The sequence below is a fragment of the Sedimentitalea xiamensis genome (assembly GCF_030164465.1).
Classification (GTDB): domain Bacteria; phylum Pseudomonadota; class Alphaproteobacteria; order Rhodobacterales; family Rhodobacteraceae; genus Sedimentitalea; species Sedimentitalea xiamensis.
Genome location: NZ_JASNJE010000014.1, coordinates 1 through 106,647 on the forward strand (window position 1 = coordinate 1; position 106,647 = coordinate 106,647).

102 protein-coding genes, 1 other RNA gene, 2 pseudogenes and 1 riboswitch are annotated in these 106,647 nt (G+C 63.6%); of the genes and pseudogenes, 67 read left to right on the forward strand and 38 right to left on the reverse strand.

Annotation, left to right across the window (positions count from 1 at the left end; all coding sequences use genetic code 11):
- The first annotated feature begins 152 nt into the window (after positions 1-152).
- On the forward strand, positions 153-1,088 hold the full coding sequence (locus tag QO034_RS12290; protein WP_284485834.1) for a universal stress protein: 936 nt from the start codon (positions 153-155) through the stop codon (positions 1,086-1,088).
- A gap of 39 nt (positions 1,089-1,127) precedes the next feature.
- On the opposite strand, the gene dmdD is transcribed toward QO034_RS12290, so the two are convergent.
- Positions 1,128-1,937, reverse strand: coding sequence for a methylthioacryloyl-CoA hydratase (dmdD, locus tag QO034_RS12295; RefSeq protein ID WP_284485835.1), 810 nt, complete (start codon positions 1,935-1,937; stop codon positions 1,128-1,130).
- Positions 1,938-1,958: 21 nt separating this feature from the next.
- Entirely contained in the window at positions 1,959-3,722 is a 1,764-nt protein-coding gene (locus QO034_RS12300) for an acyl-CoA dehydrogenase (protein ID WP_284485836.1), read from the reverse strand.
- A gap of 112 nt (positions 3,723-3,834) precedes the next feature.
- On the opposite strand from QO034_RS12300, the gene QO034_RS12305 reads away from it, so the two are divergent.
- The gene (locus QO034_RS12305; protein WP_284485837.1) at positions 3,835-4,848 is read left to right on the forward strand and encodes an AraC family transcriptional regulator; all 1,014 of its coding nucleotides are present in this window, start codon (positions 3,835-3,837) and stop codon (positions 4,846-4,848) included.
- A 125-nt stretch (positions 4,849-4,973) separates the two neighbouring features.
- Positions 4,974-5,094: pseudogene (locus QO034_RS12310) on the forward strand (transposase); the annotation flags it as partial.
- 157 nt (positions 5,095-5,251) lie between these two features.
- On the opposite strand, the gene QO034_RS12315 reads toward QO034_RS12310, so the two are convergent.
- Together QO034_RS12315 and QO034_RS12320 are read right to left on the reverse strand one after the other, a co-directional pair.
- Complete coding sequence (locus tag QO034_RS12315; protein ID WP_284485838.1) at positions 5,252-6,325, reverse strand: AbrB family transcriptional regulator; 1,074 nt, start codon at positions 6,323-6,325, stop codon at positions 5,252-5,254.
- 274 nt (positions 6,326-6,599) lie between these two features.
- Positions 6,600-7,526 (reverse strand): LysR family transcriptional regulator, encoded by a 927-nt coding sequence (locus tag QO034_RS12320; protein WP_284485839.1) that lies wholly within the window; start codon positions 7,524-7,526, stop codon positions 6,600-6,602.
- Positions 7,527-7,680: 154 nt separating this feature from the next.
- On the opposite strand from QO034_RS12320, the gene QO034_RS12325 reads away from it, so the two are divergent.
- The 14 genes from QO034_RS12325 (at position 7,681) to QO034_RS12390 (ending at position 19,947) form a co-directional block, all read left to right on the forward strand.
- A complete protein-coding gene (locus tag QO034_RS12325) occupies positions 7,681-8,016 on the forward strand; it encodes a hydroxyisourate hydrolase (RefSeq protein WP_284485840.1) in 336 nt (111 codons plus the stop codon).
- A 20-nt stretch (positions 8,017-8,036) separates the two neighbouring features.
- A complete protein-coding gene (locus tag QO034_RS12330) occupies positions 8,037-8,993 on the forward strand; it encodes a tripartite tricarboxylate transporter substrate-binding protein (protein WP_284485841.1) in 957 nt (318 codons plus the stop codon).
- A gap of 181 nt (positions 8,994-9,174) precedes the next feature.
- Positions 9,175-9,477 (forward strand): UxaA family hydrolase, encoded by a 303-nt coding sequence (locus QO034_RS12335; protein ID WP_284485842.1) that lies wholly within the window; start codon positions 9,175-9,177, stop codon positions 9,475-9,477.
- A complete protein-coding gene (locus QO034_RS12340) occupies positions 9,474-10,670 on the forward strand; it encodes a UxaA family hydrolase (RefSeq protein ID WP_284485843.1) in 1,197 nt (398 codons plus the stop codon). The genes QO034_RS12335 and QO034_RS12340 overlap by 4 nt, the downstream gene beginning before the upstream one ends.
- 24 nt (positions 10,671-10,694) lie before the next feature.
- Positions 10,695-11,783 (forward strand): Ldh family oxidoreductase, encoded by a 1,089-nt coding sequence (locus QO034_RS12345; RefSeq protein WP_284485844.1) that lies wholly within the window; start codon positions 10,695-10,697, stop codon positions 11,781-11,783.
- 42 nt (positions 11,784-11,825) lie between these two features.
- Positions 11,826-12,401, forward strand: a complete 576-nt coding sequence (locus tag QO034_RS12350; RefSeq protein ID WP_284485845.1) for a hypothetical protein — start codon at positions 11,826-11,828, stop codon at positions 12,399-12,401.
- Positions 12,401-13,999: a tripartite tricarboxylate transporter permease gene (locus QO034_RS12355; protein ID WP_284485846.1), complete on the forward strand. Its 1,599-nt coding sequence runs from the start codon at positions 12,401-12,403 to the stop codon at positions 13,997-13,999. The genes QO034_RS12350 and QO034_RS12355 overlap by 1 nt, the downstream gene beginning before the upstream one ends.
- A gap of 20 nt (positions 14,000-14,019) precedes the next feature.
- Complete coding sequence (locus QO034_RS12360; RefSeq protein WP_284485847.1) at positions 14,020-14,820, forward strand: universal stress protein; 801 nt, start codon at positions 14,020-14,022, stop codon at positions 14,818-14,820.
- 108 nt (positions 14,821-14,928) lie between these two features.
- Positions 14,929-15,963, forward strand: a complete 1,035-nt coding sequence (locus QO034_RS12365; protein ID WP_284485848.1) for a YeiH family protein — start codon at positions 14,929-14,931, stop codon at positions 15,961-15,963.
- A gap of 272 nt (positions 15,964-16,235) precedes the next feature.
- The gene (locus tag QO034_RS12370) at positions 16,236-16,694 is read left to right on the forward strand and encodes a P-loop NTPase family protein (protein ID WP_284485849.1); all 459 of its coding nucleotides are present in this window, start codon (positions 16,236-16,238) and stop codon (positions 16,692-16,694) included.
- A 257-nt stretch (positions 16,695-16,951) separates the two neighbouring features.
- Complete coding sequence (locus QO034_RS12375; protein ID WP_284485850.1) at positions 16,952-17,137, forward strand: hypothetical protein; 186 nt, start codon at positions 16,952-16,954, stop codon at positions 17,135-17,137.
- Positions 17,138-17,331: 194 nt separating this feature from the next.
- The gene (locus tag QO034_RS12380) at positions 17,332-18,441 is read left to right on the forward strand and encodes a Fic family protein (protein WP_284485851.1); all 1,110 of its coding nucleotides are present in this window, start codon (positions 17,332-17,334) and stop codon (positions 18,439-18,441) included.
- Between the two features lie 146 nt (positions 18,442-18,587).
- The gene (locus tag QO034_RS12385; protein ID WP_284485852.1) at positions 18,588-19,436 is read left to right on the forward strand and encodes a hypothetical protein; all 849 of its coding nucleotides are present in this window, start codon (positions 18,588-18,590) and stop codon (positions 19,434-19,436) included.
- Positions 19,429-19,947 carry a hypothetical protein gene (locus QO034_RS12390; RefSeq protein ID WP_284485853.1) on the forward strand — a complete coding sequence of 173 codons (519 nt, stop codon included), beginning with the start codon at positions 19,429-19,431 and terminating at the stop codon, positions 19,945-19,947. The genes QO034_RS12385 and QO034_RS12390 overlap by 8 nt, the downstream gene beginning before the upstream one ends.
- Positions 19,948-20,009: 62 nt before the next feature.
- On the opposite strand, the gene QO034_RS12395 is transcribed toward QO034_RS12390, so the two are convergent.
- A complete protein-coding gene (locus QO034_RS12395) occupies positions 20,010-20,888 on the reverse strand; it encodes an IS1595 family transposase (protein WP_284485854.1) in 879 nt (292 codons plus the stop codon).
- Positions 20,889-20,931: 43 nt separating this feature from the next.
- Between QO034_RS12395 and QO034_RS12400 the strand changes: the two genes are divergently transcribed.
- The 17 genes from QO034_RS12400 to trpB all read left to right on the forward strand — a co-directional run bounded on the left by QO034_RS12400 (position 20,932) and on the right by trpB (position 35,755).
- On the forward strand, positions 20,932-21,198 hold the full coding sequence (locus tag QO034_RS12400; protein WP_284485855.1) for a hypothetical protein: 267 nt from the start codon (positions 20,932-20,934) through the stop codon (positions 21,196-21,198).
- Between the two features lie 48 nt (positions 21,199-21,246).
- Positions 21,247-21,759, forward strand: a complete 513-nt coding sequence (gene ybeY, locus QO034_RS12405) for an rRNA maturation RNase YbeY (RefSeq protein ID WP_284485856.1) — start codon at positions 21,247-21,249, stop codon at positions 21,757-21,759.
- 22 nt (positions 21,760-21,781) lie between these two features.
- Positions 21,782-22,684 (forward strand): hemolysin family protein, encoded by a 903-nt coding sequence (locus tag QO034_RS12410; RefSeq protein WP_284485857.1) that lies wholly within the window; start codon positions 21,782-21,784, stop codon positions 22,682-22,684.
- Positions 22,681-24,192: an apolipoprotein N-acyltransferase gene (lnt, locus tag QO034_RS12415; protein ID WP_284485858.1), complete on the forward strand. Its 1,512-nt coding sequence runs from the start codon at positions 22,681-22,683 to the stop codon at positions 24,190-24,192. Before QO034_RS12410 ends, lnt begins: the two co-directional genes overlap by 4 nt.
- Positions 24,193-24,231: 39 nt before the next feature.
- Positions 24,232-24,281: riboswitch (SAM-SAH riboswitch) on the forward strand.
- Between the two features lie 5 nt (positions 24,282-24,286).
- Positions 24,287-25,468, forward strand: coding sequence for a methionine adenosyltransferase (gene metK / locus QO034_RS12420; protein WP_284485859.1), 1,182 nt, complete (start codon positions 24,287-24,289; stop codon positions 25,466-25,468).
- 14 nt (positions 25,469-25,482) lie between these two features.
- Positions 25,483-26,184, forward strand: coding sequence for a tRNA (guanine(46)-N(7))-methyltransferase TrmB (trmB, locus tag QO034_RS12425; RefSeq protein ID WP_284485860.1), 702 nt, complete (start codon positions 25,483-25,485; stop codon positions 26,182-26,184).
- 121 nt (positions 26,185-26,305) lie between these two features.
- Entirely contained in the window at positions 26,306-27,658 is a 1,353-nt protein-coding gene (aroA, locus tag QO034_RS12430; RefSeq protein ID WP_284485861.1) for a 3-phosphoshikimate 1-carboxyvinyltransferase, read from the forward strand.
- A gap of 2 nt (positions 27,659-27,660) precedes the next feature.
- Positions 27,661-28,197: a hypothetical protein gene (locus QO034_RS12435; protein WP_284485862.1), complete on the forward strand. Its 537-nt coding sequence runs from the start codon at positions 27,661-27,663 to the stop codon at positions 28,195-28,197.
- Positions 28,194-28,811, forward strand: coding sequence for a (d)CMP kinase (locus QO034_RS12440; RefSeq protein WP_284485863.1), 618 nt, complete (start codon positions 28,194-28,196; stop codon positions 28,809-28,811). The genes QO034_RS12435 and QO034_RS12440 overlap by 4 nt, the downstream gene beginning before the upstream one ends.
- Before the next feature lie 134 nt (positions 28,812-28,945).
- Positions 28,946-29,239: a hypothetical protein gene (locus QO034_RS12445; protein ID WP_284485864.1), complete on the forward strand. Its 294-nt coding sequence runs from the start codon at positions 28,946-28,948 to the stop codon at positions 29,237-29,239.
- Between the two features lie 220 nt (positions 29,240-29,459).
- On the forward strand, positions 29,460-31,139 hold the full coding sequence (rpsA, locus tag QO034_RS12450) for a 30S ribosomal protein S1 (RefSeq protein ID WP_284485865.1): 1,680 nt from the start codon (positions 29,460-29,462) through the stop codon (positions 31,137-31,139).
- A 180-nt stretch (positions 31,140-31,319) separates the two neighbouring features.
- Positions 31,320-32,582 (forward strand): SulP family inorganic anion transporter, encoded by a 1,263-nt coding sequence (locus tag QO034_RS12455; RefSeq protein ID WP_284485866.1) that lies wholly within the window; start codon positions 31,320-31,322, stop codon positions 32,580-32,582.
- Positions 32,583-32,819: 237 nt separating this feature from the next.
- A complete protein-coding gene (gene ihfB / locus QO034_RS12460; RefSeq protein WP_284485867.1) occupies positions 32,820-33,101 on the forward strand; it encodes an integration host factor subunit beta in 282 nt (93 codons plus the stop codon).
- Positions 33,102-33,105: 4 nt separating this feature from the next.
- Positions 33,106-33,456 (forward strand): LapA family protein, encoded by a 351-nt coding sequence (locus QO034_RS12465; RefSeq protein WP_284485868.1) that lies wholly within the window; start codon positions 33,106-33,108, stop codon positions 33,454-33,456.
- A 7-nt stretch (positions 33,457-33,463) separates the two neighbouring features.
- Complete coding sequence (locus tag QO034_RS12470; RefSeq protein ID WP_284485869.1) at positions 33,464-34,108, forward strand: phosphoribosylanthranilate isomerase; 645 nt, start codon at positions 33,464-33,466, stop codon at positions 34,106-34,108.
- Positions 34,109-34,143: 35 nt separating this feature from the next.
- Positions 34,144-34,374: an N-(5'-phosphoribosyl)anthranilate isomerase gene (locus QO034_RS12475; RefSeq protein WP_284485870.1), complete on the forward strand. Its 231-nt coding sequence runs from the start codon at positions 34,144-34,146 to the stop codon at positions 34,372-34,374.
- A 148-nt stretch (positions 34,375-34,522) separates the two neighbouring features.
- Positions 34,523-35,755, forward strand: a complete 1,233-nt coding sequence (trpB, locus tag QO034_RS12480) for a tryptophan synthase subunit beta (protein WP_284485871.1) — start codon at positions 34,523-34,525, stop codon at positions 35,753-35,755.
- A gap of 277 nt (positions 35,756-36,032) precedes the next feature.
- Here trpB and QO034_RS12485 read toward each other — a convergent pair whose 3' ends face one another.
- The 5 genes from QO034_RS12485 to QO034_RS12505 form a co-directional block, all read right to left on the reverse strand.
- Positions 36,033-36,410, reverse strand: coding sequence for a DUF2237 family protein (locus tag QO034_RS12485; RefSeq protein ID WP_284485872.1), 378 nt, complete (start codon positions 36,408-36,410; stop codon positions 36,033-36,035).
- A gap of 11 nt (positions 36,411-36,421) precedes the next feature.
- The gene (locus QO034_RS12490; protein ID WP_284485932.1) at positions 36,422-37,585 is read right to left on the reverse strand and encodes a serine hydrolase domain-containing protein; all 1,164 of its coding nucleotides are present in this window, start codon (positions 37,583-37,585) and stop codon (positions 36,422-36,424) included.
- Between the two features lie 150 nt (positions 37,586-37,735).
- Positions 37,736-38,416, reverse strand: a complete 681-nt coding sequence (gene pth, locus QO034_RS12495) for an aminoacyl-tRNA hydrolase (RefSeq protein WP_284485873.1) — start codon at positions 38,414-38,416, stop codon at positions 37,736-37,738.
- 141 nt (positions 38,417-38,557) lie between these two features.
- A complete protein-coding gene (locus QO034_RS12500) occupies positions 38,558-39,205 on the reverse strand; it encodes a 50S ribosomal protein L25/general stress protein Ctc (RefSeq protein ID WP_284485874.1) in 648 nt (215 codons plus the stop codon).
- Between the two features lie 153 nt (positions 39,206-39,358).
- Complete coding sequence (locus QO034_RS12505) at positions 39,359-39,709, reverse strand: hypothetical protein (protein ID WP_284485875.1); 351 nt, start codon at positions 39,707-39,709, stop codon at positions 39,359-39,361.
- Between the two features lie 98 nt (positions 39,710-39,807).
- On the opposite strand from QO034_RS12505, the gene QO034_RS12510 reads away from it, so the two are divergent.
- Positions 39,808-40,722 (forward strand): LysR family transcriptional regulator, encoded by a 915-nt coding sequence (locus QO034_RS12510; protein WP_284485876.1) that lies wholly within the window; start codon positions 39,808-39,810, stop codon positions 40,720-40,722.
- 20 nt (positions 40,723-40,742) lie between these two features.
- On the opposite strand, the gene QO034_RS12515 is transcribed toward QO034_RS12510, so the two are convergent.
- The 4 genes from QO034_RS12515 to rpsU form a co-directional block, all read right to left on the reverse strand.
- Positions 40,743-41,906: an alpha-hydroxy acid oxidase gene (locus QO034_RS12515; RefSeq protein WP_284485877.1), complete on the reverse strand. Its 1,164-nt coding sequence runs from the start codon at positions 41,904-41,906 to the stop codon at positions 40,743-40,745.
- A 77-nt stretch (positions 41,907-41,983) separates the two neighbouring features.
- Positions 41,984-42,799: a 2-keto-4-pentenoate hydratase gene (locus QO034_RS12520; RefSeq protein WP_284485878.1), complete on the reverse strand. Its 816-nt coding sequence runs from the start codon at positions 42,797-42,799 to the stop codon at positions 41,984-41,986.
- Entirely contained in the window at positions 42,796-43,587 is a 792-nt protein-coding gene (trpA, locus tag QO034_RS12525) for a tryptophan synthase subunit alpha (protein ID WP_284485879.1), read from the reverse strand. The genes QO034_RS12520 and trpA overlap by 4 nt, the downstream gene beginning before the upstream one ends.
- A 193-nt stretch (positions 43,588-43,780) precedes the next feature.
- A complete protein-coding gene (rpsU, locus tag QO034_RS12530; RefSeq protein ID WP_007118112.1) occupies positions 43,781-43,987 on the reverse strand; it encodes a 30S ribosomal protein S21 in 207 nt (68 codons plus the stop codon).
- 109 nt (positions 43,988-44,096) lie between these two features.
- Here rpsU and QO034_RS12535 point away from each other — a divergent pair, with 109 nt between their 5' ends.
- The 4 genes from QO034_RS12535 to QO034_RS12550 all read left to right on the forward strand — a co-directional run bounded on the left by QO034_RS12535 (position 44,097) and on the right by QO034_RS12550 (position 47,415).
- The gene (locus QO034_RS12535) at positions 44,097-44,789 is read left to right on the forward strand and encodes a COQ9 family protein (protein ID WP_284485880.1); all 693 of its coding nucleotides are present in this window, start codon (positions 44,097-44,099) and stop codon (positions 44,787-44,789) included.
- A gap of 100 nt (positions 44,790-44,889) precedes the next feature.
- Entirely contained in the window at positions 44,890-45,873 is a 984-nt protein-coding gene (locus QO034_RS12540) for an NAD(P)H-quinone oxidoreductase (protein ID WP_284485881.1), read from the forward strand.
- A gap of 29 nt (positions 45,874-45,902) precedes the next feature.
- The gene (locus QO034_RS12545; RefSeq protein ID WP_284485882.1) at positions 45,903-46,877 is read left to right on the forward strand and encodes a quinone oxidoreductase family protein; all 975 of its coding nucleotides are present in this window, start codon (positions 45,903-45,905) and stop codon (positions 46,875-46,877) included.
- A gap of 40 nt (positions 46,878-46,917) precedes the next feature.
- Complete coding sequence (locus QO034_RS12550) at positions 46,918-47,415, forward strand: hypothetical protein (RefSeq protein ID WP_284485883.1); 498 nt, start codon at positions 46,918-46,920, stop codon at positions 47,413-47,415.
- A 1-nt stretch (position 47,416) separates the two neighbouring features.
- Here QO034_RS12550 and QO034_RS12555 read toward each other — a convergent pair whose 3' ends face one another.
- On the reverse strand, positions 47,417-48,028 hold the full coding sequence (locus QO034_RS12555) for a ribonuclease T2 (RefSeq protein WP_284485933.1): 612 nt from the start codon (positions 48,026-48,028) through the stop codon (positions 47,417-47,419).
- A 173-nt stretch (positions 48,029-48,201) separates the two neighbouring features.
- On the opposite strand from QO034_RS12555, the gene QO034_RS12560 reads away from it, so the two are divergent.
- A complete protein-coding gene (locus QO034_RS12560; protein WP_284485884.1) occupies positions 48,202-48,972 on the forward strand; it encodes a DUF1013 domain-containing protein in 771 nt (256 codons plus the stop codon).
- A 144-nt stretch (positions 48,973-49,116) separates the two neighbouring features.
- On the opposite strand, the gene recR is transcribed toward QO034_RS12560, so the two are convergent.
- From recR to QO034_RS12575, 3 genes and pseudogenes are all read right to left on the reverse strand, one after another.
- Positions 49,117-49,710 (reverse strand): recombination mediator RecR, encoded by a 594-nt coding sequence (recR, locus tag QO034_RS12565; RefSeq protein ID WP_284485885.1) that lies wholly within the window; start codon positions 49,708-49,710, stop codon positions 49,117-49,119.
- A gap of 87 nt (positions 49,711-49,797) precedes the next feature.
- Positions 49,798-50,142 (reverse strand): YbaB/EbfC family nucleoid-associated protein, encoded by a 345-nt coding sequence (locus QO034_RS12570; protein WP_284485886.1) that lies wholly within the window; start codon positions 50,140-50,142, stop codon positions 49,798-49,800.
- Positions 50,143-50,258: 116 nt separating this feature from the next.
- A pseudogene (locus tag QO034_RS12575) lies at positions 50,259-52,034 on the reverse strand (DNA polymerase III subunit gamma/tau); the annotation flags it as partial.
- A 169-nt stretch (positions 52,035-52,203) separates the two neighbouring features.
- Here QO034_RS12575 and ypfJ point away from each other — a divergent pair.
- The gene (gene ypfJ / locus QO034_RS12580; RefSeq protein ID WP_284485887.1) at positions 52,204-53,040 is read left to right on the forward strand and encodes a KPN_02809 family neutral zinc metallopeptidase; all 837 of its coding nucleotides are present in this window, start codon (positions 52,204-52,206) and stop codon (positions 53,038-53,040) included.
- 84 nt (positions 53,041-53,124) lie between these two features.
- On the opposite strand, the gene ffs is transcribed toward ypfJ, so the two are convergent.
- Positions 53,125-53,223, reverse strand: an RNA gene (gene ffs, locus QO034_RS12585) — signal recognition particle sRNA small type.
- A 52-nt stretch (positions 53,224-53,275) separates the two neighbouring features.
- The gene (locus QO034_RS12590) at positions 53,276-55,171 is read right to left on the reverse strand and encodes a bifunctional 2',3'-cyclic-nucleotide 2'-phosphodiesterase/3'-nucleotidase (protein ID WP_284485888.1); all 1,896 of its coding nucleotides are present in this window, start codon (positions 55,169-55,171) and stop codon (positions 53,276-53,278) included.
- Positions 55,172-55,414: 243 nt separating this feature from the next.
- Between QO034_RS12590 and nudC the strand changes: the two genes are divergently transcribed.
- Together nudC and QO034_RS12600 are read left to right on the forward strand one after the other, a co-directional pair.
- On the forward strand, positions 55,415-56,398 hold the full coding sequence (gene nudC, locus QO034_RS12595; RefSeq protein WP_284485889.1) for an NAD(+) diphosphatase: 984 nt from the start codon (positions 55,415-55,417) through the stop codon (positions 56,396-56,398).
- Between the two features lie 36 nt (positions 56,399-56,434).
- Positions 56,435-56,902 (forward strand): SRPBCC family protein, encoded by a 468-nt coding sequence (locus QO034_RS12600; RefSeq protein WP_284485890.1) that lies wholly within the window; start codon positions 56,435-56,437, stop codon positions 56,900-56,902.
- A 21-nt stretch (positions 56,903-56,923) separates the two neighbouring features.
- On the opposite strand, the gene QO034_RS12605 is transcribed toward QO034_RS12600, so the two are convergent.
- Entirely contained in the window at positions 56,924-57,757 is an 834-nt protein-coding gene (locus QO034_RS12605) for a prephenate dehydratase (protein ID WP_284485891.1), read from the reverse strand.
- A gap of 120 nt (positions 57,758-57,877) precedes the next feature.
- Between QO034_RS12605 and QO034_RS12610 the strand changes: the two genes are divergently transcribed.
- The 5 genes from QO034_RS12610 (at position 57,878) to QO034_RS12630 (ending at position 64,263) form a co-directional block, all read left to right on the forward strand.
- A complete protein-coding gene (locus tag QO034_RS12610; RefSeq protein ID WP_284485892.1) occupies positions 57,878-58,378 on the forward strand; it encodes a c-type cytochrome in 501 nt (166 codons plus the stop codon).
- A gap of 214 nt (positions 58,379-58,592) precedes the next feature.
- Positions 58,593-60,488, forward strand: coding sequence for an extracellular solute-binding protein (locus QO034_RS12615; RefSeq protein ID WP_284485893.1), 1,896 nt, complete (start codon positions 58,593-58,595; stop codon positions 60,486-60,488).
- A 9-nt stretch (positions 60,489-60,497) separates the two neighbouring features.
- The gene (locus tag QO034_RS12620; protein WP_284485894.1) at positions 60,498-61,583 is read left to right on the forward strand and encodes a microcin C ABC transporter permease YejB; all 1,086 of its coding nucleotides are present in this window, start codon (positions 60,498-60,500) and stop codon (positions 61,581-61,583) included.
- Entirely contained in the window at positions 61,583-62,689 is a 1,107-nt protein-coding gene (locus tag QO034_RS12625; protein ID WP_284485895.1) for an ABC transporter permease, read from the forward strand. The genes QO034_RS12620 and QO034_RS12625 overlap by 1 nt, the downstream gene beginning before the upstream one ends.
- A complete protein-coding gene (locus QO034_RS12630; RefSeq protein WP_284485896.1) occupies positions 62,686-64,263 on the forward strand; it encodes an ABC transporter ATP-binding protein in 1,578 nt (525 codons plus the stop codon). The genes QO034_RS12625 and QO034_RS12630 overlap by 4 nt, the downstream gene beginning before the upstream one ends.
- Positions 64,264-64,286: 23 nt before the next feature.
- On the opposite strand, the gene hemN is transcribed toward QO034_RS12630, so the two are convergent.
- On the reverse strand, positions 64,287-65,642 hold the full coding sequence (gene hemN, locus QO034_RS12635; protein ID WP_284485897.1) for an oxygen-independent coproporphyrinogen III oxidase: 1,356 nt from the start codon (positions 65,640-65,642) through the stop codon (positions 64,287-64,289).
- 59 nt (positions 65,643-65,701) lie between these two features.
- On the opposite strand from hemN, the gene fnrL reads away from it, so the two are divergent.
- The 3 genes from fnrL (at position 65,702) to QO034_RS12650 (ending at position 68,272) form a co-directional block, all read left to right on the forward strand.
- Positions 65,702-66,445 carry a transcriptional regulator FnrL gene (fnrL, locus tag QO034_RS12640; RefSeq protein ID WP_284485898.1) on the forward strand — a complete coding sequence of 248 codons (744 nt, stop codon included), beginning with the start codon at positions 65,702-65,704 and terminating at the stop codon, positions 66,443-66,445.
- Positions 66,446-66,629: 184 nt separating this feature from the next.
- Positions 66,630-67,952 carry a serine hydroxymethyltransferase gene (locus tag QO034_RS12645; protein ID WP_284485899.1) on the forward strand — a complete coding sequence of 441 codons (1,323 nt, stop codon included), beginning with the start codon at positions 66,630-66,632 and terminating at the stop codon, positions 67,950-67,952.
- Between the two features lie 65 nt (positions 67,953-68,017).
- Positions 68,018-68,272 carry a GlsB/YeaQ/YmgE family stress response membrane protein gene (locus QO034_RS12650; protein WP_284485900.1) on the forward strand — a complete coding sequence of 85 codons (255 nt, stop codon included), beginning with the start codon at positions 68,018-68,020 and terminating at the stop codon, positions 68,270-68,272.
- Between the two features lie 52 nt (positions 68,273-68,324).
- Here QO034_RS12650 and QO034_RS12655 read toward each other — a convergent pair whose 3' ends face one another.
- Positions 68,325-69,164, reverse strand: coding sequence for a universal stress protein (locus QO034_RS12655; protein ID WP_284485901.1), 840 nt, complete (start codon positions 69,162-69,164; stop codon positions 68,325-68,327).
- Positions 69,165-69,360: 196 nt separating this feature from the next.
- Here QO034_RS12655 and ccoN point away from each other — a divergent pair, with 196 nt between their 5' ends.
- The 10 genes from ccoN to QO034_RS12705 all read left to right on the forward strand — a co-directional run bounded on the left by ccoN (position 69,361) and on the right by QO034_RS12705 (position 81,370).
- A complete protein-coding gene (gene ccoN, locus QO034_RS12660; protein WP_284485902.1) occupies positions 69,361-70,968 on the forward strand; it encodes a cytochrome-c oxidase, cbb3-type subunit I in 1,608 nt (535 codons plus the stop codon).
- A 37-nt stretch (positions 70,969-71,005) separates the two neighbouring features.
- The gene (gene ccoO / locus QO034_RS12665) at positions 71,006-71,773 is read left to right on the forward strand and encodes a cytochrome-c oxidase, cbb3-type subunit II (RefSeq protein ID WP_284485934.1); all 768 of its coding nucleotides are present in this window, start codon (positions 71,006-71,008) and stop codon (positions 71,771-71,773) included.
- A gap of 9 nt (positions 71,774-71,782) precedes the next feature.
- Entirely contained in the window at positions 71,783-71,968 is a 186-nt protein-coding gene (locus QO034_RS12670) for a cbb3-type cytochrome c oxidase subunit 3 (protein WP_284485903.1), read from the forward strand.
- Positions 71,965-72,834: a cytochrome-c oxidase, cbb3-type subunit III gene (gene ccoP / locus QO034_RS12675; RefSeq protein ID WP_284485904.1), complete on the forward strand. Its 870-nt coding sequence runs from the start codon at positions 71,965-71,967 to the stop codon at positions 72,832-72,834. The genes QO034_RS12670 and ccoP overlap by 4 nt, the downstream gene beginning before the upstream one ends.
- A 277-nt stretch (positions 72,835-73,111) precedes the next feature.
- On the forward strand, positions 73,112-74,152 hold the full coding sequence (locus QO034_RS12680; protein WP_284485905.1) for a fatty acid desaturase: 1,041 nt from the start codon (positions 73,112-73,114) through the stop codon (positions 74,150-74,152).
- 304 nt (positions 74,153-74,456) lie between these two features.
- Positions 74,457-75,887, forward strand: coding sequence for a cytochrome c oxidase accessory protein CcoG (gene ccoG, locus QO034_RS12685; protein WP_284485906.1), 1,431 nt, complete (start codon positions 74,457-74,459; stop codon positions 75,885-75,887).
- Positions 75,888-75,890: 3 nt separating this feature from the next.
- On the forward strand, positions 75,891-76,349 hold the full coding sequence (locus QO034_RS12690; protein ID WP_284485907.1) for a FixH family protein: 459 nt from the start codon (positions 75,891-75,893) through the stop codon (positions 76,347-76,349).
- A gap of 5 nt (positions 76,350-76,354) precedes the next feature.
- Entirely contained in the window at positions 76,355-78,535 is a 2,181-nt protein-coding gene (locus QO034_RS12695; RefSeq protein ID WP_284485908.1) for a heavy metal translocating P-type ATPase, read from the forward strand.
- 4 nt (positions 78,536-78,539) lie between these two features.
- Positions 78,540-78,698, forward strand: a complete 159-nt coding sequence (ccoS, locus tag QO034_RS12700) for a cbb3-type cytochrome oxidase assembly protein CcoS (protein ID WP_284485909.1) — start codon at positions 78,540-78,542, stop codon at positions 78,696-78,698.
- A 182-nt stretch (positions 78,699-78,880) separates the two neighbouring features.
- Positions 78,881-81,370, forward strand: coding sequence for a GcvT family protein (locus tag QO034_RS12705; protein WP_284485910.1), 2,490 nt, complete (start codon positions 78,881-78,883; stop codon positions 81,368-81,370).
- Between the two features lie 105 nt (positions 81,371-81,475).
- Here the strand turns inward: QO034_RS12705 and QO034_RS12710 are convergent, their stop codons facing one another.
- From QO034_RS12710 to xdhA, 12 genes are all read right to left on the reverse strand, one after another.
- Entirely contained in the window at positions 81,476-81,916 is a 441-nt protein-coding gene (locus tag QO034_RS12710) for an EF-hand domain-containing protein (protein WP_284485911.1), read from the reverse strand.
- The gene (locus tag QO034_RS12715; RefSeq protein ID WP_284485912.1) at positions 81,913-82,251 is read right to left on the reverse strand and encodes a carboxymuconolactone decarboxylase family protein; all 339 of its coding nucleotides are present in this window, start codon (positions 82,249-82,251) and stop codon (positions 81,913-81,915) included. The genes QO034_RS12710 and QO034_RS12715 overlap by 4 nt, the downstream gene beginning before the upstream one ends.
- Positions 82,252-82,331: 80 nt before the next feature.
- Positions 82,332-82,991: a DUF938 domain-containing protein gene (locus QO034_RS12720; RefSeq protein ID WP_284485913.1), complete on the reverse strand. Its 660-nt coding sequence runs from the start codon at positions 82,989-82,991 to the stop codon at positions 82,332-82,334.
- Positions 82,988-84,067 (reverse strand): NAD(P)/FAD-dependent oxidoreductase, encoded by a 1,080-nt coding sequence (locus QO034_RS12725; RefSeq protein ID WP_284485914.1) that lies wholly within the window; start codon positions 84,065-84,067, stop codon positions 82,988-82,990. The genes QO034_RS12720 and QO034_RS12725 overlap by 4 nt, the downstream gene beginning before the upstream one ends.
- Complete coding sequence (locus QO034_RS12730) at positions 84,064-84,999, reverse strand: aldo/keto reductase (RefSeq protein WP_284485915.1); 936 nt, start codon at positions 84,997-84,999, stop codon at positions 84,064-84,066. Before QO034_RS12730 ends, QO034_RS12725 begins: the two co-directional genes overlap by 4 nt.
- A gap of 123 nt (positions 85,000-85,122) precedes the next feature.
- Positions 85,123-86,196: a BMP family ABC transporter substrate-binding protein gene (locus QO034_RS12735; protein ID WP_284485916.1), complete on the reverse strand. Its 1,074-nt coding sequence runs from the start codon at positions 86,194-86,196 to the stop codon at positions 85,123-85,125.
- Positions 86,197-86,229: 33 nt separating this feature from the next.
- Positions 86,230-87,150: an ABC transporter permease gene (locus QO034_RS12740; RefSeq protein WP_284485917.1), complete on the reverse strand. Its 921-nt coding sequence runs from the start codon at positions 87,148-87,150 to the stop codon at positions 86,230-86,232.
- A 1-nt stretch (position 87,151) separates the two neighbouring features.
- Positions 87,152-88,231: an ABC transporter permease gene (locus tag QO034_RS12745; protein WP_284485918.1), complete on the reverse strand. Its 1,080-nt coding sequence runs from the start codon at positions 88,229-88,231 to the stop codon at positions 87,152-87,154.
- 72 nt (positions 88,232-88,303) lie between these two features.
- Positions 88,304-89,821, reverse strand: a complete 1,518-nt coding sequence (locus QO034_RS12750) for an ABC transporter ATP-binding protein (protein WP_284485919.1) — start codon at positions 89,819-89,821, stop codon at positions 88,304-88,306.
- Positions 89,818-90,753 (reverse strand): xanthine dehydrogenase accessory protein XdhC, encoded by a 936-nt coding sequence (xdhC, locus tag QO034_RS12755; RefSeq protein ID WP_284485920.1) that lies wholly within the window; start codon positions 90,751-90,753, stop codon positions 89,818-89,820. The genes QO034_RS12750 and xdhC overlap by 4 nt, the downstream gene beginning before the upstream one ends.
- Positions 90,743-93,073, reverse strand: coding sequence for a xanthine dehydrogenase molybdopterin binding subunit (xdhB, locus tag QO034_RS12760; protein WP_284485921.1), 2,331 nt, complete (start codon positions 93,071-93,073; stop codon positions 90,743-90,745). The genes xdhC and xdhB overlap by 11 nt, the downstream gene beginning before the upstream one ends.
- On the reverse strand, positions 93,070-94,434 hold the full coding sequence (gene xdhA, locus QO034_RS12765) for a xanthine dehydrogenase small subunit (RefSeq protein WP_284485922.1): 1,365 nt from the start codon (positions 94,432-94,434) through the stop codon (positions 93,070-93,072). The genes xdhB and xdhA overlap by 4 nt, the downstream gene beginning before the upstream one ends.
- 351 nt (positions 94,435-94,785) lie before the next feature.
- On the opposite strand from xdhA, the gene dnaE reads away from it, so the two are divergent.
- Complete coding sequence (gene dnaE, locus QO034_RS12770; protein ID WP_284485923.1) at positions 94,786-98,298, forward strand: DNA polymerase III subunit alpha; 3,513 nt, start codon at positions 94,786-94,788, stop codon at positions 98,296-98,298.
- A gap of 31 nt (positions 98,299-98,329) precedes the next feature.
- Positions 98,330-98,701 carry a nuclear transport factor 2 family protein gene (locus QO034_RS12775; RefSeq protein ID WP_284485924.1) on the forward strand — a complete coding sequence of 124 codons (372 nt, stop codon included), beginning with the start codon at positions 98,330-98,332 and terminating at the stop codon, positions 98,699-98,701.
- A gap of 5 nt (positions 98,702-98,706) precedes the next feature.
- Here QO034_RS12775 and QO034_RS12780 read toward each other — a convergent pair whose 3' ends face one another.
- The gene (locus QO034_RS12780; protein ID WP_284485925.1) at positions 98,707-98,901 is read right to left on the reverse strand and encodes a SlyX family protein; all 195 of its coding nucleotides are present in this window, start codon (positions 98,899-98,901) and stop codon (positions 98,707-98,709) included.
- A gap of 191 nt (positions 98,902-99,092) precedes the next feature.
- Here QO034_RS12780 and hisS point away from each other — a divergent pair, with 191 nt between their 5' ends.
- The 3 genes from hisS to hisG are packed head-to-tail and all read left to right on the forward strand — an operon-like array spanning position 99,093 to position 102,438.
- Positions 99,093-100,664: a histidine--tRNA ligase gene (hisS, locus tag QO034_RS12785; RefSeq protein WP_284485926.1), complete on the forward strand. Its 1,572-nt coding sequence runs from the start codon at positions 99,093-99,095 to the stop codon at positions 100,662-100,664.
- Positions 100,664-101,752 carry an ATP phosphoribosyltransferase regulatory subunit gene (locus tag QO034_RS12790; RefSeq protein WP_284485927.1) on the forward strand — a complete coding sequence of 363 codons (1,089 nt, stop codon included), beginning with the start codon at positions 100,664-100,666 and terminating at the stop codon, positions 101,750-101,752. The genes hisS and QO034_RS12790 overlap by 1 nt, the downstream gene beginning before the upstream one ends.
- Positions 101,749-102,438, forward strand: a complete 690-nt coding sequence (gene hisG / locus QO034_RS12795) for an ATP phosphoribosyltransferase (protein WP_284485928.1) — start codon at positions 101,749-101,751, stop codon at positions 102,436-102,438. The genes QO034_RS12790 and hisG overlap by 4 nt, the downstream gene beginning before the upstream one ends.
- A gap of 46 nt (positions 102,439-102,484) precedes the next feature.
- Here hisG and QO034_RS12800 read toward each other — a convergent pair whose 3' ends face one another.
- Together QO034_RS12800 and QO034_RS12805 are read right to left on the reverse strand one after the other, a co-directional pair.
- A complete protein-coding gene (locus QO034_RS12800; RefSeq protein WP_284485929.1) occupies positions 102,485-103,285 on the reverse strand; it encodes a glycoside hydrolase family 25 protein in 801 nt (266 codons plus the stop codon).
- 198 nt (positions 103,286-103,483) lie between these two features.
- The gene (locus tag QO034_RS12805; RefSeq protein WP_284485930.1) at positions 103,484-103,915 is read right to left on the reverse strand and encodes a DUF1489 family protein; all 432 of its coding nucleotides are present in this window, start codon (positions 103,913-103,915) and stop codon (positions 103,484-103,486) included.
- Positions 103,916-104,006: 91 nt separating this feature from the next.
- Between QO034_RS12805 and QO034_RS12810 the strand changes: the two genes are divergently transcribed.
- Complete coding sequence (locus QO034_RS12810) at positions 104,007-106,499, forward strand: adenosylcobalamin-dependent ribonucleoside-diphosphate reductase (protein WP_284485931.1); 2,493 nt, start codon at positions 104,007-104,009, stop codon at positions 106,497-106,499.
- Positions 106,500-106,647: the final 148 nt, after the last annotated feature.

Below are 106,647 nucleotides of genomic sequence, written 5' to 3' on the forward strand. Positions count from 1 at the left end.
TTTGGGGCTTATTTCCGACCAGCGATCAAACAGATCCCCGGTCAATCGATCTCGTATCGTAATCATGGCCAACTGTACCGGCCTGAATCCAAAACAGGAATCCACTTTTTACCGCCCCGTCAACTTTCGCGCGTTTCTCAATCCTCGCGGCAGTGGACCGGTTTCCAGAAGACGACGCGGTTCTGTTGCGCGGTATCTGGGTTGCGGCTCGTCACGGCGTGGCGCTGACCATCGTGCACATCGTCGATCTGCCGGATCACCTGACCTCTCCGTCCGTGTTCACCACCTTCCCCGGCGAGGCGGAACGTGCCGCCCGTGGCCGGATCGAAGCGGCCCTGCTCCGGCAGGGCATCGATCCGGGCGGGGTAGAGATCCTCATCGAGATCGGCGATCCGGCCATTCGGTTGGTGGAGATCTGCGAAAAGATCAGGCCAATGCTCGTCGTGATGCGGGCGCATCACAAGCCGTGGCTCGCCAAGAAGCGGCTTGGCTCCACCACCGAATGGGTGATCGCGGCGGGCCATGCCCCGGTTCTGATCGTCAGGACGAGCGTTGACAAGCCCTACGACCGCGTGCTTCTGGCGGTGGACGGACCCGATACCGTTCCATCGGCGCTGTCCCTTGTCATGGCCCTGCTGCCGGAAACCAAGGTGCACATGGTTCACGCGGTCGCGCTCCCGCCACAGCTCGAACAGGCGATGCTGCGCGCCGGTCTGGCTCACAGGGAACTGACGGCGCACCATGACGTTCTGGTGCGGGAGGCCGAAGCGCGGCTTGGATACCTGGCCGCCGAGCTTGTGCCGCAGGTGATGTGGCAGGTGCGGCGGGGTGACCCGCCGCAAGAGCTCTTGCACGCGACCCGCGAGTCTGATGCCGGACTGATCGTGCTTGGCCCCAACCTGCCACGGCGGGTTGTCACCGGCAGCGTCACGCGACGGCTGTTGCGCGACGCAGGGTGCGACGGGCTGATCGCTCGCCCGCTTGCCGCTGGTCTGCCCGATGTTCCCGCACGGCACGAGCCGGCCGCCGCACAAACCGCCAACGGTGCTGTCATGTGTGGACCTATATGCTTTGCCCATGTCTTGTGAAGAGCCTCGAAATGGGGATGCATCTCGGTTCCGCCCGACTTAGCTGTTGGGCCGCACGCGGGCAGCGGTCTTGTTGGCGAAGGCTTCGAGCCGCGCGCGAGCGGCGGGCTGGGTGTTTACGATGCCGCCCACGAAAGCCTCGGCATAGGCGGCGTCCATGCCGGACATGTTGTTCATGTGGCTCACCGCAGAACAGATCGCAAAGTTCGTCAGCGGCAGGTTCTGCGCGACCTTTTCCGCCAGTTCCATCGCCTTCGCAAAGCTGCCACCCTCTTCGACGATATATTGCGCCAGACCCAGATCGACGGCATCCTGTCCCTGATAGACGCGGCCGGTCAGGATCATGTCGATCATGCGGTATTTGCCGATCATGTCCGACACCCGGATCGTCGCGCCGCCGCCGGTGAAGATCCCGCGCTGACCTTCAGGCAGCGCGAAATAGGTGCCGGGGTCGATCACCCGCACATGAGCGGCGCTGGCCAGTTCCAGGCCACCGCCGACGACCGCGCCCTTGAGCGCGGCAATGATCGGCACGCCGCCATATTCCATCTTGTTGAAGGCCTCGTGCCAGCGCAGGCAGACATGCATGAAGTCATCGGGGCTGCGGTCGGCCTTCCAATGTTCGACCAGATCGAGGCCGGCGCAGAAGTGATCGCCTGCCCCTTCCAGCAGCACGGCCCTGACGCCCGCCATCCGGGCACCGCTGAAGAAGCGGATCAGTTCCTCGATCGTGACCACATCCAGCGCGTTGCGCTTTTCCGGACGGTTCAGCGTCACGACATAGAGGCCGTTATCGCGCGCGGAAATTGCAAGGCGTTCATAGGTGTCGGGGTTGACGACGTCATTCATGGGTCCGGTCCTTTCGAGTAATTATTCTGGGAAAGCCGCGTCCAGCAGGCTTCGCGAGCCGTGCAGGATGCGGGTTTGTTCGGTGGCACATTCGGGCAGAATGTGCTGGGCAAAAAACAGGGCGGTGGCGATTTTCCGGGTCATGAATTGCGTGTTCTGACCGGCGTCGAGCGCGGTTTGCGCCGCCAGGGCACCCTTGGCGAGTTTCCACCCGGCTGCCAATGTGCCCGACAGCATCAGGAAGGGGACAGAGCCCGCGAAGGACGCATCGATGTCCTTGTGGCCGGTCTCCAGCATCCAGTTCAGCGCGGCCTCATAGGCGCCGCGGGCCTGCGCGAGGCTTGTGCCGATTGCTTGCGCGGTGGCATCGCCCCGTGCCAGCGTCGCCTCGGTTTCCGCAATTCGGGCAGCGAACAGGCGGGCAGTCGCACCGCCGTCGCGCATCACCTTGCGCCCCAGAAGATCATTGGCCTGAATGGCCGTGGTGCCCTCGTAGATCGGCAGGATGCGGGCGTCGCGGTAATGCTGCGCGGCGCCGGTTTCCTCGATGAAGCCCATGCCGCCGTGGATCTGCACGCCCAAGGACGCGACCTCGACCGCGCGTTCCGAACAAAAGCCCTTGACCAGCGGGACCATGAATTCGGCCAGCGCGGCCATTTCCGGATGATCCTGGTGATGCGCGATGTCCAGGAGACCCGCGGTCGCCGCCGCCATGGCGCGTCCGCCTTCGGTCAGGCTGCGCATCCGCATCAGCATGCGGCGGACATCCGGGTGTTCGATGATCGCAACGGCGTCCTTGGCCGAGCCGTTCACCGGGCGGCTTTGGATGCGGTCACGCGCGTAGGCCAGAGCGCGCTGATAGGCCCGTTCGGAGATTGCAATTCCCTGCACACCCACCGAAAAGCGCGCGGCGTTCATCATGATGAACATGTATTCCAGCCCGCAGTTCTCCTCGCCGATCAGGAACCCGGTGGCATCGGCGAAGTCCAGCACCGCCGTCGGGCTGCCGCGTACGCCCAGCTTGTGTTCAATGCTCACGCAGTTGACCGCGTTCGCGGCCCCCGGTGTCCCGTCCGGCTCCACCAGCTTCTGCGGCACAATGAAAAGGCTCAGCCCCTTCGGCCCTTGTGACGCATCGGGTGCGCGCGCCAGCACGAGGTGGATGATGTTCTCGGTCAGATCATGAGCACCATAGGTGATGAAGATCTTGGTGCCCGTGATGCCATAGCTGCCATCCGCGCGCCGCACGGCCTTGGTCGCCACCCGGCCCAGATCGCTGCCCGCCTGCGGTTCGGTCAGGTTCATCGTGCCGGACCAGCGCCCGGCGATCAGCGGCTCCAGATAGGTCGCTTTCTGGTCGTCCGAGCCGGTCAGCAGCAGGGCCTCGATTGCCCCATCGGTCAGCAGCGGACAGAGGCCAAAGCTCATGTCGGCGGCATTCAGCATCTCCACCGCCGCCGCACCAACGGCACGCGGCAGCCCGATGCCGCCATAGTCCACCGGATGGGTCAGCGCCTGCCAGCCCATTTCGACAAACTGGGCATAGGCCCGGGCGGCGCCTTCGGGCATGGTCACGCGGCCCTTGTCGAACCGGGCCCCCAGCGTGTCTCCTATACGAGACAATGGCGCGATCTGTTCGCGGCAAAACTCAGCATGGCCCTCCAGCACGGCGCCAATATCCGACAGGTCGTGTTCGGAATACACTTCCAGCGCGGACACCTTTTCCCAGTGGGACAAGTGTTCGATACAGAACATCAAATCTTGCACGGGCGGCTGATAGGACATACCTGGCTCCCCAATAGTCACTATGGTTTTCCGTCATGTAGCCGCTCCATTCCTTGCCAGTAAGCTCATCTTTTGACAAATTTGTATCGGATTACGCCAAGTAAAGCCCCTCATGACCGGCCATGACCCCATTTCTCTGACGACCGTTTCGGCGGGGTTCATTCAGGACTGGCTGGATGCGCTTGCGTCTCGATGCACGGCGGAAACGCTGGCGTCCCTGCTGCAGCGCTCAGGTCTGCAAACAGGCCCGACGGCCCCGACCCAACGCGTCACACTGGAGGAAATCGCAAGGCTCTATCAGCTTGCCGCGCCGGAAACCGGGGATGAGATGATGGGGCTTTGGAGCCGCCCGATCCGCCCCCGAGCCCTGCAACATCTTGTAACCGTGCAGCGTGAGGCGAGCAGCCTGACTTCGGCGCTGTACCGTTTCTCGACGTTCTGGAACCTGCTCTTGGATGATTTTCGTCTGGACTTGCGTAACAGACCAGAGGAGGTGGAACTGGCGCTGGTCCCTTACTCAGGGGAAAACCACCCGCAGCGATTTGGCCACATGCTGATCCTGAAATTGGCGCATGGGCTCTTGTCCTGGCTCGGCGGATCGGAAACGGCCGTGAAAGCGGTTCGCTTCGCTTTCGCCCGTCCGGATTTTGCGGCGGACTACGCTGTCGTCTTTCCTTGCCCTGTCGAATTCGATGCAGCACAAACCAGCATCCTTTTCGATCCACGCCAATTCAACCGCCCGATCACCCGCAGCCCCGCCGAGGCCTCTGTGTTCCTTGAACGCGCGCCACTTGACTGGATCTTCACCAGCTCGCGCGCGCATACGAACAGCCTGCGCGTCCGTGCCTTCCTTTACGGAGTGGCCTGGCAGAGCTGCCAGCTTCCGGATGCGGCCTACGCCCTGAAAATGACGCCCCGGACGCTGAACCGTCGCCTGAAAGAGGAAGGGACATCCTTTCAGGACATAAAGGACGCACTGCGCCGCGACATCGCTATCCGCGCGCTTCAGCAAGGTACGGACAGCATCGAACAGATTGCCTTCGACACGGGCTTTTCTGCCCCGGCGAACTTCCACCGCGCCTTTCGCAATTGGACCAATCGGACGCCCGGTTCATACCGGGTGTAAGTATGGGTCGGCCCAGCCCTGCCGTTCGAACGGAGCTTCGCACCCCAAGACGCGCGACGCGACAGAAGCGTTCAAGAAGGAGCACGGCATCTTTGCCAGGATGATGGCGGGTCTGCCGGGCAGTGATCGAGATCATGTTCGGCAGGCTCAAAGGATTGGCGGCGCGTTGCCACACGATACGACAGGTGTCCGAAGGTTTTCCTCTCAGCCATCGCTCTCGCGGCAACCGTTATATACTGGCTTTGAAACTCAATGAGGCCGGAGCCTAGGGATTCGGTCTCGAGGAGGGGTTCGCATCTCCAACTGCGAAGCGGTCAAGAGCGGAGACTATGGCATCGTGAAGGAACGGCTGGATGATATCCCGGAGCTCGAAGTAAAATCGCCAGACCGATCCTGTCGGGGTTCACCTTGGATGCGCGTCGGTGACCGGCAGGCGTTTTGCCCAGAACCCGAGCAGCAGGATCGTCAGTGTGATACGGTAGATGTGGTGCAGCGTAACAAAGGCGGGATTGGCGTGGAGACTGAGCGCGATCAGCCCCATCTCGGTGACGCCGCCAGGCGAAAACGTGATGAGCAGAACGCTCAGAGGCTGATTTGTGAGCGGCAGAATGAGCAAAGCCAGTATGGTGCCGATGGTCAGCATGCAGATGACCGAAACTGCACCCAGTCGTATTCCTTGCAGCAAGAGTTGGCCGCTGAAGCCGCTGAACCGCGCGCCAAGCGAGACACCAATGACGATCTGACTTGCGTTGAGCAGCCAGGATGGGGTTGCGGGTGCCCCGACGCCGACAAGATTGAGGGTGGCTGCGACAAGCAACGGACCCGTGAGTTCTCCGGCGGGCAATCGCAGAAGCCGCGCCGCAAGGATCCCCCCGACAGTGGCCGCCAGCAAGAACACCATGCCCGAAGCGGTTGCCTCGTCGCTGGTAACAGCAGCGATGCCCCCGGCGCTGCCCACCGGATAGCCGACCCAAAGCGACATGGCGATGGGGACCAGCGCAACAACAAAGATGATCCGCAGGAACTGCTGCAATACAATATGTCTGGTGTCTGCGCCTGCGCCTTCACCCAAGGTGACGCTTTCAATCAGTCCGCCGGGGGCACCGGCGAAAATGGCGGTGGTACGGTCCATTTTGCCAAGACGGCGAAATATCTGGTAGTTGATCATATGCGCGAGCAACACGAAGAAGCTCACTGCGATCAGGCTGTAGACCATTTCATCCAGATCTCCGATCAGCTCAGAGGTGACATCGCTGCCGATCGCAAATCCGATGATCGCGATAAAGGCGGTCCGAACCGGTTGAGGGAATCCATAGCCGTGCGGCAGTGCGTTGGGCATACCTATGGCGATGATGCCCGCCACCAGCAGGCTGCCAAGCATGAAGGGCAGGGGCATCGGGGTGAGATGTGCAAGCCAGCCGACGACGGAGCCGATAATGAGCAAAAACAGGGTGGCGGCAAGGAACTTTGGGCTCATAATTGGTCCTGAGGCGAAGACGGCGCACATGACCGTCACGGCGCTTGGGGCAATGGTGCACGGCGGGGCGAAGCACAGCAAGACAGCGGATGCCTGCCCCTTTCGACGATTGCCGACCAACAATGCCGCGATATTCGACGGCGGCAGTCGGTCAGGGCCGGCGCGGTCAGTCTAGGGGTGGGGTGAAGATCGACGCAAATACCTGATCAGTATACGTCATGCTCATCGGGCATAGCACAATCGGATATGCATGGCGTCTGCGATATCGGCGTGATCAAGCCGACAGGATGCCTTTCGCGGACACTGCGGACGCGATCTCGTTCATGTATCTTGGGGCCACCTTGTCCCGCAGAATACCGTGCAGGCGCACCATCGGCTCGGATTCGGGCAGGAGCCGCCGCCGGGCCCATACCCTGCTGATCGTCAGACCTTCGACTTGCGCCGCACTGATTACGCCGGAACTCAACTCACTGGAGAAGGCCGAGAACGGCAGGATCGAATTCAGCCCGCCACCAGCGCAAGCATTGATGCAGGCGAAATGCGATTCGACCTCCATCTGGGTAATCGTTCGCACGCCGTGGCGTTCGAATTCGGCCTCAAGATAGCGGCGCACCCAGTCCTGTTCCGTGGTGAGCACGAATGTACGGCCATCCAGCATGGATATCGGAATCCGCGATGCGGCAAATTCGCCGGGAGCGCCGATCACAAACAGGGATTCCTCCCACAGCGGTGAAGTCGTCAGCATGCTTTCAGCCGATGGGTTCGTCAGCACCGCGCAATCGATGTCCCCGGCCCGGAGCCAGGCTTCCAACCGGTGGCTGGGCGCTTCGCTGAACTGCAAAAGAGCCGTGCGCCGAAGCGCCGCAAGCGAACTCTCGGTTCTTCCGAGCAGGAGCTTGCCGATTGCCGGCGGAAGCCCGACGCTCAGGCGATTGTCCTCATGTCCCCGGCCGGAGAACTCTTCTTCGATCAACGCAATACGTTGCATCACGCTTTCGGCCAGCACTTGCAGTCGTTTTCCGTCCTCCGTCAGTCTGGTGCCGCTGCCGGTCCGCTCAAAGGCCGTCAAGCGAAGTTCCTGCTCCAACTGCCTTATCTGTCGGCTGAGCGCAGGTTGCGCGATATGTAGGACGCGCGCCGCCTGGCTGATGCTGCCCTGAGACGCCACGGCCAGAAAGTATCTAAGCTGTCTCAGTTCCATCTCGCACTCCGCAAATATCCATGCCGCTATGGCATGGGATATACCGGAACCGCATTTGTGCCAACCTCTGGATATGCCCTAACGTGACGGTCGCGAGCGGCCCCTGTCACCAACTCTGTATGGGCGGGATGTGGCCGGAAGGGGAGAGATAGCAATGCGCTTCAGTATTCACATACTCGACGGGTCGAATGGCGGCCATGCCGGGGATGTTCCGGTCGACGTGCATAGCGTAGATGCGGACGGCAAGCGGGTGTTGCGCACGCAATGCGTTACTGATGCAGGTGGGCGCGCTGCCGCGCAAATACCTCGTACGGAAGGTATCGATGTCGTGATCGCAAGCGGCGCGCGGTTCCAGACCGCCGACGCGCCGGTGTCGGTGGAGGCCGTGACGCTGCGTATCGCGGTGCGTGATGGCGCCGAGGGCGTTCATCTGCCCACAGTGATCGCACCCAATTCCAGTTCGTTGTGCTGGCTGAAATCTGGCACGTAGGAAATCTCGAGGAGGATACCATGATTTTCAAGTTTCTAAAGGCGACCGGGATTGCCGCGGCCATCGCAGTGACGGCTCCGGCCCAGGCAGAGATGGGCTGGACGCCCCCCGGACCGGTCAACCTGCTCATCCCGTTCGGAGCCGGCGGAAGCGCCGATTCCATGGCCCGGTTCCTGGCAACTGGTCTGAACGAGCAATACGGCTGGGAAATCCTGCCCGAGAACATCCCGGGGCAAGGCGGTCGGCTGATGGCCAGCAGCCTTGCAAAGCTGCCCGCGGACGGGACCGCCATCGCCTTGGCGCCTCTGGGGGAGTTGATCTATACGGAACTGGTGACCAGGGATCCTGGCTATTCCGTAGCAGACATGACGATGATAACGACGCTCGCGGGTACCCAGATGGGTTTGATCGCGCGGGCAGACCGGGGCTGGAACGATCTTGGAGACGTCATAGAGACGGCCAGGTCGGGTGAGAAGCTCTCGGTGGCCGTCCCGACGCAGAAACTCGCGGATGCCACATACCTGATCTCGCGGGAACATGATGTGGATCTCACGGTGGTAGTGACCCGCGGCGGGCAGGCGGCGATGAGTGCCGTCATCGCCGGGGATGCCGACCTGGCCTGGGCAGGCGGGCTTCAAGGCGGGAATGTCCTGAATGGTCAACTGGTGAATCTCGTCTCCGGAGAAATGGACCGGTTGGAAGTATCGCCGGACGCGCCCCTGTTGTCCAAATATGCCATTCCGTACTTCTTCGGAACCGATTTTGTGATCCTGGCGCCGGAAGGTCTTCCCGACGATGCACGGGCAGCATTGGCCGAGGCTATCGGGGCGATCGCCTCGGACGAGGATGGAAACCTGCACAAGCTCTTGATCAAAAGCTTCGCCGGGGCACGCCTGATCACAGGCAAGGAGCTTGACGACCGGCGGGATGCGGCGATCGCCAACGACCTCGGCCTGCTGTCCGATGTTGATAGTTAGGGCACACCTTGGAGGCAGAGCTGACGCGCGGTCCGGCATCGAAGTCCGCCGTGACCGCATAGAAGCCGAACTGCGCCTTGTATGTAGGTCAAGCGTCAGGGCCTGTCTGCCAAAGGCCCGACCGGGCAATGATGGGCGAGAATAAGACAGAAGTTGCCAGAATTACTGAAGGGCTTGGAAAATGAGAAATCTGATCATCGTCGATGCCGGGGATAATGTCGCCACCACCGTGGTCGAGATTGCCGAAGGGACCGTTCTGGCACTCGACGAAACCACAACCTCCAGGCCTCTGACTGCCCGGCAGGCCATTCCGTTCGGACATAAGATCGCACTGGTCGATCTCGATTTGGGGGATGAGGTCATCAAGTACGGCGCCGTCGTCGGCGTCGCGACAGCCAGGATCCTGGCCGGCGATCACGTGCACGTCCACAATATCGCAAGCAAGCGGATACGAGGTGACATAAAGCAAGGGGACATGGCATGAGTTTCGAGCATTTCACGGGATATGGCCGGTCAGATGGTCGCGTGGGCATCCGGAATCTTCCGCTGGTCATTGCGGTCATGGACAATTGCAACCCGTTGACAAGGCGTATCGCAGGGGCCGTGCAAGGAGCCGTGCCGATTGTTGCGGCATATGGGCGGGGCCAGAAGGGCGACGATCAACGCGTGCACGATATGACGCTTGTCAACTATGGGAGCCATCCCAATTGCCAGGCGGCGCTGGTCGTCGGGCTTGAGCATGTGACAGCGGAACGTATCGCAGCGAAGATTGCCGAGACCGGCCGCCCGGTGGATTGGATCGACGTGCAAGGGCAGGGCGGGACGCTGAATGCCTTTGCCGAGGGAGTGCGGCGTCTGACCGCGCTGATCGATGCCAATCCGGTGCGGCTGGTGAAAAGCCCAATCTCCGACCTCGTAGTCGGTTTGGAATGCGGCGGATCGGACGCGCTGTCCGGAATCAGCGGCAATGCCGCAATGGGCGTGGTCGCTGACCGTCTGAGCGACGCGGGTGCCACTGTCATTCTTTCCGAAATCGAGGAGATCATCGGCGCCGAGCATGTTCTGGTAGATCGTGCGTCAAGCGACGAAGTCCGGGCCAAGCTCCTGGCCGCCGTCGAGCGTTGCGAACGGCATGCCGTGCACCTGGGGTTGAACATGGCGCCGCTTGGCGAAGACAACATCCTTGGCGGGCTGTCGACCACCGAGGAGAAATCGCTGGGCGCCGTACGCAAATCGGGCACCTCACCTTTGAATGAGGTAATCGGCTATGGTGAGAAACCCAGGGAGCGCGGAGTGGTATTCATGGACGCGCCCGCACCGGGGACGGAAAACGTCACTGCCCTGGGTGCGGCAGGCGCGCATATGATCCTGTTCAATACCGGGCGCGGAAACCCGATCGGCAACCCGGTTTCGCCGACCTTGAAGATCACGGGTAGCCCCAATACCGCCATGCGGTTCGCCGACAACATAGATATCGACGTGTCTGCGATCGTTTCGGGTGAAATGAATTTCGACCTTGCCGCCGATCTCATCATGGAAATGATGGACTGCACGGCCCGGGGTCGATTGACGGCAAGCGAACGGCTTGGGGATACCGAGCTTTCCATCAGCCGGATCGACAACGGGTTCCTGAGAATTCTTCGGGAAACTTGCCCCTCGATTGCGAATGCCGGATAAGCCGCCGCCTGGCTGGAGGAAGACATGAGCAAGACCGAGTCAACCGCTGAAGCCTTCCGGTATCGCGATACCGCGCCCGTGGAGCGGTTTGCCTGGGCGCCACTGGAGGCGTGGGTTGCCGCCATTCTGGGCCGGGCGGATGTGGCGTGCGGCGATGCGGAGCTTGCCGCAAAGTTCCTCGTGCGGTCGGACGCCCGGGGCTTTGGCACGCACGGTGTTTCGCGCCTTGTCAGCTACGTCGACAAGCTCAAATCCGGCGAGATCGCGCCGCGCGGCGCTCCTTCCTTCACCGAAGTTGCCGGCGCATTGCGGGTCGATGGGGCGGGGCTTCTGGGACAGGTGGTTGCGCCGCAAGCGGTGGATACGGGGCTCGAATTGCTGGAGGGTCGAGGCTCTGTTGTTTGTCAGATCCGCGACGTGGCGCATCTGGGCGCGGTCGGTATGTATGCGCTTCGCGCTGCCGAGGCGGGCGCGGTCTGCCTGATCATGCAGGCCACATCGCCCGTTATGGCCACGCAGGGCGCTACCCGGCCGATGATCGGCAACAATCCCTTGGCCCTGGCTGCGCCACGTCCGAACGGGCCGCCGATCGCGATAGACATGGCCTGCTGCATGGCTGCACGTGGAAACATCCTGCTCGCCGCGCGCGAAGGCGATCCGATTCCGCAAGGCTGGGCCATCGACCCGGAAGGACAACCGACGACCGACGCCGATGCCGCGCTGCGCGGATCCCTTTTGCCCTTCGGCGGGCACAAGGGCATGGCATTGGCCATGATCGTCGAGATACTGGCAGCCAGCCTCGCCGGTGCGACGCATTCCGAACGGCTGAATCCCGAAGGCGGCGTACAAAGCGCCTCGGGAAATCTCAACGCCTTCTGCCTTCTGCTGTCGCCGGACCACATGACACCCGGAGGGCGGGCCGCATACGACAACCACATCACCGACTGGACCCGAACCTACAAGGCCGCGGGCGAAACCGCCGGCGAGCGGCTCCCGGGCGAGCGTGCGGCGCAAGCCGAAGCGCTGGCGCGGCGGGAGGGAGTCCCGTTGGCGAGATCCGTCGTGACCGAACTCGTGGCGCTGGGGCGCGAAATGGAGATAGCCATGCCATGACGGTCGTTTTTCGCGTCGCTGATCACCGATAGGGGAGGGGCCATGCTCAGCCGCAGAAACGAGGTCTGGATTGCGCTCCTGTGCATTGTGGCGGCGCTCGTCACCGCAATGGTCTGGGTTCCGCTGGATAGTGAAACGCCACCCATATACACGTTTCGCCGGCAAATCAATATCGGCGACGCGATGCTGCCGTTGGTGTCTGCAACCGGCATCGCGATATGCGCCGTCATTCATCTGCTGCTGACCTTGCGCAGAGAACCGGCGACCGAACGGTCTGCGCCGCTGGATATCCACACCGGTTCTTTCTTTCTTCCATTTGCCGCGATCATGCTGGTCTCCTGCATGCTCATGTATTGGGCAGGACCGATTGCGCTCGCGCTGTTCGGGCCGACCGGAGAGGAGGCGGTGACCTATCGCCAGATGCGTGCGGCATTCCCCTGGAAGTATATCGGCTACGGCCTCGGCGGCTTCACGATGGTCTTCGGCGTCACGTCGCTGATTGAAGGCAGGATCTCGGCAAGCCGGGCGCTCACGTCGATGCTTGCCGTGCTTGCTCTCATCCTCGTTTTCGATGTGCCTTTCGACACCATTCTCCTTCCGCCGAATGGGGATTACTGATGGGTGTACTCGACTATGTCTGGGCCGGGATCATGGCCGTCATTGCCGGACCCGCCGCGTTCGAGCTGTTCGGAATCGGCATTCCGCTTGTCGGCCTGATGGTTCTGGGAGGGTTCATCCTGGGTATCGTCGGTGGTGCGACACCCGGTCTGGCCGGGCCGTTCCTCATGGCGGTATCGCTGCCAATCCTGCTGTCGACCTTTGGCTTTTCGCCGGATGCGTTGCTGCCGGTTCTGGGCTTTCTCATCGGGGTGATGAAAGGGGCGACGGTTGGTGGTTCGGTCCCCGCGATCCTGTTCAACACCCCCGGTACACCGGATGCGATGCTGACCACCTTTGACGGGTATCCGATGGCACAGAAGGGCCAGGCGGGAAAGGCCCTGCGGACAGCGCACTTCGCTTCCGTTTCCGGCGATACGTTCTCGGATCTGGTTCTGTTTACATGTGCTCCGTTCCTGGCGGTGATGGTCGAGGCATATCTGGGCTTTGGCGAGAAGGCGGCCCTGATCCTGCTGTCGCTGGCCTTTGTCGCGGCGGTGGTCGGGGCCTCGCCGATGAAGGGAATGATCGCTGCCTTTCTGGGGCTTTTCATTGCCACTATCGGCACGGGCCAGGACAGCTATGCCCGCCTCTCTCTTGGTACCGACGTGCTGTCTTCCGGCGTTCCGATGATCACGGCGGTGCTGGGTGTGCTGATCTTGGGTGAGATCCTGTTCGCCTTCGAGGAAATGTGGCGCAGCCGTCGGGTGGACAAGGTGAGTCCAACCCCGATCCAACGCGACCAGAGGCTGAGCTGGGCAGACCGTAAGCGCCTGATGCCGTTTATCGGCGTGTCCGCGGCCATCGGAACGGTGATCGGTGCATTGCCCGGTATCGGTTCGACCTTGGCCGCGACGCTCGGCTATTCCACCGGCGAGAGAATGCACAAGGGGCCGGTCGCCTTCGGTGACGGCACGCCCGAGGGCATCGCCGCGACGGAGGCGGCCAACAGTTCGGTTTCCGGCGCGAACCTTATTCCGGTCCTGTCGCTGGGCATTCCGGGCAATGTCGGCGCGGTGTTCCTTATCCTCGCCGCGGAATCCATCGGTGGGTTCAACCCGGGTCCGGGCGTCTTTCGCTTCACGACCGAGGAAGTGAACCCCGAACTCGTCATCGCCTTCGGGCTGTTCACCGCCATGATGCTGGCCAACATCCTGAACTGGATGATCGGCGGCAGGATCATGGCCGCGTGCGGCGTCATGGCCCGCGTGCCGAAGCAGGTGTTGCTGCCCATCGTACTGCTGCTGACCCTGACCGCAATCTATGTGCAGGAAACGGATTTCACTGTCTTCTACTTTGCCTTCGCTTTCGGGGTCCTCGGTTACGGGATGCGGAAGCTCAAGTTTCCTGCACTTCCCTTTGTCATTGCCTTCATTCTGGCGGGCAACCTCGAAACGGCATTCAGGCAGGCTTTCGCAGTCTCCGGCGGCGATCCGTTCTTTCTGTTCAAGAGCCCCCTGTCGCTTGTTTTCCTCGCGATCTCGGTGGGTGTGATCGTCTTCTTCTCGCTCCCACGGAAACCGGTGAACAAAGCCATTGAGGCGGAAGAAGGCGCATGATTGCAGTAAGAAACCTGCTTGTGGCATTCAACGGCTCGGAAAGCTCGGAAGGCGCTCTGAAGGCGGCCGTGCATATGCAGCAGAAATACGGAGCGCACATTACCGGTCTTCTTGCCCATGAAGGCAAGCGCGAACGTTTCTCGCAGCGTCCATGGATGCCGGAGAACGTGCGGGAGATCATCGAGAAATCGGTCCACGCCGATGAAGATCGGGTCGGTGCCGATTTCCACCGCTTGGTCGGCGACGTGCCGCCGGACAAGGTCCATTGGATCACGTTATCGGGCGAACCCGATACCACGGTCGCGCAATATGCCTGCCTGTACGATATCACGGTCGTCGGGCGTCACACGGCCGACGACGTGCCGGATGCGAGCCTGCACCCCGAGCGGATTGCGCTGAACAGCGGGCGCCCGGTTCTCGTTGTGCCACCCGGCTTCGATAAGGCGACGATAAACCGGCCGGCGGTTCTTGCCTGGGATGGTGCGCGTGCGGCGACACGTGCGCTGAACGACGCCATGTTGGTTATCGAGACCAAGCAGCGCGTCGATGTCCTGAGTGTCGGCAAGAAGATCCGGCGTCCGCTGAAGGCTATCGACGTGGTCACGACATTGGCGCGTCACGGCGTCGGAGCGAAACGGGTCCGTCGCGAGCAATCCACGCGCTCGGTCGGAGAGGAGATTCTCGCCTATTGTGACGAGGTCGATGCAGGCCTTCTGGTGATGGGCGCTTTCGAGCACAGCGCGTTCCGAGAGGAATTGTTCGGCGGCACGACCAAGACGGTCCTCGCCAACGCCCGCATTCCTGTCCTGATCTCGCATTGAGTCACCAATGCCACGACCACGTCCTCCCGCCGTTCGGGCCGGCATTGACGTGACCGCCTGTCGTCCCCTCCGACCCATCCCGTTAACGCGCCTTCAGGAGCAATTCGCATGGTCAAGTTCCCTTTTGCCGCCAGCCCATCGCGCCTGCGCCTGACAGAAGCAATCCGTTCACGGCTGCCGGGTATACTGGTGGCGCTGGTCATCGGCATCGCGGCGCAGTTCCTGTCGGACCACTACGGTGCGCCAGCCATGCTTATGGCGCTCCTGCTGGGAATCGCTTTCCATTTCCTCGCCGAAGAAGGCCAATGTGCGGCGGGCATCGACTTTACCGCGCGGACAGTGCTGCGCATCGGGGTTGCGCTGCTCGGTGCGCGCATCAGCATCGATATGCTGATCGGCCTTGGTGCGCCCCTCATCATCCTGACGATTTGCGGGGTCGTCCTGACGATAGGTGTTGGATTGCTCGGCGCGCGGCTACTCGGGCGGGGCTGGCGTTTCGGCCTTCTGACCGGCGGCGCCGTGGCGATCTGCGGCGCGTCGGCGGCCATGGCTATTGCGGCGGTCTTGCCCAGGAACGAGCATTCCGAGAAAAACCTCATCTTTACCGTGCTCACGGTCACAGTTCTCAGTACAGTCGCGATGGTGCTCTACCCGACGATTGCCCGGTTTTTCGGCCTCGATGATCTGGCGACCGGGGTTTTTCTTGGCGGGACGATCCACGACGTGGCCCAGGTGGTCGGTGCCGGCTTTTCGGTCTCGGAGCAAACGGGCGAGACCGCGGCGCTGGTCAAGCTGTTCCGTGTCACCATGCTGGTTCCCGTCGTGCTAAGCTTCTCACTGGTCGTCCGCAGTCTCGACGCCAAGACGGAAGCTGGCGAGGCGTGTCCGCCGCTGGTTCCGGTTTTCGTCTGGGCGTTTCTGGCGCTCGGCGCGATCCACTCGTTCGGTCTGATACCTGCCAGAGTCTCAGACCTTCTGAGCGACCTCTCCCGCTGGGCGCTGCTCGTCGCGATCGCGGCGGTGGGAATGAAGACTGCGCTCCGAACCATTTTCGACGTCGGCGGCCAGGCCATCGCGCTGATGGCTGCCGAGACACTCTTTCTTGCCGTCTTCATTCTCGTCGGCCTGCATTGGCTGGCATGATGTAACGCGTCGCGCGGGAAGCCAGTTCCGCGCATATCCATGCCGCGCGTGCCGTAATGCTGGAGCGTCTGGCCGCTGCCGATACCCGCTACCGGGTCGATATCGGCCGCAATCACACCGTAGATCGAAGCAGGAGCGCGCAATGCTGACGCTGTTGCTACGCGTGGTCGGAGGCGCGCTGTTCGCCTACATGGCCTACGCCACGTTTTTCGGTCCCTACAAGACCACGGTGGTACACTTGGCGTTTTTGCCGGAGCATTGCGGGATTCCAGATGGCCCTGGATGTCGTCGCGGCTGCGGTGGCCGTCGGCGCCGAATGGTCGGACGGCATCGTTGTGCTTGCGGACCACATCGTGACACCCGTCATGCTGTCGACGTCTGATTTCGATGTCGGAGCGCAGACTTCCGATTTGTTTGAGAAGCTGAAATCCCGTGTTGACGACCCCTCCAGCCTTCCGCGCCACCACCTCGTCCTCAACATGGTCGACCCGAAAACGACCCGTGCTGACGCCGCCCTGATGGAAGAAGCCCTCACCCGGTTTCCGATGGCCGAAACCGTCATGATGCGGCGGAACACCTACAAGGAGATGGACCAGAAGGGGCTGGATTGGTATCGATCTGAGAGATCGCCGCAGCAAGGAGGTCGGGTGTCCAGGGCCCTTGCGGAACACCGTCTTTGCCGATGGGGCGTCCCACGCCGGCCGCCGCTACCCGTGCGAAGAGTTCCTTGAAATCTTCACTGCCGCCATGTGGGGGGCTGAAAAATTTTCCTTTCTTTGTCAGTGTCATACGGCGTCGTATTTCGAGTTGGCCCGTCCGATTTCGTCTTGGGCCGTGATTTAACGACTCGGCACTTGGCATCAAGGCCAAAGATGCAACTGTGGCGAGTGCTCGCTCATATCCACCGATTGCTGCCCACGAGGGCTGCTGAGATATCGCCGGCGAATAGAGACTTGTCCTCCGTGTCGCATCGTCACCATTGGAGAGCATGAATGACCCGAACGAAAAACTGTGTGCAGAAGCAATTGGAAAGATCATCGACCGGCGCGGCCGCGATCACGTCGGCTACCTTTGTGAATGGAACAACGGGGAGCTCCAGCAGGCTTGGTTTGATCAACCTCGCACAGATGTAGTCGTCGAGATGTTCGAAGTGGACATCTCAAAGGCGAGTTGATCGGCGCGGGCTGCCGAGCAGCGACTTGAATTTGGCCTTGTACGACGAGCAAGTTGGATCTTCGCATAGCAAGACCGAAGGGTGGCCAGCCCATAGTCAGTACAGCTCGCCAAGCAGTTCCCTGAGCGATAGAGTTGACCTCTATACCTCATTGATGATCTAAGCATGAGTTATAGAAAGGCTTTCTATAACTCATGGCTTGGAACTGGACGCTGCCCGATTGGCCGGATTTCCGGTATGACGCCTCCGCTCTGGAGCCGTTCGAGCAGAAGTTTTTGCTGTCATCCGGGGAAATCCTCGGCGCGGTCCATCATGTCAGCCCGCCGGAACGCGAGCAACTCCGCATCGAGTTGCTCAGTGAGGAAGCGATGCAGACGAGCGCCATCGAGGGTGAAATCCTTGACCGGCTCAGTGTCCAGTCGTCATTGCGCCGCCATCTTGGGCTCGACCCCGGCAGCACCCCGGTAAAACCGCGCGAGCAGGGCGTGGCGGAAATGATGGTCGATGTCTATTCCGGCTTTGCGGACCCGCTGACCCAAGTGACACTGTTTCGCTGGCATCGGATGCTCCTGTCCCATGATCGCCGGTTGCAAACCGTCGGAGCCTACCGCCAGCACACAGACGCAATGCAAATCGTTTCCGGCCGCCTCGACCGGCCCACGATCCATTTCGAAGCGCCGCCTTCGGAGCGGGTCATGCCCGAGATGGAGCGATACGCTGTGTGGTTCAACAGGACCGGACCGGGGGGCGTGGAATCGCGTCCGGCCCTGACACGCGCGGGACTCGGCCACCTCTATTTCGAGAGCATCCACCCGTTCGAAGACGGCAACGGCCGCTTGGGTCGCGCCCTCGCCGAAAAGTCGCTGGCGCAGAACATTGGCCAGCCGACCCTCATCTCGCTCGCCTTCACCATCGAGAAGGAGCGCAAGGCATACTACGACCAGCTCGAGCAGCATCAAAAAACGCTCGACGTGACCGATTGGCTCGTCTGGTTCGCGGAAGTTGTCTTGAAGGCCCAACAGGCAACACTCGACCGCGTCGGCTTCTTCATCAGCAAGGCACACTTCTACGATCGTCACAGAGACCACTTGAACGAACGCCAGGCCAAGGCCATCGCTCGAATGTTTCGGGAAGGCCCTGGCGGTTTCAAAGGCGGCCTCAGCGCCGACAACTATCTCAAGATCACCGGGACCTCACGGGCAACCGCGACCCGCGATCTGCAGGACTTGGTCGAGAAGGGTGCGCTCAGCCGAACCGGTGAACGACGTCACACGCGGTATTGGTTGAATCCGGGTGAAGAATGATTATTTTTCATTATATTACAGATATTTAAGAAATTATGCGTAATCCGTTTTATGTAAAATCAAGGGGGGTGTATCCCCTCAGCATACGGGGTTGCGCGAGACGCACAGAGGTTGCATGGTATCGAAATTCTAAACTTGGAGTTTCTATGCCAGTATTTCAATTTCTGCGTTTGTCCCTAAGTGTTCCAACAATTGGAGACCTAGCCAAAGAAGATCATCGAAATGAGCCGGATGTATCGCGACGTGAATACCTGACCGAGGCGTTCTCGCATCGTTGGGACTTTTATTATTCTGGTAGGCAATACACATTTATGCCCTGCCCGGATGCGGTGCAGGGGCCGGACATTTTCTCTGGCTTTGTGGGGAAGCCAGTCGTCGAACTGGTAAATGCGGGACCGGAACAGCTTTTTGCTCTTACAAAATCAAAGCATTACAAAGCGGCCTTCCTTGCGATTGACGTTTCAGCAGACCAACAGGTGGTTGCCTTTGAAAAGCGACAGGATGTCGGATCTGCCCATCGCATCCTCCAGGCGATGTTGGAAGAAGTGGTGAGGAAGCGGAAAGGCTTCTCTTGGCACAGCGACGTTGAATACATCTCGTCCGAGCAGGACTTTTGGCGGGCCGCAGAAGAATTTCGTGGTCGGATTACCGAATTATCATTCGAGTTTTATCCGCCAAATGGCCTAAAAGGCTTTGAAAAATTTAAGGAATTTGATAGAATTGCGAAACAGCAGGCCAACGGGCAAAGCAGTGAGTATTCCATCAAAAACCCAGATGGAGCAGTCGCACCCGAAGGTGGATTCGTCGAGAGCGCGGTCGAATATGCCGCAGAAGGTCCCGGCAAAATTACGCTAAAAGAAGGCCGTAAGACACTGTTTAGCAGCAGGCAAGCGAAGAAGACAAAGGATGTTCCGGAGACCATCATGCCTCGACAAGGTGAGCAATCGAAAATTCTTGGGGTGGTAGCCTGGCTGTTCGGCAAGAAGGATGGCTAAGGTCGTCGCCCTCATAGCGTTGGCGGCGGTGATTTCTGCTGTTGTTGTGTGCAGGCCGCACTGGCTTTCGGAGAACGCCTTCCTTCGCGACTTCGTAAACCACGAAGTTCTCGCTCTGATGGCGGTTGTCCTCACTGTGACGCTTGCTTCTGTCGCAAATATCCACATAGCGTTAAATCGGATTGTCGCGCGCCGATTTGGCGGCAACGTAGATCTCAAGAGAGCGGCAGGCGAAGTAAAGCGCGAAATGAAAGACAACGCTTGGTATATATTCTGGGGGTTCGTCCTGACCATCGTTGTCCTTCTGGTAAAGGGGTTAAACACAAATGATCAACTAATCGTGGCGATTTCAAATGGCGCGGTTGTTTGGGTCCTGTTTCTGTTTATCCTTTGTATGCATGATATCTACAAAGTCATTTTCGGGATCGTTGATCTTGAAATGGAAGTAGGAGCAGATCAAAGTGACGGAGAAGACTACACTTCAGAAAGCCCGGAAGTCGGGCAAGATTGAAGACTTCATCAAGGAACACGAGGCCGATCCCGAAGGCGACCTCGACAAACTCGACGAGGTGATCAAACGTCCAGCGAAGGGAACCGGGAAAGCAACTCGTCCAGCATCGTCTCAGGACGAACCCGACGATTGAAGCGATACTCGAATTCCTTGACGTAACGCTGCAAATGCTTGTGCGACACGCTGGTATGGGTGCCAGCAATCGACTTTTTCAGATGGTTGAAGAAACTCTCGATCTGGTTGGTGCTGGTGCCGTCCAGAGTGGCGTATTCGCCCTTGCCGTGGTTCACGGTCTTGTGGGTGTAATCAGTAACCGGAAGCGCCTTCTTATAAGCCCTGTGCTCGTCTGTGTGGACCTCTGAGCCGGGCTTCACGTTCTCAACGATTTCGGGGATCAGCGACCACCGGGTTTGGTCAGGAACAACCCTGAGCATCACGTCGCCGCCGCGTTCCACCATGCCCATGATAACGGCCTTGCGCTCGCGCCAGTCCATGCCGGTGGTCACGCCGCCATAGAAGGTTTCATCTACTTCCACGATCTTGCCTTCACCGCCAATGGGAGTTTCGCCGTCAATCGCCGCCATGTGCTCGCGGATCAGCGATGCCATGCGCCATGCAGTCTTGTAGGTCACGCCAAGCTGGCGCTGCAATTCCTTGCCGCTAACACCGTGCTTGGACGTGGTGAACAGGTAAATTGCATAGAACCAGAGTTGCAGCGGTGTGCGGCTCTTTTCGAAGATCGAACCGACCATCGGGTGAATGTGATGGCCGCACCATTGGCAGGAATAGGCTTGCTCGGATTGCAGGCGATACCATTTGGCCGCGCGCTCGCACTTGGGGCAGACGTGGCCCTGACCAAACCGAACGTTGAACAAATGCTCCAAGCAGGCGTCGTCTGACGGGAACTGGTTGAAGAACTGGCGAACGTTGGTCATCTTCATCGGCTTGGCTCCTATACCTAAAAGATAGGAACCGGGATACCGTATGTCAAGGGGATACACTCCCCTTTTGTTGCAGATGTTCCGGGCGCAGATCGAGTCGGGCGCGCTGTTTGGGCAGCGGTGCAGGACCTGCCATGATACGGCGCGCAGCTTCGTCCGGCTGAATCTGGTCCTGCGGGACAATGTCCTGACGGGCCGGTATTCCGGCCGCGCGGTCGCGCCGTTCCTGCCCGGACATGCCCGCCTGACCGACGCGGAAGCGGCGGAGATGACGCAGGCGCTGACCGCGATCTGGCTGGGCCTGCGCTGATCGCGGCCCGGTTGCCGTTTTCCGCCGGATCGCTACACATCGGTCATCATGGCAATCGAATCGATCATCGAAAGCGACGTCTGGGCGGATCTCGATATCGGGGCACTGGCCGAACGGGCGGTGTCCGGGGCGCTGCGGGCCTGCGATCTCGACCCGGAGGACTGCGAGGTCACGGTCATGGCCTGCGACGACGCGCGCATCGCGGCGCTGAACCGGGAATTCCGCGGCAAGGCGCAGCCGACCAACGTGCTGAGCTGGCCCGCGGAGGACCTGTCCGCCGCCGATCCCGGCGGCATCCCGCGGACCCCGGAACCGGACGCGACCGGAGAGATCGCGCTGGGCGACATCGCGATCGCCTTCGAAACCTGCGCCCGCGAGGCCGCGGCCGCCGGCAAGCCGATGGCGGACCATGTGACGCATCTGGTCGTTCATGGACTGCTGCACCTTCTTGGTTATGATCACATTCGTGACCCGGATGCCACTTTGATGGAACGACTTGAGGTCGAGATACTTGGCAGACTGGGGCTTGATGACCCATATAGGGACACGGAAGGTCCTTGAGGCCCTCATTCGGACAGGACACATGGGCGAAACAGACGGCAGTTCTAGCGCGGCGCAAGGCGCGCAGTCTCGGGACGACACGGACCATATCCCGGCGGACGCGCCGGACACGGAAGACGCCCCCGAACGGTCGGGATTCTTCGGCAGGATCATAGACGCGCTGAGCCCGGCCGATACCGGCGCCGAAGGTGCGCCCGTGGCCAGGACCCCGCATGGCATGATCAACCTGCGCCGGATGCGGGTCGAGGATGTGGCGATCCCGACAGCGGAGATCGTCGCCGCCTCCAACAGCATCAGCAAGGACGAGCTTGTGCAATTGTTCCGCGACAGCGGCATGACGCGCATCCCGGTCTATGAGAATACGCTGGATACGCCGCTGGGCTTCGTGCACCTGAAGGATTTCGCGCTGACCCACGGGTTCAATGGCGGCAGCGTGGAATTCGACCTGGATTCGATGTTGCGCCCGCTGCTCTTCGTGCCGCCGTCGATGCCGATCGGGGTGCTGCTGGCGAAGATGCAGACCGAACGCCGCCACATGGCGCTGGTGATCGACGAATATGGCGGGGTCGACGGGCTCTTGACCATCGAGGACCTGATCGAACAGGTGGTCGGCGAGATCGAGGACGAACACGACACGGACGAGGACCAGACCTGGGTGCGGGAAAAGCCCGGCTGCTACATCGCGCTGGCCAAGACGCCGCTGGCCGAGTTCGAGGCCGAGATCGGGCAGTCGCTGACCGACCACGACCAGGTCGATGAAGAGGAAATCGACACGCTGGGCGGGCTCGTCTTCATGCTGTCGGGCCGGGTGCCGACGCGGGGCGAGGTCGTGCAGCATCCGGACGGGCCGGAGTTCGAAGTCATCGACGCCGATCCGCGCCGCATCAAGCGGCTGCGGGTGCGTCTGCCCGATCACGGCGCATGACGCCACCGGAGCGCCGGCTGCCGCTGGTCCGCACCGGGCAGGCTTTGGTTCTGGGCGCCGTCGCGGCGCTTGGCCTTGCGCCCTACGGGCTGTGGCCGGCGACGGTGCTGGCGCTGGCCTGCATCCCCTGGCTCTTGCGCGGGATCGCGCGGGCCGGGCAGGCGGGCTGGATCGGCTGGGGGCTGGCCACGGGCTATTTCGCCCACGGGCTCGCCTGGATCGTCGAACCCTTCCTGGTGGACGTGGCGCGGCATGGCTGGATGGCCCCCTTCGCGCTGGCGTTCCTGGCGGGGGGGCTGGCGCTGTTCTGGGCCGCCGCCTTCTGGGGCGCGTTCCGGGTGACGGCGCATCCCGCCGGGCGGCTCTGGGCGCTGATCCTGGCGGTCTCGCTGGCGGAACTGGCCCGCGCCTATGTCCTGACCGGGTTTCCCTGGGCGGCGCTGGCGCAGGTCTGGGTCGGCACCGGTGCGGTGCTGCTCCTGGCCTGGATCGGCCCGCACGGCCTGGCGCTTCTCACGCTGCTGACGGCGGTGCTGCCCGGACAGGCGCTGCTGGAGCGCGGCCCCGTCCCGCGGCGGCTGTCGAGCCTGCTGCCCGCCGCCGTGCTGGCCGCCGGAAGTTTCTGGGCCGCGCGCGGGGCGCCGGATGCCTATCCCGCCGTCGGGACGGTGCGGCTGGTGCAGCCCAACGCGCCGCAGCACCAGAAATGGGATCCGGACATGATCCCGGTGTTCTTCGAACGGCAGGTCGGGTTCACCGCCGAACGTCCGCATCCGGACCTGATCGTCTGGCCGGAAACCGCCGTGCCGACGCTGCTGGACTATGCCGGACCCGCGCTCGAGGTGATCGCCGAAGCCGCCGGGGGCACGCCGCTGGCGCTGGGCATCCAGCGCACGGATGGGCGGCGCAGCTACAATTCGCTGGTGAAGCTCGATGGCACCGGACAGGTCGCGGCGATCTATGACAAGCATCACCTGGTGCCCTTCGGCGAATATTTTCCCGGCGGCGACCTTGCCGCCAGCTTCGGGTTGCGCGGGTTCGCGGCGCGGGAGGGCGACGGATTCAGCGCCGGGTCCGGACCGCGGGTCATGGATTTCGGCACCCTGGGACTGGCGCTGCCGCTGATCTGCTACGAGGCGGTGTTTCCGCAGGACATGCGCGGCACGGGCGCGCGGCCGGATTTCCTGCTTCAGATCACCAATGACGCCTGGTTCGGGAAGAACGCCGGTCCCTATCAGCACCTGGCGCAGGCCCGAATGCGGGCAATCGAACAGGGCCTGCCCATGGTGCGCGTGGCCAATACCGGCATTTCCGCGATGATTGACCCCAGGGGCGGGATAATCGCCAGCCTGCCCCTGGGCGAAGCCGGGTTCGTCGATGCCGGCCTGCCCGCGCCGCTTGCGCCAACCCTGTATGCGCGCAGCGGCGACTGGCCGGTCCTGCCGCTGCTTCTGGCGGGGCTGCTGGCGGCGGGCCTGACGCGCGGGCGGAAAATTAAATCGGCCTAGGCGATTGACCCCGCCGCTGGCGGGGCTTAACTCGGCTGGCACCTGTCACAACGGCTTCCTGACGTGGCGGGCTTAACCCCAATGGAGCACTTTCATGTCCCGTAACAATTATACCTTCACCTCGGAATCGGTTTCCGAGGGCCACCCCGACAAGGTCTGCGACCGGATTTCGGATGCGGTTCTGGACGCCTTCCTGTCCGAGGAGCCCGAGGCGCGCGTGGCCGCCGAGACCTTTGCAACCACCAACCGCGTGGTGATCGGGGGCGAGGTGGGTCTGTCCGATCCGGACAAGCTGCACGAATACATGGGGCGCATCGACGAGATCGCCCGCGCCTGCATCAGGGACATCGGATACGAGCAGGAGAAGTTTCACCACCAGACGGTCGAAGTCACCAACCTGCTGCATGAACAGTCCGCCCATATCGCGCAGGGCGTGAACGCGGCGGAGAACAAGGACGAGGGCGCCGGCGACCAGGGCATCATGTTCGGCTTCGCCACCAACGAGACGCCGGCGCTGATGCCCGCGCCGATCCAGTATTCCCACGCGATCCTGCGGCGGCTGGCCGATGTGCGCAAGGACGGCACCGAACCGGCGCTCGGACCCGACGCAAAGAGCCAGCTTTCGGTGGTGTATCGCGACGGAAAGCCGGTCGGTGTCAGTTCGGTCGTGCTGTCGACCCAGCATCTGGACCCGGATCTGACCAGCGACGACATCCGCGCCATCGTCGAACCCTATATCACCGAGGTTCTGCCCGACGGCTGGCTGACCGCGGCGACCGAATGGCATGTGAACCCGACCGGCAAGTTCGTGATCGGCGGTCCGGACGGCGATGCGGGCCTGACCGGGCGCAAGATCATCGTGGACACCTATGGCGGCGCGGCCCCGCATGGCGGCGGCGCGTTCTCGGGCAAGGATCCGACCAAGGTGGACCGCTCCGCCGCCTATGCGGCGCGCTATCTCGCCAAGAACATCGTCGCTGCGGGACTGGCCGACAGGGCGACGCTCCAGCTCAGCTATGCCATCGGCGTGTCCAAACCGCTGTCGATCTATGTCGACACCCACGGCACCGGGCAGGTCGAGGACGACCGGATCGAAACCGCGGTCGGCAAGGTGATGAACCTGACCCCGCGCGGCATCCGCGAACATCTGCAACTGAACAAGCCGATCTATCAGCGCACCGCGGCCTATGGCCATTTCGGACGCGAACCCGAGCACGACGGCGGCTTCAGCTGGGAGCGCACCGACCTGGTCGAGGCGCTGAAACAGGCCGTCTGACCGCCAACCGCGCCATGACACCCACCCGCCGACCGCACCGCAACTTCTATGGCCGCTTCAGGGGCAAGACCCTGAAGCAAAGCCAGAAGACCTATCTTGACGAGGATCTCGCGGCCTTGTCGCCCGGCGCGGTGGATTGGGATGTGAACCCCGACCGGGCGCCGCTGGATCTGAAAACGCGGTTCGGCGGCAGGCCGGTGTGGCTGGAGATCGGATTCGGCGGCGGCGAACATCTCGTGCACCAGGCGGCGGCGAATCCGCAGGTGGGGATCATCGGCGCGGAACCCTATATCAACGGCGTCGCGATGTTGCTGGGCAAGATCCGTCGCGCCGGGGTGGACAACCTGGCGGTCCATCCGGGCGATGCGCGCGACCTGATGGACGTGCTGCCGGAACAGTCGATCGACCGCGCCTTCCTGCTCTATCCCGACCCCTGGCCGAAGAAACGCCACCACCGCCGCCGGTTCGTGACCCCGGAACATCTGGCGCCGTTGCACCGGGCGATGAAACCCGGCGCGATCCTGCGCATCGCGACCGACATTCCCGACTACGTGCGCCAGACGCTGCAGGAGGTGCCGAGGGCCGGGTTCGACTGGCTGGCGGAGCGTCCCGCCGATTGGCGCAGGCCCTGGGACGACTGGATTTCGACCCGCTACGAACAGAAGGCGCTGCGCGAGGGCCGGGTGCCGCATTACCTGACGTTCCGCCGCCTGTAGCGGCGGATCGCGGGTCCGGCCGCATTGGTCCGCGGCGGGTTCCGGCCCGGACACGCCGGCTGTGGACCCCGCCTGGACCTTGCGCTAAAGCGGGTGCGGGTGATTTTCAGAAAGGCGCAAAATGTCTGCTCACGGTTCTCCCGTTCCGATGATGTCGGCCCCCTGCGGGCCTCTTTCCGGCGTGGCGGAGGTGCCCGGCGACAAGTCGATTTCGCACCGCTCGCTGATCCTGGGCGCGCTGACGGTCGGGGAGACACGGATTTCCGGGCTTCTGGAGGGCGAGGACGTTCTGGACACCGCCAGGGCCATGCGCGCCTTCGGGGCCGAGGTGACGGACGAGGGCGGCGGCAACTGGAGCGTGCACGGCGTCGGAGTCGGCGGCTTTGCGGAACCGGACCGGGTGATCGACTGCGGCAATTCCGGCACCGGCGTGCGGCTGATCATGGGGGCAATGGCAACCAGCCCGATCAGCGCGACCTTCACCGGCGACGCCAGCCTGAACAAGCGCCCGATGGCGCGGGTCACGGACCCGCTGGCGCTGTTCGGGGCGCAGGCCGTGGGCCGGTCCGGCGGGCGGCTGCCGATGACCATCGTCGGCGCGGAAGACCCGGTGCCGGTGCGCTACACCGTGCCGGTGCCGTCGGCACAGGTGAAATCCGCGGTGCTGCTCGCCGGGCTGAACGCGCCGGGCCGGACCGTCGTCATCGAACAGGAACCGACCCGCGATCACACGGAACGGATGCTCGCCGGGTTCGGGGCCGAGATCACGACCGAGGACACGGAGGAGGGCCGGGTCATCACCCTGACCGGGCAGCCGGAACTGGTGCCGCAGGTCATCGCGGTACCGCGCGATCCGTCCAGCGCCGCCTTTCCGGTCTGCGCGGCGCTGATCGTGCCGGGTTCGGATGTGCTGGTGCCGGGGATCGGGCTCAACCCGACCCGCGCCGGCCTGTTCGCCACCCTGCGCGAGATGGGCGCGGACCTGGCCTTCGAGAACGAGCGCGAAGAGGGCGGCGAGCCCGTGGCCGACCTGCGAGTCCGGTATTCGCCTGACATGCGCGGCATCGACGTGCCGCCGGAACGCGCCGCCAGCATGATCGACGAGTACCCGGTGCTGTCGGTGGTCGCGGCCTTTGCCCACGGCGTGACCATGATGCGCGGCGTGCGCGAGTTGCGGGTCAAGGAAAGCGACCGGATCGCGGCGATGGCGGACGGGCTGCGCGCCAACGGCATTGCCGTCGAAGAGGGCGAGGACTGGTGGTCGGTGACAGGCAACGGCCCCGGCAGCGTGACCGGCGGCGCCACATGCGCCAGCCACCTGGACCACCGGATCGCCATGTCCTTCATGGTTCTGGGCATGGCGGCGCAGCAGCCGGTGACGGTGGATGACGGCACGCCGATCGCCACGTCCTTTCCGGTGTTCGAACCCCTGATGGGCCGGCTCGGCGCGGCCCTGTCCCACCCGGACGGCTGACCATGCGGCGGCTGCATCTTGTCCTTCTGGGCCTGATCGCGCTGGCCGCTCTCAGCTTCGCGGCGCAGTGGCTCTGGACGATCCCGGCGATCCGGGCGGGATCCAACGATCCGGCGCTGATGGATTTCAAGAGCAGCGACGCCGCGGTCGAACAGGTGCAGGGCTATCTGGTGACGATGACGCAGGATGCGCGCGGCACCTATCTGTCTGCGCAGCGGGCGCTGGACACCGTGTTCCCGGTGGCGTTGGCGGGGGCGCTGGCCCTGTCCACGATCCTGATCTGGCGGCCGCGCGTCGGGCGCCTGGCGCTGGTGGCGGCGCTGGTGCCGCTGGTCTATCTTTACACGGACCTGCTGGAAAACGCGCTGGTGGCGGGGCTGCTGCGGTCGACCGATCCCGGCGCGACCGAGATCGAAACGGCGCTGCTCTATACCAAGGTGAAGTTCCAGCTTCTGGCGGTATCGGGGCTGATCGTGGCGCTCGGCCTGCTGTCGGTGGCCGTGCGCTGGAGCGCCGACAGGATCAGGAGCGCCGGATGAGCTTTGTCGTCGCCATCGACGGGCCCGCCGCGGCGGGCAAGGGCACGATCAGCAGGGCGGTCGCGGCGCATTTCGGGTTCGAGCACCTGGACACCGGGCTGCTGTACCGGGCGGTCGGGGCGCGGGTGCTGGCCGGGGGCGACCCGGTGGAGTGCGCCCGCGGCCTGTCCGCGGCCGACCTGGAGGCGGAGAACCTGCGCAGCGCCGAAGTCGCGCAGGCGGCGAGCAGGGTGGCCGCGCTGGCCGGGGTCCGGGCGGCGCTGGTCGATTTCCAGCGCGGATTCGCGCGGGGCGCCAAGGGCGCGGTGCTGGACGGGCGCGACATCGGAACGGTGATCTGCCCCGGCGCCGATGTGAAGCTGTTCGTCACCGCCAGCCCCGAAGTGCGGGCCTGCCGCCGGTTCGAGGAACAGAAGTCGGCCGGGTCCGGGGACAGCTATGACCGGGTGCTGGCGGATGTGAAGGCGCGGGACGCGCGCGACATGAATCGCGCGGATGCGCCCCTGAAACCGGCGGCGGACGCCATCACGATCGACACCTCCGACCTGAGCGTCGCGCAGGCCGTCGCCAGGGCGATCGGGGTCATCGCGGCGCGGCGCGGCCAACGGGTCTGAGCCGTCAAGGTCAGGAATACCGCAGTCCGGAATTCCACACTGACGTTCTCGTCAACCGCTTGCTAGCGTCTGTCGCATCGGCGCGGACCTGATCCGGGCCGGACCGCGCAGGTTTCACGCAAGGAGCATTTCAGATGGACAGTTTCGTTTTCAGAACCCCCAGCAACACCGCCGGATACATGAAGATCGACGATATCGCCGGCGAAAGCCAGTACGATCCGGCGCTGTCCCTGGACGGGGTGGACGGGACCGTGGCGATCTGGGGAACCAACGGGACCGCCTATGAGGGAATGCACGTGGACCCGGTGATTCCCGGCAATACCGACGGGCTGGACGCCCTGACGATGCCGCGTGTTCTCGGCCATATTGATCCCATGGACGGGTTCGAGGATCCGCTGTTGGGTTTCGAGGACCCGCTGTTTGGCTGACGCGGACGCCGCGCGTTCATTGCCCCTTGCGAACAGGGGCGCAGTCGACTATACGCCGCGATGTCAAAGCGGCAGTCCAGATCGCAGACATCACGAGCAGGGCCGGGGAATTCCGCGGCCCTTCGCTTATTCTGGGCCGGTGTGAAGACCAACTTGAACCCGAAAGACCGGCGGAGACAACCGCGCGGCCGGAAAAATGTGAAAAGGAAACGACTAATACATGTCCGCTAACGCATCCATGGAGGAATTCGAAGCCCTCCTGAACGAAAGCTTCGAAATGGACACGCCCGAGGAAGGGTCCGTTGTCAAAGGCAAGGTCATCGCGATCGAAGCGGGACAGGCCATCATCGACGTCGGCTACAAGATGGAAGGCCGTGTCGATCTGAAAGAATTCGCAAACCCCGGTGAAGCTCCCGAAATCGCCCCCGGCGACGAGGTCGAAGTGTTCCTGCGCCAGGTCGAGAACGCGCGCGGCGAAGCCGTGATTTCGCGCGAGATGGCCCGCCGCGAGGAAGCCTGGGATCGTCTGGAGAAAGCCTATGCCGAGGAAGAGCGCGTCGAAGGCGCGATCTTTGGCCGGGTCAAGGGCGGGTTCACCGTCGATCTGGGCGGCGCCGTCGCCTTCCTGCCCGGTTCGCAGGTGGATGTGCGCCCGGTGCGCGACGCCGGCCCGCTGATGGGTCTGAAGCAGCCGTTCCAGATCCTCAAGATGGACCGCCGCCGCGGCAACATCGTTGTCAGCCGCCGCGCGATCCTCGAAGAATCCCGCGCCGAACAGCGTGCCGAGGTCATCGGCAACCTGACCGAAGGCCAGGCCGTGGACGGCGTGGTCAAGAACATCACCGAATACGGCGCCTTCGTCGATCTGGGCGGTGTCGACGGTCTGCTGCATGTCACCGACATGGCGTGGCGCCGGGTCAACCACCCGTCCGAGATCCTGTCGATCGGCGAGACCGTCAAGGTTCAGGTCATCAAGATCAACAAGGACACCCACCGCATCAGCCTCGGCATGAAGCAGCTTCAGGAAGATCCGTGGGATCTGGTCGCCGCCAAGTATCCGCTGGAATCGGTGCACACCGGCCGCGTCACCAACATCACCGATTACGGTGCGTTCGTGGAGCTGGAACCCGGCGTCGAGGGCCTCGTGCACGTGTCCGAGATGTCCTGGACCAAGAAGAACGTTCATCCGGGCAAGATCGTGTCGACCTCCCAGGAAGTCGAAGTCATGGTGCTGGAAATCGACAGCGCCAAGCGCCGGGTGTCGCTCGGTCTCAAGCAGACGATGCGCAACCCGTGGGAAGTGTTCTCCGAAACCCATCCCGAGGGCACCGAGGTCGAGGGCGAGGTCAAGAACATCACCGAATTCGGCCTGTTCGTCGGTCTGGACGGCGATATCGACGGCATGGTCCACCTGTCCGATCTGTCCTGGGACGAGCGCGGCGAAGATGCGATCCAGAACTACCGCAAGGGCGACGTGGTTCAGGCGGTCGTGTCCGAAGTCGATGTCGAGAAGGAGCGCATCAGCCTGTCGATCAAGGCGCTTGGCGGCGACAAGTTCGCCGAGGCGGTTGGCGGCGTGAAGCGCGGTTCGGTCATCACCGTCGCCGTGACGGCGATCGAGGATGGCGGCATCGAAGTGGAATATGAAGGCATGAAATCCTTCATCCGCCGCTCCGACCTGTCCCGCGACCGTTCCGAACAGCGTCCGGAACGCTTCAGCGTCGGCGACAAGGTCGATGTGCGCGTGACCAACGTGGACAGCAAGACCCGCCGTCTGGGCCTGTCGATCAAGGCGCGCGAGATCGCCGAGGAAAAGGAAGCCGTCGAACAGTATGGCTCCTCGGATTCCGGCGCGTCGCTGGGCGACATCCTGGGTGCGGCGCTGAAGGGCAACGAGTAACCCCGGATCCGCGACCGGAAGCAAGACATTGGCCTCGCCTTCGGGCGGGGCCTTTTCGTTTGCGGCGGACGGCCCGCAGCCCCTATTGCCCTTGTGCGGAGCGACCGGACGCACCGGAGGGATCGGGAATGGCGCCGATTTCCTCTTTGCATTTCGGCGGCTGCGGATAGGGTGCGGGTCATGACGCCCATCCTGCTGACGACATTGCGGACCTATGACCGCCAGACGTTCCTGGCCGACCTTCTGGCCGGGCTCACGGTGGCGATGGTCGCGCTGCCGCTGAGCCTGGCGATTGCCATCGCATCCGGCGCCGATCCGGCCACGGGGCTGGTGACGGCGATTGTCGGCGGCTTCCTGATTTCGCTTCTGGGCGGCAGCCGGGTCCAGATCGGCGGGCCGACGGGGGCATTCATCGTCGTCGTCTTCGCCGTCATCGCCGACTACGGGTATGACGGGCTGGTGCTCGCGACACTGATGGCGGGGGTGATCCTTCTGGTCGCGGGCCTGCTGCGCGCCGGGCGGCTGATCCGGCTGGTGCCCGAGCCGGTGATCGACGGTTTCACCATCGGCATCGCGATCATCATCGCGACCAGCCAGATCGGGGACCTGTTCGGGATGTCGCTGGCCGAAGTGCCTGCGGAGTTCTTCGGCAAGCTGGCGGTTCTCTGGGAGGCGCGGTCCACCTTCAGCCTGCCTGCCTTGGCCATCGGGCTGGCGACGATCGGGCTTGTCACGCTGCTCAGGCGGGGCTTTCCGAGGTTTCCCGGTCTCATCGTCGCGGTCGGGCTGACCTCTGTTCTGTGCGCCATCGCCGGTTGGCCGGTCGATACGATCCAGTCCCGGTTCGGGGAACTGCCGCGCACATTGCCGGTGCCGTCCTTTCCGCCGATCACGATGGGCCGCATCGCGGAACTGCTGCCCTCGGCCTTTGTCATCGCCTTTCTGGCCGGGATCGAATCGCTGCTGTCGGCGATGGTCGCGGACAGGATGGCCGGAGGACGCCACCGGCCCGATGCCGAACTGATCGCGCAGGGCGCGGCCAATCTCGGATCGGCGCTGTTTGCCGGACTTCCGGCGACGGGCGCCATTGCCCGGACAGCAACCAACGTGCGGGCCGGTGGCAGGACGCCTGTCGCCGGCCTGATCCACGCGGCGGCGATCCTCGTCTTCATGGTCGTCGCGGCGCCGCTGGCGGGCGGTCTGGCAATGCCGGCGCTGGCGGGGCTGCTGATCCTGACGGCCTGGAACATGAGCGAGCCGCACAAATGGCGCGGATACCTGAAGAACCGCCGGTCGGACCGGTTCCTGCTGATCCTGACGCTGGTCCTGACGGTGGTCGCCGATCTCACCGTGGCCATCGGCGTCGGGGTCGCGGTCGGCCTGGCCATGCGGTTGCAGCGCCGCGATGTTCCGGCGGCGGACTGGGACAAGCCAAGGCGGTGAAACGGACCTTTCGGGGGCTGCCCCTGAACCGCCGGACTGTCCGAATCATGCTGGCGCCGCCGCCGCCCCAAGCGGCGATCCCCGCTTCCGCCGCGGCGGGCCTCGGCGGAATTTCCGGGCAAGTCCGTGTTTTTTTTGTTTTTCTCTAAATAGTTCTGGTTCCAGAGTCGCGCGTTTCGTCCTATAGTCAGGTGTCGGCACGGAATGCGCGGGTGTGCTCTGGGAGGGAGCGTCCTTATGATAAGATCGGAATTGATTCAAAAAATTGCAGATGAAAATCCGCATCTCTACCAGCGTGATGTGGAACGGATCGTGAATACGGTTTTCGAAGAAGTCACGGAAGCGATGGCGCGGGGCGACCGGGTCGAACTGCGCGGGTTCGGCGCGTTTTCGGTCAAGAAGCGCGACGCGCGCATCGGTCGCAATCCGCGCACTGGGGAAACCGTGCATGTTGAGGAAAAACATGTCCCGTTTTTCAAGACAGGAAAACTGCTGCGGGACCGGCTGAACGGAAAGTAGACCGATGCGATACATTCGCTACGCATTCCTCGGATCGCTGGGCGTCATCCTGATTTCGATGTCGCTCGCGAACCGGGATTTCGTGACCCTGAAACTGATGCCGGACGCCCTGGCCGAGATGCTGGGATTCAACGCCGGCATGTCGCTGCCGCTTTTCGTGGTGGTGCTGGGCGGGATCGTCGCCGGCCTGGTGATCGGGTTCTTCTGGGAATGGATGCGCGAATACAAGCATCGGCGCGAAGCGACGGTGAAAGCCCGCGAAGTGCGCAAGCTGGAACGTGAAGTTGGCAAGCTGAAGACCGAGAAGCACGAGGGCAAGGACGAGGTTCTGGCGATCCTGGAAGAGGCCGGCTGACCCCGCCATGCCCGAAGGCGTCCATGTCAAGATCTGCGGTCTGACCTCGCAGGAGGCGGTTGCGGCGGCGGTCGCCGCCGGAGTCCGCTATGTGGGATTCGTTTTCTTCCCCAGATCGCCCCGTCATCTCGAACTTTCCGTCGCCGCGGACCTCGCCGTATCGGTGCCCGAAGGGATCTGCAAGGTGGCGCTGACGGTGGATGCGGATGACACGGCGCTGGACCGGCTGATCGAAGCCGTGCCGCTGGACATGCTGCAACTGCATGGCCGGGAAAGCCCCGATCGCGTGGCCGGCGTCCGGGCGCGATACGGCCTGCCGGTGATGAAGGCGGTGGGGGTCGCCGATGAAGCCGACCTGCCGGGACTGGGGGAATACCTGCGTGTCACGGACCAGGTTCTGGTCGATGCGAAACCGCCCAGGAACTCCGAACTGCCCGGAGGCAATGGGCTGGCCTTCGACTGGCGGCTGATCGCGGGACGGCGCTGGCCGGTGCCATGGATGCTGGCGGGGGGGCTGACGCCGGGGAATGTGGCGGAGGCCATCGCCATGACCGGTGCGCAGCAGGTCGATGTGTCGTCGGGCGTGGAAAGCGCGCCGGGAGTCAAGGATGCAGGTCTGATCCGCGCCTTCGCCGCCGCCGCCCGCGCTTAACGCAGTCTTAACCGGTTTTCCGGCAAGACCGTGAGATGGCGACACTACCTGGACATCTGACCCCCGAAGCCTGGTTGGCACAGATCTTCAGCTCGGCTGAGGCACGGCGCGGCGGGGTTGTCAAACGTCAGGTGCGCGACGTCGAGCGTCTTGTGGGCCGGGCGATGTTCCTCAACGAGATCAACCGGCTCGGATACCAGGCGGTCGAGAACGGTCGTCATTTCGTCATCTTTTGCAATAGCCAGCCAGTGCGTCGTTTGCGCTGAAAGGGCTTTCGAAAGCCCTTTCTCAAGACGCTTGAAGCGTCTTGTTACGCGGGTTGCAACCCGCGTTGCCAAGGCATTTCGAAATGCCTTGGCTTGCTCTCGACCGTCGCGCGTTCTAGGACAGGAGAAACCCATCGAAAGGTGCGCAATGGCCAACGATCTCTTTAACTCCTTCATGACCGGCCCCGATGAAAACGGGCGGTTCGGCAAGTTCGGCGGGCGGTTCGTCAGCGAAACGCTGATGCCGCTAATCCTGAGCCTCGAAGAGGAATACGAGAAAGCCAAGACCGATGACAGTTTCTGGGCCGAGATGAACGACCTCTGGACCCATTATGTCGGTCGCCCGAGCCCACTTTATTTCGCGGAGCGCCTGACGACCCATCTGGGTGGCGCGAAAATCTATCTCAAGCGGGACGAACTGAACCACACCGGCGCGCACAAGATCAACAACGTACTCGGCCAGATCATCCTAGCGCGGCGCATGGGCAAGACCCGCATCATCGCCGAAACCGGCGCCGGGCAGCACGGGGTCGCCACCGCCACGGTCTGCGCCAAGTTCGGGCTGAAATGCGTGGTCTACATGGGCGCACATGATGTGGAGCGGCAGAAACCCAACGTGTTCCGGATGCGCCTTCTCGGTGCCGAAGTGATCCCCGTCACCTCTGGGCGCGGCACATTGAAGGACGCGATGAACGACGCGCTGCGCGACTGGGTCACCAATGTGCGCGACACTTTCTACTGCATCGGCACCGTCGCCGGGCCGCACCCCTATCCGGCGATGGTGCGCGATTTCCAGAGCATCATAGGCAAGGAAGCCAAGGAACAGATGCAGGCGACCGAGGGTCGTTTGCCCGATACGCTGGTCGCCGCCATCGGCGGCGGATCTAACGCCATGGGCCTGTTCTTTCCCTTCCTCGACGATCCGTCCGTCAACATCATCGGCGTCGAGGCCGGCGGCAAGGGCGTGAACGAGAAGATGGAGCATTGCGCCTCGCTTACCGGCGGCCGCCCCGGCGTACTGCACGGCAACCGGACGTATCTCCTGCAGGACGAGGACGGGCAGATTCTCGAAGGATTTTCGATTTCCGCCGGGCTCGACTATCCGGGCATCGGGCCGGAACATTCCTGGCTGCACGATATCGGACGCGCGCAATATGTCAGCATCACCGATGCCGAGGCGCTGGAAGCGTTCCAGCTCTGTTGTCTCCAGGAAGGCATCATCCCGGCGCTGGAGCCCAGCCACGCGTTGGCGCATGTGATGAAGATCGCCCCGGAACTGCCCCGGGATCACCTGATCTGCATGAACATGTGCGGGCGCGGCGACAAGGACATCTTCACCGTCGCCAAGGCGCTCGGCTTCGGGATGGAGGAAAAGGACTGACTTCGGGCGTCCCACCCCAAGCCGGCGCGTGATCGCGGCGCCCTCCCCGCCACAATCTTGTGGCGGGGAGGGCCGACTTCGCTCCGGCCGGTCCTCAGCCTCGCGCGGCTTCTTGGCGGCGCGCAGACGCCCGAAGATACCGTCCGCCGGATCCATGTCTTGCTGACGCAGCCGGGGCCGAACGGGCTGAGCAACCCGGCTGCGGTCAGCGGCGGGCTGAGCGTTCCGCGCGGCCGTCAGGTTGATCGCAGCCGATGCGGCAAGACCAGGGTCTGCTTCAGCCCGTAGGCAGCGCGTGGCTTTGCAGCACCGACAGCGGCACGATGTCCAGCGCCCGTTTGTGGGTCGCGGCCAGGTTGACCCGGGGCGCGCAGCCTTCGTCATGCGCCTGAAGGAAGCGTGCTGCGCAGAGGCACCAGTGATCGCCCGCCTTCAGACCAGGGAAATTGAACTCCGGCCGGGGCGTGGACAGGTCGTTGCCGACATATTTCGAGTACGCCAGGAATTCGGCCGTCATCACCGCGCAGACCGTGTGGCTGCCGTGATCGGCCTTGCAGGTGTTGCAATGCCCGTCGCGGAAGAACCCCGTCACCGGGTCGCCGGAACAGGAGGCCAGCGCCGCGCCCAGAACGTTCACACTGTCTACCGGTTCCATCGCCATCTCTCCTACAGGCCGTCCGCGATCCGGCGGAACATCTCCACATTGGCGTCGTTCACGCCGGGGTCGCGGAAATTCCGGTCGGCCCCGGTGGTCGCGATGACGACGCCCCTAGCCTGATCAATATAGAGATATTGCCCGTAGATGCCACGCCCCATGAATTCGCCGTCATGGGCGCCCTTGGGAATCCACCACTGGTAGCCATAGCCGATCTTGCCTTGTGCGGTCGGCGCGCTCGGCGCGGTCGAAGCCGCGATCCAGTCGGCGGGCACCACCTGTCTGCCGCCATATTGTCCGTTCTGCAGGATCATCTGTCCGAAGCGGGCATAGTCCCGCGTCGTCAGGTTCAGCCCGCCGAGGACAAAGGCGGTGCCGGTGCCGTCGGTCAGGTAATAGCCGTCGTATTCCTGTCCAAGCGGGGCGATGATCTTCTCGGACAGCAACTCGGCCACGCCGCGCCCGGTTGCGCCCCGGATCACCATGCCGATCACATGGGTATCGATGGACACGTATTGCCACTGTTCGCCGGGAAGGGCGAAGGTTTCGGAAAAGCTGGCGGCGAAGTCGTCCAGCGTTCCACCCAGGGCCACCACCCGGCCCATGCGGTTGATGTCGGACCCCTTGTCCATGTAATCCTCGTCGAACACCACGCCGCTCGCCATGTTCAGCACGTTGCGGATGCTCGCCCCGTCATAGGCGGTTCCTGTCAGTTTCGGCGCGTATTTCGTCACCGGATCGTCCAGCGACGCGATCGCGCCTTCGTCGAGCAGAACCCCGAACAGGGCGGACAGGTAGCTCTTGGCGATCGACCAGGATATGCGGCGATCGTCGGGCGCGGTGCCAAGGAAATATTCCTCGTACCGGATCTCGCCATCCTTCATCACGAGGAGCGAGGTCACGCTGCGGTCGCTGATCCACTGCGCGGTTCCGTCCGGCAGCGCGGTTTCCGGCCCATAGGCCAGTTCGCTTGTCGCCAGCGGTCCGCGCGGAACGGGTGCGGTCAGGAACGCCTGGTCCATGTGCGAGAAGTTCTGCACGATATTGTCTGCGGAAAAGAGCGAATTCACCGCCATCAGGCGGGTCAGTTCATCGCGTTTCCAGACGCCGGCGACGATGGCGGCCAACAGGAGTGCGGCAAGTATCCGCCCGAGCCATTTTCCAAAGGTGCGCAACGGGATCATCCTTTCCGTCCGGTGTCAGAAACAGGGTTCGGTTCCGCTATGCAATGCAAACGGCGGGGCATCAAGAGGGGCATTGGCGTCCATGAAGGCCGGCCCGGTGCCGAACCGGGGGCAGCGTCGAACCGGTCGGGCGGCGCGGCGCTACCTGAACCGTTCGACCAGCCGTTGAAGCGCCGACCGCGTGTCGGCTTCCGGCTCCGGGGGGGCGGGTTCGGGGTCCGCAGTCCGGGCCTTGGGGCCAGTCGATGAACGCGGCGGCGCCGTGCGCAGGGCCACCGCGTTCATGAACCGGCCGGGGTCGCCTTCGGCAAGGTCGGCCGCGCCCTCGGAAATGCCGCGCAGCAGATCGTCGAGCCAGTCGCGATCGGCCTTGGAAAAATCGTGCAGCACATAGTGGGAGACCAGATCCTTGCGGCCCGGATGCCCGATCCCCAGTCGCACGCGGCCATAGTTTTCACCGATATGGGCATGAAGCGAACGCAACCCGTTGTGGCCCGCATGGCCGCCGCCTGTCTTCACACGGGTCTTTCCCGGCGCGAGATCCAGTTCGTCATGCAGCACGATCACATCGTCCGGTTCCAGCTTGTAGAACCGCATGGCTTCGCCGACCGATTGCCCGGAATTGTTCATGAAGGTTTCGGGCTTGAGCAGCAGAACCTTTTCCCGCCCCAGCCGGCCTTCGGCGACCTGTCCCTGGAACCTGGCCTTCCAGGGGCCAAAGCCGTGGTCGGCGGCGATCCGGTCGACGGCCATGAACCCGATGTTATGTCGGTTTCCCGCATATTTCGGGCCCGGATTTCCCAGTCCGACGATCAGTTTCATGGCGCATCCTATCCCGTTTGACAGTCCGTGTGATGCCTTGAAACGCGCCTTGAATCCAGCCCCGGATGGGGGTGGACGCCCGGAGCAAGAAAAAACGGGGCCGCAGAGGACCCCGTTTCGGATGGACCGCTTGTGGCGGTATCAGTTTTCCGCGTTGGTCGCTTCGGCTTCGCCGGCGGCGACCTCTTCGGCATCCTCTGCGCTCCCGGCGGACCGCAGGCCCGAAGGTGCTGAGACGTTGGCGATGACGAAGTCACGGTCGATGGTCGGCTTGGCCCCTTCGGGAAGCTTGACCGACGAAATCGTGATGCTGTCGCCGATGTTCATTTCGGACACGTCGATGGTGATGTGATCGGGGATATCGCCCGCGGTCACGACCAGTTCCACCTCGGGACGGACGAGCGTCAGGACGCCGCCCTTCTTCAGGCCCGGAGACACGTCCTGACCAACCACGTCCACGTGAATGAACAGGCTGATCTTGGTGGTGCGCCGCAGGCGCATCAGGTCCAGGTGCGTCGGCAGGTCCTTGACCACGTCGCGCTGCACGTCGCGGCAGATGACGCGGACGTCGTCATGCCCGTCGACCTTCAGGTTGAACAGGGTCGACTTGAACCGGCCGTCGCGCAGGCGCTTCAGCAGGGTGTTGAACGGGATGTTGATCGGCAGCGGGTCCGTGTCGCCGCCAAAAACGATTCCGGGAACCATGCCGTCGCGGCGTGCCTGACGAGCGGCGCCCTTGCCTGTCCCCGTCCGTTCCTCGGCGTGAAGATCTGGGATCTCTCCGGCCATTGTATTTCTCCAAGTGTTAGGGCAGGGATCCTCCAAGGCTGTATCCCCGCGTGAAGCCGCGCATATAGACCGGATGCGGGCGCTTGAAAAGGGCAAAACCGCCGCTTCCCCGACAGCCCGCCGGGGCCGGATGGTGCTGTCCCGGCCTGGCGTCTAGCCCAGGGAGTCCTGCGCGCCGGCCTCGTCCGTCACCTGCACCATGTCGCCGCTGCGGACAATGCTGAACCGTGCCTCCGGCGCGCCGGGCAGCGTGATGCGGGCGCGTTCGCCATCGGACAGTTGCAGCACCAGCCGGGCAGGGTCGCGGGGGGCGTCGGCATCGGTGTAGAAGGCGACGATCTCGAAATCGTCGCCCGTGGTCTCGGTGTAATAGACCGACAGGGCGGTGCCGCTGGATTGCAGCGAGGCGCCGGCCAGCGGCTCGCTGACGGTGGCGGTTTCTGCCATCGCGGCCGGGGCGGCGAGGGCAAGGGTCAGGAGGGTGGCGGCGGCTGTACGGAACATGATGGCTCTCCGAAATGAAGTTGCGGTTTGATGAAGCTCATATCGGGTCGGCAAGGTAATAATGGAAATCGATCTTCATTATGGTTATCATAACCCATATGGATTTAAGGCGCGCCGATCTCGGTCTCCTCGTGTCGCTGGACAGGCTGCTCGCCCGGCGCAGCGTCACCGCCGCCGCCCGCGATCTCGGACTCAGCCAGCCGGCGCTGTCGGCGCAGCTGGCCCGGCTCAGGGATCTGTTCGGCGACGAGCTTCTGGTGGGCAATGCCCATGGCATGACCCCGACCGCCCGCGCCGAGGCGCTGCGCGCGCCCCTGCACGAGGCGTTGCAGGCGCTGGATGCGCTGATCGCGGGCCGGTCCGAATATGATCCGATGACCGATGACCGCGCCTTCCGCATCGCCGGTGCCGACCTGGCGCATGGGCTGGTCCTGCCGCTGCTGCTGCGCGGCCTGCCGGAGGTTGCCGCCGCTGCCTCGCTGGTGGCGCTGCCGCTGCCCGACGATCCCGCCGCCGCACTGGAAAGCGGTGCCGTCGATCTGATCGCCGCCGGGCCCAACGTGGTGCCGCAGGCGCTGCCCTCGCGCCGGCTGTTCGAAAGCGGCTACCGGGTGATCTGGCGCGACGATCATCCGCGGATCGGAACCGGGCTGTCGCTGGCGGAGTTCTGTGCCGAGGATCACATCGCGGTCTCGGTCGGCGACCGGTTCGTGCCGCCGATGATCGATGCCGACCTGCGCCGGAAAGGCTCGTCCCGGCGTATCGTCGCCACCGTCACCGAATTCCTCGTCGTGCCGGCGATGATCCGCAATTCCGACTGCCTGGCCGTGGTGCCCGAACCGCTGACCCGGCTGCAAAGCGCCGGGCTGCGCTGCGCCCCGGCGCCGATGCCGGTGCCCGCCCTGTCCCTGCATCTGGTCTGGCATCGGCGAATGAAGGACGACCCGGCACATGCCTGGATGCGCAGCTACATCGTGGCCCGTTGCCGGGAATTCGCCCGGACAACCGGCTGAGTCCCGCCCCGGACCGCGCCTCAGGCCCAGCGGCCGGCGAAATCCTCGGGGATCAGCAGGTGGTCGCGGGTCAGCTTCTTCACGTCGGTGACGCCGCAGAGTCCCATCGACAGGTCCAGTTCCTTGTGGATCACCTCCAGCGCCCTGGTCACGCCGTCCTCGCCCATCGCGCCGAGCCCGTAGATATAGGCGCGCCCGATATAGGTGCCCCTGGCACCCATCGCCAGCGCCTTCAGAACGTCCTGGCCCGACCGGATGCCGCTGTCCAGATGCACCTCGATCTTGTCGCCCACCGCCTCGACGATCTCCTCCAGCACCCGGATCGAGCTCAGCGCACCGTCGAGCTGCCGTCCGCCGTGGTTGGACACGATGATCGCGTCGGCCCCCACGTTCAGCGCTTCGCGCGCGTCGCGCACGTCGAGGATACCCTTGATGATCAGCGGCCCCTCCCACATCTTGCGGAATTCGCGGATGCGGTCCCAGTCCAGCGCCTGGTCGAAGGATTCATTGGTCCAGTTGCCCAGCGAGGACGGGTCCTTCACCCCCTTGGCATGGCCGACGATATTGCCGAAGAACCGCCGCTTGGTGCCCAGCATGCCCAGGCCCCATTGCACCTTGGTCATCATGTTGGCGACCGACTTGACGGTCAGCTTGGGCGGGGCGGACAGGCCGTTCTTCAGATCCTTGTGGCGCTGGCCGAGAAGTTGCAGATCGACCGTGATGACGGCGGCCGAACACTTGGCCGCCTTGGCCCGGTCGAACAGCCGCTGCATGAAATCGTCGTCCTTCAGCGTGTAGACCTGAAGCCAGAACGGTTTGCTCGTGTGCTCCGCCACGTCCTCGATCGAACAGATCGACATGGTGGACAGTGTATAGGGCACGCCGAATTTCTCGGCCGCCCGTGCCGCCTTGATCTCGCCGTCGGCGCATTGCATGCCCGTCAGCCCGACCGGGGCCAGCGCGACGGGCATCGTCACGTCCTGCCCGATCATCCGGCTGGCGGTGCTGCGCCCGGTCATGTCGATGGCGACCCGCTGGCGCAGGCGAATGTCGGCGAAATCGCTGCTGTTGTCGCGAAAGGTCTGCTCGGTCCAGCTGCCGCTTTCGGCATAGTCATAGAACATCCGCGGCACGCGCCGCTCGTAGATGCGTTTCAGATCGTCGATATTGGTGATAACGGGCATGGCTCGGGTCTTTCCGGATTATGACCCCGGCACACTGCCAATTCGGAACCGAAGGCGCAACATGGCAGTTGCCGCAATCAGGCGTGGGCAAACGTCACGGACAGGCCGGACAAGGGAATGCCTTCGATCCGGGTGGACCAGGTTTGGCCGGGGGCGATGGGGGCGGCATCGGTGAGAGTGCCGGTGGTCACGACTTCGCCGGGATCGATCGGCGCGGCATCTGGCGTCCGGGCGATTTCGGTCAGAAGGTATCGCAGCGCCTGCAAGGGACCGTCCAGGACATCGGCGCCTTTCCCGGTCAGGGTCGTCTTTGGCCCGTCAAGGGTGATCGAAAGATCCGACAATGGAGCGCCGCCATCGGACAGCAGCGGCGCCGGATCGCGGAACGGGCCGAGCAGCAGCCCGGCGTGCATTCCAAAGGCGGCGGCGGTGTCCGGGGCGCGGAATGTCCAGCCGGGGTAGAGCGAAAACACCAGTTCGAAGCCGTGGGCCACGCCGTCGATGCAACCGGCAAGGTCTGCGTCGGTCATCGCCGCCGACGGAGACCGCGCAAAGCGGAAGGCGATTTCCGGTTCGATTCGAAGCTCCGGCAGGGCGGGCAGGGCGACAGACCCGCTATCCGCCGGCGGGAACCGCACTCCGTCACGATAGATCCAGCCCCAAATGGGAGCCGCGACGTTGTAGATGTCCCAGATCGTCCTGTTGGTGAAGCCGATCTTGCGGCCCGCGGGCGTTTCGCCCCGCGCCAGCCGCAGCCGGTGAATCCGGGCCGCGATGTCATAGGCTCCTGCCATCGTCAGGTCCGGGGTGACATTGGTCAGCGGATCGATCTGCCGTCCCGCGTCGAAAGCGGCCAACAGGCGTTGCGCCACCTCGTCCGCGTCGGGTGTCATGCGGAATGGGCACCATCCGCGAGCGATTTCACAAAGCCCAGAATCTCGTCGACCGGCTTGCCCGCGGCGATCTGGCCGACGATGGCGGATCCGACCACCGCGCCATCGGCGACGCCGGCGATGGCGCGGGATTTTTCCGGCGTGTTGATGCCGAAGCCGACGATGATCGGCAGGTCGGTCCGCGCCTTGATCCGCGCGACTTCCGGGGCGACGTCGGCCGCGTCGGCCTCGGCAGCGCCGGTGATGCCGGTGATCGAGACGTAGTAGACGAAACCGGAGGTGTTGGTCAGCACCTTGGGCAGGCGCTTGTCGTCCGTCGTCGGGGTGGCGAGGCGTATGAAGTTCAGCCCCGCCGCCTGGGCCGGAATGCAGAGTTCGGCATCTTCCTCGGGCGGCAGGTCGACCACGATCAGCCCGTCGATCCCGGCGGCCTTCGCCTCTTCCAGGAACCGGTCCACGCCCCGGCTGTAGATCGGGTTGTAATAGCCCATCAGGACGATCGGGGTGGTGTCGTCGGTGTCGCGGAAGGCGCGGGCCAGTTCCAGCGTTCGCGCCAGGGTCATGCCGGCATCGAGGGCGCGCTGCCCGGCCAGCTGGATCGTCGGCCCGTCCGCCATCGGGTCGGTGAAGGGCAGGCCGAGTTCGATGATGTCCACACCGGCACCGGGCAATCCCTTGACCACGGCAAGCGAGGTTTCGAAATCCGGGTCCCCCGCCATGACATAGGAAACGAAGGCTTTCCTGCCTTGCGCTTTCAGCGCGGCGAATTTGGCGTCGATACGGGTCATGCTCGGGTTTCCTTCTGGCTTCGCACTGCCATGCCAAAACCGCCGGTGGAAATCAATGCACGTCATGCAGGGCCGGTATCGTCGCCACCGGGTTTCCGGGCGCACGATCGCCCGGCAGGGGCGGAAACGAAAAACCCCCGAAGCCAGGCTGCGGGGGTCGTCGATTTTCGTGTCAGAAAACACCTGGAATGACTTACATCATCCCTTCGCGCTGCGCTTTCTTCCGAGCCAGCTTGCGGGCACGCCGAATCGCTTCGGCCTTCTCGCGCGCTTTTTTCTCGGACGGCTTCTCGAAATGCTGCTTGAGCTTCATTTCGCGGAATACGCCTTCACGCTGCAGTTTTTTCTTCAGGGCGCGAAGCGCCTGATCGACATTGTTGTCGCGAACACTAACCTGCATGTGGTTTTCACCACCTTTCTAAGTTGAGTTGCAAGGATTTGCAGGAAGTGGCCGTATAGCAAAGCCAAACCAACTTGTCTAGTATCGGCTCCAGACAGAGGAGAGCGCCATGACCTTGCCAATTGACGACGCCCGCGAGCGGCTTCTGGATGCGGCGGTGATGCATGTGCCGTTCGATGGCTGGTCGGATGCAACGATCGCGGCCGCGGCGGCGGATGCGGGGATCGACATGGACTTGGCGCGGTCGATCTGTCCGCGCGGCGCCATCGATCTGGCGCTGGCCTTTCACGACCGCGGCGACCGGGCGATGCTGGAGCGGCTGAAATCCGAAGACCTGAGCGGGCTGAAATTCCGCGAAAAGATTGCGGCGGCGGTGCGTTTCCGTCTTCAGGCGGTGGAGGACAAGGAACTGGTGCGGCGCGGCACGACGCTTTTCGCCCTGCCGCATCACGCGGCCGATGGGGCAAGGGCGATCTGGACGACCTGCGACCTGATCTGGGAGGCGCTTGGCGACACGTCCGACGACGTGAACTGGTACACGAAACGGGCCACCCTGTCCGGGGTCTATTCGTCGACGGTTCTTTACTGGCTGGGCGACACCAGTCCCGATCACGCGGCGACCTGGGCGTTTCTGGATCGCCGGATCGACAATGTGATGCAGATCGAGACACTGAAAGCGAAGGTGCGCGACAACCCGGTGCTGAAGCCGCTGCTGGCGGGGCCGAACTGGCTGTTGGGTCATGTCAGGGCGCCGACGAAAACCCCGGACATCGACCTGCCGGGGATGATGAAGCGGCGCTGACCGGGCCGTAACCTGCGGACCGCACGCGGTTGCCGGCATCGGGGTTTCATTTCCGGTGCGGATGGGGCTACGGTGCCCGAAAAGGGGAGCGGTTCATTCCATGACACAGACGATGCGCGCCGTAGAAATCACCACACCGGGCGGACCGGAGGTCCTGCAGGTCGTGGAACGCCCGCGGCCCGAACCCACCCACGGGCAGGTGGTGCTCCGGGTCGCCTATGCCGGGGTCAACCGGCCGGATGCCTTGCAGCGGGCCGGGGCCTACGATCCGCCGCCGGGGGCGAGCGATCTGCCGGGGCTTGAGGCATCGGGCGAAGTCGTCGCCCTTGGCGCGGGCGTTACAGAACTGTCCGTGGGCGACCGGGTCTGTGCGCTGCTGCCCGGCGGCGGCTATGCGGACTATGTCGCGACGCCGGCCGCCCATTGCCTGCCAGTGCCGGAATCGCTGGACATGAAACAGGCGGCCTGCCTGCCGGAAACCTGTTTCACCGTGTTTTCCAACGTGTTCACCCGCGGCGGCCTGCGGGCGGGCGAACGGTTCCTGGTGCATGGCGGTTCCAGCGGCATCGGCACCACGGCGATCCAGCTGGCCAATGCCTTTGGCGCGCGGGTCTTCGTGACCGCCGGATCGGACGACAAGTGCCGCGCCTGCGTCGAGCTTGGGGCCGAACGCGCGATCAACTACAGGACCGAGGATTTCGTGCAGGTCATGCAGGCCGAAGGCGGAGCCGACCTGATCCTGGACATGGTGGGGGGAGACTACATTCCCCGCAACGTCCGGGCGCTGGATCTTGACGGGCGGCTGGTGCAGATCGCGTTCCTGCAAGGTCCGGAGGTGAAGCTGAACTTTGCCCAGATGATGGCGAAACGCCTGACCCTGACCGGCAGCACCCTGCGCCCGCAAAGCGATCTGGCCAAGGCCCGGATCGCGCAGGATCTGCGCGAAGCCGTCTGGCCGCTGATCGAGGCGGGGCGATTCGCGCCGGTGATGGACAGCGAATTCGACCTGGCGGATGCGGCGGCGGCCCATGCGCGGATGGAAAGCAGCGGACATATCGGCAAGATCGTCCTGAAAGTCGCCTGAACGGCATATAGATCAACGGAGTGAGCGACATGGCCAGAACCGTCATCATCGAACAGCCCGGCGGGCCGGAGAACCTGAAACTCGTCGATCGTCCGGTGGGGGCGCCCGGACCGGGCGAGGTGCGGATCGAACATCGGGTCTGCGGTCTGAACTTCATCGACGTCTACCAGCGCACCGGGCTCTATCCGATGCAGATGCCCCAGGCGCTTGGCATGGAGGCCGCCGGCGTGATCGCGGAGGTCGGAGAAGGCGTGACCCATCTGAAACCCGGCGACCGCGCCGCCTATGCCGCGACCCCGCCCGGCGCCTATGCCGAGGAACGGGTGATGCCCGCGGCGCAGGTCTGCCCGCTGCCGGAGGGGATTGCCTTCGATGAGGCTGCCGCGATGATGCTGAAGGGCATGACGGTGCAATACCTGTTCCATCGGACCACGCCGCTGAAAAAGGGCGATACGGTGCTGTTTCACGCCGCAGCCGGCGGGGTGGGATTGATCGCCTGCCAATGGGCCAGGTCCGAAGGGATAACCCTGATCGGCACCGCGGGCTCCGACGAAAAATGCCAACTGGCGCTGGATCACGGCGCCAGCCGCTGCATCAATTACCGCAACCAGGACTGGGTCGCGCAGGTGCGGGATCTGACCGGCGGCAAGGGCGTCGATGTGGTGATGGACGCGGTCGGGGCGGATACGTTCAACGGGTCGCTGGACAGCCTGAAGCCGCTGGGCATGATGATTTCCTTCGGCAATGCATCCGGGCCGGTGCCGCCATTCAACATCGGCATCCTGGGGCAGAAGGGATCGCTGAAGATCACCCGCCCGACGCTGTTCACCCATATTGCCGATCACGCCGCCTGCCAGGAGATGGCGCGGCACCTGTTCGGCAAGGTCGAGGCCGGAGACGTCAGGATCCGGATCGATCAGCGGTTCCCGCTTGAGGACGTGGCCGACGCGCACCGCGCGCTGGAGGCCCGCAAGACCACCGGATCGACGGTTCTGGAAGTGTGACCGCCGCAAGCCCACCCTTTCGCCACAAGGAGATCGTGCGATGAAAGCCATTTCGACCCTCGCAACCGTCATGGCCCTGCTGTTGGCGGCGGGCACCGCATCGGCGCAGGCTCTGATCGACAAGGGCTTTGTCGCCGGCTGGCATGTGATGGTGGACCCGTCCTTCGGCAACGGTTGCCTGATCCAGACCACCTATCAGGATCTGTCGGTGGTGCGCATCGGCTATGACGCAACCGCGAACCGGGGCTATTTCGTCGTGTTCAACAAGGCCTGGGGAAACATCGAGAAAGGCCAGACCTATCCGATCCGGTTCGACCTGGATGGCGAACGGTTCGATGAAACTTCCACCGGCCTGTATCTCGACAAGATCCCCGGCCTCGGCGTGTTCTTTCAGGATCGCGAATTCATCCACGCAATTGCCCAGCGGCGGCACATGATCGTCTATGCGGAAGACGGACGGGAAGTGATGGCGATCGACCTGAAGGGATCCGCCAAGGCGCTGGATTACGCGCGGCAATGCCAGGACGCGCAGGGCTGATCTAGCGGATCGGGGCGAAAACCGCGTCTTTCAGTCCGCAGTCAAGCGCCACGTCGCGACCGCATGGGACCGGCGCCAGATCCCGCGAGAGGCACAGGCGCGCCTCCTGGATGTGGCTGTCCTTGCAGGTCACGGTGATCATCTCCGGGCGCAGGCCGGGGTTCGCCTTGACGAAGGCCTCTTCGATGAGCGAGGCGGGCAGGGTGACGGTCCTGTCGAGCTTGCGAAAGACCTCGGGCCGCGCGACGCTTGCATAGGCGCGGCGCGACAGGGCGAAATAATCCGCTGCCGACAGGCCCGAACAGGTGCCGTGTTTTTTCCATTGGTGCCAAGCGAGTCCGGACGTGCCCATGATGTCGGCCATGGCGTCGGTCATCGCCCGGCTGGGCGGCCGTTCGACGGTGTGGCAGTTGGACGGATAGCCGCGATGATACTGCGGCCAAAGCCCATGCAAGATCCAGCCGTGATCGTGGCGCGCGTCGCACTGGTCGGACCCCCGCGCGTCGCCGGTGATGGCGCACCAGTTCGGAGACCAGCTCAGGCTGAGCACGAAATAATCGAACTGGCCGGGTCTGCCGGACTGCGCGACGGCGGGTCCGGCGGCAAGAAGCATCAGCAGGATCGGGATCAGGCGGTGCATTGGGGGCTTTCCTTATCGGTGTGGCCCGACTATATACACCGCAAGTTCCCCGACAACGGTAGCCCGCCTTGAGAGCCAAGGCCGCCTGCGCAGCCAGGCAGCGGGAAAGATATGCGTCGGGTTCGGATGACAAAGGAGATGAGCACATGGCCAAGCCGATCATGGCACGAGCGACCGCAGTCTGGCTGGTCGACAACACGACGCTGACGTTCAAGCAGATCGCCGATTTTGTCGGCATGCACGAACTGGAAGTGCAGGGCATCGCGGATGGCGACGTGGCCGTTGGTGTCAAGGGGTTCGACCCGATCACCAACAACCAGCTGACGCAGGACGAGATCGACCGCGCCGAAGCCGACCCGCTGCACAAGCTGAAACTGAAATTCAACGCCGCCGCCGTCGGCGAGGAAAAGCGGCGCGGTCCGCGCTACACGCCCCTGTCCAAACGCCAGGACCGCCCGGCGTCGATCCTGTGGCTGGTGAAGTTTCACCCGGAACTCAGCGATGGGCAGATCAGCAAGCTGGTGGGCACCACCAAGCCGACGATCCAGGCGATTCGCGAACGCACGCACTGGAACATCTCGAACATCCAGCCGATCGACCCGGTTGCGCTGGGGCTGTGCAAGCAATCCGAACTGGACGCGATCGTGCAGAAGGCCGCCGCGAAAAAAGCCGCCGAGGGCGCTGTGATGAGCGATGACGAGCGTCGCAAGCTGGTCAGCACGGAACAGTCGCTGGGCATGGACACCGAACCCAAGATCCCGACGGCGATCGAAGGGCTTGAAACCTTTACCCTGGGCGGGTCGATGGACGTGGTGGAAGACGACGAAGACGAGGACGACACCCGGCTTGTCGACGCGGACAGTTTCTTCAACCTGCCAGCCAGTGACGATGAAGAGGACGATCAGCCGCTCGTCTGACGCGGCCTGACAGAACTGAATGCCGGGAAAGCTCCGCTGTCAAAGTGGGGCTTTTCGCATTTCTGACCGGCGCATCCCGATCTTCGCACCGGACGCCGGAGCCGCACCGGCGAAACGGCTGCATCCGCCCGGACCGGGGCGGGATCAGATGTCCTTTCGGGCGTTCATCGCCGCGGTGATCGTGCCGTCGTCCAGATAATCCAGTTCGCCGCCGATCGGGACACCCTGCGCCAGCGACGTGACACGGACGCGACCGTCCAGTTGATCCGCGATGTAATGGGCGGTGGTCTGCCCGTCGATGGTCGCATTCAGGGCCAGGATGACCTCGCTTATGTCTTCGCTGGTGACCCGGTCCAGAAGGCGTGGAATCCGGAGCTGTTCGGGGCCGATGGAATCGAGCGCCGACAGGGTTCCGCCGAGCACATGGTATCGTCCCCGGAACACGCCCGACCGTTCCATCGCCCAGAGATCGGCCACATCCTCGACGATGCAAAGCTGGCCGGTGGCGCGTTTTTCGGACTCGCAGATATCGCAGATATCCGCCGTTCCGACGTTGCCGCAGTTCAGGCATTCCCGCGCGGTTTCGGCCACCCTGCACATGCTGTCCGCCAGCGGGGTCAGCAGCAGGGCCCGCTTGCGAATGAGATGCAGAACCGCCCGACGCGCCGACCGGGGACCAAGGCCGGGCAATTTCGCCATCAGCTCGATCAGGTTATCGATCTCTTTCGCGCCGCTCACCTGTGGGACTCCTGCGGCGCGGGACATGCGGCCGGATCGGTGCGGTGGGGGAAACCGTCTGCCGTGATGCGCGCGGTCATGGCGGGTCTAGAACGGCAGCTTCATGTCCTTGGGCAGCCCCATGCCCTCGGTCAGCTTGCCCATCTCTTCCTGCGCCTTGTCGCTCGCCTTCTGCTGCGCGTCCTTGATCGCCGCGAGGATGAGGTCTTCAACCACTTCCTTGTCGTCGCTGTTGAAGATCGACGGGTCGATGTCCAGCGATTTCAGTTCGCCCTTGGCGGTGCAGACCGCCTTGACCAGCCCGGCGCCGGATTCCCCTGTGACCAACAGGTTGTGCATGTCTTCCTGCAACTGGGCCATCTTGGCCTGCATTTCCTGAGCGGCTTTCATCATCTTGGCCATGTCGCCAAGACCACCGAGTCCTTTGAGCATGTAGAGTCTCCTGGTTTGCGTTCGGAACAGATACGTCCGCGGGCGGCGCGCCACAAGGCCCGCGGCGCGGGGCAATATCCGCGCGGCCGGTGCCGGTCCGCGGGCGGAGGGCACGGCTAACCGTCCTCGAAAGGGTCCCATTCGTCGTCGACTTCCGGCAGGGCCTCGGCTGTGACGGTCGCGGCAATTTGTTCCGGTGTCCTGATTTCGGTGATCCGCGCCTCGGGAAAGCGCGACAGGACCGCTTTGACGAGCGGGTGTTCCGACGCCTGGGACTTCAACGCGGATTCTTCGGCGTCCCGGACTGCCGCGATTGTTGGCGCGCCGCCATCCGACACGACGCTGACCCCCCAGCGCTGGCCGGTCCAGGTCTGAAGCCGGCCGCTCAGTCGCTGCGCGAGATCCTGCGGAGCCTCATCGGTCGGAGCGAACTCGATCCGGCCGGGCCGGTAGCTGACCAGTTGCAGGCAGGTTTCGACCTCCACCAGCAGTTTCACATCCCGGTTTGCCCGGATCAGTTCGATCGCGTGGTCGAAGGTCGGATAGCGGGCCAGCGCCGTATCCGGTGCGGCGGCCGGCGCGGCCTGCGCGCTCCACTGGCCATGGGCGCGGGCCGAGGCGACAGCCGAGGCCCCCCCGCCCGCCGCAGGCGAACTTGCGCCTTGCGCAAGGCCATCCGGGCCGCCATGCGAAGGCGGGGGGTCATCCTGCAATCTGCGGATCAGCTCTTCGGGGCTTGGCAGGTCGGCCACATGCGTCAGGCGGATGATCGCCATCTCCGCCGCCATCATCGCGTTGGGCGCCGCCGCGACTTCCTCCAGCGCCTTCAGCAGCATCTGCCACATGCGCGCCAGGACCCGCATCGGCACCTTCTCCGCCAATGCGCTGCCACGCGACCTTTCATCCGGCGCGATCGTGGGATCGTCGGCGGCACCCGGCGTGATGCTGACGACCGACACCCAATGGGTGATTTCGGCCAGGTCGCGCAGCACGGCGACCGGGTCCGCGCCCTCTGCATACTGGGCGCCGAGTTCGGTCAGGGCGCCCGCCGCGTCGCCGCGCAGGATCATGTCCATCAGGTCCAGCACCCGGCCCCGGTCCGCCAGGCCCAGCATCGCGCGCACCTGATCGGCGGTGGTTTCGCCGGCGCCGTGCGATATCGCCTGGTCCAGCAGCGACGTCGCATCGCGCGCCGATCCTTCCGCGCCGCGGGTGATCAGCGCCAGCGCGTCACCCGAAATTTCCGCCCCTTCGGCATCGGCGATCCGGCGCAGCAGGGCGACCATGTCCTCCGGCTCTATCCGGCGCAGGTCGAACCGCTGGCAGCGGGACAGCACGGTGACGGGAACCTTGCGGATCTCGGTTGTCGCAAAGATGAACTTCACGTGTTCCGGCGGTTCTTCCAGCGTCTTCAGAAGCGCATTGAACGCATTGACGCTGAGCATGTGCACTTCGTCGATGATGTAGATCTTGTAGCGCGCGCTGGCCGCCCGGTAGCGGACGGAATCGATGATTTCCCGGATGTCGCCGACACCGGTGCGGCTGGCGGCATCCATTTCCATCACGTCCACGTGGCGGCCTTCCATGATCGCCACGCAATGTTCGCACTGCCCGCAAGGCTCGGTGTTCGGTCCGCCGGTCCCGTCCGGCCCGATGCAGTTCATCCCCTTGGCGATGATCCGGGCGGTGGTCGTTTTCCCGGTTCCGCGAATCCCGGTCAGAATGAAGGCCTGCGCGATTCGGTCCGCCGCGAAGGCGTTCTTCAGCGTGCGCACCATCGCGTCCTGGCCGACCAGGTCGGCAAAGGTTTCGGGCCGGTACTTCCGGGCCAGAACCTGGTAGGCGGCAGGGCGTGTTTCGGTCATGGGCTGTCCCGTCGGATTCGCGTTCCGGTGAAACGTAGAGCGCCGCGCCGAAGACGTCCACCGGCCTTCCGGTGTAAGGGGCGCCGGTCAAGGCTAAACCGGCAAGATGCCGGATTGTCCGGTGCGGGAAGTTTTGGTGCCGGGCCGATCCCGTGATACGCTGAACCGACAGTGGCAGCGGTTCCGGAGAAAGCAGATGCGATTGCGAGGTGTGCGCGGCAGCAGGAATGTCGAGGATCGCCGGGGAATGCGCCGTGGCGGGGCCATCGGCGGCATTGGCGGAATCGGTTTGCTGCTGGTCCTGGCGATCGGGTATTTCACCGGGATCGACGTGTCGCCCCTGGTCACGCAGCAGCCGGTCGCGGCCAGCCGTCCCTATGTGCCGACAGCCGAGGAAGAACAGGCGGCGGAATTCGCGTCGCGGGTCCTCGCCACCACGGAGGAGGTCTGGACCGCCGTGTTCCGCGACCAGTTCAACGCCACCTATACGCCGCCGGTGCTGGTCCTGTTTTCCGATGTCACGCAAAGCCCCTGCGGCGGCGCGTCCGGCGCAACCGGCCCGTTCTATTGCCCGCTGGATCAGAAAGCCTATCTGGACCTCGCGTTCTTCGCCACCTTGTCCGAAAGACTGGGCGCGCGCGGCGATTTCGCCGCGGCCTATGTCATCGCCCACGAGGTCGCGCACCATGTGCAGAACCAGGTCGGAATCCTCGGGCAGGTCGATGAGGTTCGCGCACGGGCTTCGGAGCAGCAAGGCAACATGCTGACGGTCCGGCTGGAATTGCAGGCCGATTGCCTGTCCGGCATCTGGGCACGCTCGGTTCAGGGGTTGATGGAACGGGGCGATCTCGAAGAAGCCCTGAATGCCGCGCGCATGATCGGGGACGACCGATTGCAGCGCCAGGCCGGGCGCATTCCGCAGCCTCACACGTTCACCCACGGAACCTCCGCCCAGCGGTCCGGCTGGTTCCAGCGTGGCTTCGATGCCGGGCAGGTCGCCGCGTGCGACACGTTCGGCGCCGATGGCCTGTAGGGTAAGGGAAGACCATCCTGCGCGCGATCCGCGCCCGGAATCTGGAACGCTGTGGCCTTGCCGGCGATTGCCTGACAAGGTCTTTGGTGAGAGGTTGGACATCGACCCAAGCGTGGCTCGTTGTGGCTGCTTCCTTCCGGATCTGACCAGGTTGGCGAGGCGCTCGCCCGCGCCAACCTCTCGCATCTGCATATATGCGCCGTGTCTGAAAGATGCAACCGGTTCGATCCGGGACTCAGAGCGGGATGTCCAGTTCCAGAAACCCGTCCCGCGTCAGCCCGCGGACCGAAATGCCGCGCGGTTTCAGTTCCGCCAGATGCGCCTCTGCCCCCGGACCGGTGAGGGCGGCGACGGATGCGCCCGCCATCGGGCAGAAGCCCCAGGGGGGCGGGGCGCGATGCAACGGCTCGTCGCCGGACGGCCCGGCCACGAACTGCCGGATCGCGTCGCGGACCGACAGCGACGGCAGCTTGATCCGTTCCGCGCCGGCCAATGCCGCGAACGGACCGCCGCCATTGGCGCGAAAGCTGTTCAGCGCGACGGCGAACCTGTCGTCCGGCTGCACCGGGGTGCCGTTGCAGGTCACGTTCCGCAACCTCCGGCCGCCGGGACCGCGCAGGGTTCCATCCGGGAAGAACCGCGCGGGGGCGGACAGGTCGATCTGGTAGCAAAGCCCGTGCATCACGTCGAAATCGTGGCCGGGCATCGCGGTGTCCACCAGGTCTTGTCCCGTCTTTCCCGGACCGACCTGGCGGAACAGGCTTGCCGACATCTCGATCCAGTCCAGCAGCTGCGCGCCACTGACCAGAACCGCCGCCAGCTCGTTGGGAAAGACGTGAAGGTCGGCCACGTTGCGCAGCGATATCTCACCGGCGGGCACGTCGGTGTAGAACCCCGGCCCGGACCGGGCGCCGAACTTGCCGGGCGACGCGGCCGACAACAGCGGCAGGTCTTCGGCCGGGCTGCCGGCCAGCAAGGGGCGCAGGGCCGCCGCCTGCGCCGCCGCGACAAGCGCAAGGGCGCGATCCGGGGCGAAGAAGGTGAAATAGCTGTGCAGGTCTTGTGCGACGCGCCCCACCGGTTCGTCCATCAAGGCCCTGGTCCGCGCGTGGCTGTCCGCCATCAGGCGGACTAGCGCGGGGTCTTCCCGCACCGTCGCTCCGGCCCGTCCCGAAGGCGCGCGCCGCACGATCGGGCGCAGCGTGCATTCGAACCCGGCGGGTCTCCATTTCCGGTCTTCGGAGGCGATCAGTTCCAGGTCGATGATCCCCAGGTGGGACCCGAAAGTGCCCGCCATGACCGCGGGTTTTCCGTGAACGGCGCCCCTGTCCGGATCGACATGCGGCAAGCCGCCGTGATCCGGCCCCGGCAGCCGAAGATGGGTATGCCCGGCGATTACCGCGTCGATCCCGTCCACAGCGGCGAGCGGGAGCGCGGCGTTTTCAAGATCCGGGTGGTCCGTGGCGGAAGAAAACCCGGTATGCGCCAGTGCCAGGATCAGATCGCAGCCCGCCGACCGGAGTTCGGGCACCCATCTGCGCGCGCTCTCGACGATGTCGTCGGCCCGGATCCTGCCTTGCAGCACATGAGCGTCCCATTTCACCGTCTGCGGCGGCACGAAAGACAGAACTCCGATCCGGATCGGCCAATCCCGGTCGCCGCTGCGCAGGGTCCTGTCCAGAAGTGCGAAGGGGCTGAAACCCGGCGGGCTTTCCGGCGAAACCGGGCTGAGGTTGGAATTCAGAACCGGGCAGGGGGCTTGTTCAAGCGCCTGCGTCAGCGGCTTCAGCCCGAAGTTGAAATCGTGATTGCCCAGGCCGATGGCGTCATAGTGCAGCTGGTCAAAGGCGCGCATCAGCGGATGCGGTTTGCCGGGGTCTGCCGCCGCGGCTTCGGCCAGGGGCGAACCCTGCAGCCCATCGCCATTGTCAAACAGCAGAACGAGCCTGCCGTCGCGTTCGGCTTCGGTGCGCGCCTGGTGAATAAGTGTCGCGGTGCGGGTCAATCCGACCGTCGGATCTGCGCGGTCGGCGTAATAATCGTAGCTGGTCAGGTTCATGTGCAGGTCGGTTGTCGCCAACAGCCGAAGCCGCGCGCGCGCACCTGCGGGCGGCCGACAGGGTTCAGCCACGCTTTTGATCCGTTTCTGTCAAGAGCAGAGAGTTCATGACCGCGCCCATACACGTTAAAGCGAGTATTCTGCTTGATAATTCAATCAAAACACGAGCGAAGGGAATGAAAAACCGTTAACATATGAGAGTTTGTGTCAGGGTGACGTTGGAGGGCGTCAGATCCTTCGGGGGATTGCAACAGATGGCTGGCTCCGGGCGGTCCGATAAGGTAGCTCACTGGAAGGCTTGCGAAGAGGTGTGCGATGAAGCTGGCGGAAAAGGTGACGTTTGGCGGGTCCGGCCTGGACCGGGCCGCGCACATGCGGGGTGATCCGGCGCGGATCGCCGAAGCCATGGAGCATCCCCAGGCCGCCGCCGTCGTGATGTGGCGGGGCAAGCCGCTCGTTCTGGGTCCGGATCTGGATCGGCTGGCGTTGATCCCCATGGACCATCCGGTCCTGATCGAGGATCGCGGCGGCAACGGGAACGGCTCGGTGTTTCTCGGGGTCGCGGCGGAGGGTGCGCCGCTTTTCGCCTGCGACATTTCGGATTGGGAACCGGAGGCGCTCGACGCGGCGGCGCTGGGAATGTTCCTGGACCCGTCCGAACAGGTCCATCCCGACCTGCCTGACGCGAGCGTCTTTGCCGAACTGCGGCGGATCATGACGCGCCTTTCTCCGGTGGACGCGGAACTGGCGGCGACCGCCAAGGCGATCCTGGGCTGGCACGGCAGTCACCGGTTCTGCGCGCGGTGCGGCGCTGAAAGCCTTGTGTCCCACGCGGGATGGCAGCGCACCTGCCCGGCCTGCCGGTCGCATCATTTTCCGCGCACGGACCCTGTCGTCATCATGCTGATAACATATGGCAATTCGGTTCTGATGGGGCGGTCTCCCGGATGGCCGAAGGGAATGTATTCGTTGTTGGCTGGATTCGTCGAGCCGGGCGAAACGCTGGAAGCCGCGGTGCGCCGCGAAGTGTTCGAGGAAGCGGGGATCAGGGTCGGTGCGGTCACGTATCTCGCCAGCCAGCCATGGCCGTTTCCCGCGTCGCTCATGTTCGGCTGCGCCGGGGCCGCGCTGGACCGGCAGATCCTGATCGATCCCACCGAGATCGAGGAAGCCATCTGGGTCAGCCGCGACGAGATGATGACCGCCTTCGCCGGCGACCATCCGTTCCTGAAACCGGCGCGCAGGGGTGCGATCGCCCATTTCTTGTTGCAGAACTGGCTTGCGGACAGGTTGGATTAGGCGGACAGTCCGGCGACGCGCATTACTGGGACTTTCATGCAGTTTTCGAGCAAGGAAGACATCGACGCGCCCATCGAGCGGGTGTTTGTATTGCTTTCGGACTTCGAACTGTTCGAACGTTCCGCGATCCGGCGGGGGATCGACGTCCGGAGGTTGACGGAAATCACCCAGCTTGCGGCAGGCGCCGCCTGGCAGGCGGATTTCAGGATGCGGGGCAAGCCGCGCCGGATGAGGCTCGAACTCGTTGTCCACGAACCGCCGCATGCCATGGTGTTCGCCGGGGATTCACAGGGGATAGATACGCGGCTTACGCTGGATCTGATCGCCCTGTCGCCGAGGCGGACCCGAATGGCCGTGGTTCTGAACCTCACGCCCAAGACCCTGTCCGCCCGGCTGATGATCCAGTCGCTGAGACTGGCGAAAGCCAACCTGAGCAAGCGGTTCAAGCTGAAGGCCGCGGAATATGCCAGGTCGCTGGAAAACCGGGCCCAGCGGTCAGGTTGACCTGCGGAAACTCGTCCCGGCTCAGTGCCGGCCCGGGTCGGCCGGGTAGACGCCGAGAATTTCGACGTTGGTCGTGAAATAGCCGAGCTCGTCCAGCGCCAGTGCGACGTTGTGATCGTCCGGGTGGCCTTCGATGTCGGCGTAGAACTGGGTGGCGGTGAAGGATCCGTCAACCATGTAGCTTTCCAGCTTGGTCATGTTCACGCCATTGGTCGCGAACCCGCCCATGGCCTTGTAGAGCGCGGCCGGGATGTTGCGCACCTGGAACACGAAGCTGGTGATCATTCCATGCTTTCCGCGCGGGGTCCGGTCGGCGTTGGGCGACATGATCAGGAACCGCGTGGTGTTGTTGGAATTGTCCTCGATGTGAGAGGCCAGCGGATCCAGCCCGTAGATCTCGCCCGCCAGCGGGCTGGCAAGGGCGGCGAGACTCCGGTCGGCCTTTTCCGACACGTGCCGCGCCGAACCGGCGGTGTCGGCGCCGACCACCCGGTGAATGCCGTGCTTTTGCAGGAAGGACTTGCACTGACCCAGCAGAACCGTGTGGCTCATCGCGTGGGTCACGTCGGCCAAGGTGGCCCCCGGAGCGCCCAGCAGGTTGATGTGGACCCGGACAAAGGCTTCTTCGATGATATGCAGCCCCGATTGGGGCAGCAGGGTATGGATGTCCGCGACCCGTCCATAGGTCGAGTTTTCGACCGGCAGCATCGCAAGATCCGCCTGCCCGTTCCTGACCGCGTCAATCGCATCCTCGAAGGTGCGGCAGGGCAGCGCCTCCATTCCGGGGCGGGCGTTCCGGCAGGCCTCGTGACTGTAGGCGCCGGGCTCTCCCTGAAAGGCAATTCTGTTGGTCATGAGGCGGTTTTCCATGCAAAAGGTTCAGAATGGGCGATTGGTCGCGGTGTCTATACCTTGCCAGAGCCAAGGGGAAGGCTTAGACAGCCGCGCAAACGGATGAAATGGACACGCGACCAAATGGATACGATGACCTTTACCAAAGCGGCTGCCGGTGTGCTCGGCGCCTTCCTGATTCTGCTGATGGGCAAGTGGGCCGCAGACGTGCTGTTTTCCACCGGAGGCCATGGCGAGCAATCCTTCGTGATCGAACTGGAAACCGACGAACCGGCCGAGGAAGTCGCGGAAGTCAGCTTTGACGAGCTGATGGCCTCTGCCGATGTCGAAAAGGGCGCCAGCGTGTTCAAGAAGTGTTCGGCCTGTCACAAGCTGGAAGACGGCGCCAACAGCACTGGCCCCTATCTCTATGGCGTCGTGGGACGTCCGGTGGCGAGCGCCGAGGGATTCGGCTATTCCGATGAGATGGCCGGCCATGGCGGCGAATGGACGCCGGAGCATCTGAGCGAATTCCTGACCAAGCCGAGCGACGTGGTGCCCGGAACGACGATGAGCTTCGCGGGTCTGAAAAAGGTCGAGGATAGGGTCAACCTGATCGCCTATCTGGACAGCCTGGACAACTGATCCGGCCCGTTCGTTGCGTTTTCAAAGCCGCTGTCGCCGACAGCGGCTTTTTTCTTGCGCCGCCGCGCCAAGACACGGGACATCGGGAAACCAAAGGATGCGCCCGGACACAGAAAGCTTACATTTTCTCAACTTGAATGTTGGCGCACCGCGGCATTAGCTTACATCGATAGAAATCAGCCGATCAGTGACCCTGAAGATGAAGGAATTCCCGATGAGCCAAAGTCTCGCCATGCGCGCGATCCGTTCCCCGAAAAGTCAGCGGGTTATCGCGCTTGCGGTGTTGATGCTTGTCGGGTTCGCGCAACTGGTCGCGGCGGAAGAAAAGATCATCAAGAGCCACGGCTTTTCCGAATTCGGCGAACTGAAATATCCCGAAGGCTTCGCGCATTTCGACTATGTCAACCCGGATGCGCCGAAGGGCGGTGAACTGAGCTATGCCGCGCAGGGCACGTTCGACAGTTTCAATCCCTTCACCCGGCAGGGACGGGCCGGCGCGCGATCCGCGGATCAGTATGAATCGCTGCTGTTCCCGTCCTATGACGAACCCGCGTCCTATTACGGGCTCGTGGCGAAGAGCCTGGAGTATCCCGAAAGCCAGGACTGGGTCATTTTCAACATGCGTCCCGAGGCCCGGTTTTCCGATGGCAGCCCGGTGACGGCCGAAGACGTGGTGTTTTCCCACAACCTGTTGCTGGACCAGGGGTTGCAGTCCTATGCCGAGGCGGTCCGCAAGCGGATCCCCAAGGCCGAGGTGCTGGGGCCGCACCGGGTCAAGTTCCACTTCGCGCCGGACATTCCCCGCCGCGCGCTGATTACCCAGGTCGGCGGCACACCGATCTTTTCAAAGGCCTGGTTCGAAGCCGACCCGGAAAACCGGACCCTGGACAAGCCGCGGATGGAACCGGGGATCGGCTCCGCGCCCTATGTGCTGGATAGCTATGACATCAACCGGCGGGTGGTCTACAAACGCAACCCGGATTATTGGGGCGACGCGATCAACGTGAATGTCGGGCGCAACAACTACGACACGATCCGGATCGAATATTTCAGCGATTCCATCGCGGCGATGGAAGCCTTCAAGGCCGGTGAATTCACGTTTCGCCAGGAAAACAACTCCAAGAGCTGGGCGACCTCCTACGATTTTCCGGCAATCTCGGCGGGACATGTGGTCAAGGAAGAACTGATCGACGGCGATGTGCCGACGGCGTCCGGGTTCGTGATGAACATGGATCGCCCGCAATTCGCCGACCCTCGGGTGCGCGAGGCGGTGCAACTGGCGTTCAACTTCGAATGGACCAACGAGAGCCTGCAATACGGCCTGTTCCAGCAGCGCCATTCCTTCTGGGAAGGCACGCCACTGGAAGCCAGGGGCCTGCCCGAAGGCCGCGAACGCGAAGTGCTCGAAGCGCTCGGCGACAAGCTCGATCCGGCGATCCTGACTTCGGAGCCCGTGATGGCTCATTCCAGCGCCGCCGACCGGCAGAACGACCGCCGCAACCTGCGCGCCGCGATGAAGCTGCTGGACGAAGCCGGCTGGACCGTGGGTAATGACGGGGTGCGCCGCAATGCCGACGGCGCGACGCTGAAGATCGAATTCCTGTCCGACGATCCGGTGTTGGACAGGATCGCCATGCCTTTCGTCGACAACCTGAAGACCATGGGGATCGAAGCCAGCTACAACCGGATCGACAATGCGCAGTTCACCCTGCGGCGCCGCGAACGGGATTTCGACATCATCTCTGGCGCTTACCGGACATCGTTGCAGCCTTCGACGGGGCTGTATCAGCAATACGGCATGGAGGCGGCGGCGTTTTCCGTGTTCAACCCGTCCGGCGTCAACGGGCCTGACATCGAAGCCCTGATCGACAATATCGTGGCCGCGACCGAAGGCGACGAACTGACCGCCAATGCGCGTGCGCTGGACCGCGTGCTGCGTTCCAAGCGGTTCATGGTGCCGACCTGGTATCTGGGCAAGCATTGGGTCGCCTATTGGGACATGTATGACTATCCGGAAAACCTGCCGCCCTACGCGCTGGGCGTCGAAGACCTCTGGTGGATCGATGCCGACAAGGCGGCTGCGCTGAAATCATCCGGCGCGTTGAGGTAACGGCACTTCATGGGAGCCTATATCGCAAGACGCCTGCTGTTGGTGATTCCGACGCTGCTGGGCATCATGATCATCAACTTCACGCTGGTGCAGTTCGTCCCCGGCGGCCCGGTGGAACAGATCATCGCCCAGATGGAAGGCGGCGGCGACGTGTTCGAGGCGTTTTCCGGCGGTGGCGCGGATGTAGAAACCCAGGCGACGGCGACAAGCGACCGCTATGTCGGCGCGCGCGGGCTTCCGCCCGAATTCATCGAGGAACTGGAGCGCGAGTTCGGGTTCGACAAACCGCCGCTCGAACGGTTCCTGAACATGTTGTGGAACTATGTTCGGCTGGATTTCGGCGAAAGCTATTTCCGCTCGATCAGCGTGATCGACCTGGTTCTCGAAAAGATGCCGGTGTCGATTTCGCTCGGCCTCTGGTCCACCTTGATCGCCTATATCGTGTCCATCCCGCTCGGCATCCGCAAGGCGATCCGGGATGGCAGCGCGTTCGACACCTGGACCAGCGGCGCGATCATCGTCGCCTATGCGATTCCGGGGTTCCTGTTCGCCATCCTGCTGCTGGTGATGTTTGCTGGCGGATCCTACTGGCAGATCTTTCCGCTGCGCGGGCTGACCAGCGACAACTGGAGCGACCTGAGCCTGCTGGGCAAGATCGGGGACTATTTCTGGCATATCGCGCTGCCGGTGATCGCCAGCACGATTTCCGCCTTCGCGACGCTGACCCTGCTGACCAAGAACAGTTTCCTGGACGAGATCAAGAAACATTACGTCATGACCGCGCGCGCCAAGGGGTTGAGCGAACACAAGGTGCTCTATGGGCACGTCTTCCGTAACGCCATGCTGATCGTGATCGCGGGGTTTCCGGCGGTTTTCATCGGGGTGTTCTTTTCCGGCTCCCTGATCATCGAGACCATCTTTTCGCTGGATGGTCTGGGGCGGCTCGGGTTCGAGGCGGCGGTGGCGCGGGACTATCCGGTGATCTTCGGAACCCTGTTCATCTTCGGGCTGATGAGCCTCGTGGTCGGCATCCTGTCCGACATTATGTACGTACTGGTCGATCCCCGGATCGATTTTGAAAAGAGGGAAGGCTGATGGCGCTTTCTCCGTTGAACGCGCGGCGCTGGCGGAACTTTCGCCGGAACGGCCGGGCCTACTGGTCGCTCTGGATCTTCGCGGTGCTGTTCGGCCTGTCGCTGTTTGCCGAATTCATCGCCAACGACAAGCCGATCCTCGTGCTGTATCGCGGCGAATTCCATACGCCGATCTTCAATTTCTACCCGGAAACCGCCTTTGGCGGCGATTTCCAGACCGAGGCGATATATCGGGACCCGGAGGTGCAGTGCCTGATAGCGTCCGGGGGGCTTGAGTCCTGTTTCGACGACCCCGAAGGGATCATGCGACAGGCCGGGACCGGCGTCGTGGACGGTGAGCCGATCGAAAAGGGCTGGGCGATCTGGCCGCCGATCCGCTATTCGTTCAACACCACGGTGGATCGGCCCGGTGCGGCCCCCTTGCCGCCCAACGGGCAGAACCTTCTGGGGACCGATGACACCAAGCGCGACGTGCTGGCCCGTGTCATCTATGGCTTTCGCCTGTCGATCCTGTTCACCCTGATGGTGACGGGCGCGGCGAGCCTGATCGGCATCGCGGCCGGGGCGGTGCAGGGGTATTTCGGCGGCTGGCTGGACCTGATCTTTCAGCGGATCATCGAAATCTGGTCCGCGACCCCGTCGCTCTACGTGATCATCATCATGTTTGCGATCCTGGGGCGCAGTTTCTGGCTGCTGGTCTTTCTCATGGTCCTGTTCAGCTGGACCGGGCTTGTCGGCGTCGTGAGGGCGGAATTCCTGCGCGCGCGCAACCTGGAATATGTGCGCGCCGCCAAGGCGCTGGGGGTCGGCAACACCACGATCATGTTCCGGCACATGCTGCCCAACGCGATGGTCGCGACCCTGACCATGCTGCCCTTCATCGTGACCGGAACCATCGCGGCGCTGGCGAGTCTCGATTTCCTCGGCTTCGGCCTGCCGTCCTCGGCGCCGTCGCTGGGCGAACTGACCTTGCAGGCGAAACAGAACCTTCAGGCGCCATGGCTTGCCTTCACCGCGTTTTTCACCTTTGCCATCATGCTGTCCCTGCTGGTGTTTATCTTCGAAGGCGTGCGGGACGCGTTCGATCCAAGGAAGACGTTTTCATGAGCCTGCTCGAAGTGCGCGACCTCAAGGTTTCGTTTCGTCAGGACGGAACGACGACGCTTGCGGTGAAAGGCGTGTCCTTCACGCTGGACAGGGGCGAAACCCTGGCCTTGGTCGGGGAATCCGGATCCGGAAAATCCGTTACCGCCCTGTCCACCGTTTCGCTGCTGGGGGACAGCGCCCATGTCGAAGGGTCCGTGACCTACGACGGGCAACAGATGATCGGCGCGTCGGACCGGCTGCTGCGCGACGTGCGCGGCAATGACATCAGTTTCATTTTCCAGGAACCGATGACCTCGCTCAATCCGCTGCACACGATCGAAAAGCAGCTGACGGAGTCGCTGGCGCTGCACCAGGGCCTGGCCGGAGAGCCGGCGCGGGAGCGGATCATCGAACTGCTGACCAAGGTCGGGATCCGTGACCCGGAAACCCGGCTGGACGCCTATCCGCACCAGCTTTCCGGCGGGCAGCGGCAGCGTGTGATGATCGCGATGGCGCTGGCCAACAAGCCGGACATCCTGATTGCCGACGAACCGACGACCGCGCTGGATGTGACCATACAGGCGCAGATCCTCGACCTGCTGGCCGACCTGAAGGCCCAGGAAAACATGGGCCTGCTGTTCATCACCCACGATCTGGGCATCGTGCGCCGGGTCGCGGACAAGGTCTGCGTGATGAAAGGCGGAGAGATTGTCGAATCCGGCCCGACGGCCGAGCTATTCGACAACCCCCGGCATCCCTACACAAGAATGCTGCTGGCCGCGGAGCCGTCCGGGCAACCCGACCGCGTGCCCGAAGACAGCGAAACCATCGCCAGCACGGAAAACCTCAAGGTGTGGTTCCCGATCCAGCGCGGGTTCTTCAAGCGCACGGTCGGCTATGTAAAGGCGGTGAACGACGCCTCGCTGTCGGTGCGGGCCGGTGAAACGGTCGGCATCGTCGGGGAATCGGGATCGGGCAAGACGACGCTGGCGCTGGCGATCATGCGCCTGATCGCGTCCGAAGGCCGGATCGTCTTTCGCGACCAGGACCTGCGCCGCTGGACGACGCGGGAGTTGCGCCGCCTGCGCGCCGACATGCAGATCGTGTTCCAGGACCCGTTCGGCAGCCTGTCGCCACGGATGACCTGCCAGCAGATCATCAGCGAGGGGCTGGCGATCCACAAGGTCGATCCAACGCGGGACAAGCGCGAACTGGTGGCCGAGGCGATGCGGGAAACCGGGCTGGACCCAGCCACGATGGATCGCTACCCGCACGAATTTTCCGGCGGGCAACGCCAGCGTATCGCCATCGCGCGGGCCATGGTGCTGCGGCCGAAATTGCTGGTGCTGGACGAACCGACAAGTGCCTTGGACATGACGGTCCAGGTTCAGATCGTCGATCTTCTGCGCGACTTGCAACGAAAATACGGGCTGGCCTATCTGTTCATCTCGCACGATCTCAAGGTCGTTCGCGCGATGAGTCACAAGGTCATCGTGATGAAGCAGGGCGATGTGGTCGAATACGGGAGCGCCGAGGCCCTGTTCGAGCGGCCGCAGACGGAATACACCCGGACCCTGATTGCCGCGGCCGGCTGATTGCCGGTCGCGAAATCCTGGGGTCAGATGGCGGAACTGTGTCCCGCCTTGCTCAGATCATAGGCGTCAAAACTGCGCGCGATGATTCGCGTCAGGGGCCGCGCTTCGGGCGGAATGCACAGCCCGTCCTGGGTCAGGGCCACGACCCCCGGAAATTCACCGCTGCATTTGGACAGCATCTCGTTCAGCTCCTGACGGCTGATGTCGAAGTGGGACGTGATCTCGTCCGCGTCGATGCGGAAATCGCACATCAAGGCTTCGATCAGCCGTGAGCGAAGCTTGTCCTGACCCTTGAAGCGGTGCCCGCGCGAGGTCGAGAAACGCCCCGCCCGGATGGCCGATGTATGCGCCGAGGTGGCGGGGGCGTTCTGCGCGAAGCCCTGCGGAAAGCGCGAGATCGACGAGGCGCCGACACCGATCAGCACATCGGACGTGTCATCGGTATAGCCCTGGAAATTCCGCCGGAGCTTGCCAAGCCTTTGCGCCCGCGTCAGCCCGTCTTCCTGCGTGGCGAAATGGTCGATTCCGATCTCTTCGTAATTGTCCCACAGAAACAGTTTTCTGGCTGTTTCGAAAAGGGCGAGACGTTCTTCGGGCGTGGGCAGCGCTTCGGACGGAATCAGCTGCTGCCGCTTCGCCATCCACGGAACATGCGCATAGCCGTAAAGCGCGACGCGATCCGGGTTGAGCGACAACAGCTTCTGCACGCTTTCCGTCATCTTTTCCTGTGTCTGGTGCGGCAGGCCGAACAGGATATCCGCATTCAGGCTGGCGATGCCCCGGTCGCGAATCATGTCGATCGCCTCGCGGGTCACGTCATAGCCCTGGATGCGGCCGATGGTCTGCTGGATCTCGTCGTCGAAGTCCTGGACACCGATGGAGGCGCGATTGAGCCCCGCCGCCGCCAATGCGTCAAGCCGCGCGGCGTCGATCTCGTTGGGGTCGATCTCGACCGAAAACTCGGCGTTCTCCCCGAGTGGCGCGACCTCGGCGATCGAATCGGCGAGTTCGGTCATCATCGAAGGATTCAACAGCGTCGGCGTACCGCCGCCCCAATGCAGCCGCGACAGGGTCACGCCGCGCGGCAGAACCTGTTTCAGCAAGGCCAGTTCCGCCTTCAGCGTTTCCAGATAGGCGCGAACCGGGGCATCGCTTTGGGTGCCCTGCGTCCGGCAGGCGCAGAACCAGCACAGACGCCGGCAGAACGGCACATGGATGTAAAGGGAAATGGTGCCGTTTTCGGGGACCTGCGAAATCCAGCTCGAGAACAGATCGGATCCCACATCGTTCCCGAAATGGGGCGCTGTGGGGTAGCTCGTGTAGCGGGGCACCTTGGCGTCAAAGAGTCCCAGCTTGGCCAATTGAGGTTTCATCATCATCCGTTTAAGGTATTTGAGATGCTCCTTCGGAATCCTTGACCCAGATCAAGTGTAAGAAAATGAACGCACCAGGCCAGACGATATCTCCGAGTTGTTCAGACTGTCCCATCCGGCACAGGGCCGTCTGTGCGCGTTGCGACAGCGAAGAACTGGAGCAGCTGGAAGCGATCAAGTATTACCGCAGCTTCGAAGCCGGCCAGACGATCATATGGTCTGGTGACAAGATGGATTTCGTCGGTTCGGTCGTGTCCGGCATCGCGACGCTGACGCAGACGATGGAAGACGGGCGGACCCAGATGGTCGGCCTGCTGCTTCCGTCCGATTTCGTCGGCCGGCCGGGACGGGACGGCGCCGCCTATGACGTCGTCGCGACCACGGATATCGTCATGTGCTGTTTCCGCCGCAAGCCGTTCGAACAGTTGATGGACGCGACCCCGCATATCGCGCATCGCCTGCTTGAAATGACGCTCGATGAACTCGATGCGGCGCGGGAATGGATGCTCGTTCTTGGCCGCAAGACGGCGCGGGAAAAGATCGCCAGCCTGCTCAGCATCATTGGCCGGCGCGACGCGTCGCTCGGCACGAACGGGTCCAGCGGGCCGATGGTCTTTGACCTGCCCCTGACGCGCGAAGCCATGGCGGACTATCTCGGCCTGACTCTGGAAACCGTCAGCCGCCAGATGTCGGCGCTGAAGAAGGACGGTGTCATCCGGCTGGAAGGCAAGCGCCATGTCACGATTCCGGATATGGGCCGCCTGATGGAAGAAGCCGGCGACGACAGCGACGGCGGCGTCTTCGGCTGACGGCGGGCACGGCGAACGGCCCCTCCGGCCGGATTCTCCCTCGCGGCGGTTTCACCTGTCCTGCCTGCGCGCCAAGGGCAAGACGTCATGGAAAAACAGGACCCGCCCCCGTTCCACCCCCGATATCCGGTTTGCCAGCAACATGCGTAACGTGTCATCTGGGATGGCACCATTGGAGTTCGCCATGCCACATCTCTCTTCCCGCCCCTGGGTTCCGCCCCTTTGCCAGGCGCGCGTTCAGGATATCGCCAGTCGTCTCGACGGGCAGACGTCCTTGGCCATCGGCCAGAGGATCGATGACCTGATCGATTTGAACAGGCGCATTCACGACGAAGACTGTTTCAACCTGAACCCGGCGACGAACGTGATGAACCCGCGCGCGGAGGCGGTGCTGTCCGAGGGATTGGGCAGCCGCCCGTCGCTGGGCTATCCGGGCGACAAATACGAGATGGGGCTGGAAGCGATCGAGGAAATAGAGGTGATCGCAGCCGAACTGGCGGCACGGGTGTTCAACGCCAGCCATGCGGAAATCCGCGTCGGCTCCGGGGCGCTGGCCAATCTCTACGGGTTCATGGCCCTGACCCGACCGGGCGATGCGATCATTGCGCCTCCGGCCTCGGTGGGCGGGCATGTGACCCATCACGCGGATGGGTGCGCCGGTCTCTACGGGCTCAAGACGCACCCGGCGCCGGTGCGGGCGGATGGGTACACCGTCGATCTGGAGGCTCTGCGGGACATGGCGCTGCGCCTGCGTCCGAAGCTGATCACCATCGGCGGCAGCCTGAACCTCTTGCCGCATCCGGTCGGGGACGTGCGGGCCATCGCCGATGAAATCGGTGCGCATGTCCTGTTCGACGCTGCCCATCAATGCGGAATCATCGCCGGCGGGGCATGGGCCAACCCGTTGGACGAAGGGGCGCATCTGATGACCATGAGCACGTACAAGAGCCTCGGAGGTCCGGCGGGCGGTCTGATCGTCACAAACGATGCGGGTATCGCGCAGAAACTGGATGCCATCGCCTTTCCGGGCATGACCGCGAATTTCGATGCCGCCAGGACAGCCGCGCTGGCGGTGTCGTTGCTGGACTGGGTCGACCACGGCCCCGCCTACGCGCGGGCCATGATAGATCTGGCGCAGGCGCTGGCCGCAGAACTGGAAGACGCCGGACTGCCGGTGTTCCGGACCCCTCGGGGGCCGACCCTGTCACACCAGTTCGCCATCGAGGCGGCGGCATTCGGCGGCGGGCAGGCGGCATCGAAAACCCTGCGCAAGTCCGGGTTTCTTGCCTGCGGGATCGGGCTTCCGATACAGGAGGTCGCGGGCGACATGAATGGTCTGCGGATCGGAACGCCGGAACTGGTCCGGCGCGGCGTCACCCCCGCGGATGCGCCGCGCCTTGCCGCGCTGATCGCCCAATCCCTGCGCAGCAATGCCCCCGAATCCATCGCACCGCGAACCAGGGACTTGCGGTCTGAATTCCGGGGTCTGCACTACGTGCGGCACTGAACGCGCCGCTTGCATTGGAATCAAACCGGTGCGACTCTCGATGCGTGAAAGCAAAGGAGTGACGCATGCAGTTTGGTAGTATCATCGCGATGTTGCTCATCGGCGCCATCGCCGGATGGCTGTCGGGAAAGCTGATGAAAGGCCGCGGCTTCGGCCTCATCGGAAATATCATCGTCGGGATCGTCGGCGCGTTCCTGGCGGGTCTGATCTTTCCGGCCCTGGGCTTTTCCGTTGGCGGCGGAGTGATCGCATCGATCTTCCACGCTACCCTGGGCGCGGTCATCCTGCTGTTCCTGATCGGCCTGATCAAACGCGCCTGATCCGGTGCGCCATGGCGCACCGGATGATGTCCCGAACGGATCGTTCCGGTCTTCAGTGCGCCATGAAGACCGGGACCGTCGCCTTTTCGAGCATGTTGCGGGTCGCACCGCCCAGGATGGCTTCGCGGAAACGCGAATGCCCGTAGGCTCCCATCACCATCATGTCCGACGAGGTGTCGATGGCGTGACGGTTCAGGACATCCGACACCCGGTTCATCGTCTTGCTGAGAACGTCGATTTCGCAGTTCACGCCGTGCCGTGCCAGCATCTGCGACAGCATGCCTCCGGGATCGGACCGTTCCGGGCCATGAGTCGGAGGGTCGATCACGACGATGCGGACGATTTCCGCGGCCTGAAGGAACGGCAGGGCGCGGCGAATGGCCGTCATCGCCTCGACGCTCTCGTTCCAGGCCACGAGAACCGACTTCGGCCGGCTCAGCGGTTCGTGATCGTCCGGCACCACGAGAACCGGCGAATGGCCTTCGAACAGCGCGGCCTCCACAATGGGTTCGATCTCTGCGCCGCGGTTGTCGCCATAGGGGCGGGGCATCACGACGAGATCCGAGAACCGCGCGTGGTGGGCGACGTGCCGGCCCAAGTCGGCGATCTGGGCGACCCCGTTCTCGGCGGAAAACCGGATTCCCGATTTTCCAAGAAACTCATTGGCATAGGCCAGAAGTTCCTCTGCTTCCGCATTCGCGCGGGTCAGCGTCTCCTGGAGCACCATGGCGTTGGCGCCGGCATAATAATATCCGGTCTGCGTGCGGTCCACGCCCAAACACAGAGCTTCGGCATGCGCATCCTGCGCTTCGGCCAACGCGACAAGCTGCCTGAGCGGCGCCTCCGCGATTTTCTGATCCGTTATTACCGTCAGTAGCGATTTGTAAGCCATTTGGACCCCATGGTTTTTCGACGTGCCCGGTTACAAGAGAACTCCGGGGCGTTGTCGCAAAAGGACTGTCACAGAATTGCGGCGATTGTCTTGATGCAGATCAAGGCGGTTTCCCCCCCCGTTTTGCATCAAGCCTTCAGACTAAACATGTCCGCGCGATGCAGGAATCGCGCAGGACACGAAAGAGGGACGCAAAATGTCGAATTATATCAAGCTTATCGCGCTTGGTCTGATCACGCTGGTGGCGATGATCGGGATCAACTACGCGCGTGATACAGCTTACATGGTTCACGCCATCATCGTGATGCTCGTGGCCGGTGGGTTGTTTCTGCATACCGTGCGGCGCACTGACGAACCGGCGATGGCCGGAGCTCCGCAGAACGAATATTTTGATTCCGTGGTGCGCGCCGGTGTGATCGCGACGGCCTTCTGGGGCGTCGTCGGATTTCTCGTCGGCACCTTCATCGCGTTTCAGCTGGCCTTTCCGCAGCTCAACTTCGACTGGCTGCACGGATACGGAAACTTCGGACGTCTGCGGCCGCTGCACACGTCGGCGGTGATTTTCGCGTTCGGCGGCAACGCCCTGATCGCCACGTCCTTCTTTGTCGTTCAGCGCACCAGTGCCGCGCGTCTCTGGGGCGGCAACCTCGCGTGGTTCGTGTTCTGGGGCTATCAGCTGTTCATCGTGCTGGCCGCAACGGGCTATTTGCTCGGGGCGACCCAATCCAAGGAATATGCGGAACCGGAATGGCATGTCGATCTGTGGCTGACCATCGTCTGGGTCGCCTATCTGGCGGTGTTCCTGGGCACGCTGATCAAGCGGAAAGAGCCGCATATCTACGTCGCCAACTGGTTCTATCTGGCCTTCATCATCACGGTTGCGATGCTGCATGTGGTCAACAACCTGTCGATCCCGGTATCGTTCTGGGGCAGCCGGTCGATCCAGCTGTTCTCGGGTGTTCAGGACGCCATGACGCAATGGTGGTATGGGCATAACGCGGTGGGCTTCTTCCTGACGGCCGGGTTCCTGGGCATGATGTACTACTTCGTGCCCAAGCAGGCCGAGCGCCCGGTGTACAGCTACAAGCTGTCGATCATCCACTTCTGGGCACTGATCTTCCTGTATATCTGGGCGGGACCGCACCACCTGCACTACACGGCGCTGCCGGACTGGGCCTCGACCCTTGGCATGGTGTTCTCGATCGTGCTCTGGATGCCGTCCTGGGGCGGCATGATCAACGGTCTGATGACGCTGTCGGGGGCCTGGGACAAGCTGCGCACCGATCCCGTGATCCGGATGATGGTGATCTCGATCGGCTTTTACGGCATGTCCACCTTCGAGGGTCCGATGATGTCGATCCGCGCGGTGAACTCGCTGTCGCATTACACCGACTGGACCATCGGTCACGTGCATTCCGGTGCGCTCGGCTGGAACGGCATGATCACCTTCGGGGCGCTCTACTACCTGGTGCCGGTCCTCTGGAAGCGGGAACGTCTCTACAGCCTGCAATTGGTCAGCTGGCATTTCTGGCTCGCCACCATCGGCATCGTGCTTTACGCCGCGTCGATGTGGGTGACGGGCATCATGGAAGGCCTGATGTGGCGCGAAGTCGACGCCAACGGATTCCTCGTGAACTCCTTTGCCGACACCGTGGCCGCCAAGTTCCCGATGTATGTGGTGCGCGGTCTGGGCGGGGTTCTGTTCCTGACCGGTTCGATCATCATGTGCTACAACCTTTGGATGACTGTAAAGCGGTCGCCGGCCAAAGAGGCCAGCCTCGCCGCCGCGGTCCCGGCAGAATAAGGAGGGTTCGGACATGAACTCCAAGGACAAGACCCCCATGCCGGCCTCCGCCACGGGTGCGGGCGCCCGTCCGAAGCGTCTCAGCTTTCTGGACAGGCACAAGATCATCGAGACCAACGCCACGTTGCTTCTGATCCTCAGCTTTCTGGTGGTGACAATTGGCGGCATCGTCCAGATCGCGCCGCTGTTCTGGCTGGAAAACACGATCGAAGAGGTCGAGGGCATGCGTCCCTATTCGCCTCTCGAACTGACCGGACGCGAAATCTACGTTCGCGAAGGGTGCTATGTGTGCCACAGCCAGATGATCCGCCCGATGCGGGACGAGGTGGAACGCTATGGGCATTACAGCCTCGCGGCCGAGTCCATGTATGACCACCCGTTCCAATGGGGCTCCAAGCGCACGGGGCCGGACCTGGCGCGTGTGGGCGGACGCTATTCCGACGACTGGCACCTCGATCACCTGCGGGATCCGCAGTCTGTGGTGCCGGAATCGGTGATGCCGAAATACGCCTTTCTCGAACGCAAGCTGATCGAGCCGACCTATATCGAAGACCTGATCAGGACCCAGCGCTTCGTGGGCGTGCCCTACACCGACGAGATGATCGAGAGCGCGGCTGCCGACTTTACCGCCCAGGCGGACCCGGACAGCGACTATGACGCCATGCTGGAACGGTATCCGGGGGCGCAGGTGCGCAATTTCGACGGCCAGCCGGGCATTTCCGAAGCCGACGCGCTGATCGCCTATTTGCAGATGCTGGGCACGTTGGTCGATTTCTCGACCTTCACGCCGGATGCGAGCCGGTAGGAGGATGTGATGGAAGAATACACGTTCCTGCGGCAGTTCGCGGACAGCTGGATGCTGCTGCTTCTGTTCGCCGTCTTCGTTGGGGTCGTCTTCTGGGTTTTCCGGCCGGGCAGCAGCAAGACCCACACCGACTCCGCGAATATCCCGTTTCGCAATGAAGACAAACCCGCCACATCCAAGGAGGCGCGGAAATGAGCAAAGTTCCTGAAAAGCTAAAGGGCGATCCCGAAACCACTGGCCACAGCTGGGATGGTATCGAGGAATTCAACAATCCCTTGCCTCGCTGGTGGCTCTGGACCTTCTACATCACGATCGTCTGGGCCATTCTCTACACGATCGCCTACCCGGCGTGGCCGATGATCAGCAGGGCGACCCCGGGCATTCTGGGATGGTCGACGAGGGCCGATATCGCCGAGGAAATCGCGGCCGCCGAAGAGGCCAACGCCGCAATCAACACGAAGCTCGCAAGCGTCGAACTGGCTTCGATCGCGGAGGATGCGGGACTTTCGACCTATGGCGTGTCCGCCGGTGCCGCCGTGTTCCGGACCTGGTGCGCGCAGTGCCACGGATCCGGCGCAGCCGGCGCCGTGGGATATCCCAACCTGCTGGACGATGACTGGCTGTGGGGCGGCGATATCGAGGCCATTCATGCCACCATCGCCCATGGCATCAGGAACGAGGAAGACGCCGATGCCCGGTATTCGGAAATGCCGGCTTTCGGCCGCGACGAACTGCTGGAACCGGCCCAGATCGACGAGGTCGTGAACTTCGTGATGTCCCTGTCCGGAGAGCCTGCGGACGCCTCCAGGGTCGAGGCCGGCGCCGTGGTGTTCGAGGAAAACTGCGCCGCGTGCCACATGGAAGACGGAACCGGCGACCGTGAACAGGGGGCTCCAAATCTGACGGATGCCATCTGGCTCTATGGGGGCGACTACGATTCACTGGTTGAAACCGTGACGCAGAGCCGCTTTGGCGTCATGCCGTCATGGACGACTCGTCTGAGCGAGGCTGAGATCCGTGCGGTCGCGACATATGTCCACCAGTTGGGCGGCGGCGAGTAACCGCATACGAGAAACTCTCCGGCGGCCTGGCGCCGCCGGAGAGCCCGGCACTGGCTTTTCGATCTGTTCGCGCGTTTCCTGAAAAGCCGGTGCCAAATTCCCTTCCTGAAACTTCGGACTTTCCGGTTCTTCGGGATTTCCCGCGCTCGCGCCGCGATCCCTAACGCCTTGATAACCGTTTCCGCGCCACACCTTCTGCATGGCCCGCAGAATTCGCTTGCCAAGGAGCAGGGGTCGTTTATCCGGGTGCACGATGGCAAGACATAACAGCAGGCGAATGAGCATATCCCACGAGACCGACCCGCAAGGGCCCAAGGAGACGACTCCGCGCGAATGGGTTCAGATCCTGTCGAAATACCGCGAGCCGGACACGTTGCGCAGCGTGTTCGAACTGACCGTCAGCTTCCTGCCCTTCGTCATCCTCTGGGCCGCGGCCTGGTGGGCCCTGTCGGTCAGTCCCTGGCTGGCCCTGGCGATTTCCGTCGTCAACGCGGGGTTTCTCGTCCGGCTGTTCTGCATTCAGCATGATTGCGGTCACGGGGCGTTTTTCCGCAACCGATTGGTCAGCGACTGGATCGGGCGGGTGTTGGGGGTGCTCACGCTCACTCCCTATGATGTCTGGCGCCGCACCCATTCGATGCACCATTCGGCCGCGGGCAACCTGGGCCGGCGCGGTATCGGCGACGTGCATACCCTGACCGTTGCGGAATATCGCGCGCTCTCGCCGCTGTGGCAGTTCCACTACCGGCTGTATCGCAGCCCGTTCACCCTGTTCGGCCTTGGGCCGGGCTATATCTTCTTTCTTCAGAACCGCCTGCCGATCGGCCTGATGACCGCCGGCTGGCGGTATTGGACCAGCGCGATGGGCACCAATCTCGCGATTGCCCTGGCGCTTGCCGTCGTGATCTATTTCGGCGGACTCGCCCCGGTCTTGCTGGTGTTCCTGCCGACCACCCTGCTTGCGGCGTCGGCCGGGGTCTGGCTGTTCTTCGTGCAGCACCAGTTCGAGGAAACCAGCTGGAACCGGGAAGAAGACTGGCAGTTGCACGATTCCGCCCTGCACGGCAGTTCGTTCTATGACCTGCCGTCCGTGCTGAGGTGGTTTTCGGCCAATATCGGCGTGCATCACGTGCACCACCTTTACGCGCGTATCCCGTTCTACCGGTTGACGGAGGTTCTGCGCGACCACGCGGTCCTGAGCACGTTGAACCGGCTCACCCTCGCAGAGAGCTTTGCCTGCAGCCGCCTGCACCTGTGGGACGAAAACAACCGCAAGCTGTTGTCTTTTCGCCAGGCAAAGGCGATCTACGGCGCATAGAGTCCGCCCTGGCGCGCCAAGCGGCCGCGCCATCCGGATGCAACAGCGGCGTCTTGCATCGAATGCAGCCGAGAGGTTTCTGTTTTGCAGGTTGGGGCATCAGACGCGGCCGCAGCCTGCAGGCTTCTTTCCGCTGAAAGCCTGAACCCATTGGGCGCGCGGAATTCTCGGGCCGGAGCAAAAGCCAGCGTTTCGCAGGCGAGAAAAGATGTGGGGCCAATGTGCTTTTTGACCCATATCAAAGTTGGCATGCGGCCCATCTGTGACAACGAACCTGAAAAGAAACATCAGCCGGAGTGATTCCGTGAGCAGCAGCGAACCAGCCCCCAGTCTTTATGCCGCGCGGGAACCGATCTTTCCCAAGCGTGTCTCCGGGCCGTTCCGGAACCTGAAGTGGGTGATCCTGGCCGTGACGCTGGGTATTTACTACCTGACGCCGTGGATCCGCTGGGACCGCGGGCCAAGCCTGCCGGATCAGGCGGTTCTGCTCGATCTGGCCAATCGTCGGTTCTATTTCTTCTGGATCGAGATCTGGCCGCACGAATTCTATTTCGTGGCGGGACTCCTGATCATGGCGGGCTTGGGGCTGTTCCTGTTCACGTCGGCCTTGGGCCGCGTCTGGTGCGGCTATGCCTGTCCGCAGACGGTCTGGACCGACCTGTTCATCCTGGTGGAACGCTGGGTCGAGGGCGACCGGAACGCCCGGTTGCGCCTGCACCGGCAGAAAAAGATGGATTTCCGCAAGGCCCGGCTCAGGGTCACGAAATGGGTGATCTGGCTGCTGATCGGACTGGCGACCGGCGGGGCCTGGGTTTTCTATTTTGCCGACGCGCCGACGCTGGCGGTGGATCTCGTCACCGGCAATGCCCATCCGATCGCCTATACGACCATGGGTGTTCTGACGCTGACCACCTTCTTCTTCGGCGGGTTCGCACGCGAACAGATATGTATCTATGCCTGTCCCTGGCCGCGAATTCAGGCCGCGATGATGGACGAGGACACGCTTGTCGTCGGGTATCGCGAATGGCGCGGAGAGCCGCGCAAGCATTCCGAAGACGTCAAGGCCGGAGCGCCGCAGGGCGATTGCATAGACTGCATGGCCTGCGTCAACGTCTGCCCGGTGGGGATCGACATCCGGGATGGCCAGCAACTGGAATGCATCACCTGTGCGCTTTGCATCGACGCCTGCGACGACATCATGGCCAAGACCGGCAAGCCTCGCGGTCTGATCGACTACATGGCCCTGTCGGACGAAGGCAGCGAGCGCAGCGGATTGCCGCCAAAGAACATCTGGAAACATATCCTGAGACCGCGCACGATCATGTATACCGTACTGTGGTCCCTGGTCGGGTTCGGACTCGTCTTTGCCCTTTTCATGCGTCAGGATATCGAAATGACCGTGGCGCCGATCCGGAACCCGACATTCGTCACCATGTCGGACGGCTCGATCCGGAATACATACGATGTGCGGATGCTGAACAAGAACGGCGACCCGCGGCAATTCCGGCTGTCCGTGCGTGGCGACCCGACCCTGCGGATCCAGCTGGAGGGCACGCCCTATGATTCGATCCAGGTTCCGGCGGACACCGGTTTTCTGCAACGGGTCTATGTGGTGTCGCCGGGCGGGTCGGTGCCATCCACGTCGGACCGGACCGATATCCGTTTCTGGGTCGAGGACCTGACGAATGGCGACAGGGCCTACCGGGACACCACATTCAACGGGACGGGAGGCTGACGGATGGGCGAACGCGAATTCACCGGCAAGCACGCCGCCGCGGTGTTCATCGGCGCTTTTGCCGTCATCATCGGTGTGAACATCGTGCTGGCCTATAGCGCGGTGAGAACCTTTCCCGGCCTGGAGGCGAAGAATTCCTACGTCGCGAGCCAGGAATTCGACCTGCGCCGCGATGCCCAGGAGGCGCTTGGCTGGACTGTCCGGGCGGATGCGCGCGACGGCGCGGTCATCCTGTCGATCACCGATGCCCAGGGGGATCCCGTTCAGGTCGCCGAACTGTCCGCCATCGTGGGGCGGGCGACCCATGTGCGCGACGACGTCGCGCCGGAGTTCATCTATGACGGCAAGGCCTATGTCGCTCCGGTCGATCTGGGCGCGGGAAGCTGGAACATTCGCATGGCCGCGCGCGCCGAAGACGGCACCGAGTTCTCCCAGCGCGTCATTCTGCATGTGAAGGGCTAGCCGACGTGACGGCCCAGATGCGCCCCCCTTCCGCCGCTGCCTGCCCCGGATGCCTTGCCGCTCCGACCGATGCGGTCGAGCAGCCGCTGAAACCCGCGCAAATCGCCCTGTCGCTGCCCACGATCCATTGTCAGGCCTGCATTTCCGCCGTCGAACGCGGGCTGAACGCCTATCCCGGTGTGCGGTCCGCGCGGGTCAACCTGACCCTGAAGCGGGCGATGATCGATGCCGAGGACGGGATCGCCGCCAGGGATCTGATCCCGGTTCTGGAACGTCTGGGTTATACGGCCCACGAACTCGATCCGGGCGCGCTGTCCGCGACGGAGTCCGGCCGGGCGGGCAGGGATCTGCTGATCCGCCTCGCGGTCGCCGGCTTCGCGTCGATGAACGTGATGCTCCTGTCGGTCTCGGTCTGGTCCGGGGCGACGGATGCGACCCGCGACATGTTCCACTGGATCTCTGCGGCGATCACCTTGCCCGCCATTGCCTATTCCGCCCAGCCATTCTTTCGCAATGCCTGGGCCGCCCTGTCCGCCGGGCGGCTGAACATGGATGTGCCCATCGTGCTGGCCATTCTCCTGGCTCTGGTCACGTCGCTTTGGGAAACGTCGCTGTCCGGCGAACACGCCTATTTCGATGCCGCGTTGACGCTGACCTTCTTCCTGCTGGCCGGACGGTATCTCGACTTCCGCACCCGCGCCGTGGCCCGGTCCGCCGCGGAGGAGCTTGCCGCGCTGGAAGTTCCCCGCGCCCTGCGCGTGAGGGACGGTGTTGAACAGGAGGTGGCCGTCGCGGATCTGGCCGTTGGCGATCACGTCCTCGTCCGTCCGGGCGGCAGGATGCCGGTGGACGGGGTCATCGTGTCGGGACAGTCGGAACTGGACCGGTCGCTTCTTACTGGGGAAACCTTGCCGGTCTTCGCGGCGACCGGTCTTGTCGTAAGCGCCGGCGAGGTCAATCTGACCGGTCCGCTGACGATCCGGGCCACGGCCGTGGGCGAGGAAACATCCCTGCACCGCATGGCCGACCTTGTCGCCATCGCCGAATCCGGACGGTCGCGATACACCTCGCTGGCGGATTCGGCGGCCAAGCTTTACGCGCCGGGCGTTCACATCCTGTCGGCGCTGAGCTTCCTGGGCTGGTATCTCTGGTCCGGAGACCTGCGGGTCGCGTTGAACATCGCCGCCGCGGTGCTGATCATCACCTGTCCCTGCGCCCTCGGCCTCGCCGTGCCGGCGGTCACCACCGCCGCGTCGGGCCGGTTGTTCCGCAAAGGGATGCTCATCAAGCACGCCACGGCCCTGGAGCGCCTGGCCCAGGTCGACACAGTGGTGTTCGACAAGACCGGGACCCTGACCGCGGGCACTCCGGAGGTGACGAACCTCGGGGATCATTCCCGCCAAGATCTGGAGATCGCGCTGGCGCTTGCGGAAGGATCCGCGCATCCGCTGTCGCGGGCGATCGCACAGGCGGCGCGGGCCGCGGACATCCGGCCGGCCGCTGTGAACGATGTTCGGGAGGTTCCGGGTTATGGCGCCGAGGGCACCTGGCGGGGGCAGCGGGTGCGTTTGGGCCGGGCCAGCTGGGTCGGCGGAGCGCAAGGCGAAAAGACCGCCGCCTGGCTGGCGGTCGGACCGCATCCGCCGCAAGCCTTCCTGTTCGTCGATGCCCTGCGTCCGGGCGCCGCCAAGGCGGTTTCGGCCTTGCTCGCCGCGGGCAAGGACGTCTATCTGGTCTCGGGCGACAGCGCCGGGGCGGTCGAAAACCTGGCGAAACGCCTGAAAATCGACAGGTGGCTGGCCGAAGCCCTGCCGGAAGACAAGGCCGCGCGAATCGCCGATCTGAGGGCAAAGGGGCGCAAGGTCCTGATGGTCGGGGACGGGCTGAATGACACGGCGGCCCTGGCGGCGGCGGATGTGTCGATTTCGCCGGCCAGCGCGCTGGATGCGGCGCGGGTGGCGTCCGACATTGTGCTGCTGGGACAGGATCTGACGCCGATCGCGGAAGCCTGCGAGACCGCGATCCGGGCCACCAGGCGCATCAAGGAGAATTTCCGGATCGCGACGGTCTACAACGTCATCGCCGTGCCGCTCGCGGTTGCGGGGCTGGCGACGCCGCTGATCGCCGCGTTGGCGATGTCCACGAGTTCGATTACAGTGTCGTTGAATGCGCTGCGCCTGAGGTGACGACATGTCGATACTGTCCTATCTCATACCGATATCCCTGACGATGGGGGCGATCGGCCTTGTCGCTTTCATCTACACGGTGCGTTCCAACCAGTATGACGATCCGGAGGGCGACAGCCGCCGCATCCTGTCCGACGAATGGGACGACCATCCCAAGCCATGAGCCGGGGGAACGACCGTCCGGGGCATCGAGCCCCGCACGGTCGTGCTGCCGCGGACCCCGGTCCGACCGACGATCTTTGAACGGAGGTCGGTTTTGTTCCGATTTGCGTCGGATGGAATTGGCGCGCGTCGCGGCAGACGGGCATAACCGCTCCAGACAGACTCGTGCCGTGGAGTGAGCCGATGAAAACGCATGTCAAATCTTTGGTCGTGGGGGGCGGAGCCGTTGGCACGTCGATCGCCTATCATCTGGCAAAGGCCGGTTGGGACGACGTGATGCTGCTGGAGCGGGACGAGTTGACCAGCGGATCGACCTGGCACGCGGCGGGCCTGCTGCCGCTGTTCAACATGTCCTACGCGACCACCCATATCCACAAGTATTCGGTCGAATTCTACAAGACGCTGGAAGCGGAAACCGGGCTGAACGCGGGGTTCGCGGTGGTCGGCAACCTGCGCATGGCGCAGACCGATGCGCGTATGGACGAATACATGCTCTATGCCAGCACGGCGGAAACCTGCGGCGTGCCCCATGTTTTCCTGACGCCGGACGAAATCAAGGCGCGCTGGCCGCTGATCCGCACCGAGGATCTGAAGGGTGCGCTTTATCACCATACCGATGGTTATATTAACCCGGCCGATGTGACCATGGCGATGGCCAAGGGGGCGCGACAGCGCGGCGTGGCGATCGAGCGCAAATGGCAGGCCGACGCCTTTCACTGGAATGGCGCGGCCTGGGAGGTCACGGCCACCAGGATGGTCGAGAAGGGCGGCAACCTGGTGCCGAGCGACGAGCAGGTGGTGATCACTGCCGAACATGTCGTGACCGCCAGCGGCAACCACGCACAGCGCACCGCCAGGATGCTGGGCATCAAGATGCCCGCGGTCCCGGTCGAGCATCAGTTCATCGTGATGGAGCAGGATCCCGCCCTGGTTGAATTCCGCAAGAATCATCCGGAGCACCCGGTCATCCGTGACGCGGACGCCCAGAGCTATGTGCGCGAGGAACGCGGCGGCTGGATCCTCGGGGTCTATGAAAAGGGTGCCCCGGCCCGGTTCGAATATGGCGTGCCCGACAGTTTCAGGGCCGACCTGTTCCAGCTCGATCTCGACCGGATCGAGGACCAGTACATGGCGATGAACCATCGCATGCCGAGTGCCGAGAATTGCGGGCTGAAGGACGATTTCAACGGCCCGATCTGCTATACGCCCGATGGCAACCCGCTGGTCGGCCCGGCGCCGGGGCTGCGCAACATGTGGCTGGCCGAAGGCTTCAGCTTCGGTATCACGGCGGCGGGCGGCACTGGTTATTACCTGGCGCAAATGATGGTCGAGGGCGAGGCCGAGATCGACATGGCCAGCCTTGACCCCAAGCGCTATGGCGACTGGATGACCACCGAATTCGCGGCGCGCAAGAACGAGGAATGCTACGACCACGTCTATATCCTGCATCACCCGGACGAGGAACGCCCCGCCTGCCGGCCGCTGCGCACGGCACCGGCCTATGACCGGCAGAAGGCGCTGGGTGCGCAGTTCGGATTCGTCAACGGCTGGGAACGCCCGAACTACTATGCGCCCGAAGGCTTCGACGATCACGACAGCCGGTCGTTCCGGCGCGGCGGCTGGTGGCAATACGCGGTCGAGGAAGCGAAGGCGATCCGCGAAGGAGCCGGTTTGATCGACGCCACGGCGTTTACCAAGCACATGGTCAAAGGGCCGGGCGCGACCGCGTTCCTGGACTGGTTCACCTGCAACAAGCTGCCCGCCGTGGGGCGGATCAACCTGACCTATGCGCTGACGGACCATGGCACCACGCGCACGGAATACACTATCGTGCGGCTGGCCGAAGACGAATACTATCTTGTGTCCGCCGGGGCGTGGACGGCCTATGATGCCGATTTCCTGCGCAAGTCCGCCGCCGACAAGATGGGTGAATTCGGCTATATCGAAATCCAGGATGTCACCACGCAATGGGGTGTCTTTGCCATCGCCGGTCCGAAATCGCGCGATGTGCTGAACGAGATCGTGAAGGATGCGGACCCTGCGACGGTTCTGGGCAACAAGAGGTTCCCCTGGCTGTCCATGCGCAATATCGAGCTGGGCATGTGTCCGGTTCGCGCTATCCGCGTCGCCTATACCGGGGAACTGGGATGGGAACTGCACCACCCGATCGAGATGCAGAACTATCTCTGGGATCAGCTGATGACGGCGGGTGAAAAGCATGGGCTGAAGCTGGTCGGCGCGCGGGCGCAGAACTGGTTGCGGCAGGAGAAATCCTATCGCGCTTTCGGCACCGAACTCGGGCGCGACGCCACCCCGCTGGAGGCCGACCTGCCACGTTTTGTCGATCTGTCCAAGGACTTCCGCGGCAAGGCGGCGATGCAGGCCAGGGGCATCCGGTCCAGATGCGTGACGCTGCTGATAGACGGGCCGGACGATACAGATCCCTGGGGGCGGGAGGCGCTTTATCACGGCGACACCCACGTCGGGCGTTTGACCTCGGGCGGCTATTCCGTCAGCTTCGGCAAGAGCATCGGCATGGGCTATGTGACGCCGGAGCTCGCGGTTCCGGGCACCCGGCTCAAGGTCAGGATGCTGAACCGGCTCTGGGACGCCGAGGTCTGCGAGGACAGCCCGTATGACCCCGCGAACGCCGCCATTCGCAAGGATGGCTGAGCGCCGCAAATGGACCGGGACCGCGCTGCTTGCCGGAGGCATTTTCGTCGCGGCGCGGTGGGTTGCACAGGACCGGATCCGAGGCCGCCGATGCGGAGACGGGTCCTATCCGTTTCCGGCGGCAAAGTCGCCGGTCGTCACCACGCCATCGCCGGTGCGGTCCATCGTGTCGAACCAGTCGGGAACACGGTTCAGGAATTCATCGGCGGACACCGAACCGTCCCCGTCGATATCATTGAAGGGCAGGGTCAGGCCGTCGTTCACGATCCGCATCGGGCCTTTCCCGTGTCCGCCCGCATTGACGGCCATGTCATCCTGCCGGGTCTGATCGAACAGGGCGTATTCGGCCGGGTCCAGAACGCCGTTTTCGTCCTGGTCGAACATCGTGAACAGATCGGCACGCTTCTGCCGGGCCTCGTCGAGCGACACGGCGCCGTTGGCGTCCATGTCCCAGTTTTCGATGAAATGCGCGCCGGGTTCACCTTGTTGGGCCAGAGCGGCCCCTCCGATCGCGGCGGCAAGGGCGAAGATCGCGGCGGGTCTCATGATGCGCTCAGTTCGTCAAAACATTCGAGCGCCTTGGCGGCGTACATCATTGCCGGCCCGCCGCCCATCTGGAGACACATGCCCAGAACGTCGGCGACTTCCTCACGACTGGCGCCGAGTTTGATCAGCGCCTCGATATGCAGGGAAATGCAGGGTTCGCAACGTTCGGCGACGGAAATGCCAAGCGCAACGAATTCCTTGGTCTTGTAGTCCAGCGCACTGTCCTGCTTGACGGTTCTGCCCAGTCCGGCGAACGCGCGCGCGGTGTCCGGTATCGCTCCGTTCAGGTTTCGCAATCCGGCGCGTGTCTCTTCCAGTTTGTTCTGCCAGTTCATGAAACCGGTCTCCTCGTGATCATATGGCGATATTTGCACATGTTATGATCCGGTGTGTCAGCCGGGTTCCTTGATCTCGATCAGTTTGCCGGTTTTTCCAGCACGAGCGCCAGATTGTTGGACGGCATCTCGACCACGTCGAGGACGCACAGACCGGCTTCGACCGCCATGTCCAGAACGTCGAAATCGTCCTTGTAGCCGATCTCAGGGTCCTGGGCGATCAGGCTGGCGTGAAACCGCACATCGCCTTCGCTGGTCAATTCTCCGGCCCGCATGAACGGGCCATAGATCACCATACGACCGCCGGGGATGAGGGCGGCGGCGCTTTCGCCGATCAGAACCCTGGCTTCGCCGGTGCTGATCAGGTGCAGCAGATTCACGACCACGATCAGCGATTGCGGGGTCTGTGCCTTGCCCCATCCCCGGGCGGTTGCATCCAGCGGAATCGCCGCGGCGAGATTCGGCAGGGACGCATCGGCGGCATGGGCGTCGATGCTGGCCCGGCGCACCGGGTCCGGTTCCGTCGGCTGCCAGCCCAGGCCGGGGAACCGCGCGGCAAAGGCGACCACATGCTGGCCGGTGCCGCTGGCGATTTCCAGTGCGCTGCCCGCGCGCGGCGCGACATGATCCAGCAGATCGCAAAGCGCGTCGCGGTTGCGTTCCGCCGAGGGCGCGAACAGCTTTGCGCCTTCGGCCGGGGTGGCGACATTGGCGGTTTCGGGCAAGCGCCGGCGGGTCATGTCCGCAGCCGATCCGGCCGCAACGCGGCCACGGTCCCCGCATCCAGTTCGCTTGGCGCGCCGGTCACGAGATCTGCCAGCAACTGCGACGCCGCGGGCGCGGTCTGAAAACCGTATCCGCCCTGTCCGGCGCACCAGATGAACCCGGGCCGGTCCGGGTCGGGCCCCAGAACCAGCGCCCGATCCGGAGCGAAACTGCGCAGCCCCGCCCAGTTGCTTTCGACCCGCGTGACCGGTTCCGTCACCATTTCTTCATAGCGGGCGAGTCCTTCGGCCAGAACCATGTCATCGGCATAGGCGTCATGCGGATGCGTCGGGTCCTGCTCGGCAGGGGACACGATCAGCTTGCCCGCATCGGGTTTCGCATACCAGCTTTCCCCGACACCCATCAGCATCGGCCAGGCCGACACGTCGTGCCCGTCGGGGGCGGGCAGCCGGGCCATGGAGCGGCGATGCGGCACGATGCCCATGGGCGCGACACCCGCCAGTTTCGCGATCTCGTCCGCCCAGGCCCCGGCGGCATTGACGAGGTTGCGCCCCTGATAGGCGTCGGTGGCTGTCCGGACGTGCCAGCCCGCCGCGCCGCCGGCGATGTCGGTCACCTGCGCCCGGGTCAGAACCTGCCCGCCGTTGGCGCGGATGATCCGCGCGAAATCCTGCATCAGCCGGTCGGTGTCGATGTCCCAGGCTGCATCGTGAAAAGCCGCCAGGGCGACGCTGTCCGGATTCACGATGGGTGCCATGGCCCTGGCTTCCTTCACCGACACCGGATCGAGGTGCAGGTTCGCCAGATCCGCAAGGAACCCTTCCTGCTGGTCCGACCGCGCCAGCAGCAGCAACCCGCGCGGCGACAGGTAGCCGCCGTTCTCGCGGCGGTGATAGTCGCTGCTGGCGAGGTTCAGGGCGACGGTGCTGGACAGGCCATAGCTGGCTTCGTAAAGCGCGGCGGACCGGCCCGAGGCGTGATAGCCAAGGGCGTCTTCGCCTTCCAGGACCGTGACCGACCCGTGGGCGGACAGCCGCGCGCCCGCGCTCAGCCCGGCGATGCCGCCGCCGATGACGATGAAATCGATCATGCGGTTTCTTCGCTCCGGTCCGTCGCGGGAGAGGGCGTCGGGCTCAGGGCGCACATCCGTTGATAGAGCGCGTCGGTCATGTCGAACTCCAGCGCGTCCAGCGACGGGCGCAACTGCTCCGCCGTCCGGCCCGAGACGATCGGCATCGGCCGCGACGGGTGCGCCGCGACCCAGGCCACGGCGAGCGTCGCCGGATCGGTTCCGGTCTCCCGTGCCAGCGCGCCGAGATCGGCAGCGGTCGTATGCATCCAGTCCTGCCGGTATCGGGACCGGTACATGTCGTTGACGTTTAGCCGTCCGCTGTCCCCGCGCGCGTATTTCCCGGTCAGAAGGCCGCCGCCGAGCGGCGAATAGGGCGCGATGGCGATGCCCTGATCCGCGCACATCGGCAGGATCTCGACCTCGGCCTGACGTTTCACCAGATTGTACATCGGTTGCAGGATGTCGATGGTCAGATCGAATTCGGCCGCAACCCGGACCGCTTTCATCACCTGCCATGCGGCGAAGTTGGACAATCCGACATAGCGGATCCGGCCCGCCTGTTTCAGCGCGGCAAAACCTTCCATGGTTTCCCGCAGGTCGGTGTCGGGATCGAACATGTGCAGGTAGAGCAGATCGACGCCGTCCAGTCCCAGCCGGCCGCAGGAGATATCGAACTGCTGCGTCATGTTCGCGCGTCCCGCGCCGCCTACGCTGCCGTATTTCGTGGCGATCAGAAGCGCGTCGCGGTCGTCTTCGATCATCTGCCCCAGCAGGGTTTCAGAAGCGCCGCCGGTATAGACATAGGCCGTGTCGAAATGGTTGATTCCCGCCGCGCGGCAGGCATCGAACATGGCGCGGCTGTCGGTTGCATCGGCGCCCGCGCCGAACTGCATGGTGCCAAAGGCAAAGCGGCTGACGGGAGACCCGTCCAGAGTTGTCATATGTGTCATGCCGGGACAATTGCATGCCGGACCGGCACGGAAAAGGGGGGTCTTGCCCGGACGTGAAAAGGCCCCGTCCAGCGGGGCCTTTGTCCGTTGCGACCTGCCGCCGCCCATCGCGGGCGGTCGGGCTCAGTTCGGGATGTCGCCTTCGATGCCTTCGACATAGAAATTCAGGCCCGCGAGCGTGCCGTCATCGGCGACTTCGCCTTCGGCCAGCCAGACGCTGCCGTCCTGCTTGTTCAGCGGTCCGGTGAACGGGTGGTATTCGCCGGACGCGATCGCATCCTTGAGCGCCAGCGCCTCGGCCTTGACCTCGGCGGGCACCGCGTCGGAAATCTCGCCGATTCCGACCATGCCCTTGTCGATGCCGTCCCAGCGGTTGCTGCTGGCCCATGTGCCGTCCATCACCGCCTGGGTGCGTTCGATGTAATAGGGCGCCCAGTTGTCGATGATCGAGGACACCCGCGGCAGCGGTGCGTATTCGCTCATGTCAGACGCCTGCCCGAAGGTGATGACATTGCCCGCCGCCTTTGCCGCCGCCTGGGGCGCGGTTGAATCGGTGTGTTGCAGGATCACGTCGGCGCCCTGTTCGATCAGGACCTTGGCTGCATCGGCTTCTTTCGCCGGGTCGAACCAGGTGTAGGCCCAGACAATCTTGAACTGCACGTCGGGGTTTGCCTTCCGGGCGTGGATGAAGGCGCTGTTCATGCCCCGGATCACTTCGGGAATCGGGTAGGAGCCGATGTAGCCGATGATGTTGGACTTGGTCATCTTGCCGGCGATATGGCCCTGGATCGCGCGGCCTTCGTAGAAGCGCGCCGAATAGACGGCCACGTTGTCGGCGGTCTTGTACCCGGTGGCATGTTCGAATTTCACGTTCGGAAACTTCTTGGCCACGTTGATGGTCGGGTCCATGTAGCCGAAGGAGGTGGTAAAGATCAGGTCCGCGCCGTTCAGGGCCATCTGGGTGATCGCCCGTTCCGCGTCGGCGCCTTCCGGGACGCTTTCCTGGTAGACGGTTTCGACCTTGTCTCCGAACTCCGCCTCGACAGCCTGGCGACCCTTGTCGTGCTCGTAGGTCCAGCCGCCGTCGCCCACCGGGCCGACATAGATAAAGCCGACCTTGGTCTTGTCCTGCGCGATTGCGCCGGTGGCCAGTCCCAGCACCATCGCGGCGCTGGCAAGAAGTGACGTTAGTTTCATTCAGGTTCCCCTATTTTGATTTTGATTGGCCCCTCAGCGAGAGGCATGGAAAATTCTGCCCAGCGATGCCGGCGCGCTGCTCTTGTCTTTCGACAGGATCACTAGCACAAGGATCGTGATGAGGTAGGGCGACATTGCCAGATACTCCACCGGAATGGCAACGCCCGCCGCCTGCAGATTGAGCTGCAACACCGTGATGCCGCCAAAAAGATAGGCGCCCAGCAGCACGCGCCAGGGTTTCCAGCTGGCAAAGACGACCAGCGCCAGGGCGATCCAGCCGACCCCGGCGGTCATGCCCTCGGTCCACTGCGGAACCCGGACGAGGCTGATATAGGCCCCACCCAGCCCGGCGCAGGCCCCACCGAACAGGATCGCGAGAATGCGGATTCGCACGACCTTGTAACCCAACGCATGCGCGGCATCATGGCTTTCGCCAACCGCGCGCAGGATCAATCCGGCACGGGTGAACTTCAGGATCGCCCAGACCGCTGCCACGATCGCAATTCCGACGTAGAGCACGACATCATGCGTGAACAGGATCGGGCCGAGGACCGGCACGTCGCTGAGCAGCGGGATATGGATATCTCCCGTCGGTGGCGGTTTGATCCCGACGTATTTCTGCCCCATCAGGGCGCTCAGACCAAGACCGAACAGGGTCAGCGCCAAGCCTGACGCCACCTGGTTGGCCAGAGCCACCTGGGTCAGCAGGATGAACAGTGTCGACAACAGCGCACCGCCCACCGCCGCAGCGACAAAGCCGAGAAACGGCGAGCCGGTTTCGACCGAGATCGCGAAACCGCTGACCGCGCCGACGATCATCATGCCCTCGACCCCGAGATTCAGGACGCCCGCCTTTTCCACGACCAGTTCACCGATGGCGGCCAGCAGGATCGGCGTCGCCGCCACCATCAGCGACGCAATCAGCAGAACCGGGTTGATCGAACCAAGATCCATCTCAGGCCACCTCTCTTGCGCGCAACCGGACGCGGTAATTTGTTAAAAGGTCCAGCGCCAGCAGGAAGAACAGCAACATGCCCTGAAACACCTGGATCGCCGCCGCGGGCAGGCCCAATTGGGACTGGGCGATTTCGCCACCGATATAGGTGAGCGCCATCAAGCCTCCGGCGAGCAGGATGCCCAGAGGATGCAGCCGTCCGAGGAAGGCAACGATGATCGCCGTGAACCCGTAGCCGATGTTGAAATCGATGGTGATCTGGCCTCCGGGGCCGGATACTTCGAACAACCCGGCCAGCCCGGCCAGCGCACCCGACGTGCCGAGGCAGAACAGGATCAGCCGGGTCGGCCTGACGCCTGCGAAACGCGCGGCGCGCGGCGCCTCTCCGGTGAGCCGGATGTGAAAGCCCAGCATGTGGCGGTTCAGCAGCACATAGGCGAAGATCACCGCGATGAAGGCAAAGACCACGCCCCAGTGCATGCCGACATCCTGATTGATCCAGCTGGTTGCGCTGGCATATTCGGTCAGGTTTCGGCTGCCGGGAAAGCCGAAGCCTTCCGGGTTCTTCAAGAGCCCGAGCGACATCGAGGCGAGCAATTGTTCCGCCACATACACCAGCATCAGCGACACCAGGATCTCATTGGTGCCGAAACGCACCTTGAGCAGCGCCGGGACCATCGCCCAGGCCCAGCCGCCGAACGCGCCGCCGATGACCATCAGCGGGAACACGATGATCGAGTCGAGCGGGTAGAAGGCGAGACCGACCCCGGCTCCGACGATAGCGCCCATGATGTACTGGCCTTCCGCGCCGATGTTCCAGATCCCGGCCTTGAAGCCAAGCGACAGGCCGATGGCGATCAGGACCAGCGGCGCGCCCTTCACCAGCAGTTGCGGGCGATAATAGAATGCGAATTCGCCGAACAGCGGTTCATAGAAAATGGTTCGGATGGCCTCGACCGGGTTCTTGCCCAACAGCGCGAACAACAGCCCGCCAAAGACCATGGTCGACAGCACCGCCAGGACCGGCGTCAACAGCGTCCACATGCGGGAGGGCTGGGGTCTTTTTTCCAGAACGATCATGCACCGGTTCCCCGTATCGTGTTGTTTGTGGATTCCACCGCAAGAGACGGAACGGATTCGGGTCGCATCCGGTCAAACATGCGCCACCTCCATGCCATGCGCCCCGCCCATCATCAGCCCGATCTCTTCGATCGTCAGTTCGGCCGTATCCTGCGGTGTGCTCAAGCGACCTTCGTTCAGGGCGGCGAACCGGTCGCTGATCTCCATCAACTCGTCCAGGTCCTGGCTGATGCAGATCACGGCTGCCCCGTCCGCGGCTAGGTCGAGCATCGCCTGCCGGATGGCGGCGGCGGCGCTGGCGTCGACGCCCCAGGTCGGCTGGTTCACCACCAGAACCTCCGGGCGTTGCAGGATCTCGCGGCCGATCACGAATTTCTGCAGGTTGCCGCCCGACAGGGACCGGGCCGCGTTTCCGGGCCCCGGTGTGCGCACGTCGAAATCCTCGATGATCCGTTCCGCGAAGGCCTGCGCCTGCCGCCATTTCAGGAATCCCCGCCGTACGAGGTTTTCGCGAACCGACCCTGTCAGCATCGCATTCTCGGTCAGGCTCATGTCCGGTGCCGCCGCATGGCCCAGCCTCTCTTCGGGTGCGCTGAGAACGCCCAGCCGCCGCCGGTCCGTCGGGCCCAGGTTCCCGATCGGCTTGCCGTGCAGTTTCACCGCATCGGACGCGCTCCTGACCTCGCCCGACAGCACCGCCAGCAACTCGTCCTGCCCGTTGCCCGCGACACCGCCCACGCCGAGCACCTCGCCCTTGCGCACCGTCAGGTGCAGGTTCTTCAACCCCGTGCCGAATTCCGACGGGGCCGGCACCGACAGCCCGCTGATGTCCAACGCGACATCGCCAAGGGCGCGTCCCGACCGTTCCGGGGTCTTCAATCCGGTTCCGACCATCAGTTCGGCCATGTCGCGGGCGCTGGTTTCGGCAGGGATGCACTCGCCCACGTTCTCGCCCAGCCGAAGAACGGTTGCATGGTCGCACAACGCGCGGATTTCCTCGAGCTTGTGCGAAATATAAAGTATCGCCGTGCCCTCGGAGCGCAGCTTGCGCAGGGTTTCAAACAGGATGTTCACTTCCTGCGGCGTCAGCACGCTGGTCGGTTCGTCCATGATCAGCAGCCTGGGGTCCTGCAGCAGGCAGCGGATGATCTCGACCCGCTGCCGTTCGCCGGCGGACAGATCGCCGACCCGGCGATAGGGATCCAGCGGCAGCCCGTAGGTTTCCGATACGTCGCGGATACGTTTCGCCAGATCGCCCATCTTCGGCGGGTTTTCCATCCCGAGCGCAATGTTCTCGGCCACGTTCAGGGCGTCGAACAGCGAAAAATGCTGGAACACCATCGCGATCCCGTCGGCGCGCGCGGCGCGCGGTTCTGACGGGGCATAGGGCACGCCGTTCAGCAGCATCGACCCACTGTCCGGCTTGACCAGCCCGTAGATCATCTTCACCAGCGTCGATTTGCCGGCGCCGTTCTCGCCCAGCAGCGCGTGCACCTGACCCTTGCCGATATCGAAGGACACGTTGTTGTTGGCGATCACGCCGGGATAGGCCTTGGTCAGGCCTTGCAGGCAGAGAAGAGGGGCTGTCACGCGCTCAGGTCCTTGTCTTGGGAATGTATCGTCGCGGGCCGCAACAGCCTGGCTGCCACCCCGATCGCGATGGATTGCGGATGCTTGCCCAGCGACGGGTCTCCGATCGGGCAGGTAATACCGCCGATCCGCTCCGGCGAATGGCCCAGCTTGGCCAGTCTCGACCGGAACCGCGCCCATTTGGTGCGCGATCCGATCAATCCGGCGAAACCGAAGCCGTGGACAAGAAGCCGATGACAAAGGTCGAGATCGAGCGCATGCGAATAGGTCACGATCAAGTGCTCCGCATTGCGCGGGGCATGGGCCACCAGGTCTCCGGGTTGCCGTGCCGGAACAACGTCGACGCCGGCCGGCACGTCCGGCGGAAACCTGTCCCGCGCCGTGTCGATCCAGGTGATCGACAGGTCCGGGATCGGACTCAGTGTCCCGACCAGCGCCCGCCCCACATGGCCCGCCCCCCAGATCCAGACCGGCCTGGCCGCCCGGTGCACGGGTTCGATCATCCAGCCGTCGAGCAATTGCGCGGCGGGCGGCACACCCTGCGCCCGCTGGCGGTCCAGGACGCGCTTCACGGACAGGGGCATCGCGGTCACAGGGCCGGTTGGCCGCGCGATCACCGTTTCATCCAGCGTTGCGACAGCGGCTGCGTCGAAAGGTTCGCTGAACAGGCTCACCGCACCGCCGCAACATTGCCCCATGTCCGGGCCAAGCGCATGATGGCTCATCAGCGGTTCACGGATCGCGCGCGCGGCCTGCGCGGCCTGGAATTCCAGCGTGCCGCCGCCGATCGTGCCGGACTGGCCGCCGTCCCAGACCAGCATCGCAGCCCCCACCTCGCGCGGGGAAGACCCGCGCACAGCCGCGATGACGACACGAACCACCCGGCCATGCCGCGCGACCGCGTCGCGCAGGGCGTCCAGTTCAAATCCCATGCCGCACCCTTTGAATCGCCGACCAGACCCGTTCCGCCGTCGCCGGCGCATCCAGCGCCGGATAGTCCGCGCCGCAGGAACTCACCGCATGGCTCAGGGCGAGGAAGGCCGAAATGCCGAGCATGAATGGCGGCTCGCCCACGGCTTTGGAGCGATAGATCGTATCCTCCCGGTTCCGCCCGTCCCACAAGGCGACGTTGAAGATGTCGGGCCGGTCCGAACGGGCCGGGATCTTGTAGGTGCTGGGGGCATGGGTGCGCAATCTGCCCCGGTCGTCCCAGACCAGTTCCTCCGTGGTCAGCCAGCCCGCGCCCTGCACGTAACCGCCCTCGACCTGACCGATGTCCAGCGCTGGGTTCAGCGATGCTCCCGCATCATGCAGGATATCGGCCCGCAAGATGCGGTTTTCGCCGGTCAGGGTGTCGATGGCCACCTCCGTCACGGCCGCGCCATAGGCAAAGTAATAGAACGGCCGGCCCCGCCCCCTGATCCGGTCCCATTCGACCTTGGGCGTCTTGTAGAACCCGGTCGCGCTCAGGCTGACGCGCCCTGCGTAGGCCAGGCCGGCGGCCTCGGCGAAATCATAGGCCGTTTCGCCAAGACGCACCTGGCCGTTCTCGAAACGAACCTCGTCCGCCGCCGCCTGGTGCCGTTCGGCGAGGAATCCGGCGATCCGGCCCCGGATCGTGTCGCACGCCGCCATGACGGCCATGCCGTTCAGGTCGCTGCCCGATGATGCCGCCGTGGCCGAGGTATTCGGGACCTTCGCGGTGTCCGTTGCGGTGATCTTGACGGCGTCCGGGTCGATTCCGAACCTGTCGGCCGCAACCTGCGCCACTTTTCGGAACAATCCCTGGCCCATCTCCGTGCCGCCATGGTTCAGATGAACCGACCCGTCCTGGTAGACATGCACCAGCGCCCCGGCCTGGTTGAGATGGGTCAGGGTGAAAGAGATCCCGAACTTCACCGGGGAAAAGGCGATCCCCTTCCGGATCGTCTGGTGCCGCGCGTTCCAGTCCGCGACATCCGCCCGCCTGCGCGCATAGTCGCAGGACGCCAGAAGCGCGTCGGTCATGGCATGCAGTTCGAAATCCCCGACCTCCATGCCATAGGGCGTCAGGTTGTCCTTCCTCCTGCCGGAAATACTCCGGGGGGTCCGGGGGGCTGGCCCCCCGGCTGCTGCATCATAGTAGTTCACCCGCCGTACCGCGACCGGGTCCATCCCGAGATCATGGGCGACGTGGTCGATCACGCGTTCGATGCCGATCATCCCCTGCGGACCGCCGAATCCCCGGAAAGCGGTGGCGCTCTGGGTGTTGGTCTTCAGCCGATGGCTCTCGATCCGGCAGGCGGGCAGACAATAGGCGTTGTCGGCATGCAGCATCGCCCGATCCGCCACCGGAAGCGACAGATCCTGCGCCCAGCCGCACCGGGCGAACTGGACGAAATCCACCCCGCAAATCCGCCCGGTTTCGTCAAAGCCCGCGCGATAGGCGATGCGGAAATCATGGCGTTTTCCGGTGAGGATCATGTCGTCGTCCCGGTCGTAGCGCATCTTGCAGGGCCGCCCGGTCAGGCGGGCCGCCACTGCGCAGGCCACTGCGAGCGCATTGCCCTGGCTTTCCTTGCCGCCGAATCCGCCGCCCATGCGGCGCGTTTCCACCCGGACCGCGTGCATCAGCAGGCCAAGGGCCTCTGCGACCTTGTGTTGCATCTCGGTGGGATGCTGCGTGCTGGACTGCACCAGCATGTCGCCGCCTTCCTGCGGGACCGCCAGGGCGGCCTGGCTTTCGAGATAGAAATGTTCCTGCCCGCCGATCTCGAACGTGCCGTCGATCCAGCGGGGAGCCGCGGCGATTGCCGCCGCCGCGTCGCCTTTCTCGTAGATCCGCGGACCGTCCTCGAACCGGCTGTCGGCCGCCAGCGCCTGGTCGATGGTCAGGATCGGCGTTTCCTCGTCATAGACGACCCGTGACAGCCGCGCCGCCTTGCGCGCTTCGAGGTGACTTTGTGCGACCACGGCAAAGATCGCCTGGCCGACATGGTGAACGGACCCGGTGCACAGCAGGGGTTCATCGTGAATTGACGGCGACACGTCATTGGCGAATGGCAGGTCATCGGCAGTCAGAACCGCCACCACGCCGGGCGCCGACCGCACGGCGCTCAGGTCTATCGACCTGATCCGCCCACGCGCGATCGCGCTTTGCCCGAAAGCCAGGTGCAGCGTATTCGCCGGGGTCGGAATGTCGTCCACGTAGCGGGCGGCACCGGTGACATGCAGGCGCGCGGCATCGTGGGGCAGGGGTTTGGTGACGCTCATGTCCGCAGCTCCAGAACCGACTCCGGCGCGCCGTGATCCTGCGCGAAATAGCGCGCCAGCATCGCGCGCGCGGTTTCAAGCCGATACAGCGACGACGCCCGCATGTCCGACATCGGGGTGAAATCGGCATCGAAACGGGTCTGCGCCAGGGCGATGGTTTCGGCGGACCAGGGCTGCCCGATCAGCGCCGCCTCGACCTGCGCGGCGCGCTTGGGGATACCGGCCATGCCGCCAAAGGCGATCCGGGCCGCCGTGACCCGGCCGTCCGCGACCGCGATGTTGAAACAGCCGCAGACTGCGGAAATATCCTGATCGAACCTCTTGCTCAGCTTGTAGCATCGCAACCTGTCCTGCCCGCGCGGGATGACGACGGTTTCCAGGAATTCGCCCGGCGCACGGTCCTGCTTGCCATAATCGACAAAGAAATCCTCTGACTCGATCTCGCGGCGCGCGTCTCCCTTTCGCAAGACCAGCCGCGCCCCGAGCGCGATCAGTGCAGGCGGGTTGTCTCCGATGGGCGACCCATTGGCGATGTTGCCGCCAAGGGTCGCGGCATTGCGCACCTGTTCCGATCCATAGCGGCGGATCATCTCGGCATAGGACGGATAGTGGGCCTGCATCACTTTTCGCATTTCCGTCATGGTGACGGCGGCGCCGACGCGGATGGACTCCCCGGTGGTCTCGATCCGTTTCAGGTCCCGGCATCGGTTCAGAAAGGCGACCGCGCCCAGGTCCCGGAATTGTTTCGTTACCCAAAGGCCGATATCGGTCGCCCCGGCAACAAGGGTCCCGTCCGGGTTGGCGAGACACCAGGCCGCCAGCTCATCGCTTGTTTCCGGCGCATGGGGTTGCGGAACCGCGGTCAATTCCTCGGGCGGGTCGTTCAGCCAGTCCGGCGGCCGCGCCCGCTCGACCGATTGCGCGGCCCGGATGATCGGCGCATATCCGGTGCAGCGGCACAGGTTGCCGGCCAGAACGTCGTCATGGTCGCTGCGGCCCTGGCAATGGGCCACGACCATGGAGGCGATGAATCCCGGTGTGCAGAACCCGCATTGCGACCCGTGGGCGTTGATCATCGCCTGCTGGACCGGGTGCAGCGTGCCATCCGGAGCCGCCATCCCTTCGACGGTTCGAACCGCCCTGCCGTGCAACTGGGGCAGAAAGAGGATGCAGGCGTTCAACGCCATCGGTCCGCGTTCGTCCACGACCATGACCGTGCAGGCGCCGCAGTCGCCCTCGTTGCAGCCTTCCTTGGTTCCGGTCAGATTCCGGTCTTCCCGCAGCCAATCCAGGAGAGTCCTGGTCGGCGAAACTCCCGAAAGTTCAACAGTCTCTCCGTTCAGAAGAAACGTGATGTCCATGTGCGAAACCTGTCGCCATACCCTGTTGCGCCTCTCGTGCGGTTCCTCGATGCGACGTAGAAGAACCGGCGGGCCATTTTGATTCAGGTTAGAAAGGCGAAACCCGCTCTGGCAAGCAAAACATATGCCGCTATGCAACATTGCGCCCCGTTCCGGGTGGTCTCGGTCTGATCCGCCGATCGATTGGGCACATTGAATTCAAACTGGATCATGTGTTTGATTTTCGTGTGAGGACGCGAACCGCAAGAAGGAGCTTCAGGTTTTTCCGAAGAATGCCGGTGGTCAAGGACTCTGTCCGCCGACCGGAAAATCGCGCTTTCCCTCGCTGGCCGGGCCGGGGTAGCCTGAGCCATGAGCAGTGATCCCCGATTCATTCACCTGCGGGTGCATTCCGAATATTCCCTGTTGGAAGGTGCGGTGAGGCTGAAGAAGCTCCCGGACCTCTGCCGGAAAAACCACATGCCGGCCGTCGCCTTGACGGATAGCAACAACATGTTCGCGGCTCTTGAGTTTTCGGTGACAGCCAGCGCGGCGGGCGTCCAGCCGATCATCGGCTGCCAAGTCGACCTGGCCTATGTCCAGCAGCAACCGGGGGAACGCGCCGCACGGCCGGCGCCGCTGGTTCTGCTCGCCCAGTCGGAAACCGGCTATGAAAACCTGATGAAGCTGAATTCCTGCCTTTACATCGGCAAGGACGGCCAGACTCCGCAGGTGACACTGGACGAACTCGCGGCACATTCCGCCGGTGTGATCTGCCTGACCGGCGGCCCCGACGGCCCGGTCGGGCGGCTTTTGCAAGCGGGCCAGCGGGCGGCGGCAGAGGCGCTCCTGCAACGCCTGGCGCAGGCGTTCCCGGACCGGCTCTATGTGGAATTGCAGCGCCACCCCGGAGATTCCGGCCAGCCTGAAACGGAAAGAACGACCGAACGCGGCCATGTGGAAATGGCCTATGCGATGAATCTGCCGCTTGTCGCGACCAACGACGTCTACTTTCCCGCCAGCGAGATGTTCGAGGCCCACGACGCGCTGATCTGCATCGCCGACGGGGCCTATGTCGATCAGCAGAACGACCGCCGCCGCCTGACCGCGCAGCATTATTTCAAGTCGCAGCAGGAAATGGCGACGCTGTTCGCCGATCTTCCGGAAGCCATAGAAAACACCGTGGAAATCGCCCGCCGCTGCGCCTTCATGGCCTTCAAACGCGCCCCGATCCTGCCGAAATTCGCCGATGACGAAGTGGTCGAACTGCGCCGGCAGGCGGAACAGGGGCTGAAGGACCGGCTGGCGGTCATTCCCCATGCCACCTCGGTGGAAGAGTATGAAAAGCGGCTGGAATTCGAACTCGGTATCATCGAGGGCATGGGATTCCCCGGCTATTTCCTGATCGTTGCCGATTTCATCAAATGGGCCAAGGACCAGGACATTCCGGTGGGGCCGGGGCGGGGTTCTGGTGCCGGATCGCTGGTGGCCTATGCGCTGACCATCACCGACCTTGACCCGTTGCGGTATTCGCTGCTGTTCGAACGGTTTCTCAATCCCGAACGGGTGTCGATGCCCGATTTCGACATCGATTTCTGCATGGATCGCCGCGAGGAAGTGATCCGCTACGTCCAGGACAAATACGGCCGCGACAAGGTGGGCCAGATCATCACCTTCGGCGCGCTTCTGTCCAAGGCGGCGGTGCGCGACATCGGCCGGGTGCTGCAGATGCCCTATGGCCAGGTGGACCGGCTGTCCAAGATGATCCCGGTCGAAGGCGTGAAACCCGTCAGCATCGAAAAGGCCCTGGCGGATGAACCCCGGCTGCGCGAAGAGGCGAAGAACGAAGAGGTGGTGGACCGCCTGCTGACCTATGGTCAGCAGGTCGAAGGGCTGCTGCGCAACGCCTCGACCCATGCTGCGGGCGTGGTGATCGGCGACCGGCCGCTGGATGCGCTGGTGCCGCTCTACCAGGACCCGAGATCGGACATGCCGGCGACCCAGTTCAACATGAAATGGGTGGAACAGGCGGGGCTGGTAAAATTCGACTTTCTCGGCCTGAAGACCCTGACCGTCATCCAGAATGCGGTCGACCAGATCAAGGCGTCGGGCCGCCACCTGCATATCGCGGCGGACGGCCGGCGGCTGTTCGATCCGCCCGAAGGACTGGTCGACGATATCGGTGCCATTCCGCTGGACGACGAAGCCAGCTACAGGCTTTACGCCGCGGCAAAGACCGTCGCCGTTTTCCAGGTGGAATCCAGCGGCATGATGGACGCCCTCAAACGGATGCGACCCACCTGCATCGAGGATATCGTGGCGCTCGTGGCCCTGTATCGTCCGGGGCCGATGGAAAACATCCCGACCTATTGCGAGGTCAAGAACGGGATCAAGGAACGTGAATCCGTTCATCCGCTGATCGACGACATCCTTGAAGAAACCCAGGGCATCATCGTCTACCAGGAACAGGTGATGCAGATCGCGCAGGTCATGGCCGGCTATTCGCTGGGCGGCGCCGATCTCTTGCGCCGCGCCATGGGCAAGAAGATCGCCGAGGAAATGGCCAAGGAACGCCCGAAATTCGAAAAGGGCGCGATGGAGAACGGGGTCGACAAGAAAAAGGCCTCTGAAGTCTTCGACCTTCTGGAAAAATTCGCCAATTACGGGTTCAACAAGTCGCACGCGGCGGCCTATGCGGTCGTCAGCTACCAGACGGCCTGGCTGAAGGCGAACCATCCCGTGGAATTCATGGCGGGCGTCATGAACTGCGATATCCACCTGACCGACAAGCTCGCAATCTATTTCGAAGAGGTCAAGAAGGGGCTGGAACTGCCCTGGGTGCCGCCCTGCGTGAACCGGTCCGACGCGACGTTCAAGGTGGTCGATGGCGCGCTGGTCTACGGTCTCGGCGGGCTGAAGAATGTCGGCGTCGAGGCGATGCGGCTCGTGACGCAGGGGCGCATGTCAGATGGCCGCGATGTGCCCTTTTCCACCGTTTTCGATCTGGCCCGGCGGGTCGATCTGAAACGGGTCGGCAAGCGTCCGATGGAAATGCTCGCGCGGGCCGGGGCGTTCGATCAGCTCGATCCGAACCGGCGGCGCATGCTGGAAAGTCTCGATGCACTGGTCGCCTATTCTGCCGCCGTGCACGATCAGAAGAATTCCAGCCAGGTGTCGCTGTTCGGCGAGGCGGGCGACGACCTGCCGGAACCGCGGCTGTCGCCGGTGAACGACTGGCTGCCCGCCGAACGGTTGGCCGAGGAATTCAAGGCCGTCGGCTTCTACCTGTCCGGGCATCCGTTGGATGACTATGCGTCGTTCCTGAAACGCAAGGATGTCATCACCCTGGATCAGTTGCGGCGCAAGGCCGAGAACGGTCCGCTGGTGGCCAAGCTGGCGGGTGTCGTTGCCGGGCGCCAGGAACGCAAATCCGCGCGCGGGAACCGGTTCGCCTTCGTGCAATTGTCGGATTCGACCGGTGCCTACGAAGTGACCCTGTTTTCCGAAACGCTGGAAAAATCCCGCGAATATCTCGATGCCGGCGCAAAGGTCGTCGTCACCGTCGAAGCGACCATGGAAGGTGACCAGCTGAAACTTCTCGGCCGCTCGGTCGCGGAGATCGACCTGGCCATCGCCGATATCGGCAGCAATGGGCTGCGGGTGTTCATCGAATCCGCAAGAGCGGTGGAGGCCGTCGCCAACGTGCTGGAAAACGCGCAGCAATCCGCGCGCAATGCCGGGCGCGGGCCGGTGCAGTTCTGCCTGATGGATTCCGGTCTGCCCGGCGAGGTCGATGTGGACCTGGGGCGCAGCTATGCCATCAACCCGCAGATCAAGGGCGCGATCAAGAGCCTCGACGGGGTGCTGATCGTCGAGGACCTTTGATCCGGCCGGGTGGCAACGAGGAGGGTCAAGGATGCCAGAACCAAGGGCTGCGATCGAACGGGTCGTCAGGGATTACCTGGAGGGCATGATCTACGGCAATCCCGGTCAGATCGAGGCGGCGATGCATCCCAAGTGCATGCAGGCGGGCCACTTCAATGGCGTCTACGAATTCCTTGACCGGGCCGAATTCATCGCGTCCCTGCAAGCGGAGGCTCCGGCGCCTCCCGGTACCCCGATCGACTCCGAGATCCTTTCCGTGGACATCACCGGCGACGTGGCGCTGGTCAAGCTGCGCGACGCCTGTTTTGGCACGAGTTTCACCGATTGCCTGACGCTGATCCATCACGAAGGGCGATGGCAGATCGTGATGAAGGCCTTTTACGATCACGCAAACGACGGCTGAACCCGTCAGTAATGCGGCGGGCGTTCGTCGCCCAGGACGACCCCGCCGCCGCCGTCGCTTTCCCGTTCGGCTTCGCGCCGCATCAGCATCTGAACCCGCCGGGTCAGCACGTCGATTTCGGTCTGCTGGGCGGCGACGACATCGCTCAGTTCATCGACCGTGCGGATCAGGTGAGCGATTTTTTCTTCCAGATGCTGCATGGCCGGCGTTCCCTTGGGTGATCCCGTCCTATCAGGCCGCCCCCGCCCGCGCCAACGGGTTTTCGCACCACGCGGATACGGGGCGTTCGGGCAATGCCGACCGGATGGAAACAGGGCGGGCGGGCCGCCTTGCCCCTGTGCGGCCCTTGGGCTAGACCGCGCAGCAAGCCGATTGCGCAAGGACATCCGATATGGCCAAACCGAAAAAACAGCCCCGCCCCAAGGCCGAAACGCCCAAGGGGTTCCGCGACTACTTCGGCGCCGAAGTCACCCAGCGCGCGGAGATGCTGGCGGCGATCGCGGCGGTTTATCATCGCTATGGCTTCGATGCGCTGGAAAGCTCGGCGGTGGAAACCGTCGAGGCGCTCGGCAAGTTCCTGCCCGACGTGGACCGGCCCAACGAAGGCGTGTTCGCCTGGCAGGAGGACGACGCGGACTGGCTCGCCCTGCGCTACGACCTGACCGCGCCCTTGGCCCGCGTCTATGCCCAGCACCGGAACGACCTGCCGACGCCCTATCGGCGTTACGCGATGGGACCGGTCTGGCGCAACGAAAAGCCGGGGCCGGGACGGTTCCGGCAGTTCTATCAATGCGATGCGGATACGGTAGGGTCTGCGTCCATGGCGGCGGACGCCGAGATCTGCGCGATGCTCTCCGACACGCTGGAAGCGGTGGGCATCGCGCGTGGGGATTATGTGATCCGCATCAACAACCGCAAGGTGCTGAATGGTGTGATGGAGGTCGCAGGCGTTCTGGATCCCTCCGATCCTGACAAGTTCGCCCACGAGCGCGGGATCGTGTTGCGCGCTATCGACAAGCTCGACCGGCTTGGTCCGGATGGCGTGGAAGCTTTGTTGGGTGAAGGGCGTAAGGACGATAGCGGTGATTTCACGAAAGGTGCAGAGTTGGGGATCAGCGAAATCCGTGTCATTATGAGATTCGTTCACGCGACGCGTATTATAGAAGACCAACTCGCAGATGTCGCGGACCAGCAACGAGATGATCCGCTTCCACCTGGCGACGTGAACAACGTGGAGGCAGTCCGCTATCTGAGAGAACTGGTTTCACAATCGGAGATTGGCCTCGAGGGTGTTTCAGAACTCGAAGAGATCGCCGCGCTTCTTGCCGCTCAGGGCTATGGCCCCGACCGCATCGTTATCGACCCCTCCGTCGTCCGGGGCCTGGGCTATTACACCGGCCCGGTCTACGAGGCGGAACTGACCTTCGAGATTTTCGACGACAAGGGTCGCAAGCGGCAGTTCGGCTCGGTCGCGGGTGGCGGGCGCTATGACGACCTGGTGAAACGCTTCACCGGGCAGGAAGTTCCGGCAACGGGCGTTTCCATCGGGGTCGACCGGCTGCTGGCGGCGCTGCGCGAAAAAGGGCGGATCAGGGCGGTCGATCACGGCCCCGTCGTCGTCACGGTGATGGATCGCGACCGGATGGCGGATTACCAGGCCATGGTGGCGGACCTGCGCCATGCGGGCATCCGGGCGGAGGTCTATCTCGGCAATCCGAAGAACTTCGGCAATCAGCTCAAATACGCGGACAGGCGCAACAGCCCCGTCGCGGTCATCGAAGGCGGCGACGAGAAGGCGCGCGGCGTCGTGCAGATCAAGGATCTGATCCTCGGGGCGCAGATCGCGGAAAACGCGACGCTCGAGGAATGGAAGGAACGCCCGAGCCAGTTCGAAGTTCCGCGTGCCGATCTCGTGGCCAAGGTGCGCGAAATCCTGTCCACGCACGGTATCGGACAAGGCTGATGGCGACACGGGCCGAAACGCTGGCAGAGGCCGCGAGGCTGCGGGCGCTGTTCGCGGAGGCGGGCGCGCTGCCGATCGAAACGCCGATCCTGCAACCGGCGGAAACCCTGCTCGACCTTTACGGCGAAGACATCCGCGCCCGCGCCTATGTCACGTCCGATGCCCTGCGCGGCGAACAGATGCTGCGCCCGGATTTCACCGTTCCGGTCGTGCAGATGCACATGGAACATGGCGCCGAACCGGCGCGCTATACCTATGCGGGCGAAGTATTCCGGCGTCAGGAACAAGACCCTGCACGGGCGAGCGAATATGTCCAGGTCGGATACGAGGTTTTCGACCGGGCCAGTCCGGCCGGCGCGGATGCAGAGGTGTTCGCCCTGATCTCGAAGGCGCTGAACGGGCTGAACCTGCGTGCCGCCACCGGGGATATCGGGATTCTCCTTGCCGCTGTCAAAGGGTTGAACACCACGGACCGGCGAAAGGCGGCGCTGATGCGTCACATCTGGCGTCCGCGCCGGTTTCGCGCCTTGCTGGACCGGTTTTCCGGACGCAGCCCGGTTCCGCCGACCCGCGCTGCGTTGCTGGCGGCCTCTGATCCGGTGCCTGTCACCGCCCCGCAGATCGGTTTGCGCAGTGCCGCGGAAATCGAAGGGCGTATCGAGGCGCTGCGGCTGGACGCTGAAAGCGACCCGATCGGGGCGACCGAGCTGGCCGCGCTGGAAACCCTGCTGACCGTGCGGGAAACCGCGCCTTTCGCCCTGGCGCACCTGCGCGACATTGCGGTCGACCTACCGGCGATCACCCCGGCGCTCTACCTGCTCGAAGCGCGGCTGGACGCGTTGGACGCGCGCGGCATCAACGTCGACAGGCTCGATTTCGAAGCCAGCTACGGGCGCACGTCGATGGAATATTACGATGGCTTCGTCTTTGGATTTTACGCCGAATCCCGTCCCGATCTGCCTGCCATCGCCACGGGCGGCCGCTATGACGCGCTCACACGGCACCTGGGCAAGGGCGCCGAGATTCCGGCGGTGGGCGGGGTGTTGAGGCCCGGACTGATGCTGGACCTGAACGGAGCTGCCGCATGACCGTCAAACTGGGTGTGCCGTCCAAGGGCCGGCTGATGGAAAAGACCTTTGCCTGGTTTGACAAGCGGGGCATTTCGTTGATCCGAACCGGGTCGGACCGGGAATATGCCGGTGCCGTCACCGGGGTGGACGGCATTGATCTCGTGCTTCTGTCCGCCGGTGAAATCCCGCGGGAGCTGTCGGCGGGCCGCATTCACCTCGGCGTCACCGGCACCGATCTGGTGCAGGAAAAGCTGCCGCTTTGGGAACAGCAGGTCGAGGAACTCGCGCCTCTGGGTTTCGGCCATGCGGATCTCGTGCTCGCGGTGCCGCAATGCTGGATCGATGTGGATACGCTGGACGACCTGGACGCAGCGGCGGCGGCATTTCGGATCGCGCACGGCCACCGGATGCGGATCGCCACGAAATATCACCGGCTGGTTCACGGGTTCCTGCGGGATTCCGGTGTCGCGGATTACCAGCTTGTCGACAGCCAGGGGGCGACCGAAGGCACGGTCATGAACGAAACCGCCGAGATGATCGCCGATATCACGTCGACCGGGGAAACCCTGCGGGCCAATCATCTGAAACTGCTCGTGGACGGGTTGATCCTGCGCAGTCAGGCGACCCTCTGGCGCAGCCGTGTCGCGCCGGTGGACAGCGCGGAAAAGCATGTTCTGAACGTCCTGATCGACCGGTTGGGTTGAGGCGGCAAGGTCGGCCGGAACCGGGGCGCGGTGCGGAGGTTCCGGTTCAGTTGGCCCATCTGAGCCAGATGTCCGGCCCGTCGTGGAACACGTTCAGATCGACCGGCCCCTTGACGCCGGGCACGAGCCCGGTTCCGGAATATTGCCAGAAGGTCCAGAATGCGCCGGGATAAACCTGGCGCGGGTGCCCTGCCACGGATCGCAGCCAGAATTCCGTGCCGCGCAACCGTCCGATCCCGGTGTCGGCGAAGAAATCGACTGTCGTGTAGACGAGAGGACGGCGGCCGTAATGTGCTTCCAGGATATCGAGGAACCGTTCGGCCTCACGGCGCACGGTGTCCCCGTCGGGGCGCAGCCGGCAGGTCGGTGAAGTGTGGTTCCATTCCATATCCAGCACGTGGGGCAGGGCCGTGCCGTCGCGCGGCACGTTGCGGATGAACCACCGCGCCTGTTCTTCGGCCGGGCGGCAGAAATAGAAATAGTGATAGGCGCCGCGCCGCACACCGGCGCGCTTTGCTTCGCGCCAGTGGTCCTTGAACTTGGGATCGAGGAAATCGCCGCCTTCCGTCGCCTTGATGAAGGCGAAGGAAACCCCCGCCCGGTAGGCGCTGGCCCAGTCGATGTCGCCCTGGTAGCGGGCCACGTCGATCCCGTGGATCGCGTAGGACGACGGCCCGCGTCCGCTCCAGGAATGCGGTTTGGCATCGCCGAATTTCGGATATGTCACCAGGTTGGTGTCCGGGTCGCGCGGCGGGGAAGGGTCCACCGTGCGCAGGTTTGCGGGCGGCGTGCGGCCGCAACTGGCGATCAGGATCAGGATCAGGAAAATCGCGGTCAATCTGCGCATGGGTCATCTCCGCCTGCCGGCTTCAGGGAGACCGGGTTCGGTTCAGTTTGCAACCGGATATATGCAGGGCGTTCGCGCATCAGAGGGATTTCGCCGATCCGGCGGCGAACTTGCGGCACGCGTTCCCGGAGGAGACATCTCCGGGGTCTCCGCCCAGAACAGGGCGGCGCAGAATGAAAGCGCTGGTCCGCATTCTGCCTACAGCACGCCGATTTCGGCTAGTGCGCGGTTCAGTTCCACGGGCAGCGGGTCTTCGTTCCTGCGTCCTTTCGGCAGGTCTGGCGGACTGTCGTTCGCCGTCATGTATCGCCAGCCCTGAAACGGACGCTTCAGGACGGATTGCGTGCGGTGCAACTCCGGGTCGAGCACGATGGCGCAGCGGCGGATGCCATCGGCCCCGGTCACTTCGTCCAGCCTGGCCACGCGCTGGCGGCATTGGACGAGCCCCTTGATCACCCAGTAGATCGATCCGCCGTTCAGGATCTCGGCCTCGCGCCTCGGCCACATCCGGGTGACATGCCGCGGCAAACCGTCCTCGGCCTGCGCCCGTTTGCTGGCCTGCCACGCAGCCAGATCGTCGACCGATTCCGTGCCGACGGACAGTTTGATCAGATTGATGGATTTATCCACAGAGTCGCCCCCAAGCCATGCTTCATATGGTAGTGGAATTGGGCGCGGCTTCAAGTTATTGTATCCGCCTGCCAATCAAAGGATTCGGAACATGACCCGATTTTCCACCCCCATCGCCGAACAGATCTGGGACATGAAATACCGTTTCAAGGATGCGTCCGGAGCGCCCATCGACCTCACCGTCGAGGACAGCTGGCGGCGTATCGCCCGCGATCTTGCCCGGACCGAAAAGGACCCTGACCATTGGGAAGACCGGTTCTACGCGGCGCTGGAGGATTTCAAGTTCCTGCCTGCCGGGCGCATCACCGCCGGGGCGGGCACGGCGCGGCAGGTTACTCTGTTCAACTGCTTCGTGATGGGCACGATCCCCGACAGCATGGGCGGCATCTTCGAAATGCTGAAAGAAGCCGCGCTGACCATGCAGCAGGGCGGTGGCATCGGATATGATTTCAGCACGATCCGCCCGAAAGGGGCGGATGTGAAAGGTGTCGCGGCGGATGCGTCGGGACCCTTGTCGTTCATGGATGTCTGGGACGCCATGTGCCGCACCATCATGTCGGCGGGGTCCCGGCGGGGCGCGATGATGGCCACGATGCGCTGCGACCATCCGGATATCGAAGAGTTCATCTCGGCCAAGGCGGACTCCGCGAGACTGCGCATGTTCAACCTGTCGGTGCTGGTCACGGATGCCTTCATGGAGGCCGTCAAGGCGGACGGATCGTGGGATCTGAAATTTGGCGGCAAGGTGTATCACACGGTTCAGGCCCGCGACCTGTGGAATCGGATGATGCGGGCGACCTATGATTACGCCGAGCCGGGCGTGATCTTCATCGACCGGATCAACGCTGCCAACAACCTCGCCTATTGCGAAACCATCGCCGCGACGAACCCCTGCGGCGAGCAGCCGCTGCCGCCCTATGGCGCCTGCCTGCTCGGGTCTATCAACCTTGCGCGGCTGGTGAGCGATCCGTTCGAGGCGGCGGCGCGGCTGGATCACGACGCGCTGTCCGGTCTGGTCGCGGTGGCGGTGCGGATGATGGACAACGTGGTCGACGTGTCGAAGTTCCCGCTGCCCGAACAGGCGGCCGAAGCCCAGGCCAAACGACGTATCGGCCTGGGAGTCACCGGGCTGGCCGATGCTCTCCTGATGCTGGGTCTGCGTTATGGGTCTGACGAGGCGGCGCGTCAGACCGAGGACTGGTTGCACGCGATCGCCCGCGCCGCCTACCTGGCCTCGGTACAATTGGCGAAGGAGAAGGGGGCGTTTCCGCTGTTCGATGCCGAGAAATACCTGGCCAGCGGCACCATGCGGCAGATGGACGAGGACGTGCGCGACGCGATCCGAGACCACGGCATCCGCAACGCGCTTTTGACCAGTATTGCGCCGACCGGGACGATCAGCCTCTATGCCGGCAACGTATCGTCCGGGATCGAGCCGGTCTTCGCCTATGCCTACACCCGCAAGGTGTTGCAGAAGGATGGCAGCCGTACCGAAGAGGAGGTGGTCGATTACGCGGTGCAGATGTGGCGCGAGAAATTCGGCGACGCCGAACTGCCGGACTATTTCGTCAACGCCCAGACTCTGACGCCGGCCGAGCATGTCAGGATGCAGGCCGCCGCCCAGAAATGGGTGGACAGCTCGATATCCAAGACCATCAACTGCCCTGAGGACATCGCCTTCGACGCGTTCAAGGATGTCTATCTTCAGGCGTGGGATATGGGCTGCAAGGGCTGCACGACCTATCGGCCGAACGAGGTGACGGGGAGTGTGTTGAGTTTGGCAGAGGAAAAGGCGACAACCCGCAGCGAGCGCCTCAAGAAGCTCCGCAAGCAAAAGAACCTGACACAAAAAGAAGTAGCCGACGTAGTCGGTATCGTCGTTTCCCATTACACCGACATCGAAAACGAGAAGCGCCCGCTGAGACAGGAACAGGCTGAACGTTTGGGCATCTTGTTTGAGGTCCCGGCTTCGTATGTAATGTTTGGTGATAACTTAGAAGCTCAAGAAGTCATCGCTTCCACCGACGCCGAACCCCAAACCCCCCATGGCGACGTGATCTACATGTCCGAGCCGCTCGACCGGCCGCAGGCGCTTGAGGGCAACACCTACAAGCTGAAATGGCCCGACAGCGAGCACGCGATCTACCTGACCATCAACGACATCATCATCAACGGCCACCGCCGCCCGTTCGAGGTCTTCATCAACTCCAAGAACATGGAGCATTTCGCCTGGACCGTGGCTCTGACCCGGATGATCAGCGCGGTTTTCCGGCGCGGCGGCGACGTGAGCTTTGTGGTCGAGGAGCTGAAAGCCGTGTTCGACCCGCGCGGCGGGGCCTGGGTGCAGGGCAAGTACATCCCTTCGATCCTCGCCGCGATCGGCGGCGTCATCGAGCGTCACATGGTCACCATCGGATTTCTCGAAGGTGAGGGAATGGGCCTGAAGTCCGATCCGCAGGCGTTGGCGGTCAATTCCGACCTGCCCAGGGGCAAGGCCTGTCCGAGCTGCGGCCAATTTGACATGAGAATGATCGAAGGCTGCATGACATGCGCATCCTGCGGCCACAGCAAATGTTCTGGATGAAAGCTCTAGGCGGCGTCTTCATTAAAAGGATTCCCTTGCTGGCAAGTTTCTGATTCAAGATCGAAAACGGAGGCGGTCTTGAGCAGACGAACCCTGACAGACGCGCAATGGGCGCGCATCGAACCCCTCGTTCCGGGCAAGAAAGGCG

Coding starts and splice junctions, on each gene's coding strand:
- QO034_RS12630 (WP_284485896.1), top strand. CDS start 62,686: ATGAGCCTGCTCGAAGTGCGCGACCTCAAGGTTTCGTTTCGTCAGGAC.
- QO034_RS12780 (WP_284485925.1), bottom strand. CDS start 98,901: ATGCAGCATCTGGAAGAAAAAATCGCTCACCTGATCCGCACGGTCGAT.
- QO034_RS12615 (WP_284485893.1), top strand. CDS start 58,593: ATGAGCCAAAGTCTCGCCATGCGCGCGATCCGTTCCCCGAAAAGTCAG.
- QO034_RS12370 (WP_284485849.1), top strand. CDS start 16,236: ATGGCCCTGGATGTCGTCGCGGCTGCGGTGGCCGTCGGCGCCGAATGG.
- ccoO (WP_284485934.1), top strand. CDS start 71,006: ATGCCGGCCTCCGCCACGGGTGCGGGCGCCCGTCCGAAGCGTCTCAGC.
- ypfJ (WP_284485887.1), top strand. CDS start 52,204: ATGCGATTGCGAGGTGTGCGCGGCAGCAGGAATGTCGAGGATCGCCGG.
- QO034_RS12330 (WP_284485841.1), top strand. CDS start 8,037: ATGATTTTCAAGTTTCTAAAGGCGACCGGGATTGCCGCGGCCATCGCA.
- xdhA (WP_284485922.1), bottom strand. CDS start 94,434: ATGGACATCACGTTTCTTCTGAACGGAGAGACTGTTGAACTTTCGGGA.
- QO034_RS12500 (WP_284485874.1), bottom strand. CDS start 39,205: ATGGCCGGAGAGATCCCAGATCTTCACGCCGAGGAACGGACGGGGACA.
- QO034_RS12745 (WP_284485918.1), bottom strand. CDS start 88,231: ATGATCGTTCTGGAAAAAAGACCCCAGCCCTCCCGCATGTGGACGCTG.
- QO034_RS12620 (WP_284485894.1), top strand. CDS start 60,498: ATGGGAGCCTATATCGCAAGACGCCTGCTGTTGGTGATTCCGACGCTG.
- QO034_RS12800 (WP_284485929.1), bottom strand. CDS start 103,285: ATGCGCAGATTGACCGCGATTTTCCTGATCCTGATCCTGATCGCCAGT.
- QO034_RS12355 (WP_284485846.1), top strand. CDS start 12,401: ATGGGTGTACTCGACTATGTCTGGGCCGGGATCATGGCCGTCATTGCC.
- QO034_RS12400 (WP_284485855.1), top strand. CDS start 20,932: ATGTCAAGGGGATACACTCCCCTTTTGTTGCAGATGTTCCGGGCGCAG.
- QO034_RS12445 (WP_284485864.1), top strand. CDS start 28,946: ATGGACAGTTTCGTTTTCAGAACCCCCAGCAACACCGCCGGATACATG.
- QO034_RS12570 (WP_284485886.1), bottom strand. CDS start 50,142: ATGCTCAAAGGACTCGGTGGTCTTGGCGACATGGCCAAGATGATGAAA.
- QO034_RS12705 (WP_284485910.1), top strand. CDS start 78,881: ATGAAAACGCATGTCAAATCTTTGGTCGTGGGGGGCGGAGCCGTTGGC.
- QO034_RS12320 (WP_284485839.1), bottom strand. CDS start 7,526: ATGGAACTGAGACAGCTTAGATACTTTCTGGCCGTGGCGTCTCAGGGC.
- QO034_RS12535 (WP_284485880.1), top strand. CDS start 44,097: ATGACCTTGCCAATTGACGACGCCCGCGAGCGGCTTCTGGATGCGGCG.
- rpsA (WP_284485865.1), top strand. CDS start 29,460: ATGTCCGCTAACGCATCCATGGAGGAATTCGAAGCCCTCCTGAACGAA.
- QO034_RS12545 (WP_284485882.1), top strand. CDS start 45,903: ATGGCCAGAACCGTCATCATCGAACAGCCCGGCGGGCCGGAGAACCTG.
- QO034_RS12510 (WP_284485876.1), top strand. CDS start 39,808: ATGGATTTAAGGCGCGCCGATCTCGGTCTCCTCGTGTCGCTGGACAGG.
- QO034_RS12555 (WP_284485933.1), bottom strand. CDS start 48,028: ATGCTTCTTGCCGCCGGACCCGCCGTCGCGCAGTCCGGCAGACCCGGC.
- QO034_RS12325 (WP_284485840.1), top strand. CDS start 7,681: ATGCGCTTCAGTATTCACATACTCGACGGGTCGAATGGCGGCCATGCC.
- QO034_RS12655 (WP_284485901.1), bottom strand. CDS start 69,164: ATGGCTTACAAATCGCTACTGACGGTAATAACGGATCAGAAAATCGCG.
- QO034_RS12710 (WP_284485911.1), bottom strand. CDS start 81,916: ATGAGACCCGCCGCGATCTTCGCCCTTGCCGCCGCGATCGGAGGGGCC.
- trpB (WP_284485871.1), top strand. CDS start 34,523: ATGGCCAACGATCTCTTTAACTCCTTCATGACCGGCCCCGATGAAAAC.
- QO034_RS12610 (WP_284485892.1), top strand. CDS start 57,878: ATGGATACGATGACCTTTACCAAAGCGGCTGCCGGTGTGCTCGGCGCC.
- QO034_RS12485 (WP_284485872.1), bottom strand. CDS start 36,410: ATGGAACCGGTAGACAGTGTGAACGTTCTGGGCGCGGCGCTGGCCTCC.
- QO034_RS12740 (WP_284485917.1), bottom strand. CDS start 87,150: ATGGATCTTGGTTCGATCAACCCGGTTCTGCTGATTGCGTCGCTGATG.
- QO034_RS12475 (WP_284485870.1), top strand. CDS start 34,144: ATGGCGACACTACCTGGACATCTGACCCCCGAAGCCTGGTTGGCACAG.
- QO034_RS12435 (WP_284485862.1), top strand. CDS start 27,661: ATGCGGCGGCTGCATCTTGTCCTTCTGGGCCTGATCGCGCTGGCCGCT.
- ccoN (WP_284485902.1), top strand. CDS start 69,361: ATGTCGAATTATATCAAGCTTATCGCGCTTGGTCTGATCACGCTGGTG.
- aroA (WP_284485861.1), top strand. CDS start 26,306: ATGTCTGCTCACGGTTCTCCCGTTCCGATGATGTCGGCCCCCTGCGGG.
- rpsU (WP_007118112.1), bottom strand. CDS start 43,987: ATGCAGGTTAGTGTTCGCGACAACAATGTCGATCAGGCGCTTCGCGCC.
- QO034_RS12810 (WP_284485931.1), top strand. CDS start 104,007: ATGACCCGATTTTCCACCCCCATCGCCGAACAGATCTGGGACATGAAA.
- QO034_RS12690 (WP_284485907.1), top strand. CDS start 75,891: ATGGGCGAACGCGAATTCACCGGCAAGCACGCCGCCGCGGTGTTCATC.
- QO034_RS12410 (WP_284485857.1), top strand. CDS start 21,782: ATGGGCGAAACAGACGGCAGTTCTAGCGCGGCGCAAGGCGCGCAGTCT.
- QO034_RS12605 (WP_284485891.1), bottom strand. CDS start 57,757: ATGACCAACAGAATTGCCTTTCAGGGAGAGCCCGGCGCCTACAGTCAC.
- QO034_RS12670 (WP_284485903.1), top strand. CDS start 71,783: ATGGAAGAATACACGTTCCTGCGGCAGTTCGCGGACAGCTGGATGCTG.
- ccoS (WP_284485909.1), top strand. CDS start 78,540: ATGTCGATACTGTCCTATCTCATACCGATATCCCTGACGATGGGGGCG.
- QO034_RS12305 (WP_284485837.1), top strand. CDS start 3,835: ATGACCGGCCATGACCCCATTTCTCTGACGACCGTTTCGGCGGGGTTC.
- QO034_RS12715 (WP_284485912.1), bottom strand. CDS start 82,251: ATGAACTGGCAGAACAAACTGGAAGAGACACGCGCCGGATTGCGAAAC.
- trpA (WP_284485879.1), bottom strand. CDS start 43,587: ATGACCCGTATCGACGCCAAATTCGCCGCGCTGAAAGCGCAAGGCAGG.
- QO034_RS12380 (WP_284485851.1), top strand. CDS start 17,332: ATGGCTTGGAACTGGACGCTGCCCGATTGGCCGGATTTCCGGTATGAC.
- QO034_RS12540 (WP_284485881.1), top strand. CDS start 44,890: ATGACACAGACGATGCGCGCCGTAGAAATCACCACACCGGGCGGACCG.
- ccoP (WP_284485904.1), top strand. CDS start 71,965: ATGAGCAAAGTTCCTGAAAAGCTAAAGGGCGATCCCGAAACCACTGGC.
- ybeY (WP_284485856.1), top strand. CDS start 21,247: ATGGCAATCGAATCGATCATCGAAAGCGACGTCTGGGCGGATCTCGAT.
- QO034_RS12625 (WP_284485895.1), top strand. CDS start 61,583: ATGGCGCTTTCTCCGTTGAACGCGCGGCGCTGGCGGAACTTTCGCCGG.
- ihfB (WP_284485867.1), top strand. CDS start 32,820: ATGATAAGATCGGAATTGATTCAAAAAATTGCAGATGAAAATCCGCAT.
- QO034_RS12520 (WP_284485878.1), bottom strand. CDS start 42,799: ATGACACCCGACGCGGACGAGGTGGCGCAACGCCTGTTGGCCGCTTTC.
- QO034_RS12365 (WP_284485848.1), top strand. CDS start 14,929: ATGGTCAAGTTCCCTTTTGCCGCCAGCCCATCGCGCCTGCGCCTGACA.
- QO034_RS12505 (WP_284485875.1), bottom strand. CDS start 39,709: ATGTTCCGTACAGCCGCCGCCACCCTCCTGACCCTTGCCCTCGCCGCC.
- QO034_RS12735 (WP_284485916.1), bottom strand. CDS start 86,196: ATGAAACTAACGTCACTTCTTGCCAGCGCCGCGATGGTGCTGGGACTG.
- QO034_RS12470 (WP_284485869.1), top strand. CDS start 33,464: ATGCCCGAAGGCGTCCATGTCAAGATCTGCGGTCTGACCTCGCAGGAG.
- pth (WP_284485873.1), bottom strand. CDS start 38,416: ATGAAACTGATCGTCGGACTGGGAAATCCGGGCCCGAAATATGCGGGA.
- QO034_RS12395 (WP_284485854.1), bottom strand. CDS start 20,888: ATGAAGATGACCAACGTTCGCCAGTTCTTCAACCAGTTCCCGTCAGAC.
- QO034_RS12315 (WP_284485838.1), bottom strand. CDS start 6,325: ATGAGCCCAAAGTTCCTTGCCGCCACCCTGTTTTTGCTCATTATCGGC.
- QO034_RS12340 (WP_284485843.1), top strand. CDS start 9,474: ATGAGTTTCGAGCATTTCACGGGATATGGCCGGTCAGATGGTCGCGTG.
- QO034_RS12465 (WP_284485868.1), top strand. CDS start 33,106: ATGCGATACATTCGCTACGCATTCCTCGGATCGCTGGGCGTCATCCTG.
- xdhC (WP_284485920.1), bottom strand. CDS start 90,753: ATGGGATTTGAACTGGACGCCCTGCGCGACGCGGTCGCGCGGCATGGC.
- QO034_RS12440 (WP_284485863.1), top strand. CDS start 28,194: ATGAGCTTTGTCGTCGCCATCGACGGGCCCGCCGCGGCGGGCAAGGGC.
- lnt (WP_284485858.1), top strand. CDS start 22,681: ATGACGCCACCGGAGCGCCGGCTGCCGCTGGTCCGCACCGGGCAGGCT.
- QO034_RS12455 (WP_284485866.1), top strand. CDS start 31,320: ATGACGCCCATCCTGCTGACGACATTGCGGACCTATGACCGCCAGACG.
- QO034_RS12300 (WP_284485836.1), bottom strand. CDS start 3,722: ATGTCCTATCAGCCGCCCGTGCAAGATTTGATGTTCTGTATCGAACAC.
- QO034_RS12350 (WP_284485845.1), top strand. CDS start 11,826: ATGCTCAGCCGCAGAAACGAGGTCTGGATTGCGCTCCTGTGCATTGTG.
- QO034_RS12680 (WP_284485905.1), top strand. CDS start 73,112: ATGAGCATATCCCACGAGACCGACCCGCAAGGGCCCAAGGAGACGACT.
- trmB (WP_284485860.1), top strand. CDS start 25,483: ATGACACCCACCCGCCGACCGCACCGCAACTTCTATGGCCGCTTCAGG.
- fnrL (WP_284485898.1), top strand. CDS start 65,702: ATGAACGCACCAGGCCAGACGATATCTCCGAGTTGTTCAGACTGTCCC.
- hisS (WP_284485926.1), top strand. CDS start 99,093: ATGGCCAAACCGAAAAAACAGCCCCGCCCCAAGGCCGAAACGCCCAAG.
- QO034_RS12390 (WP_284485853.1), top strand. CDS start 19,429: ATGGCTAAGGTCGTCGCCCTCATAGCGTTGGCGGCGGTGATTTCTGCT.
- dnaE (WP_284485923.1), top strand. CDS start 94,786: ATGAGCAGTGATCCCCGATTCATTCACCTGCGGGTGCATTCCGAATAT.
- QO034_RS12790 (WP_284485927.1), top strand. CDS start 100,664: ATGGCGACACGGGCCGAAACGCTGGCAGAGGCCGCGAGGCTGCGGGCG.
- hisG (WP_284485928.1), top strand. CDS start 101,749: ATGACCGTCAAACTGGGTGTGCCGTCCAAGGGCCGGCTGATGGAAAAG.
- hemN (WP_284485897.1), bottom strand. CDS start 65,642: ATGATGATGAAACCTCAATTGGCCAAGCTGGGACTCTTTGACGCCAAG.
- metK (WP_284485859.1), top strand. CDS start 24,287: ATGTCCCGTAACAATTATACCTTCACCTCGGAATCGGTTTCCGAGGGC.
- QO034_RS12550 (WP_284485883.1), top strand. CDS start 46,918: ATGAAAGCCATTTCGACCCTCGCAACCGTCATGGCCCTGCTGTTGGCG.
- QO034_RS12375 (WP_284485850.1), top strand. CDS start 16,952: ATGAATGACCCGAACGAAAAACTGTGTGCAGAAGCAATTGGAAAGATC.
- QO034_RS12560 (WP_284485884.1), top strand. CDS start 48,202: ATGGCCAAGCCGATCATGGCACGAGCGACCGCAGTCTGGCTGGTCGAC.
- QO034_RS12725 (WP_284485914.1), bottom strand. CDS start 84,067: ATGATCGATTTCATCGTCATCGGCGGCGGCATCGCCGGGCTGAGCGCG.
- QO034_RS12730 (WP_284485915.1), bottom strand. CDS start 84,999: ATGACACATATGACAACTCTGGACGGGTCTCCCGTCAGCCGCTTTGCC.
- nudC (WP_284485889.1), top strand. CDS start 55,415: ATGAAGCTGGCGGAAAAGGTGACGTTTGGCGGGTCCGGCCTGGACCGG.
- QO034_RS12650 (WP_284485900.1), top strand. CDS start 68,018: ATGCAGTTTGGTAGTATCATCGCGATGTTGCTCATCGGCGCCATCGCC.
- QO034_RS12335 (WP_284485842.1), top strand. CDS start 9,175: ATGAGAAATCTGATCATCGTCGATGCCGGGGATAATGTCGCCACCACC.
- QO034_RS12775 (WP_284485924.1), top strand. CDS start 98,330: ATGCCAGAACCAAGGGCTGCGATCGAACGGGTCGTCAGGGATTACCTG.
- QO034_RS12645 (WP_284485899.1), top strand. CDS start 66,630: ATGCCACATCTCTCTTCCCGCCCCTGGGTTCCGCCCCTTTGCCAGGCG.
- dmdD (WP_284485835.1), bottom strand. CDS start 1,937: ATGAATGACGTCGTCAACCCCGACACCTATGAACGCCTTGCAATTTCC.
- xdhB (WP_284485921.1), bottom strand. CDS start 93,073: ATGAGCGTCACCAAACCCCTGCCCCACGATGCCGCGCGCCTGCATGTC.
- QO034_RS12385 (WP_284485852.1), top strand. CDS start 18,588: ATGCCAGTATTTCAATTTCTGCGTTTGTCCCTAAGTGTTCCAACAATT.
- QO034_RS12345 (WP_284485844.1), top strand. CDS start 10,695: ATGAGCAAGACCGAGTCAACCGCTGAAGCCTTCCGGTATCGCGATACC.
- QO034_RS12515 (WP_284485877.1), bottom strand. CDS start 41,906: ATGCCCGTTATCACCAATATCGACGATCTGAAACGCATCTACGAGCGG.
- QO034_RS12720 (WP_284485913.1), bottom strand. CDS start 82,991: ATGACCCGCCGGCGCTTGCCCGAAACCGCCAATGTCGCCACCCCGGCC.
- QO034_RS12600 (WP_284485890.1), top strand. CDS start 56,435: ATGCAGTTTTCGAGCAAGGAAGACATCGACGCGCCCATCGAGCGGGTG.